The organism is Peristeroidobacter soli, assembly GCF_004138485.1.
In the GTDB taxonomy this organism is placed as follows: domain Bacteria; phylum Pseudomonadota; class Gammaproteobacteria; order Steroidobacterales; family Steroidobacteraceae; genus Steroidobacter; species Steroidobacter soli.
On record NZ_RYEV01000003.1, the window covers coordinates 1316668 to 1432010 of the forward strand.

Genomic DNA, 115343 nt, shown 5'->3' on the forward strand with positions numbered 1-115343 from the left:
GAAGTGCCCGGCGCGGTCGCCCGCCGCTCGGCGGTCGTCGATGATGCCTCGAAGTGTTTCGAACAGCGCAGGCGCTCGATGGATCTCGTCGATGACAACGAGTTTTCCGGCCTGTGCCCTCAAGAACGTGTCCGCATCGTGCAGACGTCGCTGATCGACCGGTCGCTCGAGATCCAAGTAGACAGCCGCGGATTTGGCTTTTCGCGAAGCGATGGTGCAATCCCGGAAATCTAACGTGAGAATTTACAATTCCGGGGTTATAGTGACAAACCCGACGGTAGGGGCGATGGCGGAAATCCTCGGGCGGGGTCCGAGTCACGAGGTTCCCGGATCGACTCTGCTCCTCTTTAACGATATCTTCGCGACCTGGATCAATGAATTGCAGCGATGAAGCAGGTTGAATCCCAGGCTTCCGAGAGCCGGGGCCAAACGGGACATGGCAGGCGCGAAGACACACATTTCCAATTTCTCGCACTTGGCTGTTCACGACGAACAGCTGGCAGGGTTGGGGGCGCTCGCAGAACACTACTTTCCGGCGGATCCCAGTTATCGAACAATACATTGCAGCCCAAACGGGTGACAGTCGCTACTGGCCGGACGATGCCGAGCTGCGAAACGGCCTTGGCGACCTGCTTGCCTATCGCCGCCTCCGACGCAGCCGTCTGCGGATGATTCTCGAGGGCATCGAAGATCGTTTGCGTGGCTGGCACGGCGAAGAAACCGGTCTCGGCGGCGAGCGGGTCGCGCGCGGCCAGTGCGCCATTGAGCATGTCATGCCTCGCAAATGGGTGGCGCACTGGAAGCCGGATTTAGTGGATACCGATGAACAGCGCGACAAGCTCGTTCACACATTCGGCAATCTGACTCTTCTCACCAAACGTTTGAATAGCAGCGTTTCAAATGGTCCATGGGACGGGAAACGCAGTGGGCTTCAGGAGCATGATGTTCTAATCCTCAATCGCAAGCTGCTGAAATCGGCGACCGATGACTGGTCGAACGAATCCATCCGTAGCCGCACGCGCGATCTGACCGAAGAGATCATTCGCATCTGGTCGGTGCCGGAAGGGCACAAGTCCGGATTTGCTTCCGACAAGCCACGTCGCCGAAGAAAGCTCCAGTTGATTGACCTGCTGGGTGCAGGGGCACTGCAGGCCGGTGTACAGCTGACGCCTCGCCAGGCCAAGTTTAGTCACAGAATTGGTGTGCTATTGCCCGATGGGCAGATCGAGCTGGAAGGCAATACGTTCGGGCGTCCTTCGGCAGCGGCGGTGTTTGTGACAGGTCGCCCAATCAATGGCTGGTCGTTCTTCTACGTCGATCCGAAGACTAAACCCTCGCTGCGCAAGATCCGCAGCGAGTACCTGGAGTCCTTGGATATCGATCTGGAGGGTGATGAAGATGACGATCAGGGTGACGACGAATGAAATCTGCGCCGTCGCCGGATCGTTGCTGCCCTGGGCCCGGCAAACATTCGACGAAAGGTGATCAGGAGAGATCTACGTGTCGCTTTGTGGCGGCTTGTACTTCGCAATCGAGTTGCATGCGCACAGCAGATCGTCTGCGACGGAAAACGCCAGAACGCAACAGATTGCGACAGTTTGGTCGGGGTGACCCGATATGTCGTGTACCGGGTACCCGCTGGATGCGCGCCTCAAGTAGTCCTGACGAGTTGTCATGTGGTCCTGAAACTGAACGCTGAGTATCGACCGGAAACGCGGCGAAACTCGCTGGAGTGATCGAGGCGACGCGATGGCGGGCGCCCGCGCAGGCATCGACCGGAAAACCGGCGAAACTCACGTGGGGCCAGGCGCGAGCCAAGTGTTGCCGTCGTCGAGTGGGACAACGAAGCGCCGTGCACGTTCACGCTTTCAGACCGTCGACTGTTTGGCTCTGGTCCCGAGATCGCCTCATCGCATCCCTTGCGTTTACGCGCGACTCGCACCGTTGCCCGTGGCCGAATTTGATTGTGGCCCCTACCTCAGATCACGGAGACGATCTCGCGGACTACTCGCACCGCATGAAGCATTCGTCTCGCACCGGAGGGTGTTTCGCGTCGACCCGAATTTTCGGGTCGACAGTTGCGGTCGCTTTGGCCTATCTTTGCGACTCGGATCAATGAATTAGAACGAGAAGGTGGATTGACTCATCAGGCTCCCGGAGCCTGAGCCAAGCGGGACATGGTGGCAGCGAAGACGCACATTTCCAACTTTTCGCACCTGGCTGTTCGCGACGAACAGCTGGTGCGTTTGGGCGCGCTCGCGGAGCACTACTTTCCGGCCGATCCGAATACCTGCTGTTCGCTCACGCCTTGCGCTTGAGCTCAAACAAATGAACTGAGACAGACTAATAGCATGACTAGTGCCCAACAACGTGCCGAACTTCAACGCCGCATCTGGCAAATCGCTAATGATGTACGTGGTGCAGTCGATGGCTGGGACTTCAAGCAATACGTGCTGGGCACCTTGTTCTATCGTTTCATCAGCGAAAATTTTGCCAGTTATATCGAAGGCGGCGATGAGAGCATCGGCTATGCGGATTTGGCCGATAGCGTCATCACACCAGACATCAAAGACGACGCTGTCAAGACGAAGGGCTATTTCATCTACCCGAGCCAGTTATTTGCCAACGTCGCTGCCAACGCTAACAAAAACGAAAGCCTGAATACCGATCTCGCCGCTATCTTTGCCGCTATCGAAGCGTCCGCCAATGGTTACCCGTCAGAGCGCGACATCAACGGCCTGTTTGCTGACTTCGATACTACTAGTAATCGCCTTGGCAATACGGTGAAAGATAAAAACGCCCGGCTTGCCGCGGTATTGAAAGGTGTCGACGAACTGGATTTCGGCAACTTTGACGCCAGCCACATCGATCTGTTCGGCGATGCCTACGAATTCCTCATTTCCAATTACGCCGCCAACGCCGGCAAATCAGGTGGCGAATTTTTCACGCCGCAGCATGTGTCAAAGTTGATTGCGAGGCTGGCAATGCACAAGCAAGCCAGCGTGAACAAAATTTATGACCCGGCTTGTGGCTCGGGCTCTTTGTTGCTGCAAGCCAAAAAGCATTTCGACGCGCACATTATCGAGGAGGGATTCTTCGGCCAGGAGATCAACCACACCACGTACAACCTAGCGCGGATGAACATGTTCCTGCACAACATCAACTACGACAAGTTCAACATCCAACTCGGCAATACACTGGTCGCCCCGCACTTTGGTGACGACAAACCTTTCGACGCCATCGTGTCAAACCCGCCCTATTCGGTGAAATGGATCGGCAGCGACGACCCCACTCTGATCAACGACGAACGCTTTGCCCCGGCCGGCGTGCTGGCCCCCAAATCCAAAGCCGATTTTGCCTTTGTGCTGCACGCACTGAGCTACCTCTCCAGCAAGGGCCGCGCCGCCATCGTTTGCTTCCCAGGGATCTTCTACCGGAGCGGGGCCGAGCAGAAAATCCGCCAATACCTGGTGGACAACAACTACGTCGAGAGCGTGATTTCGCTCGCTCCCAACCTGTTTTTCGGCACCACCATCGCGGTGAACATCCTGGTGCTGGCGAAAAACAAGAAAGACACCACCACCCAGTTCATCGACGCGAGCGGCCTGTTCAAGAAGGAAAACAACAACAACGTGCTGCTGGACACGCACATCGAGCAGATTATGGCCGTGTTCGACAGCAAGGCGAATGTCGATCACTTCGGCCGGTCCGTGCCCTTCGAGCAGGTTGCCGCCAACGACTACAACCTGTCGGTGAGCGGCTATGTCAAGGCCAACGACAGTCGCGAGGTGGTGGACATCGCCCAGCTCAATGCTCAGCTGAAAGCTACCGTCGCCAAAATCGGCCAGCTGCGCAAAGACATTGACGCCATCGTCGCCGAGATTGACGGAGAGGAGCTGGAGGCATGAGTACACCAAGCTTTATGGACAGGCTGCTGGATGGGGTGGCGGTGGAGTGGACGGTATTAGGGGACGAGCGCTTTGTTGAAGTGGCGAATGCTGCAAGGCAGCCAGTAAAGGCTTCCTTACGTGTGGCTGGTAAAGTGCCATATTACGGAGCGAACAATATCCAGGACTACGTGGATGGCTACACTCATGATGGCGAATATGTGCTGATCGCAGAGGACGGCTCAGCAAGTCTGGAAAATTACTCTATTCAATACGCAATTGGGAAATTCTGGGCAAATAATCACGTACATGTTGTGCGCGGAAAGCAAGGTTTAAACACCAAGTTTCTTTTCTACTATTTACGTATTGTTGATTTCATTCCGTACCTACCTAACAAAGACAGGTCCAAGCTAACAAAAGGGGAAATGATAAAGATTCCGCTCCCCATCCCGTGCCCAGAAAATCCCAAAAAATCGCTGGAAATCCAGGGAGAAATCGTCCGCATACTGGACACCTTTACCGAACTGACCGCCGAACTGACCGCCGAACTGACGCTGCGCCAGAAGCAGTACGAGCATTACCGTAATCTGCTGTTGAGCTTTCCCAAGCCTGCAGTGATAGAGGCATAACATGGGCAAGACGCTGACTGACATTGCCCAGCAGCTGAAAGACGCCAACAAGAAGGTGCAGCTGATCTACGCCTTCAACGGCATGGGCAAGACGCGCCTGTCGCGGGAATTCAAGCAACTGATAGCGCCCAAAGCCAATGGCGGCGAAGGGAATGAAGAAGCCGATACGTCCGAGTTATCACGCAACAAGATTCTCTATTACAACGCCTTCACCGAAGACCTGTTCTATTGGGATAACGATCTGGAAGAAGACGTTGAGCCCAAGCTCAGAATTCAGCCCAACACCTTCACGGACTGGGTGCTAAAGGATCAAGGTCAGGACAGAAACGTCATCACGACTTTTCAGCGATACACGCACGACAAGCTTACGCCTCGCTTTAATGAGGAGTACAAAATCAAAGGAGCTGACGATAAGGAAGTCACCATCAAAGCCTTCTCGGAAGTTACTTTCACGATGGAGCGCGGCGATGCTACACCTTCGGGAATTCTGAAACTTTCAAAAGGCGAACAAAGCAACTTCATCTGGAGTCTCTTCTACACATTGCTCGAACTGGTGATTGATGTTCTCAACGTGGCCGAACCCCGGAATCGTGAATCCCGCGAATTCGATGAGTTGGAATATGTGTTCATCGACGACCCGGTCAGCTCATTGGACGAAAACCATTTGATTCAACTTGCGGTCGATCTCGCACAGCTGGTCAAGTCAAGCGATTCCGAGATCAAATTTGTTATCACAACGCACAACCCGCTCTTCTATAACGTCCTGCACAACGAATTCGATAGAGACGACGGAAATTACAAGAAGAAGGGCTTCAATAAGTACCGGATGACTAAGCTCGATGATGGTAGCCATGAGCTGATCAACCAGCCCAATGACTCGCCTTTTTCATACCACCTGTTTCTAAAATCAGAGCTAGAGAAAGCTATCGAGAGTGGCCAGCTGAGCAAGTATCATTTCAACTTCTTGAGGAATATTCTGGAAAAGACCTCAACTTTTCTTGGCTATAAGAAGTGGGGAGATCTGTTACCGAGAACCGAAGATGGACGCACGAATTCGTATGAGGCTCGTATCATCAATATCTCCAGTCACTCGAAGCACGCCGGTGAAGAAGTGGCAGACCTCACGGAAGATGACAAACGTGTTTTGCGTTACCTGGTAAATGAGATTAGCACCACGTATCGCTTTCGGCAGTCCGAGAGTTAGGAATACGGCTCCGAGGTAGTTCATGTACGAATACAAGGGCATCGCCAAATCCAAAAACTTCATCGTTCTGGATAGATACACCAAGGAGTGGAAAGTCGCTGAGAGCTATCAGAGCGAAGGTGATCTGGAGCGCGAATTCATCAAGGATTTGCAGAACCAAGGTTATGAATGCCTGCCCGCCCTGAATTCGCCGCAGGCCTTGCTGGCCAATGTGCGCGTGCAGCTGCAAGTGCTCAACAGCGTGCAGTTTGCCGAGGCGGAATGGCAGCGTTTCGTGGAAACCTTCCTCGACAAGCCCAGCGATGGCATCGTGGAAAAGACGCGCAAAATCCACGACGACTATATCCACGACTTCGTCTTCGACGATGGGCACATCCAAAACATCCATCTGCTCGACAAGAAGAACATCGCTCGCAACAAGGTGCAGGTGATCAAGCAATTCGAGCAAGCAGGCACGCATGCCAACCGCTATGACGTGACGATTCTGGTCAATGGCTTGCCGCTGGTGCAGGTGGAGTTGAAGAAGCGCGGTGTGGCGATTCGGGAAGCCTTCAACCAAGTGCATCGCTACAGCAAGGAGAGCTTCAACAGCGACAGCTCGCTCTACAAGTATGTTCAGCTTTTTGTGATTTCCAACGGGACGGACAGCCGCTACTTTGCCAACACCACCAAGCGAGATAAAAACAGTTTCGACTTCACCATGAACTGGGCGAAGGCGGATAACGGTCTGATCAAGGATCTGAAAGACTTTACCGCGACCTTTTTCCAGAAAAATACCTTACTCAATGTGCTGCTGCAATACTCGGTCTTTGATTCAAACGCCACCTTGTTAGTGATGCGGCCCTATCAAATTGCCGCAACTGAACGCATGTTGTGGAAAATCAAAAGTTCATTTACTGCAAAGGTATGGAGCAAGCCTGAAGGTGGCGGTTACGTCTGGCACACCACCGGCTCGGGTAAAACATTGACCAGCTTTAAGGCCGCGCGCTTGGCCACGGAGCTGGATTTCATCAACAAGGTATTTTTTGTTGTAGACCGCAAGGATCTGGATTACCAGACGATGAAGGAGTACCAGCGCTTTTCACCGGATAGTGTGAATGGTTCAGACAGTACGGCTGGTCTAAAGCGCAATTTGGATAAGGATGACAACAAGATCATCGTCACCACCATCCAGAAACTCAACAATCTGATGAAGAGCGAAGGCGAACTTCCCATCTATGACAAGCAGGTCGTGTTTATTTTCGACGAGTGCCACCGCAGTCAATTTGGCGAGGCTCAGAGAAACCTGAAGAAGAAGTTCAAGCGGTTTTATCAGTTTGGCTTTACCGGTACGCCAATCTTCCCGCAGAACGCGCTCGGCGCCGAAACTACGGCCAGCGTATTTGGTCGCGAGCTGCATTCCTACGTGATCACCGATGCGATTCGCGATGAGAAGGTGCTAAAGTTCAAAGTGGACTACAACGATGTGCGTCCGCAGTTCAAAGCCATCGAGACTGAGCAGGATGAGAGAAAACTCAGCGCCGCCGAGAACAAGCAGGCTTTGCTACACCCAGACCGGATCCGCGAAGTTACCCAGTACATCCTGAATAGCTTCCGGCAGAAGACCCATCGCCTGCAAGCGGGCGCCAAGGGGTTTAACGCTATGTTTGCCGTGAGCAGCGTGGATGCCGCCAGGCTGTATTACGAGTCCTTCAGAGAGTTGCAGAAGAAAAGCGACAAGCGATTGCGAGTGGCCACTATCTTCTCGTTTGCGGCTAATGAAGAGCAGGACGCGATCGGCGACATTGCTGACGAGAGTTTTGAAGTCTCAGCCATGAACAGCAGTGCTAAGGAGTTTCTGAGCTCCGCCATTGCAGACTACAATGCGCTGTTCAAAACCAACTTCAGCGTGGACAGCAACGGTTTCCAGAACTATTACCGCGATCTGGCTAAACAAGTGAAGGCCCAGGAAATCGACTTGTTGATAGTGGTAGGCATGTTCCTGACCGGCTTCGATGCGCCCATGCTGAATACCCTGTTTGTGGATAAGAACCTGCGCTATCACGGCCTGATTCAGGCTTACTCGCGCACCAACCGCATCTTTGATGCCACCAAAACCTTCGGCAACATCGTCACCTTCCGCGATCTGGAGCAGGCGACCATCGACGCTATCACCTTGTTCGGTGACAACAACACCAAGAACGTGGTGCTGGAGAAGAGCTATGAGGAATACATGGAAGGCTTCACCGATGTGGTCACCGGCGAAGCGCGACGTGGGTTTGTGGGGGTGGTGAAGGAGTTGGAAACACGCTTCCCAGATCCTGCAGCCATCGAGAAGGAAGTTGACAAAAAGGCTTTCGCGAAGCTGTTTGGCGAGTATTTGCGCGTTGAAAACGTGCTGCAGAACTATGATGAGTTCGCCAGCCTGAAGGCTTTGCAAGAAGTCGATATGAATGATCCAGAGGCGGTCGCACACCTCAAGGCCAAACATTATTTAAGCGACGAAGATCTGGCTGCGTTGCAGGCGATAAGGATGCCCTCTGAGCGAAAGATCCAAGACTACCGCTCCACCTACAATGACATTCGCGATTGGCTGCGTCGGGAAAAAACTTCCGCCGAAAAGGAACAATCCACGATTGACTGGGATGACGTGGTCTTTGAGGTCGATCTTTTGAAGTCACAAGAGATCAATCTCGACTACATCCTGGAAGTGATTTTTGAGAACAATAGGAAGCTCAAGAACAAGGCCGCACTGGTGGAAGACGTACGGCGCGTTATTCGTGCGAGCGTTGGCAACCGCGCCAAAGAAGGCCTGCTGGTGGATTTTATCAATCAAGCAGCGCTCGATCAGTTGGGTGACAAGGCCAGCGTTATTGACGCGTTCTTTGCATTCGCGCAAGCGGAACAAAAGCGAGAAGCACAGGAGCTTATTGATGCCGAGAGCCTGAATGTAGAGGCAGCCAAACGATACATTGCTACCTCACTTAAGCGGGAATACGCCAGTGATAGCGGCACTGAGCTTAATTCTATTCTTCCGAAAATGAGCCCGCTGAATCCTCAGTACCTGACCAGAAAGCAAAGCGTGTTCCAGAGGATTGCTGCCTTCGTCTTAAAATTTAAGGGCGTGGGTGGGCAGATCTGAGTCCGAGGAGAGCGTGATTTGCCCGGCTGCACAAGCGGATCGCTCGCGGCATCAATGCAAAGGGCGATGTGATCGAAGCCGCGAAGGCCCGGGACATCCTGCGGCAGCTACTTGGTGAGATCCGCGTCAACGTGGATGCGGCGGGCGTATGGGCAGAATTCGAAGCACGGCCGGAAAAAACCTGCTGGCGAATCATGCGAATACAAGTATGGTCGGGGTGAGGGGATTTCTCGTGTTCCGGCGGTGCCATGGGAAGTCCAAATGAAAGGCCGTCAAATTTCATAAACTACCGATGAATCATAGGCTTATTGAGTCTGCGCTGCCTGTGTCTCGACTTCAGGTGACAACGGAGCGGGGGGCCGTTTCGGGTGCGCTAGCGTAACTTCCGCCCGGTGGCGGGGCCAAGTCACGCCCAGTTCGGATGCTTCAGCCGCCCAGGTGATCACCTTTGCCGCAGGTGTTAGGTGCGGGGCTCGCGGCACCGGCACGGCGCAATCACTTGCGACTAAGTGCGACTGTCTCGCCTCGGCGCTTCCGGCAAGTTTGCTCTGAGGCGCCGGCGAGCCCTCCCAGGGCGCGGCCAGCTATCGGATGATGGCGCCAGCGAATCGGATCCTCGAAGCCGAGGTCGCAAGCTGTCGCATTGTGTCGCGGCGAAGGGAGGGTGAGTCTGGACCAGGAGTCATACCGGGCTTGGTTGGCCCATCCCAGCATAACTGGGATGAGAAGAAAGTAACGAGGCGCGCACTCCCCATAGAAGAGGAGCGAACTCGTCAAGAGGTGGACAGTGGAACAGGGACACCGTGTTGCGTTCTGTAGCGTGTCTGCTCCAGAGTGCGTGCGTCTTGTTGCGGCAGGTGCCTTCGACCCAAAGCGGACACAGAAGTAGCCAACTCATTCCAGGCGGCGGCAGCGTCGTCAGGCGACTCGTCGCAATGGGGCGCATGAGACAGTCGGTGACGCGGCGCCGGAGCATCTTTGCTCCCTTATGTCAGTTTCAGGGGGTATCGGCACCTGCCATGTAGGATCGCGTAGGGGTAGAATTGCGATTGGGACGACAATCCTTTTGGTCAGTTTGCATTCGTAAACGCCTACTGATTAGAGGGTTTGCACACGGAGAACTACAAAAGGAAGGATTGGCGGGGTGCCGGTTGTATTTCGATCGATGGCGGGAGTTGAAGGCGACACGCTGGATCAAGTCCGCGGTGTCCTCAACGCGTTGGCAAATCGCGGCGACACCTTCTTTAATCCCACCTCCACGTTGTCCATCCGCGTTGGACTGGAACGGCGCAATCGGACGATCGCGCCCTCGGACCCACTTCACCTACTCCATGCGATTGGTGACGTTCAAAGACTCCCTGGTGGCTACTGGCTACCTGTCCCAACGTCCTTGGTTCCAATCGGCGATTTGGCCGTTGTGCTGTCAGGGGCGCCGACGTCTCATGTTGAGAGGCATTTCGGACTACCTGTGCACTCACGTGGGTTTTCACGCGTGTTATCGCGTCTACCTGACTCAACTCCTGGCTTAGGAATGAGATCGCTGCAAGCCTGGTCAGGTGCACCCTTCAACACAGGCGACTGGACGCGAACGTTCGTTAAAGAGGCGACGTATTCGCGACAAATCCCTAACAACGATTTTGAGTGCTTCAATCACTGGTCGCGAAAGGCGTCGACGCGATGGATTGCCACAGAGCAACGCGGGACGATTCCTGATGGTGTTGTTCTGACCCGAACGCGGACACCAGTCGGGTCGCTCTTTGCGCTCACACGCTTTGATGAGGGGCAGCCTGTCTCACTTGCTGAGTTCAGCAACGAACGACGCATCTCAACTCGCCTCGCGCTCGGCTTACGTGCGCTTCACGACAACCCTGCTCGCTTTCGCCTGTCGCTCGCGTCCGACGATGAGTGCGTGGTTATAGTGACGCGATATCTGCCACCAGAAGAAACAATGGTTCTGCACGCCCTCGGCAGGGTGCGCGACGTTACTCAACACTCACTTGCGGTGTCACTCGACAGGGCATTAGTGGATCCAGCGGTGCAGGTGTTGAGCGCACTCGGCCTCAAACAGGACGAATGATATGTCCGCGCACACGTACACCATCGATAACATTACACGCGAGCTGCCAGGGACGCTTCAACAATATCTGGAAGCGCAATATCACATCTGGGATGAAGACCTGGTCAAAGAGCGCCAGCGGCTGCTTTCGGAGAGAGGCACCATTTTCCAGGAACCATACATCGAGGCGACTCCGAGCTATGTGGCAGGCCAATCGTACTCCCAGCTAAAGCTTCCGCCGTCCGTCACGAAACTGCTAACGGATGCCTCGAAAAAAGTGGGGGACGTCTCGACCGGTATTCCGTCGACTCCATATGCTCATCAAGCGAAAGCCCTCGACGCTTTCTTCAACAAGAAGAATGAACTCGTCGTTTCGACGGGTACCGGCTCAGGTAAGACCGAAAGCTTCTTGATGCCGGTGATTGGAAGTCTCGCGCTCGAGCGAGAGCTTCGGCCTTCCAGCTACGCGATGCCAGGGGTTCGAGCGTTGCTGCTCTATCCGATGAATGCACTCGTCAATGATCAGATGGCGCGTTTGCGGCGTCTGCTCGGTGCCCCTCATGTGCAAACACTTCTCCAACGATCTGACGGCGCGCGCGCTCGTTTCGGCATGTATACGAGCCGTACACCTTATCCAGGACCACCTGATTTGCGCCGCACGCGCAAAGAGGTCGGTAGATGGCTCGATAACTTCCAACGAGAGTACTCGTCGCAGAGAGCGCGCTTGCTTGCGGAGGGGAAGTGGCCGGCGAAGGACTTGGATCAATTTCGCAAGACCTTTCAAACGGCTTCGACCGACGTTGAACTATTGACTCGGCACGAAATGCAATGTCGACCCCCGGATGTTCTGGTTACGAACTATTCGATGCTGGAGTACATGCTGCTGCGGCCTGTGGACGCCGATATTTTCGATCAGACCGTGCAGTGGCTGGCGGATCCTCGCAACGAATTCATCGTCGTACTGGACGAGGCGCATCTCTACCAAGGCGCACAGGGTACGGAAGTGTCGCTTCTCCTGAGGCGGCTGATCAGCAGGCTTCGCATTCCACGTCACCGTGTTCGCTTCATTCTCACCAGCGCCAGCTTGGCAGAAGGACCTCGTGCGCACGAGATTATTCGTGACTTCGCCTCGCGGCTGACCGGATCGACCGACGACGGTGCCTCATTCGAAATCATCACGAGTCAGTTGGACAAGCCCAATGGCGACATCTCTGTTTCGATCGCTGAGGTAGATGCATTCAAGGCTGTTGATCCGACCGATTTGTACCGGTCTCATATTTCGCTCGACCCAGCCATCGCTGCACTCAAGCGGATCGCAGCAGCCTCGACGCAATCCACTCTGTCACGCGTAACGACGCAAAGCGAACTACGAAGCGAGTACTTCGCAGTGTTATCCGAGTCTCCGGCCTATCGCCGTCTTGCAAGTGCCGTCATGGGTAAGCCAATGGCGCACGTCGTGTTGGCGTCACACGTGTTTGGAAAGCATCCAGGGGCGATCGGCGCGCTCGATGGGTTGCTCGCGGCCGCGGCATTCGCACAGAGGATCGCCGACGAAAAAATCTTGCTTCCGTCACGCGTTCACATGCTCTTTCGGGGTCTCGAGGGCGTGTTCGCGTGCATCAACAGCGATTGCACGCAACGCGTCGACACGTCTAAGCCTACGCGACTCGGACGCCTTTATGCCGAACCTCGACTCCAGTGTGAATGTGGCGGCCGCGTATACGAACTGCTCACGCACCGAGATTGTGGCGCCGCGTTCTTGCGCGGCTATTGCCGCCCGTCGGACGAGTCCTTCCTGTGGCATGAGCCAAGCACCGGGTTAGTTGACCCCACGCGGGTGCTTACTGAGCTACATCTTTCGGTTGAGACAGACCGTCATCAAAGTCGACAACCTGGCAACCAGGTGTGGTTGCACATCCCCACTGGGCGACTCGATCTTAATCAACCCGCATCGACACAGGATTTCCGTGAACTCATTCGGCCGGGCAACGGAGCGGTGTCCATCGGTGGTCGCAGCGTGATCACGTTCGATCGCGAATGCCCAGTCTGTCTCGGCAGATGGCGCGACGCCGACCGTCCCAAGATCATGGATCTCGTAACGAAGGGCGAAGATCCATTCGCTCATCTGATCGCTACACAAGTCCGGCTTCAGCCCGCCACGCTCCCTCTTACAGCGAAAATGAAAAACGGTGGGAGAAAATCTTTGTTGTTTTCCGACGGGCGTCAAAAGGCAGCCAGACTCGCCCGAGACGTGCCGCGTGTTCTGGACCGTGATGCATTCCGACAATGCCTGCTGTTTGCCGCAACGGAACTGCAGACGATCAAAGGTGAAGCGCGATTGGCAGACAATTTCATTTACATCGCCTTTCTAGCGGCATGCAACAGGCTGAACGTAAGTTTCTTCGACGGGATGGACTTGAACCTGCTCGCGCGCGACGTCGCAGACTTGCAGCGAATGTTCAATGGCGACTTGCGTTTGGCATTCGGCGATGAGCATACAGCAACGCCCCCGCCTCGCTTTCGTGTGGAAATACTTCGAACGCTCGGCAGTCGTTACTACTCGCTATTTGCACTGGGGTTAGGATACGTCGCGCCGCGAAGGACAAAGCGCGACGAGCTCATTCGTACTCTAACCCCACTCGGTCTAAGTCCTGAAGACGTTGACGCGATTTCCATCGTATGGATTAACGATCTCCTTAACGACATGTCGCTGTATACGCCTGCTGCAGCAGGTCGACAGATTCGCAACCTAGCCGGCGATGGTTATATTAAGGAGATAGGTTCGAAGACCGGCTTCACGCGCGCACAGAAGGCCCGCCTACGGCGCGACTGGAGCGTTGACCCGGCTCGGTTGGAAACAGAGCTCTGTGGTGTGATGACGATCAACACAGGTGGCGCTCGCTTCTCACTCGCCGAACACTCATTGCAGCTCATCCCCGCCTTAAAGCACGGCTGGCATCGATGCCAGAAATGTATGTTTTTGTCGCCAGCGCTATGGCGTCGCGAGTGCCCGTCCTGTGGTGCAGCCGATGTTCTCGCGGTGCCGGTCGGTGGGGATGTGTACTTGCGTGCGCGAAAAGATTTCTGGCGAGTGCCGGTAGAGAAGGTGTTGGAAGGCACCTCAACACCGCTGACTTTAACGGTGGAAGAACACACCGCTCAACTCGGTCATCGCGATGTTGAGGACGTGGAGTCCACGACGGAATCGTACGAGCGACGATTCAGGGATATTTTGATCAACGATGAATCGTCAATCGATGTGCTCAGCTGCACGACGACTATGGAGGTGGGCGTCGACATTGGGTCGCTGATTGCGGTTGGTCTGCGCAACATGCCGCCTTCTCGACACAACTATCAACAGCGAGCGGGCCGAGCGGGTAGGCGAGGAAGCGCAGTTTCAACGGTTTTGACCTACGCCCAAAACAATCCTCATGACGCTCACCTCTATGCACATCCGGTCGAGCTCATCGCCGGCGCGCCGCATGTGCGCGGCCTAGACATTCACAACCCGAGCTTGGTCGAGCGGCATGTCTTCGCTGAACTGATCCAGGAATTCTTTCGGTCTACATCTCAAGCGCTGCGCGACAACAACGTCTTTGCGTCGCTCGGGCCTACTAACAGTTTCTACACCACCGCGGGCGACGGATCGTTCGTCAAATTTCGCGAGTGGCTTGATGGCCCCGACGGCGATGCGGCCATAGGCCGCATCGACGCTTGGATTCCGAAACAATCGGGTTTGGACGGGCGCGAATGTGCGCAGACTCTCGTCGCCAGACTAGAGGCCCGTCGGCTTGAAGCGAGCGGACCTTTGCCCACAGATGAGGAACAACTTATCGAGTTTCTCTTCTCTCGGAGCTTGTTGCCGTCGTACGCTTTTCCTCGAGATTTGATTGCACTGGAACTGCCTGCGAATCCTCGAAAACTTCGGCCGCAACAGGGTGCCGCGATCGCGCTATCAGAGTATGCGCCGGGACGTACAGTCGTTGTTGACAAGCGCACATATCGCGTAGGCGCGGTCACGTCCGCGTCGCTAGCCGACTTGAACGATCGAGCGCGTGCACTGTTCAACTCCCCCCGTCCGTACCTTCAATGCGCCAACTGTTTGTACACGGAAGAACCGAATCGTCATCCGGCTGGGACTGCATGTCCTGTCTGTGCTGTCGGCAACCTCGACCTAATTACTGTCATTCAGCCCGAACTCGTATGGCCCGAGAGAGGGCGTGAAGTTGATGAACTCGATGACGACCAAACATTCACCGATACAACGTTAGCCCAGCTCCCGGTGCCCTCGAGCGACGCAGCCTTTGATCGGGGCCACCGGTTTAGCGATCAAGCGATCACCAAGTTCGGCCGCGATGTCCCCCTCGTGGTCGTGAACCGCGGGGAGGTTGTTAACGGAATACCGACCGGCTTCGTCGTTTGCGAACGATGTGGACACGTTGCACTGAACGGTGTGCCATTTCCGCCCTCGCACGAGCGTCACTATCCTCCGGCGCCCGGGATCCTCTCTCGGCAGTGCACTGGGTCCCCGCGGACTGTCTATCTGGGATACGAGTTTCGCACGGATGTGTTCCTGCTAAACGGACAGCTCACAACCCCGTTTGTTAATGATGTTCAAGACCGGGAGTCGATGCCGGCACTGCGTGCCGCTTGCCTGTCGTTGGCGCAAGCAATCGCCACGACGTCCGCCGACGAGCTAGGAATTGATCCGCGTGAATTGCAGCCGGGCTTCAGACTGATGCCAGGCGAGGACAATAAAGCTCTCGTGGATCTATATACCTATGACACGACGCGTGGTGGCGCAGGGTACTCGAAGTTGGTGGGCGAGAACTTTTCTTCATTCTTCGATGAGACACTTCATCGTCTGGGAAGCTGTACCTGCGATACTTCTTGCTCGAAGTGTTTGCGTACATATCAAAATCGTTTCGATCATGCCACTCTTGATCGTCGCCTTGCGATACGGCTTGGGCGCTATCTCTCGATGGGCGAAGTGGCGCCAATTGAGCCGCTCGATATTCAACGAGAACAGCTCAGCTCCCTTTCGAAAATGCTGTCACTTGATCACTGGACGATCGCCAAGAACCCCGTCATGGCAGCGCAAGTATCGAAGAACGGCAAAGTCATAGATCTTTCGATAAGACCGTCCCTTCGCGATCGACAAGCAGACCCTCCTTCCTTCGCCGCCTGTGTCGTACTCAGTGAGTACGAGCTGCAGAAGGATCTTCCCTCGTGTCTGTTGAAGGTAGGGACCTGACTGCATGCCTGTAATTAAGCTTGCAACACGAGAAGCACTGTTGCGAAGACGCGTTCGCGCGCACCTGCACGAACTGGGCTTTACGAAGAATGCGAACGGGACCTTGGTTCCGCCTAGCTTGAACAAAGAAGGTTATCGCGATCTACACATGCCTCAGCGCGAGGAACGCCTTGAGAGCGAAGCAGCCTTCCTAGAGGCTCATGGAAGCTCGCTGATCGATAACTTCGCGTACGGTGGAACGATTGACGTAAACCGTATGCAGATCCGATTGGAGCTCATCGACAGCGGCACATGGCAGTCCAACCTTTTCAGGTTCGCGACACTGCTATGGAGTATTCCCGTCTCCTATGGTTTTGGGCGGCGAATGCGATACCTCGTGTGGGACGACTACACCGAAAAATTAGTCGGCTTGTTCGCTCTCGGCGACCCCGTGTTTAATCTTCGCGCGCGAGATCGGCTGATCGGATGGAGTTCGGACGACCGCGGGGAGCGGTTGGTTCATATCATGGATGGCTATGTGGTTGGCGCCGTGCCGCCGTTCAATCGATTGCTTGGTGGGAAGCTCATCGCAAGCCTAATGCGTACTCGAGAAGTGGTCGACACCTTTCGCCAGCGCTACGGATCGTCCGAGGGCATCATTAGTGGAAATGCCAAGAATGCTCACCTCGTCGCCATCACAACAACGTCAGCTCTCGGCAAGTCGTCCGTTTACAACCGGCTCAAATTGAATGGGGTCGAATACCTATCGAGCATCGGCGTAACGGATGGCTACGGCCATTTTCACTTTCCGCGTGAACTCTTTGAGGAAATGCGGGCTTATCTGGGAGCGAAGAAGGACCCTTACGCAAACAATCATCAGTACGGGGACGGGCCGAACTGGCGACTTCGTACGATTCGCCGTGCATTGACGCTGCTCGACATGGATCCTGACCTTGTGCGTCACGGATTAGCACGTGAAGTGTTCTTCGGTCACGTCGCAGACAATGCGTTCGACGTTCTTCGTGGGAAGCGAAAACATCCAAAGTATGATTCGCTTTTGACCGCCGCGGAGGTAGCGACGCAAAGCATCGAACGATGGATGAAGCCAAGAGCGATGCGGGACTCTAGCTTCAGCAAGATAACGCATGCCGATATCTTGAATCAGATCCACTCGTCGATGTCGGTCATCCCCGGTCCGGTGCTCCATAATCGTGGATAGAGCAAGAGACGCTGCGACAGGCGAGTTGGTGTGGGCATCGGACGCCCTCGCTCGGCGTCCTTATAGGTGTCCGAACTGTGGGCAACGCGTGAGTGTGCGTGAGCCGAGATCTTCCTTTCGCGCGCGTCACTTCGCACACGCAATCGGAGTCGCTGATCAAGACTGCGAACTCTATTTTCCCCCGAGTTTTCGTTATTCTGGGCGCGCAGCGGCGTACGAACAGTTCAGCGAGGTCGATCGCCTACATCATGATCACCTTGAACTGACCGTTGGTCCGCACGGCCCCTTGTTGGCGCTTTGTTTGCCGCCGGCAGGAAAAGGGGGGTGGACGGGAAGCATCCAGTTCTCCGCGCAGCGAGTTTCTAGGCAGCTCAGATGGCATCACCTTCAGCGCGGACAACGAATCGAGTTTCCGCTATTCGACGGTAGATGGTCGCTAACCCCAAACGGCGTTGTGGCGCTTGAGTATCTCGAAAGCGTGCAACTCGGAGATCAGTCGCTTGAAGCCGGCGCGAACCTCTTCTATGTCGAGCGTGCACTCGGACGCCGTGTGCTTCCAGCAGAGAGCATCTCGTGCGGCGAGTCTGTCCGCTGGCTCAGTCGGCAGCCATTTCAGTTGCCGAATGAACTACGAAACGCTATCGCCGTTGAGTGCGAGTATCAAGCTAATGGATGGACTCTGAATCGGCTCGCGATCCCATCGCAGCTTTCGGGTGTTCAGTTGCGTTTGCTCACAGAATGGATTCAGCGGCGCGTTGCTGAGCAGCGTGTGCGTGTGTGGGTCGAATCACCGTGCGCCGATGCATATACCGCCCAGGGCGCCCCAATCTACCCACGAAACTCGATACTCAGAATTCGATCAGATCGCACAGTTGACTTTAAACTTCGGAATGTCGACACCTCTCGCGTTTTGCACGAGGCCGTCTCTGCTACCGAATGTGTTCTTGAAGCGAATGAAGAGGGGCACATTGAAGTCCTCGTTAACGATCACCACTCGGACTTCATTTACATAGGTTCTGCTGGAACCCCTATTAATGCACTGGTGAGATTTGCGGGCGCGGAGCCCGCCGACATTTCTTGTGCGCAGCAGTCGCTCGACGCCGTCATATCTTCGGGACGAGATCGCTGTCCGATCCTCGTCACTGTGGGTTACGGTGTAGTGGCCGAACTCCTGTCGGCTGCTCGTCTTAACGTCGAATCAGATGATCGCGTGATACGGACCGAACTGCGTCCAGGGTCTTACATACGCTTTGACAAATTGGGCGAAGTGAGTTGGCCATCGCCCACGCCTGCTGTTGTCGAGGATGCGTTGTCAATTGACAGAGAGTGCCAGGTCGAAGCGCCGCGACTTCAAGAGAAGATTCGATGGCTGCGTTCGCTGGCAGGGCATCCTGCCGCGACGTCTATCCGCTTACGGCTTCCTACGGCTCTGGCTCGTCGGGAGCCTTTCGCGTCACTCGCGACGCTGTCCTGGCCGGTGAGATGGGCACCGCATGTAAGACTGTTCCAACGTGACCTGGAGAACCTCTATCCATGATTCACGGCATTGATAGGCACCGGTTTCGTTTCCTTCTTCGGTGCGCGTTGAAGCCCGATCTGGTGAAGTCCTTTCTGAAAGACAACAGGGTTGCGCTGGTTGCCGCAGGGGCGCCACTCGACAACGTTCCTAGCGATCCGCAGGTAATGTTGCGAGTAATAGAGGGCTTCACTCAGAAGGCTAATCAGATCTTCGGCAAGTGGCTCTATCAGAAGATCAAGCCTAATGGGGCACAGCCTATCCCGCAGTTGATTCTTCGGTGGCGAGCAGTGGAGGAACTCGGTGTCGTTTACGACGATGTTGAGAGAACTTCACTCAGTCAGCAAACGCTGTATGACCTGTTCGGAGCTTCGCCCGATGAATCATTGCTTGCGTTTCTTCGAACGCCAGTTCGTGACCAACCCCAACACCAGCTTGCAATACGCTCAGAGGAATGGCTCACCCTGGCCACGTCACTCCTCGCGAAAGATCGCGTGGCGGTCGAATCTTCAGGATGGACAGACGCAGTCGTAGAACTTGTTGGCGCAGTTGCGCGGCTGGACGGCTCATCGCTCTCGGTGCAGCGACCATATGCGCCGGTGCTTGCCGAGATCCAGGCGGCAATTGAGCTAGCAAGGCCGACAGTCGTAACAACGACACCCGAGTTGCCGGCGGCTTCGCCTCGCGGCATACAGAGTAGTGGCCCCGAACTCCGCACTTTCGATTCGAAGATTGATTACACAAAATTTTCGGTCATCGCTACCAATCGCATCCCGCGGACTGTTGACGCGTATTTGCTGGTTGTCGAAGGTTTCGTTGATGAGAACGGGATTGCGTTCCGTTTGGCCGAAGATGATCTGAAGAGGGCGATCCCAACGATTGGCCGGATCATATTGCATCCAGATCAGTACGACGTCGCCCCCGTGTATGGGGAACCCAATGCCTATGAGGTCGAGCGATTTCCAACCGAGCGGGAGGCACGAGTCAAAGTCAGTCGCCGTCTCGTCGGTGCGCTGGTTTCTGTTGTTTTGATGCCTCACAGCACTGCAGATGCCCATCGAATCCGAGACTACATCGCAGACTACGCAAAGCGACATCTCGGTTCGATGGCCGTCTTTGTCAGTTCCGACAAGAGCTGCCTTATGCCTCGCGTATCGACATTGCAGAAAGTCCTAGCTCCTGATTTTGACTGGCAACTCGATTTGTGGGACACGATGGACGCGGTCGAGTTACAAAACGGCCCGCATGTCGCGCGGCTCGGCTTGAAATCAGCCTCAAAGTCCCTGAACTGTGCGCCGCTCGCGGCCGCGGCCCGAAAGCTCCTTCGCATCTACACAGAGCGCTCACAGGCAAAGTTGTCGAAGACCTCCAGGGAACTGCTCGTCGAGCTATTTGATGTGGACGATTTGCGGTTTGACGAGGCAACGAAGGTTCGCTTGAAGGCCAACCTCGACGCTATCGCAAGAGGATCTGAGGATTTCAACGAGCTCGTGAGTGCGTTACTGCAGACACAAGTCATCAAAGACGAGATCGAGCGACGGATTGCGGCAGAGGTTGACGTAAGAGTCGCTGAGAGAGACAGAACCAAGCGCGAACTTGAACAGTTGCGGATACAGCGGTCTCAGGTGGAGCGTCGCATCTTGGAACTCAACCGTGAAGCCGAAGAAAAAGCTGCGGAAGTCCGTTCGGCGGTAAAGCGTGCTTTCGAGCAAGCCCGAGACAATGGCATTGCGACGCTTGCGGACCTTTCACTATTTGACTTCTTCCTGAATCGCAACGGTAGCGCCGAACGATCGTCCTCCAATGTAGCCATGCCCGCGGTTGTGGAAGCACCCAAGCCGTTCGTCGAAACGCTACCTTCATCAGGCAAGAATGTTGGGGATGTTTTCCGACGTTTCGGTGTCGAACCGATGTTTTCCGATCGCCTCGGAGCTGTCATACACCTTGCGCATGCAGGCGGATCCCCCATTGTCTTGACCGGCGCCGGCGCGTCTACGCTTAGCACTGCCTTGGGCACCGCCCTCAGCAAATCCTCATGCGTGTCCATCACAGTGGAGTTGGGGCAAATCGCCGAGCAGCATTTTGAGCATCAGGTAGCGGAGGCGAATGCGGATGTTCTCGTCATGCGACAAGCGAATGTCTCGGACCTATCTTTATATGCTCGTTCGTTGCTTGATGCGATTGTCCAGAGGATGATGACTCAGAGCGATTCGCCACCATTCGGGATCATATTGGTGGACGCGGGTGGGCCGGCAGCGCTACCGTGGCCACCAGAGATCCTAGAGTCAGCGATCGGGATCGAGCTAAGTCACGTAGGCTCGAAGTTGAAGCCCGACGCGCTAACAGTCCGTAGGGATGATGGTGGTTGGTTGCGCCATCGACTACATCTTCACTACGGTAACGTTGTCGATGAGCATCCGGCGCATGCCAGCTCGCTGGAAGACTTCAATCGATTGCTACTTTCGCTCGAGTAGCCATCACTCCTTTGCGCAGAGTGGTTGGATCGGAAGTGCAGTCGAAGAGATGCAACGGATCGAGAGATTTGATCAGCGGACTTAACCCGGCAGACTTCGCAGGCGGCTGCAATGCCTTACATGGATGCTTCCAGGCTTTGCCTCCCTTGGCGCTCGATTTGATTCGTCCTTCCTTGGCCGCGCCCGGGTAGCGAGCAGCCGCCGATGTCGATCGCTGGCATGTTGGCCGGGTGTCTCTTGGTCTATGTTCTCGCTCAAGCCTGAATTCGGTGGGCTATGTGACAGGCGTCTTACTGGTCTCACCAATTTGCTTCGTCAGTGCGAGCCTAGCGCGCCCGCGCTGCTTCACGGCTTCCGGATCGAAATCCCGGACGCGCCCGGCTTCGATGTCGCGCCATCCTAGCTCAAGCGCTTGTCGCAGTTCTTCTTCGGATTGCTCTCTTTGGGTAGGGTGCATTTTCGTTCCGAGTTCGGATGCCTCTCTGTCTTAACACCTTCGCATGCATCAACGCTGCGTGGGAAGCGCGCCTGCTGGCTATCAATCAAATGCCATCTGCGTTGAGTGTCAGCGCAGGTTCAAATCGACCGAGGGATTTCGCGCTGTACCGGCGTCACTAAGCGTAGCAGCGTCGCGCTACCGATCACTGATGGCTTAGAAATCATAAGAGTGACAACGACATGGGGTGAAAAAGAAGGCTGTGAGTGCCGTCTCTGTCGCGAGAACTTCGCGACACATCGCCACAGAATGCGACGATTTGCAACAAATGGTCGGGGTGACAGGATTTGAACCTGCGACCTATACGTCCCGAACGTAGCGCTCTACCAGGCTGAGCTACACCCCGAAGAAGGACTTCTCGAATCGAAAGCTGGCTGGATTCAGTAGGTGCGTTCGACCGCAAATTCCGCCAGTTCGCGCAAGGCTTGCTTGTACGCCGAGTCGGGCAATACGGCGATTGCGTCGATGGCGAGGGCGGCCTCCCGCCGCGCGAGCCGCGCAGTGTACGCAAGGCCTCCGGTAGATTCAATCGCCGCAGTGATGCGTCCCAGCTCCTCGATGCTGCCCTCTTCAATACTGCGTCGGATCAGCACGCGCTGGTCTTCCGAGCCGGTGCGGAGCGCATATATAAGAGGGAGGGTCGGCTTGCCTTCCGCGAGGTCGTCGCCGAGGTTCTTGCCAAGTTCCTCGCTGTTTGACTGGTAATCCAGTACGTCGTCCACCAGCTGGAAAGCCGTTCCTAAATGCCTCCCGTAGGCGGCCATCGCGGCTTCAACAGAAGGCGAAGCTCCGGCCAATAGCGCAGCGATTTGCGCGCCGGCCTCGAAAAGCTTGGCGGTCTTCCGGTAAATGACCTCGAAGTAGCGCTCCTCCGTGGTGTCCGGGTCGTTGGCGTTCAGGAGCTGCAGCACCTCGCCTTCGGCGATTTTGTTGGTGGCGCTGGCCATCACGGCCATGATCCGCATGCTTTCCAGCGAGACCATCATCTCGAAGGAGCGCGAGTAGACGTAATCACCCACCAGCACGCTGGCTTCGTTGCCCCACACTTCATTCGCGGTGTCGCGGCCGCGGCGGAGTTTGGAGCCGTCGACCACGTCGTCGTGGAGCAGGGTGGCCGTGTGGATGAATTCGATGATGGCGGCCGCCTCGGAGTGGCGCTCGCCCTGGTAGCCGCAGGCGCGGGCGACGACCACGACCAGGAGGGGGCGCAGGCGTTTGCCGCCGCTGCCGACGATGTATTCGGCGATCTGGTTGACCAGGACGACGTCGCTGGCGAGGCGGTTGCGGATGACCGCATCGACCTGTCGCAGGTCGACATCGACCAGCGCTTTGACGGACTCGAAGCTCATGGATTCCAAAGGGAAATAACCGACGGCGAATGTTAGCCCATCAGGGGCGGCAGCTGTCGCATGTCGCAGACTTAGTTGTTTTCAGGGCCTGCACCACGCCCCGAAATGCGCGAAAATCCTTGCGGAGGACACTTCGTCGTAGTTTTTGCGCTGGATGTGGCTCCAAGAGTTGCTTAGTACCCGTCCGCTCCGTACACTTCACGCCCTTTTCCGCCGGGGGCTCCCGGCCCCCGGAGCATTGGGTCAATCATGTACGCCGTCATTTCCACGGGTGGTAAGCAGTACCGCGTCAGCGAAGGCCAGGTCCTCCGCGTTGAAAAGCTCGATGCCGAGGCAGGTGCCAATGTCGAGTTCGACAAGGTGCTGCTGGTCGGTTCGGGCGATCAGGTCAAGATCGGCGCGCCGTTCCTGAGCGGTGGCAAGGTGACGGGCACCGTGCAGAGCCACGGCAAGGGCGATAAGAAAGTCATCGTCAAATTCCGTCGTCGCAAGCACTACCTGCGCCAGGGCACGCATCGCCAGCTCTTCACGGAAGTGAAGGTCACGGGCATCGTCGGCGGCTAATTCTTCTTAATTTCGGAGCGCACACGCCATGGCACATAAAAAGGCAGGCGGCAGTACCAAGAACGGCCGCGACTCAGAGTCCAAACGACTCGGTATCAAGAAGTTCGGCGGTGAGCACGTGCTCGCCGGCAACATTCTGGTCCGTCAGCGCGGCACGGTGTATCGCGCCGGTGACGGCGTCGGCACCGGCACGGACTACACGCTCTTCGCGAAGACCGAAGGCCGCGTGGTGTTCCGCAAGCGCGGCGTCGAGCAGAAGACGTTCGTGAGCGTCGTCGCTGCCGAGTAATCGCGACCCGCTGTCGCAGGATCGAAAGAGCCCCGGCCTCGCGCCGGGGCTCTTTTTTTAAGCCCGCCGTGCACCCAAACTAGCAACATGCGTTTCGTCGACGAAGCCACGATCAAGGTTCAAGCCGGTAACGGCGGGCGCGGCTGTGCGAGCTTCCGTCGCGAAAAATTCATTCCGTTCGGCGGCCCCGATGGCGGCGACGGCGGGCATGGCGCGGACATCTATCTCGTCGGTCGAGCGGGCATCAACACGCTCGCGGATTTCCGCTACAACCGTGCCTTCCGGGCGCCACACGGCACCGCCGGCTCCGGCAACGACCGCACCGGTGCGAGCGGCACCGACCTGATCGTCGAGGTGCCCATTGGCACGACCGTCGTCGACGTCGATACCGAGGAAGAGCTTGGCGACGTGACCGAGCCTGGTCAGCGACTCCTGGTCGCCAAAGGTGGCAAGGGCGGCTGGGGCAACACGCGCTTCAAGACCAGCACCAACCGCACGCCGCGCAAGGCGATGCCGGGTCTGCCGGGTGAGAAGCGCGACCTGCGGCTCGAGCTCAAAGTGATGGCCGACATCGGTCTGCTGGGTTTGCCGAACGCGGGCAAATCAACGCTGATCCGTGCGGTTTCGGCGGCGAAGCCGAAAGTTGCCGACTATCCGTTCACGACCCTGCATCCAAATCTCGGCGTCGTGAGCGTCGGCATCCATCGCAGCTTCGTCATGGCGGACATTCCCGGGCTGATCGAAGGCGCGGCGGAAGGTGCCGGCCTCGGCATTCAGTTCCTGAAGCACCTTCAGCGCACTCGGGTGTTGCTGCATCTCATCGACGTGAGCCCGCCGGACCCGGAGGCCGATCCGGTGAAGGATGCGCGCGCGATAGTGGCGGAATTGAAGAAGTTCAGCGCGAACCTGGAGAAGAAGGAGCGCTGGCTGGTGCTGAACAAGGTCGACCTGCTGCCCGAGGATCAGGCGGACAAGGTCTGCAAGGACATCGTGCGTCGGCTGCGCTGGAAGGGGCCGGTGTATCGGATCTCGGGGCTCGCGCACCAGGGCACCGAGGGGCTGTGCGAGGACATCATGAAGCGGCTGGAAGAGATCGACGCGCCGCGCGAGGCCGAGGTCGGCTGAGGCGTGCTGGCGGGCGGCGTATGCCGCCACCAATAAAAAAAGCCGGGCAATGCCCGGCTTTTTTCGTATCCGAAGTTCGGACCGTCGGCTCAGCCGGCCGACAGCTCCTTCACGCGCGCATTCAGGGCGCTCTTATGACGAGCAGCCTTGTTGCGATGGATCAGGCCCTTGTTCACGGCCGAGTCGATGATCGGGCCAGCGGCCTTGAGCTTGGCGGCGGCGGTTTCCTTGTCGCCGGCTTCCACCGCGTTCACGACGCCCTTGATGGCGGTGCGCAGCTTCGAGCGGCCCGCCACGTTACGGGCACGGCGCTTGACGGTCTGGCGGGCGCGCTTTTCGGCGGACTTGATATTGGCCACGGTCGTGAGGGCTCCAAAAACGAGGCCGCGAATTTTGCCGATCACACCGCCGTAAGGCAAGGGCAAAGTGGCGGTCCGCCCGGAAAATAGCCCAATCGGTCAGCCACGGACCGGGAAATCGCCTGTGGCTGGCCATAATTCGGTGCGAAAACGGGGACAGGTCTGGGTTTCTCGCACGCCAGAGAGCTCGGCCGGCGCCCGACAGTCGAGTCTGTCGCTTTTCGAGGCCGTGCCCTGTTCGAGGGAACACCTTTTCGAGGCGGCCAGTCGTCATCTTCACTACCATTGCCCGCCCATGCAATCACCCGCCATTCCATCTGAGTCCGGCCGACCATGAGCCGCGGCTTCTTCCGTAGCACCGCCATCGTCGGAATCACCACGTTGCTGTCCCGGATCACCGGACTGGTGCGGGACGTGGTGCAGGCCGTGATGATTCCGGCGGTGTACCTCGAGGTGTATGTCCTCGCGAACCAGATCCCCAATCTGCTGCGGCGACTGTTCGCCGAGGGCGCGTTCTCGCAGGCCTTCGTGCCCGTGGTCGCCGAGTACAAGGCGAATCGCTCCAAGGACGAGGTGCGCGAGCTGGTGGATTCCGTGTCCGGGACCCTGGGCGCATTCCTTGCGATCGTTTCCGTGATTGGCGTGATCGCCGCGCCGATCATCGTCGCCATCTGCGCGCCGGGCTTTACCACCAAAGAGGTGGGGCAGTACGGGCTCGCGGTGGACATGCTGCGATGGACGTTTCCTTATCTCTTGTTCGTTTCGCTGACTGCGCTCGCCGGCGGCGTGCTCAACAGTTATCAGCAATTCGCGTTGCCGGCGTTCACCTCGGTGGTGCTGAACGTCGTGCTGATCGTGTTCGCGGCCTATCTGTCGCCGTACTTCGAGCAGCCGGTCATGGCGCTCGCCGTCGGTGTGTTCGTTGGCGGCGTGATCCAGCTGGTCATTCAGTTGCCGGCGCTGATCAAGCTCGGCGTGATTCGCCGTCCCCACTGGAACTGGGAGCACGAGGCGGTCAAGCGGATTGCCAGGCTGATGGGGCCGGCCATCATCGGCTCCTCGATGGGTCAGCTCAGCGTGATGATCAGCTCGGGCATCGCCTCCCTGCTCGCCGATGGCAGCATGACCTGGCTGTACTACGCGGATCGGCTGGTCGAGTTTCCGCTCGGCGTGTTCAGCATTGCGCTCGCGACCGTGATCCTGCCGAGCCTGTCCTCGCAGCACGCGAAGAAGTCGCCGGATGAGTTTTCGGCGACGCTGGCCTGGGCCGTGCGGCTCGTCTGTCTCATCGTCATTCCCGCATCGGTGGCGTTGTTCGCGCTGGCCGGTCCATTGACCGTCGCGCTCCTTCAGTACGGGCAGTTCAAGCCCAGGGACGCGGAAATGACGCGTCTCGCGCTGATGGCGTTCTCGCTGGCACTGCTGGGCTGGAGCATGATCAAAGTGCTCGCGACCGGTTACTACGCCCAGCAAAACACCAAGGGCCCGGTGAAGATCGCCATGCGCGCGCTCGGTGTGACGATGGTGCTGAACGTGGTCGTGGTCGCGGGGCTGTGGCTCACCGGCAATCTGAAGACCCCGGGCGCGCATACGCTGCTCGCCCTGAGCAACGGCATCGGCGCCATCATGAATGCCTTCCTGCTCTATACCGGCCTGCTCAAGAGCCAGGTGCTCCGCCGCGGGCAGGCCATGCGCGGGTTGCTGATCCGGATCGTGGTCGCGAGCGCGCTGATGGCGGCGTTCCTGTGGTGGTTCGGCGGGGACGTGTCGACCTGGCTGGTCACCCCGAAAGTGCAGCGAATCGTCTGGCTGACGGGGCTGGTGGCCGGCGGCATCGGGGTCTATTTCGCGGCGTTGTGGGTGATGGGCGTACGCGCCGGCCAGTTCCGACTGCAGCCGCCCGCGACTTCCCTATAATGCTGCCCTTCAAGTGGTCTAATTCTGGACTTGCGGAGCACGAGGGCCGCGGTGGAGCTCATTCGGGGCCTGTATAACCTGCGTGCCGGGCGGCGCGGCTGCGTGCTGACGATCGGGGCGTTCGACGGCGTCCACCGCGGGCATCAGGAGATGATCCGTGTGCTGCGCGAGCGCGCGGCTGAGTACGGCTTGCCGGCGGCTCTGATGTCGTTCGAGCCGACGCCGCGCGAGTTTTTCGCCAAAGGCACGCCGCCGGCCCGGCTGACCCGCTTTCGCGAGAAGTTCGAAGCGCTGGAGCGCTACGGGGTCGACCGTTTCGTCTGCCTGCGGTTCGACGAGCGCATGCGCCGCCTCGGTCGCGACGAGTTCGTGAATGAGGTACTGGTAAAAGCGCTCGGCGTCCGCCACATCGTGGTAGGGCACGATTTCCGCTTCGGGCGCGACAACCAGGGCGACATCGCCTGTCTGCGCGCGCTCGGGGCCGCTGCCGGGTTCGAGGTCACCGAAGTGCCGCCGTTCGAGATCGACGGCGAGCGCGTCAGCAGCTCCGGGATTCGTGAGGCGCTGGCGGTCGGCGACATGGCCAAGGCGGCGAAGCTGCTCGGTCGTCCGTATCGGATGACAGGCAAGGTGATTCATGGTGAGAAGCTCGGCCGCAAGCTGGGCTTCCCGACCGCGAATCTGCGACTGCATCGTCGCGCCACGCCGGTGGCGGGCATCTTCGCGATTCGAGTGACGGGTGGCGGACTGAACGACGCGCCGGGCGTGGCGAGTCTGGGCACGCGGCCCGCGGTGAATGGCAAGGAGCTGCTACTGGAAGCTCATGTGTTCGACTTCAACGGCGATTTGTATCGTCAGCCGTTGCACGTGGACTTCATCGCGTATCTGCGCGCCGAGCGCTGGTTCGCGGACATGGATACGCTGATCGAGCAGATGAATCGAGACGCCGCGCAGGCGCGGCAGATATTGGGTTCGTGAATCGACGTATGGACTATAAGCAAACCATCAACCTGCCCCAGACCGACTTTCCGATGAAGGCGGACCTCGCCCGTCGTGAGCCGGACATTCTCAAGCGCTGGGAAGAAACCCGGACGTATCAGAAGCTGCGCGAGATCGCGAAGGGCCGGCCGACGTTCATTCTCCAGGACGGGCCGCCGTACGCGAACGGCGCGATTCATCTCGGTCACGCCATCAACAAGGTGTTGAAGGACATCGTCGTCAAGTCACGCACCATGGACGGCTTCGATGCGCCCTACGTGCCGGGTTGGGACTGTCACGGCCTGCCGATCGAACATCAGATCGAGAAGACGCGCGGCAAGGAAGTGAAGTCGCTCGATCCTCGGGCATTCCGTCAGGCGTGCCGCGAGTTCGCGCAGTCGCAGATCAACGGTCAGCGCGAGGACTTCAAGCGTCTCGGCGTGATGGGCGATTGGGATGATCCGTACATCACGATGGCGCCGAAGTACGAAGCCGAGCAGCTGCGTGCGTTCGCCGAGATCCTGCGCAACGGCCACGTCTACAAGGGCCTGAAGCCGGTGCACTGGTGCCTGGACTGCCGCTCGGCGCTCGCCGAAGCGGAAGTCGAGTACGAAGATAAGACCTCGCCCGCGCTCGACGTGCGCTTCGGCGTGAAGGATCTCGCCGATCTGGCCAGGCGCTTTGGCGTGGCCTCGGTGAAGTCGCCAGCCAGCATCATCATCTGGACCACCACGCCGTGGACGCTGCCCGCGAACCAGGCGGTCGCGCTCGGTCCCGAGTTCCGTTATTCGCTGGTCGACACCGGTACGGAGCTGTTGATCCTCGCGAGCGCGCTGGTCGAGAAGGTGACGAAGCGCGCGGGCGTCGAGAACGTCACGCGCATCGCCGAAGTCGAGGGCGCGAAGCTCGAAGGCCTGCAGCTCCAGCATCCGTTCTATGAGCGCGTCGTGCCGGTGATCCTGGGCGATCACGTCACGATCGACGACGGCACCGGCGCCGTGCACACCGCGCCGGGCCACGGTGTGGAGGACTTCGACGTCGGCTTGAAATACAAGCTCGAGGTCTACAACCCCGTCGGCAGCGACGGCCGCTTCGTCACGGGCACGCCGATTTTCGAAGGCGAGCGCGTGTTCGATGCGAACAAACATGTGATCGAAGTGCTGAAGGAACGCGGCGCGCTGTTGCACGAGGAGAAGCTCGTGCACCGCTATGCGCATTGCTGGCGCCACAAGACGCCGGTGATCTATCGCGCGACCGCGCAGTGGTTCATCAGCATGGAACAGGCGAACCTGCGCAAAGGCGCGCTGCGCGAAATCGCCAAGGTGCAGTGGGTGCCTGGCTGGGGCCAGAACCGCATCAGCGGCATGATCGCGGATCGTCCGGACTGGTGTATCTCGCGTCAGCGCGTGTGGGGCGTGCCGTTGCCGTTGTTTACTCATAAAGCGACGGGCGAGCTGCATCCGCGCACGGTCGAGCTGATCGAGCCGGTCGCGAAGCTGGTCGAGGAAGGCGGCATCGATGCGTGGTTCGATCTCGATCCGGCGACGCTGCTCGGTGGCGAGGCGGATGAGTACGAGAAGGTCAACGACATCATGGACGTGTGGTTCGACTCGGGCATCGCGCATCACTCCGTTCCCAAGCAGCATCCCACGGTGAAGGCGCCGGCCGATCTGTATCTCGAAGGCTCGGATCAGCATCGCGGCTGGTTCCACAGCTCGCTGCTGACGTCGGTCGCTCAACACGATCGCGCGCCCTACAAGGCGGTGCTGACGCACGGCTTCACCATCGACGACAAGGGACGGAAGATGTCCAAGTCTTTGGGTAACGTCGTCGTGCCGCAGAAAGTCATTGGCACGCTCGGCGCCGACACGCTGCGCTTGTGGATCGCGGCCACCGACTACGCCAATGAAATGGCGCTGTCGGATGAAATCCTGAAGCGCGTGACGGAGTCGTATCGTCGCATCCGTAACACCGCGCGCTTCCTGCTCGGCAATCTCGACGGCTTCGATCCGGCGACAGACAGGGTGCCGGCGTCGGAGATGGTCGCAGTGGATCGCTGGGCTGTGTGGCGCGCGTATCAGTTGCAGGAAGAAGTGATCGCCGCGTATCGCACCTACCAGTTCCACCTGATCTATCAGAAGGTCCACAACTTCTGCAGTGTCGACCTGGGCGGCTTCTACATCGACATCACCAAGGATCGTAACTACACGACGGGCAAGAAGAGCCTGCCGCGCCGGTCGGCGCAGACGGCGATGTTTTATATCGCCGAGGCGTTGACGCGCTGGCTCGCGCCGATCCTGTCGTTCACGGCCGAGGAGATCTGGCGTTATATGCCGGGTGCTCGCAGCGAGTCGGTGTTCTTCAACACCTTCTTCGAGTTCCCGAAGGAGCTGACGCAGCCACCGTCGATCGATTGGGATGCCATCCTCGACCTGCGTCGTGCCATCGCGCGAGAGCTGGAGAAGCTGCGCAACGCCGGTTCGATCGGCGCACCGCTCGATGCGGAAGTGGACGTGTACACGAAGGGGCCGTTGCTCGAGACGCTGCAGTCGTTCGGCGAGGAACTTCGCTTTGTGTTCATCACTTCAGAAGCGCGAGCGCATTCCGCCGACGGCCGGCCGGCCGATGCGGTTGCGGCGATGGAAGGCGAGGGCAACACGACCTGGATCGCTGTGAAGCCTACGTCAGCGGTGAAATGCGTGCGCTGCTGGCACAAGCGTCCGGATGTGGGTCAGAACCCGAACCATCCGGAACTTTGCGGCCGCTGCGTTTCCAACGTGGATGGGCCGGGCGAGCAGCGGCGCTTTACTTGAGGTTGATGCAATGACCAACCCATTGGCGAAAGTCTGGTTCACGCCCACTCGCGGCGGCAGCAACTGGCTGTGGCTGTCATTCTTCGTGGTGATTCTCGACCAGGCCACCAAGGCGCTGGTCATCAGCACCGTGAAGCTCGCGGACAGTATCTCGCTGCTGCCCATTCTGGATATCGTGTATCTGGAGAACACCGGCGCGGCATTCAGCATCCTGGCGCAGGCGTCGGGGTGGCAGCGCTGGTTCTTCATCACGCTCGCGGTGGTGGTGAGTCTGACGTTGATGATCTGGCTGCGGCGGATTCGCTCGGATCAGACGGTGCTGGCGATTGGACTGTCGCTGGTGCTCGGCGGCGCGCTCGGCAACGTGATCGATCGTGTCATGCACGGGTTCGTCGTCGACTTCATCTATTTCAACTGGCGCACGTGGGATTTCCCGGCGTTCAACATCGCCGATACCGCGATCTCCATCGGTGCGGCGTGTCTGTTGATCGATGCGTTCCTCGAGAGTGGGCACGACCGTCGTCCCGCGGATGGAACGCCGCAAGCGCCGAGCAAGTGACGATGCAGATTCTTCTCGCCAACCCTCGCGGATTCTGTGCCGGCGTCGATCGGGCCATCGACATCGTCGAGCGTGCGATTGAGCTGTTCGGCGCGCCGATCTACGTGCGGCACGAAGTCGTTCACAACCGCTACGTGGTCGAGCGGCTGCGGAGCATGGGCGCGGTGTTCGTCGATGAGTTGGATGCCGTGCCGGACGACGCCACGGTGATCTTCAGCGCGCACGGCGTCGCCCGCGCGGTTCAGGATGAAGCGCGCCGTCGCGACCTGAAAGTGTTCGATGCGACGTGTCCGCTCGTGACCAAGGTTCACATGGAAGTCTCGCGCTACGCGCGTGAAGGCCGTGAGGTGATTCTGATCGGGCACGAGGGGCATCCCGAAGTCGAAGGCACGATGGGGCAGTTCGATACTCAGTACGGCGGTCGCATCGTGCTGGTGGAGACGCCCGAGGACGTGGATCGTCTGGATATCAAGGACGAAGCCCGTCTCGCGTTCGTGACGCAGACCACGCTGTCGGTCGACGACACGCAGCGGGTGGTCGATGCCTTGCGCCGTCGCTTCCCGACGCTCACGACGCCGCGGAAGGAAGACATCTGCTACGCGACGCAGAACCGGCAGGACGCGGTGAAGCGTCTGGTCGAACGGTGCGACATCATTCTGGTGGTTGGCTCACCGACCAGCTCGAACTCGAATCGTCTGCGTGAGATCGCCGAGAAGGCGGGTATTCCGGGTTACTTGATCGACGGGCCCGAGGACATGAAGCGCGAGTGGTTCGATGGCAAACGCGTCGTCGGCGTGACGGCGGGCGCGTCGGCGCCGGAGATCCTCGTCGAAAGAGTGGTCGCTCAGCTCAAGCAGTGGGGCGGGCAAGCCCCGGAGCATCTTCAAGGGCAAGTTGAGAATGTCGTGTTCAGCTTGCCCAGAGAGCTTCGTGTGCCGCTTGCGCGAGTCGATACGCGTCCCGCGCTTTCAGAAAAATCAAACTGAGAAATGCGAACGAACGGGGCAGCCGCCGCAGTCCTGGGCGTCGGCAGCGATGCCGAGTACCCGTCGCGCACGGTTGCTATCTGATTTCCACGCGCGTCACATACGACGCCGCGCCTGTCCCGGGCGCCGACCAGCTGACCGCGACGACATAGCTCGCCGGCGTCATCGACGTATCGCGTGAGATCGAGCCCAGCCCGCTGGGCAGTGCGTTCTCGACTTCGTCTTCCCAGCACGCCGCGATTTGCGCCGCCTTGTCCTGCGGCGACTTGGCTTTCGCTTTCTCGGTGCAGATCACGCCGACCGTTGTCGCGAAGCCGTCGCGTCCCTCGGGTGTCGTGCGAATGATGTCCGCCATCGTATCGGCGAGCTCCGCCGCGCGCAGCGGCAGTCGCGCGTCCGCCGGAATGTGAGTCTGATCGGAGTAGAGGGCAGCGATGCCGACGATAGCCACGGCTATGACCAGCAAGGCGGCGAGAATCTCGACGATGTTGAATCCACGCGCGTAGCGAGCGCCGCGCAGGGGCGTAGTTGGTCCTCCCATACGCGCGCATGATGGCTATCCGTTCGGACAGCGTAAAGGGCGATTGTCGGCGTCGCGCCTGGCGACGCGTGGACGGCCGGCGATGTTGATGATGATGGCCCGCGCATGCGCCGAGCCGCGCAGGTCGCAGAACACCAGCGTGCCGTTGATCACCGATCGGTTGTACGTCTTGAACGAGTAGCCGCGACGGTTCGACGTGATGCTCAAACCGGGCAACGCTTGTTGAACGATGAGGATTCGTTCATTCCTGTCGCGCACGGGAGGCTCGTCCCGATCCTCGTTCACGAACACGATCCAGCCGAGCTGCCAGTTCGCCAGGTCGGCGCTGCAAGTCTGGCCGTCGGCGGAGCGGCAGATGCTCACCGTGTGGTGGTACGTGAACGCGGAGGTACGGGCGAGGAAGATGCTGTGAATGAACGCGTTCACGGCCACGGTGCGCCGGGAGTCGAGCCACATGCCTCGAAAGGCGGGCGCGGCGAGTCCCAGCAGAATGGCTCCGATCGACAGGGCGATCATGAGCTCCAGCAGAGTGAACCCTCGGGCGACTCCGGCGCGGGATCCTGGCGGACGGTTTCGTTGCATGGCGGCGCGATCCTTCGCTTTTGACCGCGGCCACCATAGCCATCCCGATCAGTCCCGAAATGCCGGTTTTGAGGCATTTTTACCTAGTTTCTCGCCTCCCGGCGCATGCCGAGGTATGCTCGGTCCCGAAGTTGTTGCCCTGGGTATTTGCCCGGATTTTTCAGTGGCGGGTTCTTAAGTGACTTCCGAGTACAGCCCCCAGCTCAGCGCTCAGTCCCCCCCGGCGGTCGCCGAGGGCCCGACGCGCGACCGGATCATCGAGCAGTTGCACCTGCACGGCCTCAAGCCCACCCATCAGCGGGTGCGCGTGGCCGAGATTCTGATGGCGGCGCCGACGCACATGACGGCGGAGCAGATCCTGGCGGAGATCCGCCGCGGCGGTGAGCGGGTCTCCAAGGCCACGGTCTACAACACCCTCAAAGTGCTGGCTCAGCGCGGCCTGGTGCGCCAGATCCACCTGGATCCGGAGCGCTCGGTGTACGACTCGACCATCGTGCCCCACCACCACTTCCACGACCTGGAAACCGGCGAGCTGCGGGACATCGATCCCAACGACATCGCCTTCAGCCGTTTCCCGACACTGCCCGAGGGCATGGAAGCGGAGGCCATCGAGGTCGTGATCCGCCTGCGCAAGAAGCGCCCCGCCGAGGTCTGAAAGAGTAAGTTCGCTGCGGCGCCTGTTCGCTCGCAACTTCTTCCCCTATACTTCGCACCCCGCCGCACCGGGCTCCCGGTGCCGCATCGGTTCTTCGGTGCCGTCTTAGCTCAGCTGGTAGAGCAACGCATTCGTAATGCGTGGGTCCGCGGTTCGATTCCGCGAGACGGCACCATCTTCCATCAAGAACTTACACCGCAGGGAACATGACATCCCAAGTTTCTCGGCACTCGCGCTGGCGAACGGTGTCCCGGGTCATCGTGCTGGTCCTGGCGGCCTATGGCGCCTGGTATCTGGGCAAAGACACGCTGAACCAGATCACCGCCTTTGCCGCCCCTCGACCCGTCGTCCCCCGGCGCGAACTGCAGGCGGACGAGCAGGCCGTGATCGGGCTGTTCGAGGCGGCCAAGGGGTCGGTGGTGTTCATCTCGACCCAGGAGCGAGTGCTCGACTACTGGACCCGCAACGTCATGACGGTGCCGCGTGGGACGGGCTCGGGGTTCATTTGGGACGAGCAGGGTCATGTCGTGACGAACCTGCATGTTGTCCAGGGCGGCAGCAGCGCGGTCGTGAAACTCTCGGATGGTCGCGACTTCGAGGCGACTTTCGTCGGTGGCAGCGAGACGCATGACATCGCCGTGTTGAAGATCGCCGCGGCGAAAGATGCGCCGGCGCCGATTCCCGTCGGCACCAGCGGCGACGTGCAGGTGGGCCAGAAAGTGTTCGCGATCGGCAATCCCTTCGGTCTCGACTGGACGCTGACCACCGGCATCGTGTCGGCGTTGGATCGTTCGCTCAGCGAAGAGGACGGGCGCGTCATTCAACACTTGATCCAGACCGATGCCGCGATCAACCCGGGCAACTCGGGCGGTCCGCTGCTCGACAGCGCCGGGCGCCTGATCGGCATGAACACCGCGATTTTCAGCCCGTCGGGTGCGAGCGCGGGCATCGGTTTCGCGGTGCCCGTGGACACGATCAATCGGGTCGTGCCGGAGCTGATCGCGACCGGTCGTTATGCGCCGCCGAGCCTCGGCATCGAGGTGGATGAAACGTTGAGTCGTGCGATCGCGCGACGCTTCGGCGTGCAAGGCGCGGCGATTCTGAGAGTGCGGCAGGGGAGCACGGGGGATCGAGCGGGCTTGCAAGGCGCGCGCATCGAGCGGCGCAATTCGATCGTTCCCGGCGACGTCATCATCGCCGTCAATGGCAAGGAAGTGGACAGCGGCGCGCTGTTGTCGGCGCGGCTGGATGATTTCAAGCCCGGCGATACCGTGCGCCTGAAAGTCTGGCGTGACGGCAAGGAAATCGAGCTGAGCGCCCAGCTGCAGCAGGGCAACTAGCCTTTGCAGTAAACTTGCATCGATGTCAGAAGCAAGTGCGCCGCCGCCGCGGCCTCCGAGTACCAAGTCTCAGCGCCAGCTCACGGCCGGGCGCATGTTCGTCTATCGGCTCGCCGCGTATTTCGGCGCGTTCATTCTCGAAGTGCTGTGGCGAACCAGTCGGCTGAAGATCGTCAACCTGGACCGGTTGGAAACATTGCTGAAGGAGCAAGGCGCGGTCGTGCCGGTGTTCTGGCATCAGCATCTGCTGATGGGCGCGCGCTTCATGGCCTCCAGCAAGATCAGAGGCATGAAGCCGGGCTTCATGATTTCTCCGTCGGTCGATGGCCAGGCGCCGACCTTGCTGGCGGAGATCTATGGCTGTCACGTGGTTCGCGGCTCGGGTTCCTACACCGGGGTGCGAGCAGTGCGTGGCGTGTACAACGCCATCGTGAAGGAAGGCATCTCTCCCACGATCACGCCGGATGGGCCGCGCGGTCCACGTTTCGTGATGAAGCCAGGCGCGATTTTCACGGCGCAGATCAGCGGCAAAGCAGTCGTGCCGATTGCCTACGCGGCGAGCCCGGCGAAGTTGCTGCGGACCTGGGATAAGTTCGTCATCCCGTTCCCATTCTCGCGGCTGCGGATCGCGATTGGCGAACCGTACTTCCCGCCGAAGCGAATGACCGAAGAAGAAATGGAAGCCGCACAGAAGGAACTGGAGCGCCGCCTGCACGAGACCTTCAAGATCGCCGAGCGCGCGTTACACACTTAGCCCATGGTCGAAAGTGGCCGAGGCCCTTTCGATACGCCCGATAAAGGCGCGACTTTTATCGGCCTACTTAGGCGCGCGCCTGTTTGATCGGATCTTCCGCGCAATCCTTGTCGACGCAATCGTCCACTTCGATCTGAATGGTCGTGTGCGTGATGCCGAAGCGCTCGGCCAGCAGGGCCTTGGTATCTCTCAGCACCATCGCCTGATCCGCCGCGCCATTCACCAGCGCGTGCATGGTGAGAAACGTGTCCTGCGGACCGACCGACCAGGTGTGCACGTGGTGTACGTCGCGGATCGCCGGAATCTTCTGCTCGAGCGTACGGCGCAGCTCGCCCTGGTCCAGCCACTCTGGCGAGCCTTCCATGAGGATGTGCGCCGAGCGGCGGACCAGCGAGATCGCGCCTTTCACGATCAGCGCGCTCACCACCAGGGACAGGATCGGGTCGATGGGCATCCAGTCCGTCCATAGGATGACCAGCGCCGCGACGATGGCGGCGACCGAGCCGAGCAGGTCGCCGAGGACGTGCAAGGTGGCGGCCGAAACATTCATGTCGTGCGAGTCGCCCCGACGCAGCATCGCGAACACGACCAGGTTGACGATCAGGCCGAGCGTGCCGATCCACAGGATGGCTTTGGCATTCACCGGCACGGGGTTCAGCAGTCGCTGGACCGCCTCGAATGCAATCCAGGCGACGATGAACAGCAGCGCGCAGCCGTTGACGAACGTGGCCAGCACGCGCAGACGCTGATAGCCGAAGGAGCGTTTGGCGTCCGCGGGGCGGGTGGCGATGCGAACCGCCGCCCAGGCGAGGGCCAGCGCGGCGGCGTCTGTCAGCATGTGGCCGGCGTCGGCGACCAGCGCGAGCGACTTCGCCAGCACGCCGCCAGCAAATTCGACCACCATGAACGACGCGGTCAGCGCGAATGCGATGCCCAGGACCCGGCTGCTGGCACCGGCGGTGTGGTCGTGATCGTGGTCGTGACCCTGACCATGATCGTGACTATGTCCCTGACCCTGATCGTGTCGATGCCCGGCGTGGCCGTGATCATGGCTGTGGCCACGGCTGTCGCCAGGGCCGTGCTCATGGCCATGACCTTGATCGCGTCGATCCCCGGCGTGGCCATGATCATGGCTGTGGCCACGGCTGTCGCCAGGGCCGTGCTCATGGCCATGACCTTGATCGCGTCGATGCCCGGCGTGGCCATGATCGTGGTTGTGGCCATGGCTGTCGCCAGGGTCGTGCTCATGGCTTTGACCTTGATGGTGTCGATGGCCGGCGTGGCCGTGATCATGGCTGTGGCCACGGCTGTCGCTCTGGTCGTGCTCGTGGCCTGGACCTTGACCGTGTCGGTGCTCGGCATGGCCATGGTCGTGCTGGTGCTCGGCGCAGCCGTGCGGGTGGCGGCGGTCGTTCATGGCCTCAGAATAAGTCGATTGGTTTTGCCCGGCCAGACGTCCTACCGGCTTCGTCTATAATCCGCGCGCTCATGAAACTCTCCGTCGTCATTCCAGTCTGCAACGAGGCTGACAATGTCGGGCCGCTGGCCCGCGAAATCCAGGCCGCCCTGGTCGATCATCAGCCTTTCGAGATCATTTTCGTCGACGACGGCAGTACTGACGGCACCGTCGAGGCCGTCAGGGCCGCGCATGCCGCGGGTATCCCGGAAATCCGCCTGCTGGAGCACTCCCAGCGCTGCGGCCAGAGCCGGGCGGTCTGTACCGGCGTCGAGGCCGCGCGGGCCGAATGGGTCGCGACCCTGGATGGCGACGGCCAGAACGACCCTGCCGACATTCCCGAACTGGTCAAAGCGGTCGCGGCCGGCGACGACTCGCTCAAACTCGTGATGGGCAATCGCACCACACGAAAAGATACCTGGTTGCGCCGGTTTTCCTCGCGTGTGGCGAATCGAGTACGCGGCGGGCTGTTGCGTGATGGCACCCCCGACACGGGATGCGGCATCAAGCTGATGCACCGGGCGACGTTCATGCGGTTACCCTGGTTCAACCACATGCATCGGTTCTTGCCGGCCTTGTATCAGCGAGCGGGCGCTCGCGTGGTCTCCGTGCCAGTGCGCCATCGACCGCGCACTCGCGGGATCTCCAAGTACGGGCTGAGCAACCGGCTGTGGGTTGGCATCGTCGATCTGTTCGGCGTGCGCTGGCTGATCCTTCGAAATTCGCCGCCGATTCGCATCCGGGAATCCCTGCATCGCGAATGAGCTGAGTGTCTGACGGAGGTTCCGTCGGATCGCGTACGTCCTGCACAGAGAAATGTCGCTGTTTAGCGTCGATCGCCGGGTGCAACACTGGCGCCGTGCTTTTCATCGCATAATTTGCTGTGCCACAATCGGACGATCGCCGCATTGCTATTCCTATACGCTCAGCAAAGCAGTGCCGGCGACGCGCAATAAAGTTTCGGTTCGGGAGGGTGCCCTGAATGGCGAACGATATGAATCGCGGCCCGTCGTCGAGTCCGCGTACCGGCGGCTTAGCGCCTGCTCATTGACGCGCCCCGCAAGTGGCAAGCAACCCGACAGAGCATGGATCGCTGATCTCCGCACCGAGCGGCGACACGCTATTTACCGCGCGTCCACGCCGTAACACCAAGGCCGGTCTGGACGTTCTGTTAACCAAAGCGTCCATCGACTTCCAGAATCTCACCTCCGAGCGCGACGATCCGCTGCTGAAACAGAACCTCGAGGCGCTGCGCGAATCGGCCGGGCTCGATGCCATCGTCATCGCCACCTTCGATGAAGCTCACAAGAGCATCGAGCACGTGGTCGCGGCGAGCGGTCTGTTCGCGACCTTCAATCCCATCGTGTTCCATGGCGAGCCGCTGGAGCGCTTGCCGTATATTCGTAACAAACTCGGTCATCTGCGCATCGTCGAGATCCGCGATACGGCTCGGCCTCGTCGTGAGCTGGTGCCGGAAGGCGCGCGGTTCGCTTCATTGCATATCGGTGCCGCGCTGATCGTCGGCGTGGCCATTCAGGGACGCGTTCAGGCGTTCATCGCGCTGTGCTCGACGTTGCCGCGCGATTCGTGGGATGCCAACCTGCATTTGATGCTCAAGCTGCTCGGTTCGAGTTATTCGAGTGGCATCGAAAGGTTGCGCTACCAGCAGCACTTCCATCAGATCGAAGAGCGCAACGAACTCGCGTTGCACGGCGCGAACGACGGTCTGTGGGACTTCGAAGTCGATGCTCAGAAGACCTGGTTCTCGCCGCGCTGGAAGGCCATGCTCGGCTACAGCGACGATGAAGCCGAACCGCTGGTCGACTGGCAACAATTGTTACATCCGGATGACACGGTGCGCGTGAGCACGGCGCTGCGCGATCACCTGTCCGGTAAAGAGCCCTTGTTCGAAAGCGTGCATCGGCTGCGTCATCGCGATGGCGTGTGGCTGTGGGTGGAGAGTCGCGCCAAGGCCAGCCTCGATGAACATGGTCGCGCCCGGCGCATCGTCGGCGTCGATCTCGACGTCACCGAGCGCAAGCTGTACGAAGAAGCGCTGTTCAAGGAGAAGGAGAGCGCGCAGATCACGTTGCAGTCCATCGGCGACGGCGTGATCACCACGGATTCGAAGTGCCGCATCGAGTACCTGAACCCGGTGGCTGAACAGCTCACTGGCTGGCGTCTCGAGCATGCCCAGGGGCGCGTGATCGACGAGATCTATCGCAGCTTCCACGAAGAGACCTGCGAGCCGTTGGAGAATCCGCTTGCGGTCGCGATTCGTCGCACGCGCGCGATCAAGTCGGTTCGTCCGACCCTGCTGATCCGTCGCGATGGCAACGAGCTCTACATCGAGAGCTGCGCCTCACCGATTCGTGATGGTGCGGGCAACGTGTCCGGCGGCGTGCTGGTGTTCCATGACGTGAGCGAGAGCCGCGAGCTCAATCGCAAACTCTCCTATCACGCGAGCCACGACATCCTCACCGGTCTCGTGAATCGTCGTGAGTTCGAGTCGCGGCTGGAGCGCGCGCTGAAGAGCGCCAAGGCTCGCGAGGCCTCGTACGCGCTGTGTCACATCGACCTCGACCAGTTCAAGATCATCAACGACAACTGCGGCCATAGCGCGGGCGACGCGCTGCTCGGCCAGGTCGGCGCATTGCTCAAGTCGAAGATTCGCTGGCGCGATACGGTGTCACGCCTCGGCGGTGACGAGTTCGGCGTGCTGCTCGAAAGCTGCTCGCTGGAAGAAGCTGTGCGTAACGCGGAGATGCTTCGCGAGGCGATCCGTAACTACAAGTTCGTATGGGAAGAGCGCACGTTCCGGCTCGGTGCCAGCATTGGCGTAGTGCCGCTGTCGCCCGAGAACGAGGATGTGGCGTCGCTCATTTCAGCCGCTGACAGCGCGTGTGCCGCCGCGAAGGAAAGCGGTCGCAATCGAATTTACAGCTTCCAGGAAAACGACATCGATCTGATGCGTCGCCGCCGCGAAATGCAGTGGGCTGCGCGTATCAACAACGCTCTCGAAGACAATCGTTTCGAGATTTTCCGCCAGGTCATCCAGCCGCTTCAGCACAAGGAGGCGCACGGCCTGCATTACGAGTTGCTGCTTCGCATGCGCGACGAGGCGGGCAAGATCGTGGCGCCGGATCAGTTCATCGTCGCGGCCGAGCGCTACGGCCTGACGCCCAACATCGATCGCTGGATGATCGAGCACGCGCTGCGCTGGCTGGTGTCCGAAGCCGACGAACGCGAGAAGCTGGAGCTGTGCTCGATCAATCTGTCCGGCCAGAGCCTGGGCGACGACAAGTTCCTGCCGTTCGTCATCGATCATTTCCATCGCAGCGGCATCGACGCCTCGAAGATCTGCTTCGAGATCACCGAGACCGCGGCCATCGCGAGCTTCTCGCAGGCGAACCGGTTCATTCATGCGCTGAAGGAATTGGGCTGTCGTTTCGCGCTCGACGACTTCGGCACCGGCTTGTCATCGTTCGGTTACCTGAAGCATTTCCCAGTGGACTTCCTGAAGATCGACGGCAGCTTCGTCAAGGAAATCCTGCACGACCCGATCGATCGCGAGATGGTGCGCTCGATCAATGAAATCGGTCACCTCACCGGCAAGCAGACGATCGCCGAGTTCGCCGAGAACGTCGAGATCATCGAAATGCTCCGTAGCATCGGCGTGGATTACGCGCAGGGCTACGGCATAGCGACGCCGCAGCGGGTGATGAAGCTCGCCTCGGGTGGCGAGGCGTACTAACGAATTGTTGAGCCCGCCTTCGGCGGGCCAACCCCACTACTTCCACATCGCCAAGTTGATTGGCTCGCCTGCGGCGAGCCGGCCAACGATGCGCATACGGCCTCTTTTGCGGCTGGCCGCAGGCCAAAAATCCGTGGCTGCTTTATGCGAAGGAAATCAAAAAGGGGACGGATTTATATTCCCGCTTGGTGGGCAAATAGATCTGTCCCCCTTGGGTGCTGCGGCATGGCTGCATCTTTTGCGGCCGGCCGCAGGCCAAAAAAACTGTGGCTGCGTTATGCGAAGCGCATCGACAAATCCACGGCTCGCACGTGCTTGGTGAGGCCGCCGACACTGATGAAATCCACGCCCGTCTCTGCCGCGGCGCGCAGCGTCTCGAGCGACATGTTGCCTGACGCTTCCAGCTCGATGCCTTTGTTCTGATGCTCACGGGTGATGCGCACGGCTGTCTTCATATCTTCGTTGGAGAAGTTGTCGATCAGGATGCGATCCACCTTTGCGGCCAGCGCCTGCTGTAGCTCGTCGAGATTCTCGACCTCGACCTCCACCATCACCTTGCTGCTCACGCGCCGCGCTTCAGTCACCGCCGCTGCAATCGAGCCCGCCGCCGCGATGTGATTCTCTTTGACCAGAATTGCGTCGAACAACCCGATGCGATGATTTGTCCCGCCCGCACACCGCACGGCGTATTTCTGTGCCAGTCGCAAACCGGGAATCGTCTTGCGCGTATCGAGCACTCGACACTGCGTGCCCTTCAGCGCCTCGACATAGCGAGTCGTCTCCGTCGCGACGGCGGACAAACACTGCAGGAAGTTGAGCGCCGTGCGCTCGCCCGTCAGCAGCGATCGTGAGGGGCCGGACAGCTCGCAAAGCAACTGATTCGCGCGCACGCGATCGCCATCCGCGGCCTTCCAGTTCACGTGCACTCTGGGATCGATTTGACGAAACACCTCATCGAACCAGGCCCGGCCGCACAGCGTGGCGTCCTCGCGCGTGATGACGGTGGCCTTGGATACGCGATCGGCAGGAATCAATTGCGCCGTCAGGTCGCCCGTGCCGACGTCTTCCTCCAGCGCGGTGGTGACGGTGCGGGCGACGTATTCGGGGCTGGCCGGGGCAATCGACATGACGGGTCCTCTGACGCAAGACGCGAAAGATACGCCGCCAAAACGGCAAAACCCAGCCGCAGCCGGGTTTCACCGCCAAATGAGCCGGTTTTAGAAGGGTAAGCCGTGACTCTGCCCGCCCATGCACATCAGCATCGGCACCGACAGAATGAAGTTCACGCGCGAGGCGTACAGCGCGACCTTGCGGGCCTTGGCCTTTTCCTCGTCCGTCGCCGGCACGAGGCCGAGTATTTTCTTCTGGTTCCGCCAGATCAGGCCCCACACGTTCAGCAGCATGATGGTGCCGAGCCAGGCGCCCACGCCGATGGTCACGAAGCCTTCCTGGAGCATGAAGGCCTTGTGCATGGCTACCGGGGTGCCATAGCCGAACAGCAGGAAATACGCGCCGGTGACCCAGGTGGCCACGGAGGCCCAGCGGAACCACCACAGCGCTCGCGGGGCGACATATTTCGTGATCCCGGCGCCGCCCGGTCCGCCTTTATCGGCGGTGGCATCGCCGAGCGCCGGCACCTGAACGACGTTGAAGTAGTACAGCAGGCCGATCCACATCACGCCCGAGACGATATGCAGCCAGCGGTCGATGCGGGTGTGGTGCAGGCCCAGCCCGTCGGCGCCGACCAGGGTGGTGGTGAGAATGACCGAGAGAACGATGGCCAGCACGAAGGCCGAAATAATGGCCCCGCGCACCGTAGTCAGTGGATGCATGACTGAACTCCTCGCTAAACCCGCCCGTTATTGATTCTTCTTCAGCCGCGTCCATGCGACTTGCCAGCCCGGGGACTACGGCATTTGTCAGCAAAAAGCGTTTGAAGAATAGGGTAGGCATCCCCATAATTCAATTGTCAGCCCCTTCCGTCATGACGTTGCCGCCCCCATCTCCGGCCGTTGCTTCTCCCTGTATCAAGGTCTGTGTACTCGATGCACGGCAGGTCTGCATTGGCTGCGGCCGCACCATTGACGAGATCGCGCAATGGTCGCGCTTGACGGAGGAGCAGCGGCGCGAGGTCGTCGACCGGGCGCGCCAGCGGTGCGGCCAGGCCGCCTCCTGAATCGTCTTTGGCTTTATTCGAGGTTTGTATGGACGTCATCGAACGCATCAAGTCGCAGCTGTCCTCCAGCCCGGTCGTGCTGTACATGAAGGGCACGCCTGACTTTCCTCAGTGCGGCTTCTCCGCAGCGGCCGTGCGTGCTCTGGGCGCTGTCGGCGCCGAGTTTCAGCACGTCAACATTTTCGAGGACCCGGAGCTGCGTGAAGCGCTGAAGCAGTACTCGAACTGGCCGACCTATCCGCAGCTGTACGTCAACGGCGAGCTGGTCGGCGGCTCCGACATCATCATCGAGATGTACAAGACTGGTGAGCTGCAGAAGCTCATCAGCGAGTCGGCCAGCACCGCCGGTTGATCCGCCCCTCATTCGCGCTGCCCTCCGCCATAGGGCGGAGGGCGCGTCCGGACAAAGCGTCCTGCGCTCGCGTCCGTTAAACTCCCCTAATGACTCAGCTGACCCTGCTTCGTCCCGACGACTGGCACCTGCACGTGCGCGATGGCGCCCACCTGGCCAGTGTCGTTCCCTTCACCGCCCGGCAGTTTGCCCGCGCGATCATCATGCCGAATCTCAAGCCGCCGGTGACGACCGTTGCCGCCGCGGCCGCGTATCGCGAGCGCATCCTGCAAGCCGTGCCCAAGGGTGTGAGCTTCGAGCCGTTGATGACGCTGTATCTCACCGACACCACGTCGCCGTCTGAAATTCAGGCGGCCAAGCAGAGTGGGTTCATCGTCGGCGCCAAGTTGTATCCGTCGGGCGCGACCACGAATTCCGATGCGGGTGTCACTGCGATCGAGAAGATCTTCCCGGTGCTCGAAGTCATGCAGGACGTGGATCTGGTGTTCCAGGTGCATGGCGAAGTGACCGAGCACAGCGTCGATGTGTTCGATCGCGAGAAAGTGTTCATCGATCGCATCATGTCGCGCATCGTCGAGAAGTTCCCGAAGCTGCGTGTCGTGTTCGAGCATGTGACGACGCGTGAAGGTGTGCAGTTCGTCCAAGGAACGCGTGCCGGCGTCGGCGCGACCATCACGCCGCAGCACCTGTTGTTGAATCGGAACGCGATCTTTCAGGGTGGCATTCGGCCTCACAACTATTGCCTGCCCGTGCTCAAACGTGAGCACGATCGTCAGGCGCTCGTCGAGGCAGCGACGAGCGATGATCCTCGGTTCTTCCTCGGTACCGACAGTGCGCCGCATGCACGTCACACCAAGGAGAACTCGTGTGGTTGCGCCGGTGTGTTTTCTGCGCACGCGGCTGTCGAGCTTTATGCGGAGGCGTTCGAAGCGGCGGGTCGATTGGATCGCCTGCAGGCCTTCGCATCGGAGCGCGGGCCCGACTTTTACGGCCTGCCGCGCAATACTGCGAAGATCACTTTGAACCGCACGTCGTGGACGCCGCCTGCCGTGTATAAATTTGGTAACGATGAGCTGACGCCGTTCCGTGCCGGCGAGAGCATTGCCTGGCAGCTGGCTGAGGAAATTCCGTCTTGAACGATGTAGTCGGTGTCGAAGTCGATGGCAAGCTCCCCATGGCTCGCCGCTTCCGCGGTTTTTTGCCTGTGGTCATCGATGTCGAGTGCGGCGGCTTCAATCCGAACACCGATGCGTTGCTAGAGATTGCAGCTGTGCTGGTCGAGATTCAAGGCGATGGCTCGCTGCTCCCCGGGGAGAGCTGGCGTTATCACGTGCAGCCGTTCTCGGGCGCGAATCTGGAGCCTGCGTCACTTGCGGTGACTGGCATCGATCCGTTTCATCCGCTGCGCCCGGCGATTCCGGAGAAGGAAGCGCTGACTCGGTTGTTCAAGGAGATTCGGCGGGCGATGAAGGACAACGATTGCACTCGCGCGATCCTCGTTGGTCACAACGCCTACTTCGATCTGAACTTCATCAACGCGGCGATTGCGCGCACGGATATCAAGCGGAATCCGTTTCATCCGTTCTCTAGTTTTGATACAGCGACGCTTGCTGGCGTCGCGTATGGGCAGACGGTGCTTGGGAAGGCGCTGCAGGCGGCGGGTATCGAGTGGGACTCGAACGCCGCTCACTCCGCGGCTTACGATGCGCAGAAGACGGCGGAGTTGTTCTGCAAGATTTGTAATACGATGAAGGCGGCGGTGGGGTAGTTGCGACCCTTCGCCACTACAACAACTGACTTAGCAGTGTCCGTGCCGGAACGACCGTGGGCTCAGTGCGACTGAAGCAGTCGGCATCGACGTATGGCAGCTCCATTACTGCCTGGAGTGCGTGCTTCGCTCGCGTTGCAGACTGAAAGTATCTCAGAGAGTCGGTCAATGCCGTATCGCGCGTTTTGACTTCGATGAGCAGCCAAGGCTTCCGGTCGCGCACAACGAGGAAGTCCACTTCGCGTTTCAGCTTATCGCGCAGGTAGCGCAACTCGAATCGACCCAGGCCAAGATCCGACCAGCCCTCCACGGCTTTGAGCAGATGACATGCGACGAACGTTTCTGCGCGCGCTCCGGCATCGTCGATGCCGGACCAGTCGCGTAAAAACCATTTCGGCTCTTTGCGCAATGCTTTAGCCACGTTGGCGAACCAGGGGCGCACGCGAAAACCAAAGTGTAACCTTTCGAGCAGATCCACCCAGCGTCGAACTGTATCGGTGGCAACGCCCACTTCCTGCGCAAGGCCGGAGAAGATCAATTGCTGAGCGCTGCGCTCCGCCAGCAGGAAGCTCAGGTGTTCCAGGCTCCCGAGTTCCTGCACTTGTGCTAGTTCGCGAACATCCTCCTTCATGAGTTGGTCGTGCCGCAGTCCTCGCCATCGAACAGTAAATGTGGAGTCACGGCGCAGAAATGGTTCGGGAAAGCCGCCGTGCTCGCATAGGGCCTTCCAATCTGCATCCGGGAGCGGCATAGGAGGGCGGATAGGTTCGGAGGGGGCGTCGACGTGCAGGCATTCCGCCGCGCTGAAAGGATGCATGCGGTATAAGAAGTACCGCCCCATGAGACTGTCGCCACCACGTCGGAATACATCGAGCCGCGAGCTGCCTGTCACGATGAGGCGGATGCGTTCGCCGTACACATCGAAAAATCCTTTGAGGAAAGACTTCCACTTGGCGTGCTTGTGCAACTCATCGAACACGGCTATCGGAAGATGCGGACGCAGCCGGTCAAGATCGAGTCGCTCGGCTACGGCTGCAGGCCCGCGCAAAAACAAGCGTCGGTCATCTGTGTTGTCCCAGTTGAGATAGTCCGTGCCTTCGAGTCTGCATGTGGTGGTCTTGCCCACTTGTCGCGGTCCGCTCACGAAGGCCATCTGCCGATTGCGGGCGAAGTGCTCTTTGAGCATGGCGTCGTAGACGCGAAGTCGGGGTGATGCCACTGGTATTGCTGCTCGGTCCATTTGACGATGGATCGTAAAATAGTCTGGACCATTTTACGATAGGCGCGAAAATGGTCCGTGGGCCTGGCAGGGGAGTCTACAGTGCGTCCACCCAGTCCGCGATCATGCCTGCGAGCTCCTCCATCACTTCATGATCTTTCCGGCCTGAGCGTGCGAGTGCGTGAAAGGAATGATCCGCGCCGTCGATTCGCTTCATTGTTACGCTCGGCCCGAGCCTTTGCACGATCGGTTCCAGCAGCGTCAGATCGGCCAGGTCATCTCGCGTTCCCTGCAGGAACAACATCGGAATCTTCACCTCGGCCAGATGCGTCGCGCGTTCGGTGGAGGGCTTCTTTGCGGGATGCAACGGAAAGCCCACGAACGCGAGACCGCGCACGTCAGGTAATGGTTTCGCGGCCTGCGCCTGTGAAGTCATTCGGCCCCCGAACGACTTACCTCCCGCGATGAGTTTGATATTTGGCGCCTGCTTGCGCGCTTCCTCCACAGCCGCACGCACCGTTGCATGACACAGTGCCGGTGGATCGGGGCGCTTCGAGCCGCTCTCCATGTAAGGAAAGTTGTAGCGCAGCGTGCCGATCTGTCGTGCTTCGAGTGCGTTTGCGAGATCAGCCATGAAAGAGTGCTCCATGCCGGCGCCCGCGCCATGACCCAGCACGTAACAAGCGCGTGCCTTTGGCGGAAGCTGCAGTAAAGCTGACACCCGCAGGCCGGGTTTAACTTCTATGCTTAGCGGTGTCGCGGAACCTGTCATGTCCGGCAGTATGAACTTTCGCGGCGCTGAATGGCAGTTTGCGGACACAGCCTTCACGGAACGCGATCCGGAACGCTTTGCGTACCTTGGAATTGGCGATCAACTCGCTTTAGTCAGCGCCATTGTGCCAAGGCCATGCACCATGGCTGTTCGACAGGTCGATGTTGAAAGGACGAATCATGAAACCTCGCATTACCCTCATCACGCTCGGCGTCGACGATCTCGAACGCGCTGTGACGTTTTACGCCCGCGGTCTCGGGCTCAAGACCGAGGGCATCGTCGGCAAGGAGTTTGAGCACGGTGCGGTCGCGTTCTTTGAGTTGGAAGGCTGCTTGCGATTGGCGCTGTGGCCGCGCAAGAGTTTGTCGCACGATTGCGGGTTGCCGGTGTCAGCGCCGAGCCCGACGGATTTTTGTCTTGCTCACAATGTGAGTACGAGGGCGGAAGTCGATGCGGTGATGGATGAGGTTTGGAACGCAGGTGCGACGATCGTCAAAGCCGCGCACGATACTTTCTACGGCGGGTACGCGGGATATTTTCAGGATCCGGACAAGCATCTGTGGGAAGTGGCTTGGAATCCGCAGATGTTGCCGAAGGAGTGAGCGAGTCCGTGATTGATCAGTCGCCGCGGTGATGGCCGAGATCAGATTCGATCCTCATGAAAGAGGCCCCCTTCAGCAAATTCCTGAATTTCGCCGCTAACATGAGTCGAGGGAAGAACTTGACGGACTCTGGTTTCTGCAGAAGCCGATACTGAGCGCGCAACTCGAAAAGAGCGGCACCCGGAAGTGTTAGCAGCACCTCCGGGCGCCTGACCACAGCCGACTCAACATAGGAAAGCTGACCATGGCTACTGCAAAGTGTACGACGCCCCCGCGCGGCGAGAGCGCGCATATTCCCTCGCAGCCCTCCGCAGCGATCGAATCGCGCCAGCTCAAGATCCGAGATTTCCGTCCCTACAAACGTTTGTTAGAAGGCAACGAGCCCGCGCCGATGCCGTCGTTGCATCTGCAAGGGCGCTGGCTTGAGAACGCCGGCTTCCCCATCGGCGCGAACGTGCGAGTGCGGGTAACTCCGCGGCGATTGGTCGTGGAGCTAGTAGAATGCAATTGCAACAGCGCAGAGTTACGTGCGCCGCGCGCTCGGCGCATTGATGCGGACATATCACGAAGCTGATCGATGTGATGAGAGCCGCCGCGTCGTATGCGCGGCTGTTCCCGCGAAGATCACAATTTGACAGTTCGCGTTCTGCAGAAACGCCGTTGTCAGGATCTCTGCGGCGAATTGAGCAGATGGATGAGTGAGCGATCGCGGCGCGGTCGTTGCGGTTCTCATCCGGGTGGCGGCGGCTATTGGCGTTTATTGATCGTTGCCTGCGGATGCGAGGGTTCTGCCGGAGGATCAATGGGTTGTGGAATGGTCTAATCGACGCAAGGTAGGGTCGTTTAGGCTAAACTTCCCGGCATGGAAGAGCTTGAGGTCCTGAGGGTAGTCAGCGAGCGCCTGGAGAATGCTGGGCTACCTTTCATGCTTACGGGTTCCTTCGCCATGGCCTACTACGGCAGGCCGCGCATGACGCGCGATCTCGATATCGTGGTGTCATTGCGAGAGGATGACGTTGCCAACATCGTATCGGCCCTGTCACCTGATTTTTACATCGACGCCGATAGCGTGCGGTCGGCTATCGTTTCACAGCGGTTGTTCAACCTCATGCATTTCGCCACGAGTATCAAAGTTGATCTGATTGTCCGAAAGGGCTCGGAATATCGGCAGGTGGAGTTTGCGCGGCGGCAGCCAGTGCAGATGCATGGAGTAAAGACGTGGATCGTAAGCCGCGAGGATCTGATTCTTTCGAAGCTTGCTTGGGCGAAAGATTCCGGATCCGAGTTACAGCGCCGTGATGTGAAAACGTTGTTGGATGAGTCAATGGATCGCGCGTACTTGGAGCGTTGGGCTACACGGCTCGGGGTAGCTGAAGCACTGGCGGAGATTGTGCATGAATGACACTTCCCCTGAATTCGAAGCCATGCTCAACGAGCGCTACCGACGGATGACGCCGGATGAGCGGGTGCGGATTGCCGCCTCGATGTATGACACGGCCCGAGCCATTGTTCTGTCGTCCCTGCCTGCTGGATTGGACCGACGAGCGAGACGACTGGCGTTCGCAAAACGTTTCTATGAGGGCGAACTGCCCGAGGCAGCATTGATTGCCTATGCTGAGTGGGAGGGTGCGACAGGCTCGCCATAGTCGTCGCGATCCCTTAGGCTTGTCTAGGCTTAGTCCGGATCTTTCACAAACGTCTTCGCCCCTGCCGGCAACGCCACCCAAGAGTGCCTTCGACTGTCATACACCGAAACCGTAGGCGCCGGAAAACTCGGATCCGCAAACGCGCCGACCGCAACACTGACCCGCCCCTCATCGCCTTCCTCCGTGTGAAAGACCGTCGACCCGCACACCGGACAAAACCGAAACCTGAACTGCGCGCCCTGATCTCCCGTGCGCACATACTCCGTGGCCTTGCCTGAAACTCTAAACGGCGCCGCGAATCCGGCGAGCGCGGCGAAGACGCTGCCGGTGCGCTGCTGGCAGGCGAGGCAGTGGCAGACGCCGACGCCGCCAGGTTCGCCGTCGACTTCGATGCTCAGTTGACCGCAACAACACGACGCCTTCCGTGTAACCACTGAATCACTCCCTTCGCGCGCGCTTCATCCGTCCACCGGAGAGCACATCCTGCTCCAACAACAACTGCGCCGTGTACCGCACGCCAAATCCTGTGAAGTCCGTCGGCACGTGTGCCAATCCACCGGGCCGATTGCCTGCCGCGAGATCGATGTGAATCCACGGAATCTCCGCGGGCACGAATCGATTCAGGAAGCGCGCCGCCAGAATGTGATCGCCCTTGCTGTCCGGCGTGCACTGGAGCACATCGGCGATCGATGATTCGAGGTCGCTGTCGAAGTCCTCATCCATCGGGAACGGCCACACACGTTCGCCGCTCTCACGGCCGGCGGATTCAATCGCGCCGTGCCACTCGGGGCGATTTGTGAATGCACCACAATAGCGCTCGGTCAGCGCTGTAACACATGAGCCGGTCAGTGTCGCGAAGTCGATGATCAAATCCGGCTGCTCGCGTGATGCAATCGTCAGTGTGTCGGCGAGCACCATGCGGCCTTCGGCGTCGCTGTGCGCGACTTGGATCGTCGTGCCATTCGCGGCGCGCACGACTTCCTGCGGACGGAAGGCGTTCGGGCCGATCTGGTTTTCGGTGATGGCGAGCCAGCAATCGATGTCATACGGCACGTTCAGGCGGCTCAGCGCGAGCAGGGTGCCGACGGCGACGGCGCTGCCCTGCATGTCTTCGTGCATCTGATACATGCTTTTGTGGGGCTTTAAATTAATACCCCCCGTGTCAAAACAAATACCCTTGCCGACCAGCGCCAGTTTCTTGCGAGCGGCGTCGCCGTTCGCGCGATAACGCAGGCGCACGATGCCGGCATCGCGGTGCTCGTTTGCGCGGGTTACCGCCAGAAAGGCACCGGCATTCAGCTTCCGAAGCGCCTTCTCATCGAGGAACGAGAACGCCCAGCCTTCGCGTTTGGCGAGGTCACGCAACGCTTTTCGGTAACTGGCCGTGTGTAAGACATTGGGCGGCAGCGTCGTCAGCCAGCGCGCCAGATGATTGCCGCGATCGATCGCGATCGACAGGTCCGTATCGATGTCCGGGCCATCGCCGCTGAGCGTGAGTTGCGGCGGCTCGGGCGCTTTCGGCGTCTTCGACTTGATCACCGGCATCGGCGCGGTCGCCGCCAGCGCAGCGGCGGTCAGCGCTTCGAGCATCGCGGCGCTGTGGGTGGCATCGAGCCCCTGGGTGGCCAGCAGCACTTTTGCCCCCGAAACGGCTGCCAACTCCTTCCAAATACGGGTCGCGAGCGCCAGGCGCTCGAAGGCCGAGCTTGAAGGCTTTGCCAGCGCCACCACCATAGGAGAGGCATCGGCTGAGAGTCGCGCACTGAGGATGGATACAGGTCCGCGCGCCTTGGCTTCGCGATACAGCCGTTGCCATGCCGCCCCGTAGGGCAGCTTGGTCAGGCGCTGTTCGGCTTGCTCTTTATCGACGACGACGATGCAGGCATCGTGTTTTTGCATCGAGCTTTCGCTCAGCGGCGCGCGGCGCTGAAAAATGCGGATGTCGCGCTCTGCAGGAAGCAATTCCACCACTGCTGAAGTCCTTACTGGGTTCCTTGACCGAAAATTCTCAAACTCCGATGATACGCGGCCTACTTTTGCAGCACACCCGACATGACCGAACCGTCCAGGTTTGATGATCTCGATCCCGAAGAAACGCGGGAATGGCTCGAATCGATTGACTCGGTGATCAAGGCGCAGGGCGCCGGCCGGGCGCACTTTCTGCTCGAAAGGTTGATCGATTTCACGCGCCGGAGCGGCGCGTACCTGCCGTTCAAGCCCAATACGGCCTATGTGAATACAATTTCACCCGGGCAGGAGCAGGACTACCCGGGCGATCGCAGCATCGAGCGGCGCATCGAAGCCTTCATCCGCTGGAACGCGCTGGCCATGGTGGTGCACACCAATCGCCAGAGCTCCGAGTACGGCGGACACATCGCAAGCTATGCCTCGTCGGCGACCATGTACGAAGTGGGCTTCAACCACTTCTGGCGCGCGCCGTCGGAAAAGCACCCTGGTGACATGATCTACATCCAGGGCCACGTCGCGCCGGGCATCTACGCGCGCGCGTATCTCGAAGGCCGTCTCTCCGAAGAGAATCTGCGCTATTTCCGTCAGGAAGTGGCCAGCCCCGAGAAGGGCCTGAGCTCCTATCCGCATCCGTGGCTGATGCCGGATTTCTGGCAGTTCCCGACCGTGTCCATGGGGCTCGGTCCCATGATGGCGATTTATCAGGCGCGCTTTCAGCGTTACCTGGAAAATCGCGGCATCGTGCCGGAGACCGACCGCAAGGTGTGGGCGTTCCTCGGTGACGGCGAAATGGACGAGCCGGAGTCGATGGGCGCGATCACCATGCCGGTGCGCGAGAAGCTCGACAACCTGGTGTTCGTCATCAACTGCAACCTGCAGCGCCTCGACGGTCCGGTGCGCGGCAACGGCAAGATCATTCAAGAGCTCGAAGCCGCGTTCCTCGGCGCGGGCTGGAACGTCGTCAAGGTCATCTGGGGCTCACGCTGGGATCCGTTGCTCGCGAAGGACACCAAGGGTCTGCTGCGACGGGTGATGGAGGAGTGCGTCGACGGCGAGTATCAGAACTTCAAGGCCAAGGGCGGCGCATACACGCGCGAGAATTTCTTCGGTAAATACCCTGAACTCAAAGAAATGGTCGCCAATATGTCGGACGACGACATCTGGCGCCTGAACCGCGGCGGTCACGACTACAAGAAAGTCTGGAACGCGTACAACGCGGCCGTGAATCACAAGGGCGCGCCCACCGTGATTCTGTGCAAGACGGTCAAGGGCTTCATGATGGGCAAGTGGGGTGAGAGCCAGAACATCACCCACCAGCAGAAGAAGCTCGACGACGAAGCGCTCAAGGAATTCCGCAAGCGCGTGTACATCGACATTCCGGATGAGCAGCTCGCCAAGTCGCCGTTCCAGCGACTGCCGGAAGACAGCGAGGAAATGAAGTATCTGCGCGAGCGTCGCGAACGGCTCGGCGGTCCGCTGCCGCAGCGTCGCGCGAATGCGCCGTCGCTGGTCGTTCCTCCGCTGGAAACCTTCGACTCCCTGCTGCAGTCCTCCGGCGATCGTGAGTTCTCCACCACGATGGCGTTCGTGCGCATCCTGCAGATGCTGGTGAAGGACAAGAACATCGGCAAGAACGTCGTGCCGATCGTCCCCGACGAAGCGCGCACCTTCGGCATGGAAGGCATGTTCCGTCAGGTCGGCATCTATTCCTCGGCCGGTCAGCTGTACACGCCGCAGGACGCCGATCAGCTCATGTTCTACAAGGAAGACAAGAAGGGACAGATTCTCGAGGAGGGCATCAACGAAGGCGGCGCGGCCGCGTCGTTCATCGCGGCCGGTACCGCGTATGCCAACCACAACGTGAACATGATTCCGTTCTACATCTACTACTCGATGTTCGGATTCCAGCGCGTTGGCGATTTCCTCTGGGCGGCGGGCGACAGTCAGGCGCGCGGCTTCCTGTTGGGCGGCACGTCGGGCCGCACGACGCTCGCGGGCGAAGGCTTGCAGCACCAGGACGGTCACAGCCATCTCGCGGCCAGCACGATTCCGAACTGCATCGGCTACGACCCGACGTTCGCGTACGAGCTCGCGGTCATCATTCAGGACGGCATGCGTCGCATGTTTGCCGAGCAGGAAGATGTTTTCTATTACCTCTCGGTGATGAACGAAAACTACGCGCACCCGGCCATGCCGAAGGGCGCGGAGCAAGGCATCCTCAAGGGCATGTACCTGCTGCAGCCTGGCGGCAAGGGCAAAGTGCGCGTGAACCTGATGGGCTCCGGCACGATCCTGCGCGAAGTCATCAAGGCCGCCGAGATTCTCGAGAAGGATTACGGCGTGCCGGCCGACGTGTTCAGCGCGACCAGCTTCTCCGAGCTGCGCCGTGAAGCGTTGGATGTCGAGCGCAAGAACATGCTGCATCCGGATGCTCCGCAGGCCGTGCCGTACGTGCGGCAGGTGCTGGGCGATCGCAACGGCCCGTTCATCGCATCGACGGACTACATGCGCATCGTGCCCGATCAAATCCGTCAGTGGGTCCCCGGACGTTTCGTCGTGCTCGGCACCGATGGTTACGGCCGCAGCGATTCCCGCGCCGAGCTTCGCCGGCATTTCGAAGTGGACGCCGCGCATATCGTGGTGGCTTCGCTCCGCGCACTCGCGGATGAAGGCAAGCTCGACATGGCGACCGTCAAAGGCGCGATCAAGAAGTTCAACATCGATCCGGACAAGCCGAATCCGGTCACGCAGTAAGGTCCGGTCAAGCAAATGGCAATAGATATCAAGGTCCCGGACCTGGGCGACTTCAAGGACGTCGAAGTCATCGACGTGCTGGTGAAGCCGGGCGATCAGGTCGACGTCGACACTCCGCTGATCTCCATCGAAACCGAGAAGGCCACCATGGATGTGCCGTCCACGGCCGCCGGTGTGATCGCCTCGCTCGCGCTGAAGAAAGGCGATCGCGTTTCCAAAGGCACGCTGATCGGTCAGCTCGAAGCCAAGGGTGGCGCGGCGCCGGCCGCTGCTCCGCCGGCAGGCGCGAAGAAGACGAGTGGTGCGGCTGAAGAGCCCAAGTCCACGCCGTCGATCAGCAAGGAACAGTCGGAGAAGAACGCGGGCGCGCCTGCGTCGAAGACGGCATCCGGCGGTACGGCGTCGAGCCCGGCATCGGCGGCTCCGAGCAAGCCGGAGTCGAGCGGTGGCTCAACGGGTGGCGGCGAAGTTCGCGTGCCCGATCTCGGTGACTTCAAAGACGTCGAAGTCATCGACGTGCTGGTGAAGCCCGGGGATCGCATCGAAGTCGATACGCCGCTGCTGACGCTCGAGACCGAGAAGGCGACGATGGATGTGCCGTCCACGGCCGCCGGCGTGGTCAAGTCGCTGTCGTTGAAGAAGGGCGATCGGGTTTCCAAGGGCGCGTTGATCGGTCTGCTCGAAGGCGGCGCGACGCCTGCATCGAAGGGTGCACCCGAAGAGCCGGTGTCGACGCCGAGCAAGGCGGAGACTGCGCGTCCCGCGCCGGCAAAGGCTGCGGCCCCGGCGGCTGCGCCCGCTCCGGCGAAGTCCGAGTCGGCGCCGGCTGCGCCGAGCCTTTCTCCGCAGATCGACGAAGCCGGCTTTGCCAAAGCGTACGCCAGCCCATCGGTTCGCAAGTTCGCTCGCGAGCTGGGCGCCGATCTGAGCCGTGTGAAAGGCACCGGTCCGAAAGGTCGCATCACGCCCGACGACGTGAAAGCGTTCGTCAAACAAGCGCTCGCTTCGGGTGCGGGCGCTGGCGCAGCGGCCGGCGGTGGCGGCGGTGCGCTGCCGAAGGTGCCTGACGTCGATTTCTCCAAGTTCGGCGAGATCGAGGTCAAGCCGCTCAGCCGCATTCAGAAAATCTCCGGTCCGCATCTGCAGGCCAGCTGGCTGAACATTCCGCACGTCTGGCAGATGGACGAGGCGGATATCACCGAGCTGGAAGAAACCCGCAAGAAGCTCAAGGGCGAAGCCGAGAAGCAGGGCATCAAGCTCACGCCGCTCGCGTTCGTCCTGCGTGCCTGCGTGAAGGCGCTGAAGGAGTTCCCGAACGTCAACAGCTCGCTGGAGTCGTCGGGCAAGAACCTCATTCTCAAGAAGTACATCAACCTGGGCTTCGCGGCGGACACGCCGGGTGGCCTGGTCGTGCCGGTGATCAAGGATGCGGACAAGAAGGACATCTACGAGATCGCGCGCGATCTCGCCGACCTCTCGGCGAAGGCCCGTGACGGCAAGTTGAAAGTCACCGAAATGCAGGGCGCGACCTTTACGGTGTCGAGTCTCGGCGGCATCGGTGGCGTGGGCTTCACGCCCATCATCAATGCGCCGGAAGTGGCGATCCTCGGTGTCGCGAAGTCGAGCTTCAAACCGGTCTACAAGGACGGTCAGTTCGTGCCGCGCCTGATGTTGCCGTTCACCCTGGCCTACGATCACCGCGTGGTCGACGGCGCCGCTGGCGTGCGCTTCACCACGTTCCTCGCGGAGAAGCTCGCTGATGTCCGTGGGCTCATCGAGGCTGTGCCGTGACCAAAGTCAACGTTCCCGATATCGGCGACTTCAAGAACGTCGAAGTCATCGACGTGCTGGTGAAGCCGGGCGATGAAATCGCGCTGGAAACTCCGCTTGTCACTCTTGAGACCGAGAAGGCGACGATGGATGTGCCGTCGCCTGCGGCGGGGGTCGTCAAGTCGGTGTCCATGAAGAAGGGCGACCGCGTTTCCAAAGGCAGCTTGATTCTCGAAGTCGAAGCCGCCGGCGCCGCCGCGTCGGCTCCGGCTGCTCCGAAGCAAGAGACAAAGGCCGCCGCGCCTGCTCCTGCCAAGGAAGAGGAAGACGTTCCATTCACGGATACGATCGTTCGCGAGAAAGCGAAAGCGTCGGCTGCCGCCGCGCCGACTCCCGCGAAGGACACGTCGGGCGGCACATACGATTTCGACATGGTCGTGTTGGGCGCCGGTCCCGGCGGTTACACTGCCGCGTTTCGTGCCGCCGATCTCGGCATGAAGGTCGCGCTGGTCGAGCGCTGGCCGCAGCTGGGTGGCGTCTGTCTCAACGTCGGCTGCATTCCTTCGAAGGCATTGCTTCACGCCGCGAAGGTGATCGAAGAAGCGCACGAAATGGAAAGCTTCGGCGTGACTTTCGGCAAGCCGCAGATCGATGCGGTCAAGCTGAAGGGCTGGAAGGAAAAGGTCGTCAGCAAGCTGACCGGTGGCCTGGGCATGCTCGCCAAGCAGCGCAAGGTCGAAGTCATTCGCGGCATCGGCAAGTTCGTCTCTGCGCACGAGATGCAGATCGCGAATACCGACATGACGCCGCTCTCCACCGTGCTGTCGAAGGGCGAGAACGCGCCGGGTGAGGGCGCGCGCAGAATTTCGTTCAAGAACTGCATCATCGCCGCCGGCTCCGAAGTGATTCGCTTGCCGGGCCTGCCCGACGATCCCCGCATCATTGATTCCACCGGCGCGCTCGAGCTGGATCTGCCGAAGCGCATGCTGGTCATCGGCGGCGGCATCATCGGCCTGGAAATGGCGACGGTGTACGACGCGCTGGGCACGAAGGTCAGCGTCGTCGAGCTCACCGACGGGCTCATCCCCGGTTGCGATCGCGACCTGGTGCGTCCGCTCGAGAAGCGTGTCAGCAAGCGCTACGAGAAGATCATGGTGAAGACCAAGGTCACCAAGGTCGAAGCGCTGAAGGAAGGCATTCGAGTCACGTTCGAAGGCGAGCAGGCCATCGAACCGCAGCTCTACGACAAGGTGCTGGTGGCGGTCGGTCGCAGCCCGAACGGCAAGAAGATCGGCGCGGAAGCGGCGGGCGTGGTCGTCAACGAGCGCGGCTTCATTCCCGTCGACAAACAGATGCGTACCAACGTTTCACACATCTATGCGATCGGCGATATCGCCGGTCAGCCCATGCTCGCGCACAAGGCGTCGCATGAGGGCAAGCTCGCGGCCGAAGTCGCTCATGGCGAGAAACGTTTCTTCGATGCGCGCGTGATTCCGTCGGTTGCTTACACCGATCCGGAGATCGCGTGGGTCGGCGTGAGCGAGACCGAAGCGAAGGCCAAAGGCATCGCGTACGAGAAGGGCAGCTTCCCGTGGTCGGCGAACGCGCGTTCGCTCACGCTCGGCCGTGATGACGGTCTGACCAAGGTGCTGTTCGATCCGGCCACCCACCGGGTGATCGGCGGCGGCATCGTCGGTCCGAACGCGGGCGATCTGATCTCCGAAATCGCCCTCGCCATCGAGATGAACACGGACGCCACCGACCTGGGCCTGACCATCCATCCGCATCCGACGCTCTCGGAAACGGTGATGTTCTCGGCCGAGGCGTATGAGGGCACGCTGACCGACCTGTACGTGCCGAAGAAGGCCGCGCGGCCGGCTCACTAGAAATATATGTGAAATGGCCGGTCCGCTGGACCGGCCCCCGTTGCTTGTGAGTAAACGACTGGGGCCATTTATGCCGTTTGTTCCCAACTCATTTCATCACAAGCAGATAACTTAATGCCAACCACGAATGGGTGGGCGGTGCAGGGTTAACAGTCGAACCCTGACCGGTCGACCACAGTGGAAACCCCTTTTGCATCGCCCGCCGTAGCCAGGATAAAAACAAAGGCAACATGCACAAAGAGTGGTCAGGCAGACGCGTCGCTTAGGGATTGCTCGTGATCGATCGCCGGAGTCATGGGGAAGTCAAGGTAGCAACCTCAGCGCGTGCCGTGGACACGCGAGACGAGCTTGCGTCTTCGGACGCTGCCGCTGAGCCCGTCGATCAGGGCAATAAACGCTTCGCCCAATGGTTCAAGGATTGGCGCAAGCCGGTCCGGCATTGGCTGTCGCGCCGCGCCGCCGTGCCAGCTGCCGAGCTGGACGACCTGGCTCAGGAAGTTTTTCTACGCCTGCTCCGTTATAGCGAGAAGACCGCGGTCGAGAACCCGCTGGGCTACCTGCTGCGGATCGCTGGCAATGTCGCGAGTGAATGGCGCGAGCGCGCCCGGGTGTCCAAACCCCACGATCAGGAATGGCTCGATGACCTGCTGATCGAGCCCGATCAGGAGCCGGAAAATTCCGTCTCCCAGGCCCGCACCAATGCCAGCGTGCAGGCCGCCGTCGACAAGTTGCCGTTCCGGCAGCGTCAGGTACTACTGTTGCGAGTGAACGAGGGGCTGACCTACAAGCAGATCGCCGACCGGCTCAAGCTGTCGCCGCGCATCGTGCTTCGTGATCTGTCCCGCGCCTACAGCCAGCTGCGCACGCGGCTGGATCCGGAAGACCTCAAGTGAAGGAACCACAAGAGGGCGAGGACATGCCAGCAGAACCTGTGTCGGAACGTACGCGGATGGCGAGCCAGGAGGCTGCCTATTGGTATATCCGCTGTGTGGATGAGCCGGTGATGAAGGCAGGCGATCGCAAGCTGCTGCTGACGTGGCTGCGCCGCTCCCCTGAGAACATCTCGGAATTTCTGCACATCATCCAGGTGGATGGCGTCGGCCTGCAGCACCCCTTGCACGACGTCGTGAAGGAAGCGGAGCAGTCGTCCAATGTCTATGACATCGGAACGCGCGAGCAAGTGTCGAACTACGAATACAACCCCAGCCCTTCCGTCCCCGACGCCGTCAGAACCAAGCTGCCACCGGCCTGGGCGTTTGCCGCGATGATCGCCGTGCTGGCAGTCGCGCTGGGCTTCGGCTTCGTCGTGCTGAAGAACTCTCCCAACCGCACGGTCACCACCGTCGCCAGTCAATGGCAGAACATGACCCTCGACGACGGCAGCACCGTCCACATGGACGCGCGCACCAAACTGAAGATCGAGTTCAGTGACGAGCGCCGCCTCGTTCATCTATTCGAGGGCCGCGCGGTATTCGAAGTCGCGAAGGACAAAAACCGGCCGTTCACGGTGCGCACTCACATCGTCGATGTGACTGCGGTCGGCACTCGCTTCGAGGTGGCTATCAACCCTGGTGTTACGACCACGGTTTCCGAAGGTGTCGTGAGAGTGACGCCGCACGGGAAGCTGAGCGATGCCTCGACCATGAAGGAGCTGCACGCGGGCGAGGAGTTGCGTGTGTTCAACAGTAACGCCGGGCGGGATGAGCGGCTGTTTGGTGGCGGTGGGGGATACGCCGATCTCTCCAAGATGAATGTGCTCAAGGTCGATGCGGAACTCAAGCTCGATTGGGTGAACGGCTGGGTGACATTGCAGGGTGGCGAGCCCATCGGCGACATCGTTACGCAGTTCAATCGCCGCAATGCCACTCAAATCAAGCTCGAGGATGACGGCATTGCTGCCAAACCGCTGAAGGGTAATTACTACCGGCTTCGCCTCGATAGTCCGGAAAGTTTCGTCAGGGTGCTTGAGAGCCAGGAGGGTATCGTCGTGATCAGAGACCGCGGAGATTTAGTGCGCCTGAAGTCGGAATAGCCAGCGGTGATTGTTTGTCGATGGCGTTTGGCAAGGATGCTCGCCGCCGCGCTAACGATGGCGTGGGCTCAACTGACCGTGGCGCAGAGCAGCTCGGTCAGTACGGAATATTCCCTCTCCATCCCCAGCGGCTCCTTGACCACGGCGATCGACCAGTTCTCCAAACAGACTGGTCTGCAGATGGCTACGGACCTGACTCCCGAACAGCAGCAGCGAACCGTCGATGCCGTGATCGGGCGTTTCACGGCAGATGCGGCACTGGACAGGCTGCTTGCTGCCAGCGAGCTCACGCATATTTGGTTGGATGCCTCCACGGTCAGGATCTATGTGCGCGTTGTCGAGCTTCCCCAAGGCGAAGCCGGTCAGCGGGATGTGTTGGTGACGGGAAGTCGGCTTGGAGGCGGCGAGGGGCCGGCTCCCATTCGTAGATACACTCGGGAGCAGCTCGATCGTCTCGGGGTCTCCTCGCTGGCCGGCGCGGCGACCTTCATGACCCAGCAGCCATTTTCTTTTGGAGAATGGGTTCAGCGTAGCGGAGCCCAGCATTTTCAACTGCGCGGGTTGGGTGTGGACACCACCCTGGTTCTGATCAATGGTCGTCGCGCGCAGCCTAGTGCGACAAGCGTTAGCTTGAATGCGTTTGACCTGAATGCGATTCCGCTCACGGCAGTGGAGCGGATTGAAGTCATGTCGGATTCAGCCTCGGCAATATACGGTTCCGATGCCATCGGGGGGGTCGTCAATATCATTCTCAAGCAGGAGGTCGACCAGCCGGATGTTTTTCTTCATTACGGAGGCGCGTCTGGAGGTGCCTACGAGCGGCGTGCAGCGGGCTCCATCGGCACAGCCTGGCAACGTCTGAAAACGGCGCTCACACTCGACTACTTTGATCGCTCCATGCTCGTCGGCGCAGAGCGCGATCTCTGGCGCAATCAGGATTTTCGGCGCTTCGGCGGCAAGGACTATCGTACAACTGCGTCGCCTCAAGCCAACGTCTACTCGCTCACCGGTACGCCACTGGCTGGATTGCCGATGTCACAGGCATCGGTGCCTGTGGGAAGCACCGGTGTCGGTCTTCGACCGGAGGACTTCCTGGAAACGGCTGGCAAACTCAGTCAGTACTCCACACGGAAAACCACGGCCATCGAACCTGACCTGAAGCAATTGTCAGCCGTCGGCTCGGCCGAATTTTCCATTGGCAGTCGTGCCGCCATTTTTGGCGAGATGTTGATGAGCTCGCGTGACATTCTGAATCAAGGCCCCTTGGCGGCCGCGACGGGGCAGATCGTGCCAGCAACGAACCCCTTCAATCCCTTCGGCCAGGCGGTCAGGGTGGATTTTGCGCTGGCCGGAATAGAGCCCGTATCTCTGTTGACGGAAGGAGAGTCAACGAGGTTCGTGCTCGGCGCTCGGGGCGAGCTGAGTCGCTGGGATTGGGAACTTGCACTCACCCGCAGCAGTGATAGCGCCCGCGTGCAGTCAATCAATGAACTGGATCTCTCTCGGGTTCAAGCGGCGCTGCAGTCGACGGACCCGCAAACCGCACTGAATCCCTTTGCAGATGGGGTGTCAGGGAGCGATGCATTGTTGTCTTCCCTGGTTCGGGATCAAGGGTACGACTATTTCTCGCGAGCATGGTTGTTTTCCGGATTCGTGCGCGGCCCATTGTTTCGCATGCCCGGAGGAACGAGCGAGTTTGTCGTCGGAGGAGAGCTGCGGCGAGAAGGAGTGAAAACCGTCGACACATCGCCGCTTGAGCAACAGCGCGACATCGTTTCTGAGTTTGCGGAGGTCAATCTGCCATTACTGAAGCAACTGTCGCTCAAGCTGGCCTTGCGGGCGGATCTCTATGAGCACGCCGGCGACTCGGTGAATCCACAGTATGGGCTCGTATGGCGGCCGAACCAGGATTGGTTGATCCGAGCCGCTTATGGCACCAGCTTTCGGCCGCCGTCATTGTCTGAATTGTCCTTCCCAAGGTCGGAGTTGGTGTTCCCTCTTGCGGACCTGCAGCGTGGGGGGGCGGCGTCTCCCGTCAGGGTGATCGTTGGCGGCAATCCCGACCTGGAAAATGTATCAGCGCATTCTTTCACCACAGGCGTTGCGTATCGGGCCAGCGATTGGCTCGGGCTGCATTGGGGCGCTAACTATTGGCGGGTGGTGATGGACAATCGCATCGTCCTGCCTGGTGTTCTGAATCTGGCGAAACTGGAAGAAGTGCCTGGTCGCGTCACGCGCTCGGCACCGACCGATGCCGACAGGTTGGCGGGCTGGGCTGGTGCACTTCAATCAGTCGACATCTCGCTACTCAATTACGGCCGCCTGGAGACCAGCGGTATCGATCTCGATCTCTCATATCGCATCGGCGGGAGCCTGGGGGACCTGCGAGGTGCCCTTTCGGCGACTTGGGTTGACAACTATGCGTCGCAGGACATGGCCCCGATCCAGTCGCCGGATCGCGTAGGCATTGCCAATTACTCAGGCACCATTCCCGAGTGGCGCCTGGTCGGGTCGTTGACGTGGGATGGCCGTGGCTGGGGCGTTTCCACGACGGCCACCTTTACGCCGAGCTACCAGGATTCAGATCTTTCCGGGCCGCTGAATCGGCGCCTGCCGTCGCGGACCGTCATCGACATGCAGGCGTGGCTGGAGCTGGGGGGGCTATTCGGCCCGGCTTGCTTCAATGATCTCAAGATTACGGCCGGTGCATTGAACCTGTTCGACGAAAAGGTGGATTTTGCCAATGCAGGTCTGATGTACGGCTTCGATATATCGCAAGCGGACTTGAAGCAACGATTCACCTACTTGCGGATCGCCAAGAGCTTCTAGCTACAGCGCGAATAGTCAAGAGGGCCCGTGTCTCAGCGCGAGCCCTCGTCGGCCTTGGGTTACAAACCGAGATACGTATAAGTACAGCAGGAGTCCGGTACCACCGGAACCTGGCCCGGCTGTTTCGTCTCCTTCATCGCATCTCCCAAATCAATCATCTCAATCCCTTGAACTTCGTCCTTCGTCGCCTCGATCTTCTCATTCATGACGGTTCCTTTAAGGAATTATGACGACCTCCTGCCCGCCCGGTAGATAACCCTTCCTATTGGTTAACAGCAATACGTCGAGTTGCGGAGCTGAAAAATAATAGTTCACACCCTCGGAAAAGGGGGGTTAAGCTCAGCACCTGATCCGGTCCATGTGGACAGAGACCCAAAGATCATCAGGACCTAGGTGCTTGGTTCGCCCTTGGTGGTTTGTAGTGGGCGTCATGGATGACGTCCGCTGCGAATCTTCGAGCCGGGCACCGCCTCGACGCGGAGAATTTGCAGCCCTTTCAGGGAGGATGGGGCTGCAAGCTTCCTCGGACCCACCGATGAAACCGCGATATTGCGGTCCGGGTGCGGGTTGTACAGTCTGCGCCCCTTTCAATAAGCGCCGTCGGAACTCCCTTGCTCAAACGCGGCCGTGCGCTCCAGCTGAGCGCTTCCGATCTGGTGGGGTATCTCAACTGCCACCATCTGACCCACCTCGATGCCCAGGTCGCCGCCGGGATGCTGGCGAAGCCGCAGGTCTGGGATCCGTCGCTGGAAGTGCTGTGGGAGCGGGGCGCTGCGCATGAGCGGGAGTATGTCGAGCATCTGCGGGCGCGCGGCCTGACGGTCGTCGAGATCGAAGGGATCGGCATCGCGCCGGCGCAGGTCGAGCAAACGATGGCGGCCATGCGAGCGGGCGCGGAAGTCATCGTGCAGGGCGCATTTCTGGATGGGGTGTGGAGCGGGCGAACGGACATCCTGCTTCGGGTGCCGAAGGCCAGTGCGCTGGGCGATTGGTCGTACGAGGTCGTCGACACCAAGCTGGCCAGGGAGACCAAGGGCGGCACGGTGCTTCAGCTGTGCCTGTACTCGGACTTGCTGGCGAGTGCGCAAGGGTGCGCGCCGGAGGCCATGTATGTCGTCACGCCGGGGCGCGGTTTCGAGCCTGAGCGCTACAGGGCGGCGGCCTATGCGGCCTATTACCGCCAGGTACGAGCGGAGCTGGAGCGGTCGCTAGCGGCGAAGGAGGCCGCGCCGACCTATCCCCAGCCCAAAGATCACTGCGACATCTGCCGATGGCGGCGAGACTGCGATACGCGGCGGCGGCAGGATGACCATTTGTGCTTGGTGGCAGGCATTTCCACAGCGCAGATTGCCGAGCTGGCCCGACACAGCGTCACAACGCTTGCCGGTCTGGCGCAATTGCCATTGCCGCTGCCCTGGAAGCCCGAGCGCGGCCTCGCTCAGTCGTTCGAGCGAAGTCGTGAGCAGGCGCGCGTTCAATGGGAGGGGCGGCAGGGCGCGCGGGAAATCTATGAGCCGTTGCCGCTCGTGCCGGGCGCCGGGCTCCATCGGCTGCCGGAGCCATCGCCCGGAGACATCTTCCTCGACCTGGAAGCGGATCCGTTCGTTGGCGACGAGGGGCTGGAGTTCCTGTTCGGCTACGTCACCACCGAAGCGAGCGGGGCGCGCAACTACGTCGCCGAATGGGCGTTCTCGCGGGTCGAGGAGCGGCGAGCGTTCGAGCGCTTCGTCGATTTCGTCATGGCGCGGTGGGCTCAGTATCCAGGGCTTCACATCTATCACTACGCTCCCTATGAGCCGAGCGCGCTGAAGCGGCTGATGGGGCGATATGCGACGCGCGAGGACGAGATCGACCGCATGTTGCGTGCGTCGCTGTTCGTCGATCTCTACACGATCGCGCGTCAGAGCATTCGTGCCAGTGTGGAGCGGTACTCGATCAAGAATCTCGAGCCCTTCTACGATTTCAACCGCGGCGTGCCGCTGGTCGAGGTGAGAAGTGCGCTGGCGAAGTTGCAGGCACGCCTGGAGCTCGACGACGCGGCCGCGATCTCTGAGGAGTGCAAGGACATCGTGCGCCGTTACAACTGCGACGATTGTCTCTCGGCGCAGCGGCTGCGGGATTGGCTGGAGAAGATCAGAAGCGAAATGATCGCCAATGGCGCGGCGATTTCGCGACCGGCGGCGGAGGATCCGGAGCCATCGGCTGAGCTCGACGAACGTCAGCGTGAAGTGGCGGCGCTGGTGGCGCGTCTCACCGCCGACGTGCCGGCAGACACGGCGGAGCGCACGGCCGAGCAGCAGGCGCGCTGGATTCTCGCGCATTCGCTCGACTGGCATCGTCGAGAGTTGAAGTCGTCGTGGTGGGAATTTTTCCGCCTCGCCGAGCTGACGCCCGACGATCTGCAGGATGAGCGCTGTGGCATCAGCGGCCTGGTGTTTCGCGCGAGCGTCGGTGGGACGGCGCGGGCGCCGATTCATCGGTATCAGTTTCCGCCGCAGGAACTGGAGCTGAGCGAAGGCGACACGCTGCATCTGAGCCTGGAGCAGAAATTGGGAACGGTCGTGTCGGTCTCAGCCGAAAGCCGGACCATCGACATCAGGAAGCGTGGCGACTCGATCGCACTTCATCCGCAAGCGGCATTCGCGCATGACATGGTGCGCACCGGCGTGATGGCCGATGCATTGTCGCGGCTCGGAGCTCACGTCGCTGACAATGACATCGCGGGCATCGGCGCCTATCAGGCGGCGAGAGATCTCTTGCTCAACGTCCCGCCGCGCTTGGGTAACGATCCGCTGCAATTGAGCGGTGAGTCCGCGAGCGAGGCTGCGGTTCGCGTGGCGACGAAGCTTGCGAGTGGAGTCCTGCCGATTCAAGGCCCGCCGGGCGCGGGCAAGACGTTCACGGCGGCGCGGATGATTTGCGCGCTGGTGAAGGCGGGCAAGAAAGTCGGTGTGACGGCGAACAGTCACAAGGTCATTCGCAATCTGCTCGACAAGGTCGTGGAGCAGGCCGGTCGCATGCATATCGACGTTCAATGTTTGCAGAAGGTCGCCGACAAGGCGGCCGACGTGCCGGGCATTCGCTTCGAGACGGATAACGAGAAGGCGCTCGCTGCGCTCGGGGTCTCGTGTCAGGTGGTGGCGGGAACGGCGTGGCTGTGGTCGCGCGAGGATGCGTTCGAGGCCGTTGACACGTTGTTCGTGGACGAGGCGGCGCAAATGTCATTGGCCAACGTGTTGGCGGTGTCGCAGGCGTGCCGAGCGCTGGTATTGCTCGGCGATCCGCAACAGCTGGAACAGCCGATTCAAGGCAGTCATCCGGAAGGAACCGACGTGTCGGCGCTCGAGCACGTGCTCGGCGGCGCGGCGACCATCGGCGAGGGGCAGGGCTTGTTCCTGGAAGAAACCTGGCGCCTGCATCCCGACATTGGCTCGTTTACCTCCGAGCTGTTCTACGAAAGCAGATTGGCGTGTCGCGCCGGTCTCAACCGGCAGGAAGTCACATCAAGCGGTCGTATTCAGGGCACCGGATTGCGATTCCTCCCGGTGGTGCATGAGGGCAATCAGAACTCCGCGCCGGAAGAGGCCGAGGTGATTCAGCGGTTGGTCGAAGAAACATTGGCGGCAGGTGCCTCCTGGACCGATCGCGACGGCCGCTCGCGGCCCGTCACCATCGATGACATTCTGATCATCGCGCCGTACAACGCGCAGGTGTTCGAGATTCAACGCCGCCTGCCGCGTGCGCGCGTCGGCACGGTCGATAAGTTTCAGGGACAGGAAGCGGCGATCGTCATGTACTCGGTGACGACGTCGTCGCACGCCGATGCGCCGCGAGGCATGGAGTTTCTGTACAGCTTGAATCGTCTCAACGTGGCGGTGTCGCGCGCGAAATGTGTGTGCGTGCTGGTCGCGTCGCCTGCCATCTTCGAGCCCGCCTGCACGACGCCGCGGCAAATGGAATTGGCCAACGCGTACTGCCGCTATAGAGAGCTCGCCCGCCCGCTTTAGGTCTTTCGGTCAGTGCTGCCATCGCCGGGCTTCTGGCATAAACCACGCTCTTCATGACTCAGGAGCGTCCCTTTGGATTTCAACAAACTGATGGCTCGCGCCAAAGCCATTTTGCTGTCGCCCAAGACGGAGTGGCCGGTGATTGCAGGCGAGCCGACCACGGTCGCCGACCTCTATAAAGGTTATGTCATTCCGCTCGCCGCGATTCCGGCGATTTTCGGCTTTCTGCAGATGAGCGTGATTGGCGTGTCGACGTTCTTCGGCGGCACGGTCCGCATGGGCATCGGCTACGGGCTGACCCAGGCGGTGTTGACGTTCGTGATGGGGCTGGTGCTGGTGTATCTGGTGGGCCTGATCGTCGATGCGCTCGCGCCGTCGTTCGGTGGCCAGAAAAATAACATCCAGGCGCTGAAGGTCGTTGCGTACTCGACCACGGCCGGCAGTGTCGCGTCCATCGCGGGAATCGTTCCGGGTCTCGGCATCCTCATCGGTATTGCTGGCGGCATCTACAGCATCTATCTGCTGTATCTCGGCTTGCCGGAGTTGATGAAGTGTTCGCGGGAGAAGGCGGCAGGTTATACCGCGGTCGTCGTCATCATCACGATCGTCGTGGCCGCCATCGCCGGCGCGGTGATCGGCAGCGTCGTTGGTGTGGGCAGCATGATGAGCGCATCGACCCACAGCTCCTCGAAGGGCGATGACGATGTGAAGTTCGACGAGAACAGCGCGCTCGGCAAGATGCAGAAGTGGGGCGAGGACATGGAAGCTGCCAACAAGAAGCTCGAAGAGGCGCAGAAGTCTGGCGATCAGGGTGCGCAGGAAGAGGCGTTGAAGGCGGTGTTCGGTGCCGCGCTGGCGGGCGGTGGGGAGCAGGTCGAGTCGCTGGCGCCGGACCGCCTGAAGGCATTCGTGCCGGAAGCGCTGGCCGGCCTGAATCGCTCGAGCCTGTCCGCCGAGCGCAGTGGCGCGATGGGCTTTCAGGTGTCGACGGCGTCGGCCACGTACTCCAATGATTCAGGCCGTGAGGTCCGGCTGGAGATCACCGACGCCGGCAACGCCAAAGGTTTGCTAGGCTTGGCCAGCTGGGCCGGCGTGGAAGGCGAGAAGGAAGAGAATGGGCGTCACGAGAAAACTTTTCGCGAGGACGGCCGTTTGATGCATCAGGAGTGGGATAGTGGCGCGTCTCGCGGGCAGTACACGGTGGTCGTCGGCGATCGCTTCACGGTGAAGGTCGACGGCGCCGCGGGTAGCCTGGGCGAGCTGCGTGACGCGGCGGAAGAGCTGAATCTCGACGGCCTCGCCGATCTGCGCACTGAGGGCGTCAAGAACTGACGCGTCGAGAGTCGATGGTTGAGGTTGAGGCGGTATGAAGATCATTGATGTTCCCCAGCCCGGCGGTCCAGAGGCACTGGTCGTCGCGCAGCGTCCTGTGCCGACACCTCAAGCAAGCGAAGTGCTGATCAAGATCGCGGCCGCTGGTGTCAATCGCGCGGACGTGCTCCAGCGCAAGGGTGGCTATCCGCCGCCGCCGGGCGCGCCGAGCTATCCCGGTCTGGAATGTGCCGGTGTCGTGGAGGCGATCGGCTCCGCGGTTCGTGATTTCAAAGTGGGCGACAGGGTGTGCGCGCTCCTTCAGGGTGGCGGTTATGCCGAGTATTGCGTCGTGGACGAGGCGCAAGTGCTGCCGGTCCCCGGCTCGCTCAGCATGATCGAGGCGGCGTCGCTACCCGAAGCGTATTTCACTGTGTGGAGCAACGTGTTCGAATTCGGGCGGCTGCAGCCCGGTGAGACATTGTTGGTTCATGGCGGCTCCAGCGGCATCGGTGTGTCAGCCATTCAGCTTGCAAAGGCGTTGGGTCACACCGTGTTCACTACTGCCGGCAGCGATGACAAGTGCCGGTTCTGCGAGCAGCTCGGCGCCACGCGCGCCATCAATTACAAAACGGAAGATTTCGTTGCTGTGATAGCCGAGGTAACGGGCAAGCGCGGCGTGAATGTGCTGCTCGACATGGTGGGCGGTAGTTATCTGTCAAAAAACATCGCTACCCTGGCCACGGAAGGCAGGCTGGTGATCATCGCCACTCAAGGCGGTCTGAAGGGCGAGGCCGACCTGTTGAAAGTCCTGCAGCGCCGGTTGGTGATTACCGGGTCGGCACTGCGACCGCGCGATGTGGCATTCAAGCGGTTCATCAAGACCCGTCTGTTGGAAGGGGTGTGGCCGTTGCTCGAGCGCGGGACGATCAAGCCGGTCGTCGACAAGGTCGTGTCGCTGGAGCGCGCCAATGAGGCTCATGCGTATATGGAGAGCAGTGCCCACCGGGGGAAGATCGTGCTCGCGGTCGACCACGCCATCCATTGATAGCGCCGTTTCTTAGCATATTTCGCAACTCGAACAACAAAGTCGCTAAGACCGGGCATCTCTGAGAGTTCATCTCTAGGCATTTTCCGAATTTGCCGCTATTTCGCCGAGGTCCTGAGGCGGCGTCTGGTAGTTTTTCCCAACCCTGTATCGCTGCGTATTGATCGGGATGCCATCCCGCGCATTGCGTCGCCGGCACCAGCATTGCAGGGAATATTTGCGGCGTCGAGGGCAGGTCGTTGGCGGCAGCGGCCTGATCCAAAGGGATTTTTCGGCGCCATCAGCGGAAAGTGGTTGAGGGAATCGGCCATGCATCAGTCTTCCTTTCTCTGTGACCACCGACAGAGCCACACGTCGTGGTGTTGCTCGGCAAGCAAGCGTACGTAACAAAAAAATTACCGGCGCAGTTCCGGAGATCGCGCCGTTGGGAGGTAGGGGTGACGACAGAACAGGGTGGGACGTCGATGTCTCAGAGGTTTTCATCTTCAGGTTAACTACGGAGGGCGCACCATGCTCTCAGCGGATCCAAGCAAGCGAATCTTTGTGTTGAAACGGGAAGAAACCACCAGCCGCAAGGCCAGCAGCGATCACGCCGTGGAAGGAATCTACGACCGCATCAAGTCGCTGTTGCTGGCGCATACGCTCGCGCCTGGGCAGTTGTTGCAGATCGGTACGCTCGCCGAAGAGCTCGGCGTGAGTACCACGCCGGTGAGAGAAGCGTTGACCAGGCTCGCCGCGGAGCGACTGATCGTATTCGCGCCGAAGCGAGGCTTCTTCGCGAAGACGGCATCGGAAGACGAATTGCGTGGCCTGTACACGCTGAATCAAACATTGCTCGACTCGGCGATTCGTGAATGGAACGCAGCCGCGATGATCGATGACGATACCAAGGCGCCGTCGAAGATCTTCGCGTCACTGCCGTTGTCGGACCGGCCCGATCAGTTGACGCGCACGGTCGACGATCTGTTCGTGCGCATCGCGACGCGCTCGGGCATCGGCGAGCTCGCGGACATCATTCGCAACTTCAACGATCGTCTGCATCACGCGCGCATGATCGAAGGCGAGATCATCGAAGGCGTGGTCGATGAGCTCGCGCGCTTGCGACAGCTCTACAGCGAGAACAACAAAGAGCAGTTGCAGCTGGCACTACAGATCTATCATCAGAGGCGTCGTGAGCTGGTGTCATCGATTTGCAAAGAGCTGTTGTTCCGGCCGTTTCTTGCCGAAAATAAATAATGCTTGCGCTGCCTCCGGAGGCATTCTTCGCCTCCGGGGGCTGGCCTCGCCCGCGCTCCCGGTCAGTACTTAATGACGGATCGCGCCGTGCCCGGGCACACTGGCCCGGCGGGTGAGATAATCGTGGCAGGCAAGTCGCGTTGCTTCAGACATAGGGAAATCCAGTGATCGATCGCCACAAGCACCTGGAGCGGGGCGAGCCGGGGCGTACTTCTACACATGCGCCGCAACCCGATATCGCCGACCCGGACGTCGCGAGCTCGTTGATGGCCACCCGCAATGGCCGCATCACGCTGTGGTTCGATCGTTGGCGCAAGCCCATTCGCAGTTGGTTTTCCAGTCGCGCTTCGGTCCCGCGTGCCGAAGTCGACGACCTCGCCCAGGAAGTGTTTCTACGGCTGCTGCGTTATAGCGACGATGTCGCCGTCGAGAATCCGCAGGGTTATCTGTTCAGGATCGCCGCCAACGTTGCGAATGAATGGCGCGATCGTTCGCGCGTGCGCCAGCCGCACGATCGCAGCTGGCTCGATGAGCTGCAGGTCGATCCGGCCGATCAGCCGGACAATGCCGTTTTCCAGAATCGTGTCAGCAAACATCTGCAAAACGCGGTCAACCGCTTGCCGAAGCGGCAGCGTGAAGTGCTGTTGCTCCATGTCAATGAGGGCCTGACGTACAAAGAAATCGCCGATCGATTGGGTGTGACTTACCGGATCGTTCTAAGGGATCTGACTCGCGCTTACGCCGCGCTGCGCATGCAGCTGAAGGCTGAAGACCTCTAGGAAGCGCAGGCCATTGAGGGCAAGGGGTATGAAACAAAGCAGCGACACCGAAATCGACGGGCTCTTGAGCGAGCAGGCGGCGGGTTGGTTCGTGCGGCTGGTGGCGAACGATCTGTCGGCGCGCGAGCGTCGCGAGTATCTCGCCTGGTTGAAGGCGTCCAGTCGCAACGTCGAGGCTCTGCTCGATATCTATCGCTATCACGGTTACGGGCGCAAAGCGAAACTGCACATGCGCGTGTCGCCGGAGGGCGAGCCCGGCGAGAATGTGATTCCGTTCGGGCCGCGGGGTATGACGGTCGTACACAAGCAGACTCGACAGTTGAAGCGACGGCGCGCGCGACAGATGAAAGTCGCCGCGGCCATCGCCGGCATCCTGGTGACGATCGTCGCTGGCTGGACGCTGAAGGCGACGTATTTCGATAAGCGCATCGCCACCGGCCCGGGCCAGTGGGATCGCGCGATGCTCTCCGATGGCAGCGTGTTGCGCATCGGGCCGAACACCCGGTTGCGTTGGTCGTTCGACCAGAATCAACGCACCATCGTGCTCAGCGAAGGCGAAGCTGTATTCGAAGTGGCGAAAGATCCCAGCCGACCATTCATCGTGACGACTCACGTCGGCGATGTGCGCGCGGTGGGCACGGAGTTTGGTGTGTCGTTGATGAATGCATCGACCGCCGTCGTGACGGTAGCTCACGGCAAAGTTGCAGTGAGCAAACATGGTGACGATCGTGTGACCACGATCAAACGTGCGGCAGTGGCGGAGCTGATCGAAGATCAGCAGATCGTTCTATCCGACGGCAACGCGCAGCCGGTGAAACAAGTCGACGCATCGCGCGAGTTGCAGTGGGCCACGGGTTACTACGAATTCCGCGGCGAAACGGTGCGCGAAGCCATCGAACAGTTCAATCGTCGCAATCGTTTGAAGGTGGTGATGTCCGACCCGGCCATCGGCGCGATTGCCATGCCCTTCACTACGGTAAAGCTGGACGATCCGGAAACATTCGTGCTGATGCTGGCAGCGCGTCCGGACGTGCAGGTCGCCTACGAGAGTGCGAACGTCATTCGATTATTGCCCGAATAACGCGCCCGCCAAGATCGCTGCTTTGCAGCGTAACTTTCGTATCCCGCCTGACGCTATTCCTAGGGATGGAGTACTGCTTTCGCCCGGTCTTCATTAGGCGCGGGGTACTCCACGGCTTACGGAAACGTAGTCACAGATCGCTAAACAGTTGCGCCTGTGAACTACTCAGCGGGGACCGGGAACATGAACCCAACACCAGAACAGCGTGCTGTGATCAGGCAGGCCGTGGAATGGCACCAACTCGTCAACGACGGTGAGCTGGATCCGGTCTCGCGGCTCGAGTTTCGTACCTGGCTGCAGGCGTCGCCGAGCCACGTGCATGAGTTCGCGCGCATCTGCGCACTCGAAGTGGTGTTGCAGGGGTCGTTGAAGAAAGGCGTGCCGCGCGCGCTGCCCGGCAATGTCATCAATTTCGATTCTTATGCCTGTATCACGCGACGTCCGCCGCCGCCGCCGCGGATGCCGACCGTGTCGCTGCGTTTCAACACTAAAAAAATTGCTATCGCGGCGAGTGTGGTGCTCGCGCTCATCGTGACGCTGTTCGCGAGCCTCGTGAGCACCGATAAAGTCATCGTGACTCAGCTCGGTCACTGGGATAAACAATTGCTGGAAGACGGCTCAGTGGTTTATGCCGGGCCGCGCACCAAGTTGCGGTTCCATTTCAATGGCGACGTGCGCGCAGTGAGACTGGTGCGCGGTGAGGCATTGTTTGAAGTTGCCAAGGAGCCCGGCCGGCCATTCATCGTCTCGACGGACGCGGGCACAGTGCAGGCCGTCGGTACCGAATTCGCCGCGGCGGATCTCGGTGACACCGTGGTGGTTACGGTCGCGGAAGGGAAGGTTGTCGTGACGGCGACCGCAGTTCGTGATGGCGTGCAATCGATGACGCCGGTCGTCGCGGATCAACAGGTGGTGATGTCGCCGACCGGGGCCAGCGCGCCGGTGGGCGTCGATGCCAATCGCGAGCTGAAATGGATTCGCGACTGGTACGAATACGACGGTGAGCGGGTCGGCGACATCGTCGCTCAGCTCAATCTGCGCAACGACGTTCAGGTGATCGTCGACGATCCCCAGGTGGCGCGGCTGCGCCTGAATCAGCCGCTGACGTTCAAGCCCAGCCAGCCCGAGGACTTCGTGCGCAAGGTCAATCGCTGGTATCAGGACTATCCCCAGAAAACCGGTGGCCAGGCTGGTGCGAAGGTTCTGCATCTGGAACGGTCGTAGGCGGTTCGCCTTCAGGTTCAGCCCTCCGATTCGACGTAATCCCTGATCGCTTCCGGCCGGGGGCGCCGGAGGGATGATTCGCGCCCGTGATCCAGTCATCTAGCCGTGGGGGAATGGTTTCCCCCTCAGACAGTTAGCCTCAGGCGCCAGAACGCTCAGTGATCGATCGGCAGAAGCAGCAGTTGCAAGAGGAAGATCGTTGGAATTCGTCCAGGGAGGATGAACAGCGCGAGCCGGAGGGCTGTCGCCCCGAAGAAGCCGAGGGCCAGCAGGCTCGTCCGCGTCACAGCCGCGACGGTCGATTGATCGAGTGGTTCGGCAAGTGGCGCAAGCCGATCCGCAGCTGGCTGCGCAATCGCGCCTCGGTGCCGCCGGGTGACATCGACGATCTCGCCCAGGAAGTGTTCCTGCGGCTGCTTCGCTATAGCGACGATGTCGCCGTCGATAACCCGCAGGGCTATCTGTTCCGGATTGCCGCCAACGTCGCCAACGAGTGGCGCGAGCGCTCCAGGGTCCGCAAGCCGCATGACGACAGCTGGCTGGATGAGTTGCAGATCGAGGCCGGCGATGAGCCGGAAAACGCGTTCGCCAAGACGCGGGCCAATGAATACGTGCAGGCGGCCGTCGATCGGCTGCCGCCACGGCAGCGTGAGGTTTTGTTGTTACACGTGAACGAGGGGCTGACCTACAAGCAGATCGCTCAGCAGAGGGGACTGACGTATCGGATCGTATTGCGCGATCTCACACGTGCCTACAGTACGTTGCGCATGCAATTGCGACTGGAGGACCTGTGAACACTCCAATGGACGACGACGAGGATTTCGGAATGAAAGGAAGCCTGAGCCACCGGGCCCATGAACGGGCCAGCAAAGAGTCGTTGAGCAACGAAGCCGCCGAATGGTTCGTGCGCCTGCGCGACGACCGGCTCGGTGCACGCAATCGCGAGCGGAATGTTCGCTGGTTGAAGGAATCGCCGACTCATATCGCCGAGCTGCTCCGGATCCAGCAGGTTTATCAGGCGCTGCGCGCCGCCAAGGTCGTCAATCGTTCGCCCAGGACGGGCGACCCCTCGAACATCATCGAGCTGGGCGTGCAGCGTGAGTCCGAGCCGCCCCCTTTCGACTCATTCGCCGACGAGCCGGCCCGGCGCCGGCCGCGCGTCGAGACGTGGAAGATCGCCGCCGCGGTGGTCGGTCTCACGATGTCCTTTTTCCTGGGCTTCATGGCCAAGGTCGCCTGGCTCGATCGCACCATCGAGACCGAGCTGGGCGAGTGGCGGACCGTGTCGCTGACCGATGGGACGAGGGTCCGGCTCGGGCCGGCCTCGAAATTGAAAGTCGCGTTCGGTGACGATCACCGCACGATCCGGTTGATCCAGGGCGAGGCGAGGTTCGATGTCGCCAAGGATCGCACGCGACCGTTTTATGTTGAGTCGGAGATGATCGGCGTGCTCGCGGTCGGTACGGAGTTCCGGGTCTCGCGGCTCGGCGGCAAGGATGTGGTTGCGGTCACCGAAGGCAGCGTCGCGCTCTATCGCGACGGCCGCGATGCCATCCGAGGCACGGTGACCACCGCGCCGGCGCAACTCGCTGAAGCAACCGGAGGCGTTGCGCTCGCCGCGGGTGAACAGGTGTCCATCACGCGGGCCAGCCGCGCGCAGCCCGTTGCTAAAGAAAAGGTAAACCTGGATTACGAGCAGGCCTGGGCCGAGGGCTGGCTGGTGTATGAAAACAAGACGGTCGCGGAAGTGGCCCGCGACTTCAATCGGCTCAATCGGGTGAAGATCGTGATCGGCGAGCCGTCGATTGCCGCGCGTCGCCTGGCCTTCTTCCGGGTCAGCGCCACCGATCCTGAATCGTTTGTCGGGGCGCTGGCGACCAGTCCCGACATCGTGATCGTGCGGAACGTTCCCGATGTGCTGCGTATCGAGTTGCGTCGAGGCGTGTCGGCAGCGACGCTGCCCGGTGCCGAAAGTTCCGAATCCAATCACGGTGGCGGCAATGTGCCGCCGACCGTCAATCCCAATCCGATCTGAAGATATATTTTCGCTCGGGGTTGCTCCCTAGGTAGCAAAGTCTCAGCGCATCGCGACGCCTTGCGGTAGATTCCCAGTCATCAGCGGCGGGGCAGCGGCCCCGATGTCAAAGGGAATTTGCTGGGGAGATGGTCGCGAAACAGGTCATCGCCGGACTCGTGGCGGCCGTTGTTGCGGGCTGCTGGTGGCCCGACCGCGCGCCCGCTCAGAACACGCACGAAGACGCGCGCACCGCTCAGGAATACACGCTCGATATTCCACGCCTGCCCATCATCGAGGCGCTGAAGGAATTCACGACCCAGACCGGCCTGCTGATCAGCTTCTGGCCGGATCCACAGACCGATCAAACCCGGTTGGTGGGACCCTTGCGGGGCAAGTTCACCGCGGAAATCGCACTGACCCGGCTGCTGGCGGAGAGCGGTCTGGTTTACCGCCGGACCAACGCGCGTTCGCTGGTCGTCATGGCGCCGTCGCTGCTCGGCGCGCCTCGTAACGGTGTGACTGGCTCCGACGAGGATCGCAGCCGTCTGGCGGAAGGCCAGATCTATCTGCAAAAGAAACATCGACCGCTGGAGCCTGGCATGGCCGCGGCCGGTCAGTCGGGTTCGGCCGCGATGATCGGCGCGCCTACGTTCGATCATGTCGACGAAGTGATCGTCACCGGTTCCCGCATCGAGCGTACGGGTGAAGGTCCCGCGCCGGTGCAGGTGTTCACGCGCCGGATGATCGAAGAGCTCGGCGCGTCTTCCATTCCCGACGTTTTACGCTATACGCCACAACAACCATTTACTCGCGCGGAGCATTATTACAGCGGCGGTGCGCAGTACTCACAGATGCGCGGCATCGGCATCGATACCACGCTGGTTCTCATCAACGGGCGACGCGTCGTTCCCACGTCGAACAGTCTGGTGCTCAACGCGTTCGACTTGAACAGCATTCCGCTCGCTGCGGTGGAACGGGTCGAGGTGCTGTCGGACTCTGCTTCGGCCATTTATGGCGCCGACGCCATGGGCGGCGTGATCAACGTGGTGTTGAAGAAAGAAATCTCGCAGCCCGTGCTCGACATGCAGTATGGCGGCGCCAGCGGTGGCGCGGATATGGCGCGCGGGTCGTTCAGTGCCGGTTATCAAACCGAGCGACTGCGAGCCTCGGCAATTTTCGACTACTACCAGCGGGATTTTCTGTTGGGATCTGAGCGCGGCCTGTGGAGCGATCAGGATTACACGCGCTATGGCGGTGTCGACTATCGGTCTGTCGCGGGTGTTCCAGGAACGGTGAGCTCATTGCGCGGCGACAATCTGCCAGGGTTGTCATCGTCCTTCGCGATGGTGCCTGAAGGCAGCAGTGGCATCGGACTGACGCCGCAGGACTTCGTCGCAACCGCGGGCGTTCGCAATTACACGAGCACCGCGAGCGCGCTGTCCATCGTGCCGGAGGCCCGGCAGCGCAGTGTGGCGCTATTTGGTGAGTACGATCTGACACCGGTGCTGACGGCGTTTGCGGAAGTGCTCTACACCAACCGTCAGACTGCCTCACAGGAAGGTCTCCATACGCTGCAGGGCGCACTGGTGCCGGCAAACAATCCCTTCAATCCGTTCGGCCAGCCGGTGCGGGTCGATGTCATTCTGAATGGCCTCGAGCCGCGTCGCTTCGAACACGATACTGAGTGGCTGCGGGGCGCGTTCGGGCTGCGAGGTCCGCTGATTTCCAGCTGGGAATGGGAAGTGGCGGGATTGATCAGCACCGAAACCGGCGACGCTCTGAGCACCGTCGATCTCAACAGTCAGCGTGTCAGCGCGGCGCTCGCGGCAACCGATCCGGCGCGCGCGTTGAATCCTTTCGTAGACGGTCCCGCCGGCAGTCCGGAGCTGCTGGCCTCGCTGATTGAACCAGATCACGAACGTCATCTCTCGCGTGGCCGGCAGCTGTCGGCGTTCTTGCACGGCGAGTGGCTCGAGTTGCCAGCGGGTCCCATTCGAGCCGTGGTGGGCGGCGAATGGCGCGATGAAAAAATGATCTATGACGACCAGACGTTGCCGGTCGACGACGGCCGCGACATGCGGGCTGCCTTCACCGAGCTGCGAGTGCCGCTGCTGGCAAGCTCGGTTACGGATCGCGACGATGTGCTGTCGCTCACGCTGGCCGCACGGCTCGACAATTACAGCGACTTCGGCAGCTCGCTGAATCCGCAACTCGGATTGATGTGGCGGCCCGTCGAGGACCTGCTGCTTCGTGGCTCCTATAGCACCAGCTTTCGCCCGCCTTCGCTGTTCGAGTTGCACGCGCCCCGCACGACCGTGGCGTACCCGGGCATCCCCGATCCAGCACGCAACGATTCAGTGAGCCCGGTGACGTTTGTTACCGGTGGCAATCCCGATCTCCAGCCGATTGAAGCGAATTCGATGACCGCCGGCTTCGTGTGGTCGCCGCGCGCGCTGCCGGGTCTGCGGCTGCTGACGAGCTACTGGAAGATCAGCACCGATCATCGCGTCACGTTCGTGCATTTCTCCACGATGCTCGCCAACGAGGAAGCGTTCCACGACCGCATCGTGCGCGATGTTCCAACCGAGGCCGATATCGCCGCGGGCATTCCGGGCAGGCTGCTGCAGCTGGATATTTCCCGAATGAATTTCGGACGCCTCACCACGAGTGGCATCGACGTGGAGGCGAAGTATGAATTGAGCACGCACTGGGGAGAGTTCACGCCGCGGCTGTCCGCCACGTGGGTCAAAGAGTTCAGCGCTGTCGACGTGCCGAGAACCGCTGCTGTCGACCGCGTCGGTGTCGCGAATGCCGGCGGCTCCATACCGAGGTGGCGTGTCGTTGGCAGCGTGGGCTGGAAGCGCAACGGCATTGGTCTGTCGACTACCGTCGACTGGTTGCCAGGTTATATGGATGCGACGACGGTCGGACTCACGGGGCGCCGCTTGTCTTCGCGCACGCTGGTGGATCTGCAGGCGAGCTTCGCGGTGGACGAGATGATCGGTGCCGGGCCGATGTGGGATGACTTGAAGCTGCAGCTGGGTGTCAAGAATGCATTCGACCAGACGGCGTCGTTCGCCGATATCGGCTATTCATCGGGTTTCGATTCTTCGCAAGGCGATCTGATCGGTCGCTTCAGTTATCTGCGCCTGTCCAAGGGCTTCTGAAATCCTCAGGCGGGTTGCGGCCGGGCGTTGCCGAGCCAGTGACGCGCCCAGAACTCCGAATCCAGATGCCGGAAGATCTCGCCCGGAAAGACCGTGTTCTTGGTCGGGCGGGACGACAGCACTTCCTCGAGTAGCGGCCGGTTCAGCAGGCCATGGCGCGCCAGCACGCCTTCCAGCAATGTTTCTTTCAGGAACGGGCGCTCGCGCTCGAGCAACTGATCGTGAAAGCCCGGCGCGCGATCCTTCCACAGACGACGCAGGATGGGCTCCGGAACGTCCGTGGCGAACGCCATGCGCGCCAGACCCCGATCGCGGCCACCATGGAAATGAGTGTGGATCGGAATCCGCAACAGCACTTCGATCGACGGCTGGGAATACAGCGGTGAGACGCTCTCCGCAACGGGGGAATGGGTGGCGGCGGTCACGGTGTAGTTCTCGGGCGCCATCATCAATGTGCCGATGCGCCGGATCTTGTCCCAGGGCACGCGGCGCTGACCTTGAAACCACGGATGAGACACGGCGTCGTGACCTCGAAAGTCCTGTTTGAGCTCGGAGCTCACCAACTGGCTGGCCTCGAGGATGCGGGCAGTCGGTATGCCGGTCTCCTGGTCGGAGACCAGGCGCCGGAGCGCGGTCGTCAGCACGGTCCAGCTGGATTTTTCGGTGAGCAGCGCCACTTGCGAGGCGAGCTGGAACAGGCGAGGCGCGATGCCGTGCGTCCTCAAGTATTCGGACACGGCGTAGCCGATCGAGTCGCTGCAAAAACCCGAGTCGCCCCCCTCGCCGTTGAAGATCGCGGTGGCCTGGGTTTGCCCCAGCAGTTGCGGTTCGACGCAGCTGCGCTGAATGAAGCCGAGCAGCGGCGAAGGCTCGGGAGACGGCGGCATGCGCAGCCCGAGCGTCAGATCCAGATCCAGCGCATGCATCGGAGCTTCGATGTGCTCGCATCCGGCGTGACCGGCGGCGAGCCGCGCCCACGGGCGCTCATCGGAGCGACCGGTCGGGCTGAAGTAAGTGTAGGCGGCGAAGCGTGCCGAGGTGCCCTTGAGGCAGCCGGCGATGATGGAGGAGTCGAGCCCGCCCGACAGCCTCAACAATATGGAGCGATGCAATCGCGCCAGCCCGGTGGTGGCGCTCTTGATCACACACTGCATGGCGCGAGCGGCGGTTTGCGGATCTTCGATCAGATCCCCGGCGCCGGTGTAAGTCAGCGGCGTCCAGTACATCTTGCGGGTGCTGTGCCAGCCCGAGCTGTCTTTCTGGAATTCGATGCACTCACCCCGTCGCACCGGCGATGCTTCGTTGAGCGACGAGGCATTCTGCAAGCTGCTGCCGGCCATCATGTGCGCGCGCAGGTATGCCTCGTTGACGGTGAAGCGCAGCAGTCGCAGATCGAGACAGTCGCCGATGCTGGAGAAGAACAGGCTCGCGCCACGAAAGTCGGTGCGCAGGCACGGCAACGATCCGGTCGGATCCTTGAGGACCCATTGGCAGTCGCCGGTTGCGTCGCGGCCGAACGCGACGTAGTCGCCCCACGCATGATCGATCAGCCATCGGCCGCGACTCTGCACGAACGATGCGCTTTGTGCCGCGCCGAAATGAAATAGCTCATCCGGTGTCGGCGAGAACAGATCCCGACTGCGAGTCAGCAGCGTGCCGACGACGATGCCGCCATTGCCATCGACGCGATGGATCTGCACGGCCTGGTCGCGCACGCCGATGCAGAACACTTGCAGGCCCGGCGCGGAATAGTGCTGTTGCCATTGCGGCGACAGTTGTCGCAGGCGCTCGGCGACCAGTTGCACGGCTTCTTGTTGAGGTGCGCTCGTGCGGTCCCACACCATTGCGAGATATCGAAACATCGCCACGCTCCTGCGACTAGATCGCCAGAATCGGTGTGTATTCGCAAACCTGTTCTGGATTGGCGTCGAGGAGCAGTGTCCCTTGCTGTACCCAGCTGTGTGCCGCCCATGGCTTGGTGCGCACGCCGATGACCCAGGTCGGGTACACGTCGTAATAAGCGAGGAAGCGGACCAGCGCCAATGCGTGGAACAGACATTGGTCGCGGGCCGCGAAAGTGTGTGGACGCAGTCGGCGAAAGATGCCGACCAGCTCGATCGCGCGTTCGTTGTCGAAGGGCGCGCCGGCGGCGTTCTTCTGTCGCCCGAGCTCTTCGGCCACCAGAAACAACGTCCGCGATCGCACCGAGCTGCGGGCCCAGGTGCAGGCGCGCAGGAAGCTGACCAGGTGTCGCCAGCGAATCGGCGCTTTGCGATCCACTTCGTGACCGACGCTGGTGAGCAGACTGTTGAGGTCCACCTGCGTGGGGGTGAAGGCGGCGGCTTCGGGAACGCTGTTGCTGAGCAGCCCGGCCTGGACCAGCTTGTCCGCGATGCTCATGGCATCGGGTGGCGGCAACGGCTCGGTGTCGCTGGCAAAACTGGCGGCGGAAAGACTCTGCCAGTTGCCGGCCAGGGTGCGCAGCGCCGTGGTTTCCTTGCGGCCGACGCCGAAATATCGATTGCGCCGCAGGTCCAGCAGCACAGTGCCAGTTGCTGTCGAGCACGCCCGGACGTGCGACGGCAGCCAGTACGCTTTTTCGGTGTGCATGGCTATGGCCCGGTTCTTGTCTCAACAGGGCTCGCGAGACGCAAGCCCTGCGCATCGACGTTGGACGTCAATGGTTCAGCCTGTCCTTGAGGGATGTCCCATCAAGGCACTCTTTCCCCCAGCAAATAGTACGAATCGAAAACGATCGGATACATACCGCTTTCCCGGGTCTCGAGCATCGCATCGCCCAGATCCAGCAGCTCGATGTCCATTCCTTCTTCCAGTTCCGTCATGGTCTTTCCCTCGATGAAGCAACAGTCCTCCTGCATCGCTAACGCTGCAATGTTTGAGAACGGACGTCAATATACCTGGCTGAAGCTCACAAAATATTTCTACTCCGACGCTCCGATTCTGCCGATTCGTATGAATCGCACTTGAAGTAAAAAAGCACAACGCCTGTCACTGACGCGATCGCTGCGATTGTCGGGGCCTTGCGTCGCCGGCATCCGCCGGGTCGCATGGCTGTGGCATGGTCTGGATCGGGAGGGGGAGACCATGTTCGTGTCCAGAGCGGTTGCGCGGTGAGCCAGGGCATCCGATGCAAACCCTGCGGCAGACTTTGCAGCTTTTCTGGCCGGTCGCCGCCCGGTTTGCGAAGCGACGACTGCGAGTGGCGCTCGCTCTTGTTACGAGCCGCGCCGTGCTGGCGCCCGCGAGCCCGCGAGTCCGGGGCGAGCTCACGCTCGAAGGCATCACGTTTGCCTATCGTGAGGCACGCGCGGTTCTGCAAAACGTGAGCTTCACGGTGCCCGCCGGCAAGACGGTCGCGGTGGTGGGGCTGAGTAGCGCGGGCAAGTCCTCGCTGATCCGCCTGCTGTTTCGCCTCTATGAGCCCGATGCGGGCCGCATCCTGCTCGACGGCACTCCACTTGGCGATCTGTCGCCGTCCGCCTTGCGTCGGGCCATCGCAGTAGTGCCGCAGGATACGGTGCTGTTCAACGACACCATCGCCGCCAACATCGGCTTCGGTCGGCTGGGGGCGAGCGATCTGGAAATTCAGGCAGCGGCGCGGCTCGCCAATCTGCACGAGCTCGTTGCCAGGCTGCCGTATGGCTATGAGACCGTGCTCGGCGAGCACGGCCCGAAACTGTCGAGCGGCGAACGTCAGCGGCTCTCGATTGCGCGGGCGGCGCTGAAGAGCCCGAGGATTTTCGTTGTCGACGCGGCGATGTCATCGCTCGATGCCAGGACCGAGCGCGAGATTCAGCGCAATCTGCTTGGGGTGTCCGCGCACAGCACGACGCTGGTCATCGCCAATCATCGATCCCTGGTCAAGCATGCCGACCGGATCATCGTGCTGGATCGGCACGGCGCAGTCTCGCAGCGGGAGGAACTGCCGACATCGGCAGCTCAAGGATAGAGGCCGTTCCTCCCGCGTGCGCAAACCGGTTGAGCGATGCTCACCGGGGCGTTGCCGAGCACAGCAACGCCCCACGCACCAACACCGCCCCCTGCTTAGAGTGATTGCCGGTCCTCGTCGTCGCCGTCACGGGCATCGGCGGCGCCATCCCAATAATGAACCTTGACGTTGCCGCCGATGGGCACCAGCGGCGAGATGTCGTGCATGGCCGTGATCTTGAACAGCTCCGGCCGGCGCGTGCGATAACGACTGATCGCCATCGACAATGTCGACGGATCGCGACGCAGACAACGCGCGACTTCGCTCAAGGTCGCAACACCTCGTTCCGTCGCGTACCACGCGATCAATGCACGCACCAATGTAAACTCGCGCTGACGTGAGTTGGACAGCACCAGATCGCGCTCCACACCCATGCGACAGGTGACGGTGTGAATGATCTGATCCAGCGACGCCTTGCTGCGATAGGTGCGCGAGTTGCGAGGCAAGTTCTCCAGGAACTCGGTGCTGCCGATGACGCGCAGGTCGTTCGAGCCGACACGCTCGAACTGAACGACGTCTTCAGGCTCGGGGCAACGGGCCATGTAGGCTTCGTACTCGGTGCCGCCGTCCTTCAGCTCGAGCAGTCGTAACGCGCTTCGCGTCGTCAGCCAAGGGGTGGCGGACTGGCGCAGATACGTGCCATGGCTGGTGTGTTCAGCCACGCCCGGATGCTCCGCCAGCCCGCCCAATACCGGGATGTGATGCAGGTAATGCATCAGCTTCAGCAGGTAATGCTTCGGATCGATCAGTACCGCTTTATAGCGCTGCCGGAAGAAGTGACCGGATTCGCCGATGCGACGATGCATGCTGCGCGCGTAGCGGCTGGTGAGGCCTTGCATGATGCGACCCACCGAGATCTCGTCGATCTGCAGGATCAGATGAATGGCTTGCGGCGTCCAGCAATAGGCGTGCACTCGTGCGTTAGTGCGTCGCAGGCCGGTCGCGAGCAAACGCTCGAACAGCGCGTAGTCCTCGGGTTGAGAAAAAATGGGATGATGTGTGTTGCCATGTTGAACGACGTAGTACGTACCGCCCGCAACATGGAGCCGTTGCCGTCGAGACATCCTGCAAACCTCCTGGTGAGCTTCCCTGACCTTGCGCCCGATCGAGCGCTTATGCTCTCCGTGCCGAAGGAATGTAGTCTGGCCTCAAGGGACATGCATTCATATATTTTGTTGTGTCAACGCTCCGCGAGTGTGCGCGAGGGCAGTGAGCGCAAACATTGCGGATATGTAATGTCGGGCGACACGCCATCGCCCGCCAACATTTGATATTCCGAATCCCACGGCATGACGATCATACGTTCGACTCTGCGTATTTTGGGCAACACCGGCGCGACGTCCCGCTGTGCTTCAGCGGCGAGGATTGCGTTCAGGGAAACGTGTTGTCGCACACTGGCGTCGAGCTCCATCAAGTTGTAAAGCGTCGGCCGCGAAAGCGTCATCGTGCCGTCATGAGCCGCTGCGATGAGCGCTGCTGGCGTCTGCCAGCACAGCTCCGTCGCTTCGATGCTGTCGATGGACGCGAGCTGTCCGGGCGGCAGGGCGGCGAGATAAAAGCGAGTATCGAATCGCTTCGGCACCACCGACGGCGTGATCCAGTGCGCCCAGTAAATCAAGCGGCGCACATCCAACTGCAGGTGTTCTTCCTGCAGCGAGGTGGCAAACAGCTCAGGTTGTGAGACGATTGCGCGCTGTCGGTCATGCAGTCGCGCCAGTCGCTCGCTCTCACAATGGTGTCCTTCCGCACTCGTCGCCAGCAGCACACCGGTTTCCTCGAACGTTTCGCGAGCGGCTGCGATGGCCAGCCCCAAACACGTAGCGCTCGGCAGCGCGTTGCCCTCGAGATCGAGCAGGCGATGACAGTCGACGCGCGCGCTCTCCGGTACCAGCGCCAGCGACTGCGCGGACGTGTCGGCCGGACAGAGCGTGCCGCCAGGGAACACCCACATGCCACCCATGAACGCGAGGTTCTCGTGTCGACGCGTCAACAAAACTTCGATCGCGCCGTGCTGTTCGCGCAGGAGGAGCACGCTGGCTGCGTGACGAGGGATGACGGGTTGCGGGCTGGTGGGATGGCTCACGATATGGGGTCGTTCCGGTGAAGCGCGCTCACTGGATTGCGCTGCTGGTGATCGGGATTTTGCTGGCTGCCGTGGTGTTCGCGCCAGTCCCCGGCGACACGCGCTGGATCAGGACACTGCACAACTCGGCGCACGCGCCCATTTTCGGCTGCGTTTCGCTGCTGACGTTGTTCATCGTGCGCGGCCATCCGCGCTTCGCATCGGTTGGGCTGCCGGGCCAATATGCGCTGGCGCTGGCGGCGGCGCTGGTGCTCGGTATTCTGACCGAGCTGCTGCAGATTCCAGTGGGCCGCGATGCTGAGGTGGAGGATGCGGTTCACGATGTCATCGGGGCCGTCGCGGTGCTGGGAATCTTCGCCGGGTTCGATTCGCGTGTGCGCGCCTCGGCACGTGCCGGCTTCGTTCGATTCGCCGGTGTGGTGATTGGCATCGTGGCGCTTGCAGTTGCCATGGCGCCGGTCACGCGCGCGGCGATCAAATACCAGCAGAGAGACGGTCGCTTTCCAGTGCTGGCGGATTTCACCGAACGGTACGACCGTTACTTCATCTTTCAGCAGTCGGCCGAGTTCTCGCCGGCGCCACTGCCCGCGCCCTGGGCGAGCAAAGCGGGCGAGCAGGCGATGCACGTCGCGCTGTTCGACGGTCCGTATCCAGGATTGGATTTCATCGAGCTGCGGCCGGACTGGAGCGGGTATTCGACGCTCGCCGTCGATCTGACCAATCCGACGTCCCTGGGTCTGACGTTGCTGCTCCGAGTGAACGACGCGACTCACAACAATCAGCCGACCGATCGGTTCAGCCGGCGTTTCGAAGTGCCGTCGCGGACCCGTCAGGTCATTCGCATTCCGTTGCAGGATATCGCCGCCGGTCCGCGCACCCGCGAGCTGGATCTGCGCAATGTCGCGGAGATGATCATTTTCCGGACCGACGATTCGCCACGCGCCAGCGAGCTGTATTTCTCGCGCGCGTGGCTGGAATGATCAGAGCACGATCACGGAGCGGATCGACTCGCCCTTGCGCATCAGCTCGAAGCCTTCGTTGATCTGCTCGAGCTTGAGTCGATGCGTCACCAGCGAATCCAGGTCGATCTTCTTGTCGACGTACCAGTCGACGATCTCCGGCAGCTTGGTGACGCGCGCGCCGCCCATGTAGCAGCCGGTCCAGTGACGGCCCATCATCAAATGACCGGGATATGACGTGACTTCCGCGCCGTGCGGCGCGACGCCGACAACGTAGCTCGTGCCCCAGGCCGGATTGGTGCATTCGAAGGCCTGGCGCATGACCTGTGGATTGCCGATGCATTCGAACGTGTAGTCCGCACCCCCCGCGGTGAGCTTCATCAAATGACTGGTGAGCTTCTCGACCAGCTTCGGATTGACGAAGTCGGTGGCACCGAACTGGCGCGCGATGGCTTCCTTGGCGGGATTGGTATCGACGCCGATGATTTTCTTCGCGCCCGCCAGGCGAGCGCCTTGCACGACGTTCAAGCCGATGCCGCCGAGACCGAAGATCACGACCGAGCTGCCGGCCTCGACCTTGGCCGCGAACAGCGCGGCGCCCAGTCCGGTCGTGGCGCCACAGCCGATGTAACAGATGGGATCGAACGGCGCGTCGTCACGCACCTTGGCCAGCATGTTCACGGGCAGCACCGAGTAATCGGCGAACGTGCCGAGGCCCCACAGCTGCGTCACCGGTTTGCCGTTCAGCGAAAAGCGCGACTCGCCCGGCTTCAAGCGCGCGAACGCCTCGACGCACAGATTGGTCTTGGTGGAATGGCAGTAGCCGCACTTTTCGCAGTGAGGAATCAAGAACGGAATGACATGGTCGCCCGGCTTGAATTGGGTGACGCCAGGTCCGCACTCCACGACCACGCCGGCGGCCTCGTGACCCAGCAGCGCGGGAAACGCCCAAGGCAGCTTGCCCTCGTAGACGTGCAGATCGGAATGACACAGCCCGGTGGTCTTGATGTGCACCAGGACTTCGCCTTCGCGCGGCCCGTCCAGTTGCAGCGTTTCCATGACGAACGGCTGGTTCGGCCCATGCACGACGGCGGCGCGGACATCCATTGGCACGATGTACTTCCCCAAAGCGTAAAGTGGAGGGCGAGCCTACGCACATCGTCGCGGTGGAGCAATCGGCCAGCACGGTCCCGATGCATCTCGACTTTTACCCACGCGCCATGCGGAATCCGACAGGATTGTGCAACCCGGCCGCAGCCTCGCCGGAGTAAGATTCCGGCACTTCCAGGTAGCCACCCGCCAACCCGAGGTCTCCCATGATCACCCTGAATATCAACGGCCAGACGGTCCAGACCGACGTTGAGCCCGATACGCCGTTGCTGTGGGTATTGCGTGATCATCTGAACATGACCGGCAGCAAATATGGCTGCGGCAAGGCGCTGTGCGGGGCCTGCACTGTGCACATCGATGGCAACGCCACGCGCAGCTGTGTGCTGCCGGTGTCGGCGGTGACTTCGAACAAGATCACGACCATCGAAGCAGTCGGCGTGTCGAAGGCCGGCAAGGCCGTGCAGGATGCGTGGATTGCGGAGGATGTACCGCAGTGTGGCTACTGCCAGTCGGGACAGATCATGAGCGCGACCGCTCTGCTCGCCACCAACAGCAAACCCACCGACGCGGATATCGACGCCGCGATGGCCGGCAATGTATGTCGTTGCGCCACCTATGTGCGCATCCGCGCGGCGATCAAGCGGGCCGCCGGCTCGTTGACGACTTGAGGAGACGACCATGAGCGCAGCAGAAGATTCGATGATTCACGCGACTCGTCGTGATGTCCTGAAAGGTGGCGCCGTCCTGACCGTGGGCCTGTGGCTGCCCTCGGTTGGCGCGCAGGCCAACGAGCCGGCTGCGGCGAAGGCCGGCACGTTCGTGCCGAATGCCTTCGTGCGAATTGGCGAGGACAACATCGTCACCGTGCTGTCGAAGCACACCGAGATGGGGCAGGGGTCCTATACGGGCCTCGCCACCATCGTCGCCGAAGAGCTCGATGCCGACTGGAATCAGATTCGGGTCGAGGGCGCGCCCGCCGATGCGAAGCTTTATAACAATCTCGCGTTCGGTCCGTTCCAGGGCACGGGTGGCAGCACCGCGATTGCGAATTCGTACGAGCAGTTGAAGAACGCAGGCGCCACCGCGCGCGCCATGCTCGTGACCGCCGCCGCCAATCGCTGGCAGGTGCCGGCCAACGAAATCACGATTGCTTCGGGCGTCGTTCAGCACAAGTCGGGCAAGTCGGCGCGCTTCGGTGAGCTGGTCGCCGATGCTTCGAAGTTGCCGGTGCCCACCGAGGTGAAGCCGAAAGATCCGTCGGCCTACAACCGCATCGGCAAGAGCGCACCGCGCGTCGACAGCAGAGCGAAGTCGACCGGCAAAGCCATCTTCACGCAGGACTTCAAGCTGCCGGGCATGTTGACCGCCGTCGTCGCTCATCCGCCGCGCTTCGGTGGCAAAGTGAAGAGCTTCGATGCGAGCAAGGCCAAGGAGATCAAGGGCGTCAAGTCCGTGGTCGCGTTCGAGACGCCGGCGCGCTCCGGTGTTGCCGTGGTCGCGACTGATTTCTGGGCGGCCAAGAAGGGTCGCGACGCCTTGAGCATCGAGTGGGACGAGTCGAACGCGTTCAAACAGAGCTCGGATGAGATGCTGAAGCAGTATCGCGAGCTCAGCAGGAAGCCGGGCGATATCGCCAAGCAGGAAGGCGATGTCGAGAAGGCGTTCGCCTCCGCGGCGCGCACTTTCGAAGCGACCTACGAATTCCCCTACCTGGCGCACGCCACGATGGAGCCGATGAACTGCGTGGTGCAGATCGGCCAGGGCACGTGCGAAGTCTGGAACGGCGAGCAGTTCCAGACCGCCGATCAGATGGCCATCGCGACGATGCTGAACATCGCGCCGAAGGATGTGAAGATCAATCAGCTGTTCGCCGGCGGCAGCTTCGGCCGTCGTGCCAATCCGGCCGGCGATTATCTGGTGGAGACCGTGGCCATCGCCAAGGCGATCGGCACGTCCGATCCGGTGAAGCTGGTGTGGACTCGCGAAGAAGACATGCGCGCGGGTTACTACCGCCCAATGTATGTCCATTGGCTCAAGGCTGGCGTGGATGCGCAGGGCAAGATCATCGCCTGGCAGCATCGCATCGTCGGTCAGTCCATCACGCGCGGCACGCTGTTCGACAGCAAGAGCAAGATCGATTTCACGTCGGTGGAAGGCGCGCAGAATCTGCCGTATCACGTGCCGAATCTGCTGGTGGAGTTGCATACCACCGAGCCACAGGTGCCGGTGTTGTGGTGGCGCTCGGTGGGATCGACGCACACTGCGTTCTCCACCGAATGTTTCCTCGACGACATCGCTCGCGGGACCAAACAGGATCCGTGCGCGTTGCGCCGGTCGTTGCTCGAGAAGCATCCGCGCCATCTGGCCGTGCTCGATCTGGTGGCTGAGAAGGCCGGCTGGAACAAGAAGCGCGCGACCGATGAGATTTACGGTCTGGCATTGCATGAGTCCTTCAACAGCGTGGTCGGTCAGGTCGCGAAGCTGAAGAAGACGCCGAACGGGCCGAAGCTGGTCAGCGTGGTGTGCGCGGTGGACTGCGGTATCGCTGTGAATCCAAACATCATCGCCATGCAGATGGAGTCGGGCATCGGCTACGGTTTGTCGGCGGCGCTGATGGGCGCGGTGACGTTCAAGGAAGGTCAGGTCGAGCAGAGCAACTTCGATGACTATCCGGTGCTGCGTATCAACGAAATGCCGGCCGTCGAAACGCACATCGTGCCGTCGAAGAACAAGCCCACGGGTGTCGGTGAGCCGGGCACGCCTGTCATTGCGCCGGCGCTGGCGAATGCGCTGGCCCAGATCGATGGCAAGCCCATTCACGCCCTGCCGCTCTCGGCGCATGGAGTGAAGCTGGCATAATGGATTGATGCCAGTCGCGTTCAACCGTCGGAAATTTCTACTCGGTGCGTCCTCTCTCTCGCTGCTCGCTCTGGCCGAGCGAGCAGCGGGCACCGGTTTGCTCAGCAAGAGCGCCGAAGCGCACATCGAAGCGCTGATCGCGAAAATGACCCTTCGGGAGAAAGCGGGACAGCTCAGCATTTTCTCCGACTCGACGCGCGTGGTGCCCAAGGCGCTGATCAATCCCGAAGCCGGTCCGCCCGTCGATGACAATCTCGCCAAGCGCGTTCGCGAAGGACGATTGATCGGCGTCTTCAACGGCTTCGGCGCCGCCGGTGCCCGCGCCATTCAACGAATCGCGGTGGAAGAGTCGCGGCTGAAGATTCCGCTGATCTTCGGCGCCGATGTCTTACACGGTCTCTATACGATCTTTCCTATCCCTTTGGGTGAGGCCGCGAGCTTCGATCCGCTGTTGGCTGAACGCACGGCGCGCGCCGCTGCCGTCGAATCGACTGCGAACGGCTTGCACTGGACCTTCGCGCCGATGGTCGATATCGGTCGCGATCAACGCTGGGGCCGGGTCGCCGAGGGCTCGGGCGAAGATCCTTTCCTCGGCTCGGCGCTCGCGGCTGCGCGGGTGCGTGGGTTCCAGGGACGAAGTCTCACCGACGAGGACAGCCTGCTCGCCTGCCCGAAACATTTCGTCGCCTATGGCGCGGCCAAGGGCGGCATGGATTACAACACCGTCGAGATGACCGAGCAGACCTTGCACGAGGTTTATCTGCCGCCGTTCAAAGCTGCGTTCGATGCGGGCGCGCTGTCCACGATGAGCTCGTTCAACGATGTGAACGGCGTGCCGATGTCGGCCAACCGCGCATTGATGACCGGTCTGCTGCGCGATCAATGGAAATTCCGCGGCATGGTGGTTTCGGACTACACGGCCGACAAGGAGCTGATCATGCACGGCGTTGCCAAGGACGATCGCGAGGCGACCAAGCTCGCGCTCCTGGCTGGCGTCGACATCAGCATGCAGAGCGATCTCTATAATTTGTATTTGCCGGAGCTGGTCGAGAGCGGCGACCTGGCGATGGCTGTCGTCGATGAATCGGTACGACGCGTGTTACGCACGAAGTATCTGCTCGGCTTGTTCGATAATCCCTATCGCTCGCTCAATCCGGAAGTCGAGCAGCGGGACACGATGACACCGGAGCTGCGCGCCGTCGCTCGAGAGAGTGCGCGCGCCTCCATCGTGCTGCTCAAGAACGAGGGTGGTTTGTTGCCGTTGCCCAAGTCGGGAAAGAAGATCGCGCTGATCGGTCCGTTCGGCAACGACACGTTGAATCTCGCCGGGCCCTGGGCGCCCTTCGCCAAGTCCGATCACGTCGTCAGCGTCGAGCAGGGCATGCGCGCGGCGCTGGCGGATCAGTCGCTGTTGACCGTGACGCTGGGCTCGATGATCGAGAAACCGATGGATGGCGGCATCGACGCGGCGGTCGCCGCGGCTCGTGCGGCTGACGTGGTCGTGCTCGCGATCGGTGAAGGGCAGGACATGTCGGGGGAGGCGCAGTCGAGGACACAGATCATCGTCCCTCCGCCTCAGCAACAACTCGTCGAAGCCGTGGCCAGGGTGGGCAAGCCGCTGGTCGTGTTGTTACGAAACGGCCGCGCGTTGGCGCTCGAAGGCGCGGTGCGTAATGCGCAGGCCATCGTGACGACCTGGTTCCTCGGCACGGAGACGGGCAGCGCCATCGCGGATGTGCTGTTCGGCGATTACAGCCCGGGCGGTCGATTGCCGGTGAGCTTCCCGCAGGACTCCGGACAGCAGCCGTATTTTTACAATCGTCGCACCACGGGCCGGCCGCAAGGCAAGGAAGGGCCGGCATTCAAGGCGCGTTATCGCGAAGTATCGAACGAAGCGCTGTATCCGTTCGGTCACGGGCTCACTTACTCGCGCTTCGAGTATGAGTCGCCGAAGCTGAGCGCGGAGTCGCTGGCATGGAATGCAACGCTGAGGATCACTGCCAGAATCACGAACTCGGGCGACCGTGAGGCCGAGGAAGTCGCACAACTCTATGTTCGCGATATCGTGGCGAGCATGACGCGCCCCATTCGCGAGTTGAAGGGATTCAAGAAAGTTCGCCTGCCGCCCGGAGCGTCCACCGAAGTGCAGTTCATGCTGACGCGTAAAGATCTCGCGTTCTACAACGCGCAGATGCAGTTCGTTGCCGAGCCCGGTGAGTTCGATGTGTGGGTCGCGCCGTCGGCCACTGCGGGTGTCAGCAAACGGTTTGAATTGCTGGCCGGGTGACAGAGCTCACTGTAACGGTTCGCGTTGCAGGCTCAGGTCCAGCGGCTGGCCGTTCCAGTCCTTGACCTCGATCGGGTAGTAGCCGAAGGCTGAGACTCGCAACGAGCTGCCCGCGAACCCGCCAGGCAGATAGCTGATGCCGCTGCGATCGGGCTGCAATTGCAGGGCGACGCCGGTGACGCCGTTGATACTTTCGAGCACCAGGACGCTGTCGATCGCCCGATGGCTGCCGGCCTCGCGCACTTTGATCTCGACGCCGCGCGACGGACGCAAATAGATGGTCATATTGGAGATGGGCGAGCCGTAGGAAAGCGGCGCGCGATACAGCTCATAGCCTGCCTTATAGGCGGACACCACGAAGTCGCCCGGTTGCATGCCGCGAATGCCGAATTGCCCGAAATTGTCGGAGCTGTCGCTGAGCCGGCTCGACTGCGATTGCCGCTGCGCCGGCCGGACGTTGATGCGGGCACCGACTATGGGCACCTGGCTGTCTTCCTCGAACACGTGACCCGACAGGTGCACGTTGGGGACGTCGAAGTCGAACACGGTGTCGCCGGAGACGCGCACTCGGGAACTGGCGTATGACTCGATCATGAACACATAGTCGCCGGCAGCCACATCTTCGTACGAGTACTCGCCGCTCGCCGAGGTCACCAGCGGACTCAGAAATACATCGATATTCCCATCGGGTGATATGGATTGCGGACGTAACATGGCGCCGGCGAGCGGCTTGCCGCCGGCGGTGACGCGTCCGCTCAAGCGCGCGCCAGGTTTGAATTCAACATTCGCGACGAGGTCGCTGTCCGCGGGCATCTGGACGAGCTTGGTCACTCCGCCACGAGCGCCGGCGGCGACCTGGATTCGGACCGAGCCCGGTGCGACACCTCGCACTTCATACGCTCCCCGTTCATCGAGCGTGGACTGATAGCCGCGACCGCTGCGAGTGTTCTCCGCGAAGGCATACAGGTATGCGCCGGCCAGTTCTTCCGGCCGCAGGCCGGTAACGACGCCGCGAATACTGTGCCCCGGGCTCATGGCCACCACGATGCCTTCGAGCCGCTCGTCGTGGGCCAGCTCGATCTCGCGCTGGCCGTTCAAATTGCCGCCGTGGCCGGCCAGCAGATAGCGGCCGGCCTTCAGTCGATCGAATGAGAATTCGCCGGCGCTGCCGGTCGAGGTCGTGACCGTGATGTTCTCGTCGAGATTGCCCAGGCTGATCTCGCCAGCGACCGGTGTGCGCCCGTCCACGTCGGCGAGATATCCCGCGATCGTGCCGCCTTTGTTGAGTGCGATTTCCAGGGGCGGTGTCTTGCCGCTCGCGAGGATCTCGATTTCCTTGCTTGTATAACCCGACGCGCCGACGCCGACGCGGACGGCGCCAGGAGGTACGCCGTTGAGCACGAACGTACCGTCTTTTGCCGAGCGCGCTGACGGTCGCGAGCGGAAGTCACCCTCGAAAACACCCACGGACGCTTCACGAAAGTTGATCACCGCCGAGGCAATCGGCTCTTTGGTGAGCTCGTCGATGACGCGCCCGCTCACGACATGGCCTGCCCGCATCGGGATCAGGATTTCTTTTGCCTGTGGATTTTCCGAGATACGCACGGCACCGATGTTGAAGCGCTGATAGCCCGGTGCCATCGTGAACAGAGTGCCGATGACTGTCGGCAGGCCGTGATACTCGAATCGTCCGTCCTCGCTATGGAACGAGCGCGAGAGAGGTGGCGGTGGCTCGCGGCGTTCGGGCTGTCGCGGTGGATGAAACTCCACCGTGAATTCGCGAATGGGCTGCCGGGTCGCCGCGTCGATCACGCGACCTCGAAATATGCCGGCACCCATTGGCGCTTCATTCGCAATGATGGAGCCCGGCTTCGAATCTTCACGCGCGGGCTGGATGACTTTGGCGATCGGCTCGCTGGCGGGAGGCGCGGGCGTTTCAAGAGAACCTTCTTTGTCGAAGCGCACGACCCAGCGGCCCAGCAGAGCCAGGCACAGCACCAGTCCCAGAATCAGCGCGACGGTGCGACGGCGGTCCATGGCGAAACAGCCCGAAGCGAAGCCCGGGAGCGAGGATACACCCCGGCATCCACTGTCGGGCTTCTTATCAAATCGCCCGCGCCAGTTTGTTGACGGGCGGGCAATTCAGCGGCGCCGCAAGGGTCTGAGCTTGCCGGCATGCAACTTGCTCCAGCTCACCCCGTCCAACGATCGAGCTGCGATAAGCGAACATGTCAAACGCGAAGTTCCTGGTTTCGATGCTGCTGACGGGCCTGTGCGCGCAGGCTGCTCATGCGACCTCCGGTTCCACCAAGGCGCTGGAAGGGATGTGGTGCAGCCAGGATGAGAGTGCCGGCGCAACCATCGTGCAGTACTCGGCCAAGGACTCCGAAGTCACCGCGTTCACTGTGCTCTCCGAAGCGGATCCGCGTCGTATCGGCAGCCAGGACTCCATCGAGTTGACCGCCGAGGCGCCGAATGTATTCGTGCGCCGTGCGCTGGTCGGTGCCGATGAAGAGTTCAGCATCCAGAGCGAACAGCTCACCGTGAACTCGCTGTGGGTTTCGAATCGTGGCACCCGCGATGAAACGCGTCAGGTGCTCGCCACGCAGACTTATTACAAGTGCGACATGGGTCAGGCGCTGCGCCGGGCGCAAGCCTTCATGTCGTCGCCGAAGGCCGAAGAGGCCACGCGCATGGCGCTGTTGAGGGATGAGCAGTTCCAGCTCGAGATGACTCGTAACGCCAGCAAAGACGCGTACTACGCCGGGCTGATCCGTCAGCTGAAGCTCAGCCCGCGGCTCTGAGCGGCGTCACCGATGCCATCGGCTGCGACAACTTGAAGCCGGCCGCGCCGGCGTAAATCAGCAGCTGTTCCACGTTCATCAGCATGAGCATCGGCTCCTCCGCCCGCTCCGGCCGCACGGCGCGATCCAGGATGCTCACGCCACGCGCATTCAGATCGCCCACCGGCAGGATGCGACTGACCGCGATCTCGGGAATGTCCGCCAGCTCTTCGACGAGCAGACCAAACAATTGACCCGTTTCCACCGCGCGCAGGACGATGACGTTGCGCGCCTCGGTGCCGGGACCTGCATTCAACAGCTTGCCCAGATCGATCACCGGCAGCGGGGATTCGCGATACATCAATAGACCGGCATGCCAGGCGGGCGCGTTCGGAATCGGGCGCAGATTGATACCGTCCATGGCCTCGACGATATCGTCCCGCTGCAACCCCAGGCGCTGCTGGCCGCAGTAGAACGTGGCGATATCGATCATCGGCTCCTGCGCGATGGCGCGACGATGACTCTGCGCTTCGGCACGTCGGAGGACCACGCGCTCGATGGCCGCGCCCAGTGGAATGAGGATCAGACTGTACGCACCCATGCCGGTGTACTCACGATAGCCCGTCGTCTTGCGCACGCCGACGGCGTAGTGAGTGCCGTTCATGCAAACGGTCTGTTGGCCGCTGCTCAGCACGTCGCGGGATAAGTCGATCGTATCGCCCGGCTCATAGTCGGACGTAGCGGCGACCACGGTCATGCGTGCATCGACGAACAAACCAATGCAGCCGCTTACGATGTCGCCGGACTCGGTGCGAGGCAGGGCATCGCGCAACATCGCTTTGAACTGAGGAGTGGTGTCGAACACGATGCCGATGCCGCCGACCACGCGACGCGATTCGTTGCGAAGCGCGGCGCCATATATAAGCGTGTGCTGGTCGCCATAGAGATCGCTCCGGGCGAATGCCGACACCGCATACTGCTGCGAGTCGCGCAGCTCTAGCGTGGCCGCGACCCAAGGCTCTCTGATCGTGCTGCCCACCTTACTCGCATGCGATGGATTGGAGACCGCGACGACGCGCCCCGCCGCGTCGAACAGCACGATGTCGTGATAGACGGTGTAGAGACTGTTGATGTGGCGAAGGATCTCGCCGGCGTCGCGATCACCCTTGCCGTCCGAAAGATGGCGACTCAGCGCGCCGTTCAGCGCCCACCATCGGCAATCGTTGGCGCGCTCGTAAAGATTCCGGTCGAGCACATCGACCGCCAGTTCGGCGAGCAACTGCGCGTCATCGAGGATGGATGACACCACTGTTTCCTGCAGCTCGCTGATGGAGTGCTCGAATGTATCTTGCGTGCGGCGACCGGCGTTGCCGATCTCGCGCAGCAGGACCTTGGTGAAGTCGCTACCGGTGTCCGTGCTGGTCGCGAGACGCACGTTGCCGTTCCAGACCGTGCGATTCAACTCGCGCTGAATCGCATCGGCTTGCACGGGAATCTTGCGCAGGGCAGGGGAGAAGATGGTCTGGCTCTCACGCAGCGCTGCGAGCAGCTCGCGTGGAATCGCCTTCGCGCTTTCGTCAGCATGATGATCGAACGCGTGCTCGATCGGCATCATGGCGTGCCCGTACCAACCCGGGCCCATGTAACCCTGATATCCCTGGGTTGGACAGGTGACCGCGAGATATTCACGGCCCGCGAACCGAATGATGCGGCCGCCTGCATCGAGCACGAGCGGCATCGGTGCGCCGAGCGGAACCTGCCACGCATCGCTGCTCGCGAGCACCGTGCCTTTGTCGTCGAGGAAGCAGAACACGGTCCAGTCATCGTCCGAGCGCAGCTTGGCGAAGATGCCGCTGACTTCGTCCTCGAAACGGAAGCACAGGCACAGCACGCCTTCGACGCGCGAGCCGTCACCGACGCGGAATGAATAGACGAGGTTGTGATCGGACTCGGGCAGCAGGTCGATGCGGCCCGCCGTCTCGACGTAGCCCTGACGCGTCGTGAGCGTATGTTTCAACAGCTCGTGCGAGGTGCGCCCGACGTTGTGACGCTCGTCCAGGCGGACCAGGACCTGGCCCTCCGTGTCCAGCAAGACGACGTCGTGATAAACGGAATACTTGCCGACGTACTCACGAAAGCGGCCACGCAGGCGCTCATTCAACTTCTTGACCTGCGAGCCGTCGGCGCGGTGCTGTCGCAGATAATCGCGAATGTCGTCGTCGATCGCGAGGAAGCCGATATCGGCGGTGCGCTCGAACAGATTGCGCACGATCACATCGATGGCGATCTGGCCACGTGCTTTCAGCGCCAGCATCGCCTTCTTATATGTTTCCTCGCTCAGGCTGTGCACGAGGTCGTTGGCCAGTGCTTCGAAAGCCTGGCGCGTGCCGCTCATGTCGGCGCCGTCGCCGCGCAAATGAGATAGCAACGACAACGTGTCCCACGAGCCCTGCAAGCTGGCCAAGCGGGCGCGATAGTCCTCCACCGAGGACATATGACGTACCACCGCTGCCTTGACCATGAATTGCCGTCCCTCGTTGTCTGGCCTTGTCAGACAGATAACGGCCCGCATTGCGGCAACCTTGAAAAGTAAAATGCGCCCTGGTTCGCGATTTCTCGCGTCCAAAAGGGTGCAAGGGGGGAATGTTTCTAGCGGTAGGTGATGAGATGACGCAGCTCTGCACGATCCAGGTGCGGCAGGCCATTGAACATCGACAGCGAGACCTTTTCCGCGCTGTAGATCAGACGAGTGATGGAGGCGTTGTGAACCGCCCAGTTGAGCTCGATGCCGGTGTGATTCGACTGGCCCATCACATTGGCCACGAGGGTGCCGATGACGCCGCCGGAGGTGCTGACGATCAATGTTTTCGAGCGTCCTTCGGTGCGCATGATGTTTTCGATGGCGCCGACGATGCGGCCGTGAAAGCCCCGCCACGGCGTCATCTCGTCGGCTTCGATTTGCGCTTCGACCCAGGCCCGGGCGGCCCGCTCCAGGAAGAATTGAAACTTGCGACGATCGGTGCGCAGCTCGGGCCAGCCCGCTTCGGCCAGCTGCTCCGGCGGCAGCGATTTCGCGAACGTATCCAGGATCAGATCGCTGTCGTATTCGTCGAACGCGGTCTCGATGGCGAGCGGCGGCGCCTGCTCCACGAAGGACTCCCTGATCAGCTCGGCGGTTTCGGTCTGTCGTTGCAAGGAACCGGAATAGATGCGATCGATACGTTCGCCCAGCCCCGCGAAGTAGCTGCCGAGCTGGCGGGCCTGCTCGCGACCGGTGGCGGACAGTTGATCGTAGTTGTCAGTGCCGAACGAGGCCTGGCCGTGGCGGACTAGATAAATCGTGCTCATGCACGCAGTATAGTTGCGCTTACTTATCCATGGCAGGAGCCGCAATGTCGCTGACTCGCATCGATGCGTATGAGGTTTTCTATTCCGCAAATGCCTTTTCGCCGCGCGTTGCCTTGAAGAGCGCGGGCAATTACATCGGCATGATGGTGTTTCTGCCCAACGGGACGACATTGCCCGCGGACACGGTGACCAAGGGCCAGGTGGTGCTCTACTACCACCTCGACCATTATCACAACGCGATCGATCTGTTACGCAACGAGAAGCCGATGTATTTGTTCTACAACGGCTCGGGGCCGGGCTTCGAGAACGGCATCAAGACCATGATCGAGAAGGTCGGCGAGGGCGAAATCGCTACTCAATGACGATCGTGCATCGAGAAAAAAGCGTGGTTTTTTCTCGATGCTCGCTGCCCATGGCGGCGGGGCACCTCCATGGTGCCCGGGTGGAACTAACGAACGGCTGCGGTGCGCTTCTCGGGTGTCGGTTCGACCGGGCCGAGATCGGTGATCTCGACGGCCCAGGAGCGCTCCTGCACCTGACTGATTTCCACGCTCGGCACTTCCTTCGGCGGACTGAACAGTGCCGAGGACGCCCAGAGGGCTGCGCCGACCAGCGCGAACGCGCCGGCAATACCAACGATTTGTTGAGACTTGATCACCATGAGTGGCTCCCTTTCCTGCATCTCTTGGACGCGTTAGGCGAGGTCAGCTCCGGACCCGCTCCTTACAGCTAATCGAACGGGGCCAACAATAGCCTGCTGGCGATTCTGGAGCGTGCGTCACATCACACTGATTCTGTAAATGCGCCGCAAAAATATTGGAAACGCGACGCACTTCTCAGCTTCATATTTAAGCGATGTAACAGGGCGGAAATATTTTCAGGGAAACCCGCAGGCCGCTGCGCGCCGGCGACGTTATGAAATACAGCGCAAATAAGAGCACTGCCGGCAAGGTGTGCACACATGAGTGAGGCCGGCGGCTCTCCGGCTCGGGGCCTCCGCAGGAGAAAACAAAAGAATTCTTCCCCCTCCCGTGCACGGGAGGGTTTGGAGTGGGGCTTGCGGCTAACGGAAAATCAGAACAGTTCGATGTCGCCGGCGGTGCCGACGCGAATGGTCTGCGTGCTCTGGTGAATGTGATCGCGGGCTTCGTCGGCGGACGCGCCTTCCACCATCATCTGGAAGATCTGTTTCTCTTCCTCGGTGCGATACAGGCGCTTGAGCGTCGTGAACAGGCGGCGCCACTGCTCGCGCTCGCTGGCCTGGGCCCGGTCGCAAACGAACAAGGCGAGCGAGGACAGGCTGTAACGCACGTGGCCGAGCCGTTGCGTGAGCTTGTCGTAAAACTGGAAGGCGACGACTGCCGAAGTCATCTGGCGTTCGATGGACTCCATCTGTTTCTTCAGATCGATGTCACCGAGCGCGGCGCGCTGTTCGGGCGTCATCCTGGCGGCTGTGGCCTTCAAGGCGCGGGCGGTTTCGGCCAGGCCGGAGAAGGCTTTGACCAGCGAGTCGACCGCGAGGTCCGATTCGCAGGTCGCCGATTCCATCTGCGCCTCGCACAGCTCGAGCATCTGCGCGATCTGTTGTTCGGGCGTCCAATCGGCGAGCGGCGCTGCTTCGGCGTTGGTGATTTCTATTGAACTGGGCAGCATGGACGGCGTTACCGCGGCTCCGTGGCGTCGGCGGATTTAGAGCACTCGGGCGATGGTCGCGAGCAGCTGGTCGGGGTTGAACGGCTTGACGATCCAGCCGGTCGCGCCGGCCTGTTTGCCGCGCTGCTTGGTTTCCGGGCCGGACTCGGTGGTCAGCACCAGCATCGGCGTGAACTTGTAGCTGTCCAGGCCGCGCAGTTCCTTGACCAGCGTGATGCCGTCCATGCGGGGCATGTTGACGTCCGTCAGCACCAGGTCGACACCGCGTCCCTTGGCGAGGTCGAGGGCTTCGACGCCGTCAGCAGCCTGGATCACCTCGTAGCCCGCCCCCTCCAGGGTGTAGCGGACCATCTGGCGCATCGACGCTGAATCGTCCACGGCGAGAATTGACTTCGAGGCTCCAGACATTACGCGCGCTCCAATTACACAGAATCTGGCAGTCACAGGGGGCAGCGACCGCATCGTTTGCCGTATTAACGGCGATTGCTGCGGGGAGTTGAGTCGGGGGTTCCCGGAATGAGCGGCCGGTCGCACTCTGCGGGGACGGCGCCCGGCGATTACGGTCCGGCGAGCGCGGCTGTGAGGGAGGCCAGGGGCATGCTGTGTTTTTTCCGGTTCAGCGGAATGTCGTACGTCACAGTCGCGCCATATCGTTCCGGTTCGTGCGGATCGTTACGGCGTTTGTCGAACACCAGCAAGCGGGTGCCGAGCTGAAAGCTTTCTTTCAGATCGTGAGTGATCATGAAGATGGTCATGCGGTTCGCCTGCCACAGACGCAGGATGATCTCGTGCATGTCGGCGGTGATGCCCGGGTCGAGCGCGCCGAACGGCTCGTCGAGCAACAGGATCTTGGGCTCGCGGATGACCGACTGCGCAATGGACAGACGCTGTTGCATGCCGCCCGACAGTTGCGACGGATATTTGTCGCGCGCTGTGTGCAGCCCGATCGCTTCGAGCAGGCTCTCGGCCTTCTCCAATGCCACGCGTCGCCTGGCGCCGAACAGCTTGCCGAGCCAGCGCGAGCCGGAGAACTCGAGGCCGAGCATCAGATTGTCGAGCACGCTCAAGTGCGGGAACAGCGAGTAACGCTGGAACACGATGCCTCGATCGGGGCCGGGCTCGGCGGGCACGGGCTCGCCGTCGATCAGCAACTGGCCCTTCGTTGGCTGCTCGACGCCGAGCAGCATGCGCAGGAACGTGGTCTTGCCACAGCCGGAGGCACCGATGATGGTGACGAACTCGCGATCCGCAACGTGCAGGTTCAGATTCTCCAGCACGACCTGGCTGCCGTATTCCTTCCACAGATGTTTGACCGTGACGGACGCCATGCTCAGCGGCTCTCCGCCCAGGGGAACAGACGGGCTCGCGTCATTCGGAGCAACCAGTCCATGGTGTAGGCGAGCAGCGTGATCCAGATGACGTAGGGCAGGATCACATCCATCGCCATGTAGCGACGCACGAGGAAGATGCGATAGCCGAGTCCTTCGGTGGAGGCGATAGCCTCGGCGGCGATGAGGAACAGCCACGCCGAGCCGAGTGTCAGTCGTAGCGCGTCGATGAGGCGTGGCCAGAGCTGCGGCAGGATGACTCTCGTTGCGAGCAGCCAGCTCGATGCACCCAGGGTCTGTGCCTTGATGAGTTGTTCTTTCGGCAGCTCGCCGGCGCGCAGGGAGACGTCGCGAATGATGCAGGGCGCGACGCCGAACACGATCAATGCGATTTTCGCGACTTCGCCGAGGCCGAGCATGATGAACAGGATCGGCAGGATGGCCAGCGGCGGGATCATTGCCAGCGCGGCCACGAAAGGCCCGAGCAGGGATCGCACTATGGGTAGCGCGCCGATGGCCAGGCCGCCGACGATGCCGATGAGTGCGCTGATACCCAACGCTATCAATAGACGCTTCAGGCTGGCGCCGGTATCGAGCCACCAGAGCACTTCGCCGCTGCGCCGGTCTTCTTCGACCGCGTAGCTTTTCAATGTCTCCACGAACGCGCTCGGCGCCGGCAGCAGCTTATCGTCTGGATTCTCAGCGAGCCGTGTCGCCGAGCCGAATAGATAAGCGGCGATCAAGATCAAGAACGGTAGCGCGCCGAGTGCCAGCGCGCCGCCGCTCGAGGGGTACAGGTTTACCAGCCGGGGCATGAAACCGGCTCGCTCCGCTTCGCCGTCGTGCCGGCCAGCTGTCGCTGGCGGCACTGTCTGGTGTGGTGAATCATCGCAACATGCCCGGCACCTGTTCCCGTCGGCGGGCATCGCGCCGTTTCGGCGCGGAGGCGAGCCGATCGAGCAATTGTGTTGGCGGCCGGGCTATCGAGCATCACAGCGCGCCGTCCACCGCCATCTTGATGTAGCTGGCGTCGAATCTCATTTTCACGTTCTTGGCATTGCCTAGGGTCTTGCCGCCCGGGAACTCGATGCCCACCGCATCGACCGTCTTCGCTCCCTCGCCGAGCAGGCCATGATCGAACGAGAACTTGCGCACCGAGTCCATGGTCTTGATCACCGTCGGGCTGGTCGCGAACGTGTGTGCTTCCGCCGGCGTCCAGAACATCTTGGTCGTCGCCAGCTGGCTGTTGAATCCCGCGAGGTCCGTGCCCGATGCTTTGGCCATGTGCGCCAGAGCTTTCGGGTCTTTCGCCGCCATCAGCTGCAATGTTTCGAACCACGCGCCGACCAATGCCTTACCCAGCTTCGGGTTGTTCTTCAGCGTCGTCGTGTTCACGACCATCATGTCGATGATCTCGCCCGGGATCTTGCTGGAGTCGAACACCAGCTGCGCATCCTTCGCCGCCAGGATCTCGCTCAGCTGCGGCTTCCAGGTCACCGTCGCTTTCGTATCCGCGGCGGCGTATGCAGCGACGATGTCCGCATCGGACGTATTCACGACCTTGATGTCCCGTTCCTGCAGGCCCGCCGTTTCCAGCGCCCGCGCCAGCAGATAGTGAGACACCGACAGCTCGACCAGATTGACCGGCAGTCCTTTGATGTTGGCGAGCGTCTTGCCTTTGCCCTTCAGCACCACGCCGTCATTGCCGTTGGAGAAGTCGCCGATGATGAGTGCGGTGGAGTCGACGCCGCCCGCCGACGGAATCGTCAGCATGTCCATGTTCGTCATTACACAACCGTCGAAGCCGCCGGCGGTGTATTGATTGATGGACTCGACGTAGTCGTTGATCTGCGTGAGCTGAATGGCGATACCGTACTTGTCCGCCCACTTCTTCAGGATGCCGCTTTGAGCCGCGTAGTCCCACGGCATCCAGCCGACGTAGATGCTCCAGGCGATCTTGAACGATTTCTTCTCGGCCGCATGAGCCGCCGGCGTCAGTGCCAGCAGCGTCAGGGTCAGCAATGCGACCCGGAGCATGCGAACAGCAAGGGAACGAGCGTGGGACAACATTCGGCGTCTCCTCTTATTGGACAGGTCACTCGAGTCGAGTGCCGGAAGACGCATCCCCGTCGAAATAAATAGGGAGGCCGCCTGCCGGCGCGCAAACCTCCCGGGCTTTTATCCCGCCGTGTATCCAGCCTCGTCACTGGACTGCCTCTCTCGGACCAGCATCGCCCAAGCGATCGGAACCCTAGAGGCAAATTGCAATGGTTGAGTTTGCAAGGCGCGTGCCGCTCGACGCTCGCCTGGATTTGTCGCCGCTCGCCGCACGTGCGGCCGTCGTCCGTGCATTTAAATGGCGCGCCGATTTGTCGTGATCGCACTCAAGCAGTGCGCTCGTGCTCGCGTCGGGTGCGTAGATGCGCAGACCGCACGAGGAATGCGCATTGGTACGCTCCTTGCTCTGCAGGTCCCAAGTCAACGCGGACTTTTCATGGGTGTGGGAATGGCCGAAGGCGCGCCGTATTGGATGCTTTGGGATGAACTCGTCGTCGGCGGCGCTCATTGGTCCGGGCTGCTGCGGCGGGGGACGACGTTGCGGCTGACGGATGTCGCTGGCGGTGGCAACGTCTCGGTGCTGTTCTATAACTACGACGATCGCCTCGAGCGCTACAACATGGCCGACACGCTCAAGGCCCAGCACACCGCCTATCTGACTCGCGCCTGTGTGTGCTACTCCGACATGGGCCGCGTGATCTGTTCCATCACCGACGACACCTGCGGCTGGCACGACACGCTGTGTGGCGTCACGAACGCATCGATGATCAATGCGAAGTATGGCGACGCCCGTTATCAGGAACGCCGCAACGAATATCACCGCAATGCCTACGACGGCTTTCTGAACGAGCTGGGCAAGTACGGCCTGGGCAAGCGCGATCTTGCCGCCAACATCAACTTCTTCAGCAAAGTGACTGCCGACGACAGCGGCACCCTGACATTCCACGACGGGCACTCGACCGCGGGCAGCTATGTCGATCTGCGCTTCGAGATGAATACCCTGGTGGTGCTGGCCGCCTGCCAGCATCCGCTCGATCCGGCGACCCGCTATCAACCCAAGGAGGTGCGACTGACGACGTGGCATTCGCGTCCGGCGCCTCGCAACGATCCTTGCCGTACCCGCTGTCCCGAGAACGAACGGGGCTTTCGCAATACTGAAGTGTGGTACCGCTGATGGCACTCAAGGAAAGTGCCTTGAACCCCGCGCAGGCTGTACACCGGCAGATCATTCCGGCCGGCGAGCCGTGGATGGGCAGTCTCAGGAAGGGACAGTATTTTCGCATCGTCGACCTCGAAGGCAACCAGGCCGTCGACACGTTGTTCTACAGCGGCGCGTCGCTCGATGAGCGCTACAGCGCGCAGGACACGATTCGCGCCCAGGGAAACATCTATCTCAGCGCCGGCACGCTGCTGCTTTCCAACGAAGGCAACACGATGCTGACGATCGTTGCCGACACTTGCGGTCGTCACGACACGCTGGGTGGCGCCTGCTCGGCTGAGAGCAACACGGTCCGCTACGCGATCGAGAAGCGGCACATGCATAGCTGTCGCGACAACTTCCTGCTGGCGCTGTCGCATTGGGGCGCGAAATATCACCGCGACTTCGGCAAGCGGGACCTGGCCAGCAACATCAACTTCTTCATGAACGTGCCAGTGACGCCGCAAGGCAAGCTCACGTTCGCCGATGGCATCTCCGCCGCGGGTCGTTACGTGGAGATGCGGGCCGAGATGGATGTAACGGTGTTGATCTCCAACTGCCCGCAGTTGAACAACCCGTGCAACGGCTATAACCCGACGCCGGTCGAAGTACTGGTCTGGGATTGACGGCAGGCGACGCATGTCGCCACTCGCGGGACGACCCGCGGGTTTCATGACAACGCCGGGACGACCCGGCATCGGATGCGCCCGGCAACGCCGGACGGGTCGAAGGCGTTCTCATGTTCGATAAAGTGCTGATCGCGAATCGTGGCGCGATTGCGTGCCGGATCATTCGCACGCTGCGGCGGTTGGGCATTCGTTCAGTCGCCGTGTACTCCGACGCGGATCGTCACTCGATGCACGTCGCCATGGCGGACGAAGCCATCCACATCGGCGCCGCGCCGGCTGCCGAAAGTTATCTCCGCCAGGACCGAATCATCGCCGCCGCTCGCGAGACCGGCGCGCAGGCGATTCATCCGGGCTATGGATTTCTCAGTGAGAACGCATCGTTCGCCGAGAAGTGTGAGGCGGCGGGTGTCGTGTTTGTCGGACCGAGCCCTCAGCAGATGCGCAGCTTCGGTTTGAAGCACACTGCTCGCGAGTTGGCCCAAGCGCAAGACGTACCGCTGCTGCCAGGCAGTGGATTACTGAGCAATGCCGAACACGCGGCGCTCGAGGCGGCTGTCATTGGCTATCCCGTGATGCTGAAGAGCACGGCGGGTGGCGGTGGTATTGGCATGCAGCTGTGTCGTAGCGCTGAAGAGCTGGCCTCAGCCTTTCACACGGTGGAGCGACTGGCTGCCAGTAACTTCAGCCAGGGCGGCGTGTTCATCGAGAAGTTCGTCGAGCAGGCACGTCACATCGAAGTGCAGATCTTCGGCGATGGCCGTGGCAATGTGGTGGCGCTCGGCGAACGGGATTGCTCCGTTCAGCGACGCAATCAGAAGGTCATCGAAGAAACCCCCGCGCCTCGGCTCGACGATCGGACCCGCCAGCACTTGTTTTTGTGCGCCGAGCGGCTCGGCCGGACGGTGGGTTACAAGTCGGCCGGCACGGTCGAATTCGTATACGACGATGCCAGCGGCGAGTTTTACTTTCTCGAAGTGAACACGCGCCTGCAGGTGGAGCACGGTGTTACCGAACAGGTCACTGGCATCGATCTGGTCGAGTGGATGCTACGAGTCGCCGCGGGCGAGCCGCCGGATCTGCTGAATCATCGAGTGGAGCCGAGCGGTCATTCCATCCAGGTTCGTGTGTATGCCGAGGATCCCGCGCATCAGTTTCGTCCGTCGAGCGGGCTGCTGTCTCATGTGCAGTGGCCGGAGGGCGTGCGTGTGGATCATTGGGTCGAGACGGGCACGGAAGTGCCGGCCCACTACGATCCGATGCTCGCAAAGATCATTGTGCACGGAGCGAATCGTGAGGAGGCGCTGCGGAGGTTGCAGGAGGCGTTGGCGGGCACGCAGTTGTATGGGATCGAGACGAACCTTGCCTATCTCAGACGTGTGATCGCCGATGAGGTGTTTCGCGAGGGGCGGCAGACGACTCGCTTTCTTGCGGGTCTGGTTTATCGGCCGGCGACGGTGGAAGTCCTTCAGGCCGGCACGCACACCAGCCTTCAAGAATTTCCGGGGCGGGTGGGATATTGGGATATCGGCGTGCCACCGTCGGGGCCGATGGACGATCTCGCGTTTCGGTTGGCCAACGAACTGGTGGGAAATGTCGGGCCGGCGGCGGGGCTGGAGCTCACGGTCAGTGGGCCGACGTTGAGGTTCAATGCGCCGGCGGTGATTGCGCTGTGTGGCGCATCGATGATGGCTGAGCTCGATGGGGCGGCGGTGCCGTATTGGGCGGCTGTCAAAGTCATGGCTGGCAGTGTTTTGAAGATGCGCGCCATTCAAGGTGCCGGCCAGAGAACGTATTTGGCCGTGCGTGGCGGATTCGATGTGCCGATGTATATGGGCAGTCGTGCGACGTTCACGCTGGGTCAGTTCGGTGGCCATGCAGGCCGGGCGCTGCGTGCCGGCGATACGTTGCGCTTGAATGAGAGCGTTGATTTGACCGATGTTGGTTTGCCACTGTCGTCGGCGCGCATTCCGGCGTACTCGAATGCGTGGACTATTGATGTGATGTCGGGGCCGCATGGGGCGCCGGATTTCTTCACCGAGGAAGATATCGAGACGTTCTTCGCCGCTGACTGGGAGGTGCACTACAACTCGAGCCGCACCGGCGTGCGCTTGATCGGCCCGAAGCCGACGTGGGCCCGCACCGATGGTGGCGAGGCGGGGCTGCATCCTTCGAACATTCACGACAACGCCTACGCCATCGGTGCGATCGACTTCACTGGCGACATGCCGGTGATTCTTGGCCCGGACGGGCCGAGCCTCGGTGGGTTCGTGTGCCCGGCGACGATCGTCGGCAGTGAGTTGTGGAAAGTCGGGCAGCTGCGGCCGGGCGATAAAGTAAGGTTTCGCTGCGTCCGTCCGGCCGCGCGCGAAACGGCCGAGCTCGTCGGCGGCGATGCCGAGCTGGCGCAAGAGATATTGACTGGCGGCGCACCGCGCAGCGGTGCAGACGCAGATCGCACCGTGAAGCGGCGCATCGTTAGCGAGCCCGTGCTCCATACCATCGCGGGCTCGGCGACCGGCACGCCGGCGGTTTGCTACCGCCAGGCTGGCGACAACTATCTGTTGGTCGAGTACGGCCCGCTGGTGCTGGATCTCGAGCTTCGCTTCCGAGTGCACGCGTTGATGGATTGGCTGCAACGGCAGCGAGTGGATGGCGTGCTCGAGCTGACGCCGGGCATCCGTTCGTTGCAGGTCCATTTCGACAGCGGCGTCATTTCACAACGTGCCTTGCTGAAGGTCCTGCTCCGTGCCGAAGCAGAATTGCCCGCGGTCGATGACATCGAAGTCCCGAGCCGCATCGTCCATCTACCGCTCTCCTGGGACGACCCGGCGACGCGCGTCGCCATCGATAAATATGTGCAGTCGGTGCGCAAGGACGCGCCGTGGTGTCCGAGCAATATCGAATTCATCCGCCGCGTGAACGGGCTCGAGTCCATCGACGAAGTTCGTCGCATCGTCTTCGATGCCAGTTATCTCGTGATGGGGTTGGGCGACGTCTACCTCGGCGCGCCGGTCGCGACGCCGCTCGACCCGCGCCATCGCCTGGTCACGACCAAATACAACCCGGCTCGCACCTGGACACCAGAAAACGCGGTCGGAATCGGCGGTGCGTATTTGTGTGTCTATGGTATGGAGGGGCCGGGCGGCTATCAATTCGTGGGGCGCACGGTGCAGATGTGGAATCGTCACCGTCAGACGGCCGACTTCAAGGATGGCAAGCAATGGCTGCTGCGCTTCTTCGATCAGTTGCGGTTCCATCCGGTGTCGGCCGATGAATTGCTACAGATGCGCGAGGATTTCCCGCGTGGCAAGTTCAAACTGCGCGTTGAGGAGAGCACGCTGAAGCTGCGGGACTATCGCCAATTTCTCGTCGACAACGACGACTCGATCGTCGCGTTCAAGACGAAACAGCAGGCAGCGTTCGAAGCAGAACGAGAACGCTGGCGGGTGAGCGGACAGCTCACATTTGATTCGGAGCCGGCCGTCACTGGCGAGGCGGCGGTCGCAGCCGTCCCCGCCGGCTGCGAGGCAATTACGTCGCCCGTGACGGGCAGCGTTTGGAAACAAACCGTCACGGTGGGCCAACGCATCGACGCCGGAACAGAGCTGCTCGTCATGGAAGCAATGAAGATGGAGATTCCCATCATCGCTGAACAGGCCGGAGAGATCGTTGAGATCCGCTGCGCGGTCGGGCGCGCAGTGTCCGCCGGTGAAGTGCTGGGCGTCATCAGGCCAAGCGGACATAACGCGCGCTAGCTGAACGAAATATCGGACGCAATTGCATCCATCCCGTCCTTCGCCCCCGAAACTGCCAACTGTTTGGCAGAGCTGCAAAGTGTGACGCAGTACAGTCCCGCCGCAGACCGGACATAAGGCAGGGCGCGGCTCCAACGTCAAGGGACTTCGATGGGTCTTTCCGAAACCATTATGGCGGCCATGATCGGTGCTCTAGCCACCGTCACCACCGCTTTGTTTCAGCTGTTCAGCTCCTTCAAACAACAACGCACGTCTCGCGTCGACTCGAAACCCAGGAAGGGTTCCACGTTGCGCTCGGTGCTGGCCGTGCTCGCGTTGATGGTCGCGTCGGCCGCGGGCGGTTTTCTCTATTCCGAATTCATGAAACAACGCGCCGCTGAAGACATGCGCGCCATGCGTGACGAGTTGAAGGAAATGCGCGCGATGATCGCCGCCGAGCGAGAGGCGGCGCGTACCGAAGTCGCTGCTCCCGCCGATTCCGCATCGATGCCCAACAAAGCGGTGACGTTACCTGCCGCGATGGAGAGCGTCGCGGACAGTGTCGAGTCCGTCGTCTATGTGCCGGCCTGTCGTGCGGCCGGTGCCACTGCAGCTTGTAGTGAGCAGGAAGCTCAGCGTATCGCGCTATGCGGGACGATCCCGTCATATGCGCGCGTCGATCGCATTCACTTGTTCGCGCAGCCGGACGCCATGCAGTACCCGTGGGAGCAACATCAGGTGACGTTCGAGCAAGACCTGGGCGGCGCGCGCTTCACCGGCAACTCGTTCGAGTACGCGCAGGGCCAGGAACTGAAAGCCGTGTGTGTGAATTTCATGCAGTGGAGCAGTGAGCATCCGCATATCGCGCGGGTCGTCGTGGAATTCGGTTTCGGAAGCGCGCCGGCCCCCGCCGAGCCGGCGCCGATGACGACGCCACTTCCGTCGACGCCGGCGCAGGTGCCGGCGGTCATTGCCGCTGAGTCTTTGCATCCAGTGCCGACCGCCGCGGCCTTTACTGGAACGGGAGCGTCCCAGTAGCCCTGCGCGTGTACTGGTTAGGCCCGGCGTCGATGCTTTTTTCTCCTCTGTAAAGCGCCGCGCCGCTGCGTCAAGCGTCCCCGCGACATTTGTGGTATCACTTCAGATACTACGTAAAGCGTCGTTGGGGGACGGGTCATGTTCGGACAGATGATGGAGCAACAGCTGCTCATCAGCAGCATCGCGCGCCATGCGGAATTACAGCATCCTCGCCGGGAGATCGTCTCGGTCACCGCCGACAATCCCCGCCACCGATATACCTACCAGGAAGCGTTCGCGCGCTCTCGCAAGCTCGCCAATGCCCTGAGCCGACTGGGCCTGCAGCCGGGCGATCGGGTCGCGACCCTGGCGTGGAACGACTATCGGCACTTCGAGGTGTATTACGCCGTCTCCGGTTCGGGTTTCGTCTGTCACACCATCAACCCGCGTCTGTTCGAAGATCAGATCGTCTACATCATCAATCATGCCGAGGATCGCTGGCTGTTCCTGGATCCGGTGTTCGTCCCGCTGATCGAGAAGCTGCAGTCGCGCCTGCCGAAGCTCGAAGGGTGCATCGTCCTGACCAGCGACGCACACATGCCGCAGACCCAGCTGCCTCGCGCGCGCAGCTACGAATCTTTCATCGCGGGCGAGAGCGACGAGTTCGACTGGCCGCAGTTCGATGAGCGGACCGCGAGCTCGCTGTGCTACACGTCGGGCACGACGGGCGATCCGAAAGGCGTGCTCTACAGTCATCGTTCGACCGTTCTGCATTGCTATGCCTCGGCGATGCCGGACGCGATGGGGCTGTCGGCGCACGAAGTGGTGTTGCCGGTCGTGCCGATGTTTCATGTGAATGCGTGGGGCCTGCCGTATTCGTGTCCGATGGTGGGCGCGAAGCTGGTGTTCCCGGGTTCGAAGATGGGGGACGCGGAGACGTTGCAGTCGCTCATCGAAGAAGAGCAGGTGACATTCGCGGCTGGTGTGCCGACGGTATGGCAGGGGCTCGTCTCGTATCTCGAGAAGACCGGTAAGCGTGTCGACTCGCTCACTCATGTGCTGAGCGGCGGCTCCGCGGTGCCGGTGGCACTGATGGATCTTCTGAAGGGGCGTCACGACGTTGAAGTGGTGCATGCGTGGGGCATGACCGAGACCAGTCCCATCGGCACGATTCGCTCGATGTCACCTGAAGCGAGCGCGCTGCCCGAAGAGCGTCGCGACGCTTTGCGCGCACGACAGGGGCGCACGGTGTTCGGCGTCGAGCTGAAAGTGGCGGATGACGAAGGCAGGGAAGTGCCGCGCGACGGCAAGACGTTCGGGGCGCTGAAGGTGCGTGGCCCGTGGGTGGCGGCGGGTTATTACAAGCGCAGCGGTGATGACGTATTCGAAAGCGACGGCTGGTTCAACACCGGCGACGTCGCGACCATTTGCCCGCTGGGCTATATGCAAATCACGGATCGCACCAAAGACGTGATCAAGTCCGGCGGCGAATGGATCAGCTCCATCGAGCTGGAGAACCTCGCGGTCGCGCATCCGGCGGTGGCGCAGGCGGCGGCGATTGCGATTCCTCATCCGAAATGGCAGGAGCGGCCGCTGCTGGTGGCGGTGTTGAAGCCGGGCGCGTCGCTGACTACGGAGGAACTGTTGCAGTACTTCGCGGGCAAAGTGGCGAAGTGGTGGATTCCCGAGGACGTGGTGTTCGTCGAGAAGTTGCCGATGACGGCGACCGGTAAGCTCAGCAAGTTACAACTGCGCCAGCAGTTCGTGGGCTATCAATTTCCCTCAAAGTGATCCAGCGGCCTCCCCTTCGGGGAGGCGCCAGTGTGATTGATCAAAAAGAAAAAGCCCCTCCCGTTGCGGGGAGGGGCCAGTCTCTCTCGACTCTCGTCGCTTATTGCTCGACCTTGCCCTGACCTTTGACGTCCACGTCGCCAGGGTTGTCGACCACGTACATCACCACACGGCGATTCAGTGCACGGCCCGCGTCGGTGTTGTTGTCGGCGATAGGCTGCGATTCACCGTAGCCCTTCGCCACCAGTGCACCGGCGGTCACGCCCTGATCGAGCAGGTACGTGCGGACCGAGTCGGCGCGCTGCTGTGACAACTTCAGGTTGTACGCATCCGGACCCTTGCTGTCGGTGTGACCCTGCAGCTCGATCTTCAACCGCGGATACTTCTTCAGATCCGTGGCCACGGCATCGAGTGCCGAGCGCGACTCCGGCTTCAGCGTCGCCGAGTTGTACTCGAACGTCACGCCTTCCAGCGTGATCGAGCCCTTGCGTGTGCAACCGTACGCGTCCACGGCAACGCCAGGAGGCGTATCCGGGCACTTGTCGACGTTGTCGAGCACGCCGTCCTTGTCCTGATCGCCAGGAGGCGGCGGCGGGGGCGGCGGCGGCGGAGCCGGGGCCGGCTCCGGAGCAGGCGGCGGTGCTTCGACCGGTTTCGGCGGCGCTGCGCCGAACGCGAACTGGAAGCCCAGCAGGCCCAGGTAGTCGCTGTACTTGTCGCTGCCGTCCTCGTCGTAACGCACCTTCAGCTCAGGGCGCAACTTGAAGCTGCTGGTGCCCGCCGGGCTCTCCCACAGCTTGATGAACATGCCCACGCCTGCCTGGCCCATGAGATTGGTCGCGTTGCTGCCGGGGCTGCGCTGGTTCGCCAGCACGCCGCCGCCGAAGCTCAGGAACGGCTCGACCGCGCCACCGCGATTCATCACCGCCAGCAGATCGAGCGACGTGCCCCAGAAGCTGGAGTCGCTGCGGCCCGGGCCGCCGCCGACCTGCGCGCCGTTGACATTCAGCTCGATGTTCAAGCCACGGTTGATGGCCTTGCCGATAGCTACGCCATACAGCCAGTCCTTGTCCTGCAGGGGGCGATCGTTGTCGACGGAGATGCCGCCGACTTGCGGGGTGATGTACCAATGACCGACGTCGTCGGCCGCAGCCATCCCCGGCGCGGCGATGACGAGCGCGGGCATGGCGCAGCGGAGTGCCGGCCGGGCCAGGGCGCGTAACGCGTGAAACACCTTCATTTCGATTCCTCTTGTTTGTTCAACGTTGCCCGCACACCCGATCCGCTTTGGGGCTGGACCGGATGTGCTGGCAGGGCGACACCTTAGCGGCATCGGCGCGGCGAACAAGCTTTGAAAACCGAAGTACCGGAATACGGTACCCTAGGCACCGCCGTACTACCTTTGTCGGGATTTGATGCAGTGAACGAGACCAAAAACCTGCTGGAGACTTTGAAGCGTTGCTTGCGCGCTCGTGGGGTGACCTACCACAAACTGGGCCGCTCGCTTGGGCTCAGCGAGTCGTCGGTGAAACGCTTGTTTTCCGATGAATCGTTTACATTGGTGCGATTGGAGCGTGTGTGCGCGGCGCTCGATATGAGCGTCGCCGATCTCGTGCGCATGGCCGCGGGCACGCGCGAGCCGACACAGACTTTCAGCCTGTCGCTCGAGCAGGAGCGCACTTTGGCAAGCGATGCTTCGTTGCTCGCATTGTTCTATTTGCTGTTGAATGGCAGATCGGCGGAAGCGGCGGAGCGTCGGCTCGGTCTGAATCCGCGAGTGATGCGTGCATTGCTCACGCGTCTCGAGGAAGCGCAGCTGGTCGAGATCGATGCCAAGCGCAGGATTCACTTGCACGCGCGCCTGCCGATCGCGTGGCGACCGGATGGTCCCGTGCGTAAGTTATATGAGCGCCAGGTGCGGGCGGAATTTCTGCAGGGCCCGTTTACCGGCGCGAGTGAGGCGCTGTCGTTTCATTCCGCCGAGCTGTCGCCCGCGTCGGTACGCATTCTGCTCAAGAAGATCGACAAGCTCGCGGCGGATTTTGCCGACCTAGCGGCGCTCGACGTGCAACTGCCGGCGCGCGACAAGACCAGCGTCGCGCTGTTGCTCGCCTGCCGGCCCTGGGTATTCTCGATGTTCTCGGCGTACCGCGCTAAAGCTGTAGCATGAGCGTGCTAGAACCCAGCCTGCACTTAAACGAGGCGGCCCGCGTCGCCGCTTGAATCAAGCCGGTGCGTGTCTTGCGTACTGCCTGCGAATACCGACAGGTGTTCTGGCACGCACGATACTTGCACCATGCTCGTTCGCCGACCTCAGTAAAACCAGGGTGCTGCCATGGCCACTCCCATCAAATCGATCGACACATCGTCCGAGCCGTTCGAAGACGAGCGCACGGCGCTCACCAAGGAGTCGTTCAAGCGCGCCTTCCTGGACAACCTGCTGTACGTGCAGGGCAAGTTTCCCGCGCTCGCGACCCAGAACGACTACTACCAGGCGCTGGCCTATGCGGTTCGCGATCGCCTGCTACAGCGCTGGATCAGTACCGCGGCCGCTTACACCAAGCAGGGCTCGCGCACCGTGGCCTACTTTTCCGCGGAATTCCTGATGGGGCCGCACCTGGGCAACAACCTGATCAATCTCGGTATTTACGCACAGGTGAGAGAGGCCATCGGCGAGCTGGGCCTGGATTTCGATACCTTGTTGCGCCAGGAGGACGAGCCGGGGCTGGGCAATGGCGGTCTCGGGCGCCTGGCCGCGTGCTTCATCGATTCGATGGCGACGCTGGAAATTCCCTCGCTGGGCTATGGCATCCGCTATGAGTTCGGCATTTTTCATCAGGAGATCGTCGACGGCTGGCAGACCGAGCGTACCGACAAGTGGCTGCGCTTCGGCAATCCCTGGGAAGTCCTGCGGCCGGAGTGGGCGGTCGAGGTCAAGCTCGGCGGCCGCACCGAGCAGTATCGCGACGAGCAGGAGCGTCTGCGCATCCGCTGGGT

At 61.0% G+C, this 115343-nt stretch carries 88 protein-coding genes, 2 tRNA genes, 2 pseudogenes and 1 riboswitch (2 of these 93 only partly in view); of the genes and pseudogenes, 62 read left to right on the plus strand and 30 right to left on the minus strand.

Annotated elements, in window-relative coordinates; all coding sequences use genetic code 11:
* Nucleotides 1-177: pseudogene (locus EKO19_RS39845) on the minus strand (ATP-binding protein) (its annotated part extends 378 nt beyond the left edge of the window); the annotation flags it as partial.
* 383 nt (nt 178-560) lie between these two features.
* On the opposite strand from EKO19_RS39845, the gene EKO19_RS14475 reads away from it, so the two are divergent.
* The 9 genes and pseudogenes from EKO19_RS14475 (at nt 561) to EKO19_RS14515 (ending at nt 21339) form a co-directional block, all read left to right on the plus strand.
* Nucleotides 561-1424 (plus strand): GmrSD restriction endonuclease domain-containing protein, encoded by an 864-nt coding sequence (locus tag EKO19_RS14475; protein WP_281281062.1) that lies wholly within the window; start codon nt 561-563, stop codon nt 1422-1424.
* Between the two features lie 927 nt (nt 1425-2351).
* The gene (locus EKO19_RS14480; RefSeq protein WP_129777087.1) at nt 2352-3908 is read left to right on the plus strand and encodes a type I restriction-modification system subunit M; all 1557 of its coding nucleotides are present in this window, start codon (nt 2352-2354) and stop codon (nt 3906-3908) included.
* Nucleotides 3905-4504: pseudogene (locus EKO19_RS14485) on the plus strand (restriction endonuclease subunit S); the annotation flags it as partial. The gene EKO19_RS14480 and the pseudogene EKO19_RS14485, both read left to right, overlap by 4 nt.
* A 13-nt stretch (nt 4505-4517) precedes the next feature.
* Nucleotides 4518-5720 (plus strand): AAA family ATPase, encoded by a 1203-nt coding sequence (locus tag EKO19_RS14490; protein WP_129777088.1) that lies wholly within the window; start codon nt 4518-4520, stop codon nt 5718-5720.
* A 22-nt stretch (nt 5721-5742) separates the two neighbouring features.
* Nucleotides 5743-8841, plus strand: a complete 3099-nt coding sequence (locus EKO19_RS14495; RefSeq protein WP_129777089.1) for an HsdR family type I site-specific deoxyribonuclease — start codon at nt 5743-5745, stop codon at nt 8839-8841.
* A 1531-nt stretch (nt 8842-10372) separates the two neighbouring features.
* Complete coding sequence (locus tag EKO19_RS14500) at nt 10373-10918, plus strand: hypothetical protein (protein WP_129777090.1); 546 nt, start codon at nt 10373-10375, stop codon at nt 10916-10918.
* Nucleotide 10919: 1 nt separating this feature from the next.
* On the plus strand, nt 10920-16151 hold the full coding sequence (locus EKO19_RS14505) for a DEAD/DEAH box helicase (protein ID WP_129777091.1): 5232 nt from the start codon (nt 10920-10922) through the stop codon (nt 16149-16151).
* A gap of 118 nt (nt 16152-16269) precedes the next feature.
* Nucleotides 16270-17349, plus strand: coding sequence for a Druantia anti-phage system protein DruA (locus tag EKO19_RS14510; protein WP_217705344.1), 1080 nt, complete (start codon nt 16270-16272; stop codon nt 17347-17349).
* A 1533-nt stretch (nt 17350-18882) separates the two neighbouring features.
* Nucleotides 18883-21339, plus strand: coding sequence for a hypothetical protein (locus tag EKO19_RS14515; RefSeq protein ID WP_129777093.1), 2457 nt, complete (start codon nt 18883-18885; stop codon nt 21337-21339).
* A gap of 765 nt (nt 21340-22104) precedes the next feature.
* Here EKO19_RS14515 and EKO19_RS14520 read toward each other — a convergent pair.
* A tRNA-Pro gene (locus EKO19_RS14520) sits at nt 22105-22181 on the minus strand.
* Nucleotides 22182-22215: 34 nt separating this feature from the next.
* Nucleotides 22216-23184: an octaprenyl diphosphate synthase gene (gene ispB, locus EKO19_RS14525; protein ID WP_129777094.1), complete on the minus strand. Its 969-nt coding sequence runs from the start codon at nt 23182-23184 to the stop codon at nt 22216-22218.
* Between the two features lie 249 nt (nt 23185-23433).
* Between ispB and rplU the strand changes: the two genes are divergently transcribed.
* The 3 genes from rplU (at nt 23434) to cgtA (ending at nt 25162) form a co-directional block, all read left to right on the plus strand.
* The gene (rplU, locus tag EKO19_RS14530) at nt 23434-23748 is read left to right on the plus strand and encodes a 50S ribosomal protein L21 (RefSeq protein ID WP_129777095.1); all 315 of its coding nucleotides are present in this window, start codon (nt 23434-23436) and stop codon (nt 23746-23748) included.
* A gap of 28 nt (nt 23749-23776) precedes the next feature.
* Nucleotides 23777-24037, plus strand: coding sequence for a 50S ribosomal protein L27 (gene rpmA, locus EKO19_RS14535; protein ID WP_129777096.1), 261 nt, complete (start codon nt 23777-23779; stop codon nt 24035-24037).
* Between the two features lie 87 nt (nt 24038-24124).
* Nucleotides 24125-25162 (plus strand): Obg family GTPase CgtA, encoded by a 1038-nt coding sequence (gene cgtA, locus EKO19_RS14540; RefSeq protein WP_129777097.1) that lies wholly within the window; start codon nt 24125-24127, stop codon nt 25160-25162.
* Nucleotides 25163-25251: 89 nt separating this feature from the next.
* On the opposite strand, the gene rpsT is transcribed toward cgtA, so the two are convergent.
* Nucleotides 25252-25521: a 30S ribosomal protein S20 gene (gene rpsT / locus EKO19_RS14545; RefSeq protein WP_129777419.1), complete on the minus strand. Its 270-nt coding sequence runs from the start codon at nt 25519-25521 to the stop codon at nt 25252-25254.
* Between the two features lie 333 nt (nt 25522-25854).
* Between rpsT and murJ the strand changes: the two genes are divergently transcribed.
* Genes murJ through ispH form a run of 5 tightly spaced genes read left to right on the plus strand, consistent with a single transcriptional unit; the run spans nt 25855 to nt 32774 of the window.
* Nucleotides 25855-27438 (plus strand): murein biosynthesis integral membrane protein MurJ, encoded by a 1584-nt coding sequence (murJ, locus tag EKO19_RS14550; RefSeq protein ID WP_129777098.1) that lies wholly within the window; start codon nt 25855-25857, stop codon nt 27436-27438.
* 51 nt (nt 27439-27489) lie between these two features.
* Nucleotides 27490-28416, plus strand: a complete 927-nt coding sequence (locus EKO19_RS14555; RefSeq protein ID WP_129777099.1) for a bifunctional riboflavin kinase/FAD synthetase — start codon at nt 27490-27492, stop codon at nt 28414-28416.
* Between the two features lie 8 nt (nt 28417-28424).
* The gene (ileS, locus tag EKO19_RS14560; protein ID WP_129777100.1) at nt 28425-31229 is read left to right on the plus strand and encodes an isoleucine--tRNA ligase; all 2805 of its coding nucleotides are present in this window, start codon (nt 28425-28427) and stop codon (nt 31227-31229) included.
* Between the two features lie 10 nt (nt 31230-31239).
* The gene (gene lspA / locus EKO19_RS14565; protein ID WP_129777101.1) at nt 31240-31788 is read left to right on the plus strand and encodes a signal peptidase II; all 549 of its coding nucleotides are present in this window, start codon (nt 31240-31242) and stop codon (nt 31786-31788) included.
* A 2-nt stretch (nt 31789-31790) separates the two neighbouring features.
* Entirely contained in the window at nt 31791-32774 is a 984-nt protein-coding gene (gene ispH, locus EKO19_RS14570) for a 4-hydroxy-3-methylbut-2-enyl diphosphate reductase (RefSeq protein ID WP_129777102.1), read from the plus strand.
* Nucleotides 32775-32850: 76 nt separating this feature from the next.
* Here ispH and EKO19_RS14575 read toward each other — a convergent pair whose 3' ends face one another.
* Together EKO19_RS14575 and EKO19_RS14580 are read right to left on the minus strand one after the other, a co-directional pair.
* Entirely contained in the window at nt 32851-33315 is a 465-nt protein-coding gene (locus tag EKO19_RS14575) for a PilV family protein (protein WP_129777103.1), read from the minus strand.
* Between the two features lie 15 nt (nt 33316-33330).
* Complete coding sequence (locus tag EKO19_RS14580; RefSeq protein ID WP_129777104.1) at nt 33331-33897, minus strand: GspH/FimT family pseudopilin; 567 nt, start codon at nt 33895-33897, stop codon at nt 33331-33333.
* A gap of 178 nt (nt 33898-34075) precedes the next feature.
* On the opposite strand from EKO19_RS14580, the gene EKO19_RS14585 reads away from it, so the two are divergent.
* From EKO19_RS14585 to EKO19_RS14600, 4 genes are all read left to right on the plus strand, one after another.
* Nucleotides 34076-34552, plus strand: coding sequence for a Fur family transcriptional regulator (locus EKO19_RS14585; RefSeq protein ID WP_129777105.1), 477 nt, complete (start codon nt 34076-34078; stop codon nt 34550-34552).
* Nucleotides 34553-34651: 99 nt separating this feature from the next.
* Nucleotides 34652-34727: transfer RNA gene (locus tag EKO19_RS14590), tRNA-Thr, on the plus strand.
* 31 nt (nt 34728-34758) lie between these two features.
* Nucleotides 34759-35892, plus strand: coding sequence for a S1C family serine protease (locus tag EKO19_RS14595; RefSeq protein ID WP_129777106.1), 1134 nt, complete (start codon nt 34759-34761; stop codon nt 35890-35892).
* A 22-nt stretch (nt 35893-35914) separates the two neighbouring features.
* Entirely contained in the window at nt 35915-36646 is a 732-nt protein-coding gene (locus EKO19_RS14600) for a lysophospholipid acyltransferase family protein (RefSeq protein ID WP_129777107.1), read from the plus strand.
* Nucleotides 36647-36713: 67 nt separating this feature from the next.
* Here the strand turns inward: EKO19_RS14600 and EKO19_RS39140 are convergent, their stop codons facing one another.
* On the minus strand, nt 36714-37583 hold the full coding sequence (locus tag EKO19_RS39140) for a cation diffusion facilitator family transporter (RefSeq protein WP_281281063.1): 870 nt from the start codon (nt 37581-37583) through the stop codon (nt 36714-36716).
* A 30-nt stretch (nt 37584-37613) separates the two neighbouring features.
* On the opposite strand from EKO19_RS39140, the gene EKO19_RS39145 reads away from it, so the two are divergent.
* The 3 genes from EKO19_RS39145 to EKO19_RS14620 all read left to right on the plus strand — a co-directional run bounded on the left by EKO19_RS39145 (nt 37614) and on the right by EKO19_RS14620 (nt 41856).
* Nucleotides 37614-38123: a hypothetical protein gene (locus EKO19_RS39145; RefSeq protein WP_129777109.1), complete on the plus strand. Its 510-nt coding sequence runs from the start codon at nt 37614-37616 to the stop codon at nt 38121-38123.
* Nucleotides 38124-38134: 11 nt separating this feature from the next.
* A complete protein-coding gene (locus EKO19_RS14615) occupies nt 38135-38866 on the plus strand; it encodes a glycosyltransferase family 2 protein (protein ID WP_129777110.1) in 732 nt (243 codons plus the stop codon).
* 299 nt (nt 38867-39165) lie between these two features.
* Complete coding sequence (locus tag EKO19_RS14620) at nt 39166-41856, plus strand: EAL domain-containing protein (protein ID WP_129777111.1); 2691 nt, start codon at nt 39166-39168, stop codon at nt 41854-41856.
* Between the two features lie 275 nt (nt 41857-42131).
* Here EKO19_RS14620 and nadC read toward each other — a convergent pair whose 3' ends face one another.
* Together nadC and EKO19_RS14630 are read right to left on the minus strand one after the other, a co-directional pair.
* Complete coding sequence (gene nadC / locus EKO19_RS14625; protein WP_129777112.1) at nt 42132-42983, minus strand: carboxylating nicotinate-nucleotide diphosphorylase; 852 nt, start codon at nt 42981-42983, stop codon at nt 42132-42134.
* Nucleotides 42984-43073: 90 nt separating this feature from the next.
* The gene (locus EKO19_RS14630) at nt 43074-43532 is read right to left on the minus strand and encodes a urate hydroxylase PuuD (RefSeq protein WP_129777420.1); all 459 of its coding nucleotides are present in this window, start codon (nt 43530-43532) and stop codon (nt 43074-43076) included.
* A 308-nt stretch (nt 43533-43840) separates the two neighbouring features.
* On the opposite strand from EKO19_RS14630, the gene EKO19_RS14635 reads away from it, so the two are divergent.
* The 4 genes from EKO19_RS14635 to rnt all read left to right on the plus strand — a co-directional run bounded on the left by EKO19_RS14635 (nt 43841) and on the right by rnt (nt 46152).
* On the plus strand, nt 43841-44032 hold the full coding sequence (locus tag EKO19_RS14635) for a DUF1289 domain-containing protein (protein ID WP_129777113.1): 192 nt from the start codon (nt 43841-43843) through the stop codon (nt 44030-44032).
* Between the two features lie 28 nt (nt 44033-44060).
* Nucleotides 44061-44384, plus strand: coding sequence for a Grx4 family monothiol glutaredoxin (gene grxD / locus EKO19_RS14640; RefSeq protein WP_129777114.1), 324 nt, complete (start codon nt 44061-44063; stop codon nt 44382-44384).
* A gap of 89 nt (nt 44385-44473) precedes the next feature.
* Nucleotides 44474-45520 (plus strand): dihydroorotase, encoded by a 1047-nt coding sequence (gene pyrC / locus EKO19_RS14645; protein ID WP_129777115.1) that lies wholly within the window; start codon nt 44474-44476, stop codon nt 45518-45520.
* A gap of 38 nt (nt 45521-45558) precedes the next feature.
* Nucleotides 45559-46152, plus strand: coding sequence for a ribonuclease T (rnt, locus tag EKO19_RS14650; protein ID WP_129777421.1), 594 nt, complete (start codon nt 45559-45561; stop codon nt 46150-46152).
* A gap of 16 nt (nt 46153-46168) precedes the next feature.
* Here the strand turns inward: rnt and EKO19_RS14655 are convergent, their stop codons facing one another.
* Together EKO19_RS14655 and EKO19_RS14660 are read right to left on the minus strand one after the other, a co-directional pair.
* Nucleotides 46169-47338 (minus strand): ATP-binding protein, encoded by a 1170-nt coding sequence (locus tag EKO19_RS14655; protein ID WP_217705347.1) that lies wholly within the window; start codon nt 47336-47338, stop codon nt 46169-46171.
* Nucleotides 47339-47468: 130 nt separating this feature from the next.
* A complete protein-coding gene (locus EKO19_RS14660) occupies nt 47469-48143 on the minus strand; it encodes an alpha/beta hydrolase family protein (protein ID WP_129777116.1) in 675 nt (224 codons plus the stop codon).
* A gap of 179 nt (nt 48144-48322) precedes the next feature.
* Here EKO19_RS14660 and EKO19_RS14665 point away from each other — a divergent pair, with 179 nt between their 5' ends.
* From EKO19_RS14665 to EKO19_RS14680, 4 genes are all read left to right on the plus strand, one after another.
* Complete coding sequence (locus EKO19_RS14665) at nt 48323-48745, plus strand: VOC family protein (protein WP_129777117.1); 423 nt, start codon at nt 48323-48325, stop codon at nt 48743-48745.
* 244 nt (nt 48746-48989) lie between these two features.
* Complete coding sequence (locus EKO19_RS39850) at nt 48990-49319, plus strand: SymE family type I addiction module toxin (protein ID WP_129777118.1); 330 nt, start codon at nt 48990-48992, stop codon at nt 49317-49319.
* Nucleotides 49320-49607: 288 nt separating this feature from the next.
* Nucleotides 49608-50147, plus strand: a complete 540-nt coding sequence (locus tag EKO19_RS14675) for a nucleotidyltransferase domain-containing protein (RefSeq protein ID WP_129777119.1) — start codon at nt 49608-49610, stop codon at nt 50145-50147.
* Nucleotides 50140-50391, plus strand: coding sequence for a hypothetical protein (locus EKO19_RS14680; RefSeq protein ID WP_129777120.1), 252 nt, complete (start codon nt 50140-50142; stop codon nt 50389-50391). Before EKO19_RS14675 ends, EKO19_RS14680 begins: the two co-directional genes overlap by 8 nt.
* Before the next feature lie 29 nt (nt 50392-50420).
* On the opposite strand, the gene EKO19_RS39855 is transcribed toward EKO19_RS14680, so the two are convergent.
* Together EKO19_RS39855 and EKO19_RS14690 are read right to left on the minus strand one after the other, a co-directional pair.
* Nucleotides 50421-50825: a GFA family protein gene (locus tag EKO19_RS39855; RefSeq protein ID WP_129777121.1), complete on the minus strand. Its 405-nt coding sequence runs from the start codon at nt 50823-50825 to the stop codon at nt 50421-50423.
* A 4-nt stretch (nt 50826-50829) separates the two neighbouring features.
* Nucleotides 50830-52548, minus strand: coding sequence for a M17 family metallopeptidase (locus EKO19_RS14690; protein ID WP_129777122.1), 1719 nt, complete (start codon nt 52546-52548; stop codon nt 50830-50832).
* Here EKO19_RS14690 and aceE point away from each other — a divergent pair.
* From aceE to EKO19_RS14720, 6 genes are all read left to right on the plus strand, one after another.
* Nucleotides 52444-55113: a pyruvate dehydrogenase (acetyl-transferring), homodimeric type gene (gene aceE / locus EKO19_RS14695; RefSeq protein WP_129777123.1), complete on the plus strand. Its 2670-nt coding sequence runs from the start codon at nt 52444-52446 to the stop codon at nt 55111-55113. The genes EKO19_RS14690 and aceE overlap by 105 nt on opposite strands.
* Nucleotides 55114-55128: 15 nt before the next feature.
* The gene (aceF, locus tag EKO19_RS14700) at nt 55129-56904 is read left to right on the plus strand and encodes a dihydrolipoyllysine-residue acetyltransferase (RefSeq protein WP_129777124.1); all 1776 of its coding nucleotides are present in this window, start codon (nt 55129-55131) and stop codon (nt 56902-56904) included.
* Nucleotides 56901-58769, plus strand: coding sequence for a dihydrolipoyl dehydrogenase (lpdA, locus tag EKO19_RS14705; protein WP_129777125.1), 1869 nt, complete (start codon nt 56901-56903; stop codon nt 58767-58769). Before aceF ends, lpdA begins: the two co-directional genes overlap by 4 nt.
* Nucleotides 58770-59044: 275 nt before the next feature.
* On the plus strand, nt 59045-59662 hold the full coding sequence (locus EKO19_RS14710) for an RNA polymerase sigma factor (RefSeq protein ID WP_157995262.1): 618 nt from the start codon (nt 59045-59047) through the stop codon (nt 59660-59662).
* A gap of 23 nt (nt 59663-59685) precedes the next feature.
* Nucleotides 59686-60801 carry a FecR family protein gene (locus tag EKO19_RS14715; RefSeq protein ID WP_129777127.1) on the plus strand — a complete coding sequence of 372 codons (1116 nt, stop codon included), beginning with the start codon at nt 59686-59688 and terminating at the stop codon, nt 60799-60801.
* A 36-nt stretch (nt 60802-60837) separates the two neighbouring features.
* Entirely contained in the window at nt 60838-63630 is a 2793-nt protein-coding gene (locus tag EKO19_RS14720; RefSeq protein ID WP_129777128.1) for a TonB-dependent receptor, read from the plus strand.
* 59 nt (nt 63631-63689) lie between these two features.
* Here EKO19_RS14720 and EKO19_RS38290 read toward each other — a convergent pair whose 3' ends face one another.
* Complete coding sequence (locus EKO19_RS38290; RefSeq protein WP_157995263.1) at nt 63690-63836, minus strand: hypothetical protein; 147 nt, start codon at nt 63834-63836, stop codon at nt 63690-63692.
* 405 nt (nt 63837-64241) lie between these two features.
* Here EKO19_RS38290 and EKO19_RS14725 point away from each other — a divergent pair, with 405 nt between their 5' ends.
* The 10 genes from EKO19_RS14725 (at nt 64242) to EKO19_RS14770 (ending at nt 79500) form a co-directional block, all read left to right on the plus strand.
* A complete protein-coding gene (locus EKO19_RS14725) occupies nt 64242-67637 on the plus strand; it encodes a TM0106 family RecB-like putative nuclease (RefSeq protein ID WP_175597056.1) in 3396 nt (1131 codons plus the stop codon).
* Between the two features lie 72 nt (nt 67638-67709).
* The gene (locus tag EKO19_RS14730) at nt 67710-68969 is read left to right on the plus strand and encodes a Yip1 family protein (protein ID WP_129777129.1); all 1260 of its coding nucleotides are present in this window, start codon (nt 67710-67712) and stop codon (nt 68967-68969) included.
* A 34-nt stretch (nt 68970-69003) separates the two neighbouring features.
* Nucleotides 69004-69996 carry an NAD(P)H-quinone oxidoreductase gene (locus EKO19_RS14735; protein WP_129777130.1) on the plus strand — a complete coding sequence of 331 codons (993 nt, stop codon included), beginning with the start codon at nt 69004-69006 and terminating at the stop codon, nt 69994-69996.
* A 510-nt stretch (nt 69997-70506) separates the two neighbouring features.
* Complete coding sequence (locus EKO19_RS14740; RefSeq protein WP_129777131.1) at nt 70507-71232, plus strand: GntR family transcriptional regulator; 726 nt, start codon at nt 70507-70509, stop codon at nt 71230-71232.
* A 164-nt stretch (nt 71233-71396) separates the two neighbouring features.
* Complete coding sequence (locus EKO19_RS14745) at nt 71397-72011, plus strand: RNA polymerase sigma factor (protein WP_129777132.1); 615 nt, start codon at nt 71397-71399, stop codon at nt 72009-72011.
* Between the two features lie 28 nt (nt 72012-72039).
* Nucleotides 72040-73092 carry a FecR family protein gene (locus EKO19_RS14750; RefSeq protein WP_129777133.1) on the plus strand — a complete coding sequence of 351 codons (1053 nt, stop codon included), beginning with the start codon at nt 72040-72042 and terminating at the stop codon, nt 73090-73092.
* A gap of 183 nt (nt 73093-73275) precedes the next feature.
* A complete protein-coding gene (locus EKO19_RS14755) occupies nt 73276-74316 on the plus strand; it encodes a FecR family protein (protein WP_129777134.1) in 1041 nt (346 codons plus the stop codon).
* Nucleotides 74317-74474: 158 nt separating this feature from the next.
* Complete coding sequence (locus EKO19_RS14760) at nt 74475-75110, plus strand: RNA polymerase sigma factor (protein ID WP_129777135.1); 636 nt, start codon at nt 74475-74477, stop codon at nt 75108-75110.
* Nucleotides 75111-75142: 32 nt separating this feature from the next.
* Nucleotides 75143-76351 carry a FecR family protein gene (locus EKO19_RS14765; RefSeq protein WP_175597057.1) on the plus strand — a complete coding sequence of 403 codons (1209 nt, stop codon included), beginning with the start codon at nt 75143-75145 and terminating at the stop codon, nt 76349-76351.
* A gap of 128 nt (nt 76352-76479) precedes the next feature.
* A complete protein-coding gene (locus EKO19_RS14770) occupies nt 76480-79500 on the plus strand; it encodes a TonB-dependent receptor (protein WP_129777137.1) in 3021 nt (1006 codons plus the stop codon).
* A gap of 5 nt (nt 79501-79505) precedes the next feature.
* Here the strand turns inward: EKO19_RS14770 and EKO19_RS14775 are convergent, their stop codons facing one another.
* From EKO19_RS14775 to EKO19_RS39500, 3 genes are all read right to left on the minus strand, one after another.
* Nucleotides 79506-81362, minus strand: a complete 1857-nt coding sequence (locus EKO19_RS14775; protein ID WP_129777138.1) for an asparagine synthase-related protein — start codon at nt 81360-81362, stop codon at nt 79506-79508.
* 16 nt (nt 81363-81378) lie between these two features.
* The gene (locus EKO19_RS14780; protein WP_129777139.1) at nt 81379-82110 is read right to left on the minus strand and encodes a lasso peptide biosynthesis B2 protein; all 732 of its coding nucleotides are present in this window, start codon (nt 82108-82110) and stop codon (nt 81379-81381) included.
* A 101-nt stretch (nt 82111-82211) separates the two neighbouring features.
* On the minus strand, nt 82212-82343 hold the full coding sequence (locus EKO19_RS39500) for a hypothetical protein (RefSeq protein ID WP_281281056.1): 132 nt from the start codon (nt 82341-82343) through the stop codon (nt 82212-82214).
* Between the two features lie 305 nt (nt 82344-82648).
* On the opposite strand from EKO19_RS39500, the gene EKO19_RS14785 reads away from it, so the two are divergent.
* Nucleotides 82649-83470, plus strand: a complete 822-nt coding sequence (locus EKO19_RS14785) for an ATP-binding cassette domain-containing protein (RefSeq protein WP_217705350.1) — start codon at nt 82649-82651, stop codon at nt 83468-83470.
* Nucleotides 83471-83565: 95 nt separating this feature from the next.
* Here the strand turns inward: EKO19_RS14785 and EKO19_RS14790 are convergent, their stop codons facing one another.
* Both EKO19_RS14790 and EKO19_RS14795 read right to left on the minus strand, forming a co-directional pair.
* Nucleotides 83566-84573: a transposase gene (locus EKO19_RS14790; RefSeq protein ID WP_129777141.1), complete on the minus strand. Its 1008-nt coding sequence runs from the start codon at nt 84571-84573 to the stop codon at nt 83566-83568.
* 116 nt (nt 84574-84689) lie between these two features.
* Nucleotides 84690-85592: an NUDIX hydrolase gene (locus tag EKO19_RS14795; RefSeq protein WP_129777142.1), complete on the minus strand. Its 903-nt coding sequence runs from the start codon at nt 85590-85592 to the stop codon at nt 84690-84692.
* 17 nt (nt 85593-85609) lie between these two features.
* Between EKO19_RS14795 and EKO19_RS14800 the strand changes: the two genes are divergently transcribed.
* On the plus strand, nt 85610-86572 hold the full coding sequence (locus EKO19_RS14800) for a VanZ family protein (protein ID WP_129777143.1): 963 nt from the start codon (nt 85610-85612) through the stop codon (nt 86570-86572).
* On the opposite strand, the gene EKO19_RS14805 is transcribed toward EKO19_RS14800, so the two are convergent.
* Nucleotides 86573-87658, minus strand: a complete 1086-nt coding sequence (locus EKO19_RS14805) for a zinc-binding dehydrogenase (protein ID WP_129777424.1) — start codon at nt 87656-87658, stop codon at nt 86573-86575. It abuts the gene before it with no gap.
* A gap of 209 nt (nt 87659-87867) precedes the next feature.
* Here EKO19_RS14805 and EKO19_RS14810 point away from each other — a divergent pair, with 209 nt between their 5' ends.
* From EKO19_RS14810 to EKO19_RS14820, 3 genes are all read left to right on the plus strand, one after another.
* Entirely contained in the window at nt 87868-88329 is a 462-nt protein-coding gene (locus EKO19_RS14810; RefSeq protein ID WP_129777144.1) for a (2Fe-2S)-binding protein, read from the plus strand.
* A 10-nt stretch (nt 88330-88339) separates the two neighbouring features.
* Entirely contained in the window at nt 88340-90520 is a 2181-nt protein-coding gene (locus tag EKO19_RS14815) for a xanthine dehydrogenase family protein molybdopterin-binding subunit (protein ID WP_129777145.1), read from the plus strand.
* A 145-nt stretch (nt 90521-90665) separates the two neighbouring features.
* Complete coding sequence (locus EKO19_RS14820; protein ID WP_407676651.1) at nt 90666-92807, plus strand: glycoside hydrolase family 3 N-terminal domain-containing protein; 2142 nt, start codon at nt 90666-90668, stop codon at nt 92805-92807.
* Nucleotides 92808-92813: 6 nt separating this feature from the next.
* Here EKO19_RS14820 and EKO19_RS14825 read toward each other — a convergent pair whose 3' ends face one another.
* Nucleotides 92814-94844: a carboxypeptidase regulatory-like domain-containing protein gene (locus EKO19_RS14825; RefSeq protein WP_129777147.1), complete on the minus strand. Its 2031-nt coding sequence runs from the start codon at nt 94842-94844 to the stop codon at nt 92814-92816.
* A gap of 191 nt (nt 94845-95035) precedes the next feature.
* Here EKO19_RS14825 and EKO19_RS14830 point away from each other — a divergent pair, with 191 nt between their 5' ends.
* Complete coding sequence (locus tag EKO19_RS14830; RefSeq protein WP_129777148.1) at nt 95036-95611, plus strand: hypothetical protein; 576 nt, start codon at nt 95036-95038, stop codon at nt 95609-95611.
* Here EKO19_RS14830 and EKO19_RS14835 read toward each other — a convergent pair.
* Nucleotides 95595-98111: a chemotaxis protein CheW gene (locus EKO19_RS14835; RefSeq protein ID WP_157995264.1), complete on the minus strand. Its 2517-nt coding sequence runs from the start codon at nt 98109-98111 to the stop codon at nt 95595-95597. The genes EKO19_RS14830 and EKO19_RS14835 overlap by 17 nt on opposite strands.
* 128 nt (nt 98112-98239) lie before the next feature.
* On the minus strand, nt 98240-98938 hold the full coding sequence (locus tag EKO19_RS14840; protein WP_157995265.1) for a histidine phosphatase family protein: 699 nt from the start codon (nt 98936-98938) through the stop codon (nt 98240-98242).
* A 44-nt stretch (nt 98939-98982) separates the two neighbouring features.
* Here EKO19_RS14840 and EKO19_RS38295 point away from each other — a divergent pair, with 44 nt between their 5' ends.
* Nucleotides 98983-99300, plus strand: a complete 318-nt coding sequence (locus tag EKO19_RS38295; protein WP_157995266.1) for a hypothetical protein — start codon at nt 98983-98985, stop codon at nt 99298-99300.
* Between the two features lie 86 nt (nt 99301-99386).
* Here the strand turns inward: EKO19_RS38295 and EKO19_RS14850 are convergent, their stop codons facing one another.
* The 6 genes from EKO19_RS14850 to EKO19_RS14875 form a co-directional block, all read right to left on the minus strand.
* Nucleotides 99387-99599, minus strand: a complete 213-nt coding sequence (locus EKO19_RS14850; protein WP_129777152.1) for a hypothetical protein — start codon at nt 99597-99599, stop codon at nt 99387-99389.
* Nucleotides 99600-100012: 413 nt separating this feature from the next.
* Complete coding sequence (locus EKO19_RS14855) at nt 100013-100591, minus strand: hypothetical protein (protein WP_129777153.1); 579 nt, start codon at nt 100589-100591, stop codon at nt 100013-100015.
* A gap of 36 nt (nt 100592-100627) precedes the next feature.
* Nucleotides 100628-100999, minus strand: coding sequence for a response regulator (locus EKO19_RS14860; RefSeq protein WP_129777154.1), 372 nt, complete (start codon nt 100997-100999; stop codon nt 100628-100630).
* 149 nt (nt 101000-101148) lie between these two features.
* Complete coding sequence (locus tag EKO19_RS14865) at nt 101149-101919, minus strand: ABC transporter ATP-binding protein (protein WP_129777155.1); 771 nt, start codon at nt 101917-101919, stop codon at nt 101149-101151.
* Nucleotides 101920-101921: 2 nt separating this feature from the next.
* Nucleotides 101922-102734 (minus strand): ABC transporter permease, encoded by an 813-nt coding sequence (locus EKO19_RS14870; RefSeq protein ID WP_129777156.1) that lies wholly within the window; start codon nt 102732-102734, stop codon nt 101922-101924.
* Between the two features lie 175 nt (nt 102735-102909).
* Nucleotides 102910-103989 carry a putative urea ABC transporter substrate-binding protein gene (locus EKO19_RS14875; RefSeq protein WP_217705351.1) on the minus strand — a complete coding sequence of 360 codons (1080 nt, stop codon included), beginning with the start codon at nt 103987-103989 and terminating at the stop codon, nt 102910-102912.
* Between the two features lie 95 nt (nt 103990-104084).
* Nucleotides 104085-104185: riboswitch (guanidine-I (ykkC/yxkD leader) on the minus strand.
* Between the two features lie 228 nt (nt 104186-104413).
* Between EKO19_RS14875 and EKO19_RS14880 the strand changes: the two genes are divergently transcribed.
* The 5 genes from EKO19_RS14880 (at nt 104414) to EKO19_RS14900 (ending at nt 112346) form a co-directional block, all read left to right on the plus strand.
* Complete coding sequence (locus EKO19_RS14880; protein ID WP_217705352.1) at nt 104414-105151, plus strand: urea amidolyase associated protein UAAP1; 738 nt, start codon at nt 104414-104416, stop codon at nt 105149-105151.
* Nucleotides 105151-105801 carry an urea amidolyase associated protein UAAP2 gene (locus EKO19_RS14885; RefSeq protein ID WP_129777157.1) on the plus strand — a complete coding sequence of 217 codons (651 nt, stop codon included), beginning with the start codon at nt 105151-105153 and terminating at the stop codon, nt 105799-105801. The genes EKO19_RS14880 and EKO19_RS14885 overlap by 1 nt, the downstream gene beginning before the upstream one ends.
* 113 nt (nt 105802-105914) lie before the next feature.
* Entirely contained in the window at nt 105915-109559 is a 3645-nt protein-coding gene (uca, locus tag EKO19_RS14890) for an urea carboxylase (protein WP_129777158.1), read from the plus strand.
* A 150-nt stretch (nt 109560-109709) separates the two neighbouring features.
* Nucleotides 109710-110576, plus strand: a complete 867-nt coding sequence (locus EKO19_RS14895; RefSeq protein ID WP_129777159.1) for a hypothetical protein — start codon at nt 109710-109712, stop codon at nt 110574-110576.
* A 138-nt stretch (nt 110577-110714) separates the two neighbouring features.
* A complete protein-coding gene (locus tag EKO19_RS14900) occupies nt 110715-112346 on the plus strand; it encodes a 3-(methylthio)propionyl-CoA ligase (protein ID WP_129777160.1) in 1632 nt (543 codons plus the stop codon).
* 100 nt (nt 112347-112446) lie between these two features.
* Here the strand turns inward: EKO19_RS14900 and EKO19_RS14905 are convergent, their stop codons facing one another.
* Nucleotides 112447-113586, minus strand: coding sequence for an OmpA family protein (locus tag EKO19_RS14905; protein WP_175597058.1), 1140 nt, complete (start codon nt 113584-113586; stop codon nt 112447-112449).
* A 180-nt stretch (nt 113587-113766) separates the two neighbouring features.
* On the opposite strand from EKO19_RS14905, the gene EKO19_RS14910 reads away from it, so the two are divergent.
* Nucleotides 113767-114516: a helix-turn-helix domain-containing protein gene (locus EKO19_RS14910; RefSeq protein ID WP_157995267.1), complete on the plus strand. Its 750-nt coding sequence runs from the start codon at nt 113767-113769 to the stop codon at nt 114514-114516.
* Nucleotides 114517-114681: 165 nt separating this feature from the next.
* On the plus strand, nt 114682-115343 hold the start of the coding sequence (locus EKO19_RS14915; protein WP_129777163.1) for a glycogen/starch/alpha-glucan phosphorylase. Its footprint extends 1864 nt past the window's final position; only the first 662 of its 2526 coding nucleotides appear in the window; the start codon lies at nt 114682-114684; its stop codon lies off the right edge, out of view.

What these genes read in the sequence shown, in the direction of transcription:
- EKO19_RS14665 (WP_129777117.1), top strand. Translation starts at nt 48,323, where the DNA reads ATGAAACCTCGCATTACCCTCATCACGCTCGGCGTCGACGATCTCGAA.
- EKO19_RS14830 (WP_129777148.1), top strand. Translation starts at nt 95,036, where the DNA reads ATGTCAAACGCGAAGTTCCTGGTTTCGATGCTGCTGACGGGCCTGTGC.
- EKO19_RS14880 (WP_217705352.1), top strand. Translation starts at nt 104,414, where the DNA reads ATGGGTGTGGGAATGGCCGAAGGCGCGCCGTATTGGATGCTTTGGGAT.
- EKO19_RS14675 (WP_129777119.1), top strand. Translation starts at nt 49,608, where the DNA reads ATGGAAGAGCTTGAGGTCCTGAGGGTAGTCAGCGAGCGCCTGGAGAAT.
- EKO19_RS14635 (WP_129777113.1), top strand. Translation starts at nt 43,841, where the DNA reads ATGACGTTGCCGCCCCCATCTCCGGCCGTTGCTTCTCCCTGTATCAAG.
- nadC (WP_129777112.1), bottom strand. Translation starts at nt 42,983, where the DNA reads ATGTCGATTGCCCCGGCCAGCCCCGAATACGTCGCCCGCACCGTCACC.
- EKO19_RS14875 (WP_217705351.1), bottom strand. Translation starts at nt 103,989, where the DNA reads ATGTTGTCCCACGCTCGTTCCCTTGCTGTTCGCATGCTCCGGGTCGCA.
- EKO19_RS14615 (WP_129777110.1), top strand. Translation starts at nt 38,135, where the DNA reads ATGAAACTCTCCGTCGTCATTCCAGTCTGCAACGAGGCTGACAATGTC.
- cgtA (WP_129777097.1), top strand. Translation starts at nt 24,125, where the DNA reads ATGCGTTTCGTCGACGAAGCCACGATCAAGGTTCAAGCCGGTAACGGC.
- aceF (WP_129777124.1), top strand. Translation starts at nt 55,129, where the DNA reads ATGGCAATAGATATCAAGGTCCCGGACCTGGGCGACTTCAAGGACGTC.
- grxD (WP_129777114.1), top strand. Translation starts at nt 44,061, where the DNA reads ATGGACGTCATCGAACGCATCAAGTCGCAGCTGTCCTCCAGCCCGGTC.
- EKO19_RS14655 (WP_217705347.1), bottom strand. Translation starts at nt 47,338, where the DNA reads ATGCTCAAAGAGCACTTCGCCCGCAATCGGCAGATGGCCTTCGTGAGC.
- EKO19_RS14660 (WP_129777116.1), bottom strand. Translation starts at nt 48,143, where the DNA reads ATGACAGGTTCCGCGACACCGCTAAGCATAGAAGTTAAACCCGGCCTG.
- EKO19_RS14505 (WP_129777091.1), top strand. Translation starts at nt 10,920, where the DNA reads ATGTCCGCGCACACGTACACCATCGATAACATTACACGCGAGCTGCCA.
- lspA (WP_129777101.1), top strand. Translation starts at nt 31,240, where the DNA reads ATGACCAACCCATTGGCGAAAGTCTGGTTCACGCCCACTCGCGGCGGC.
- pyrC (WP_129777115.1), top strand. Translation starts at nt 44,474, where the DNA reads ATGACTCAGCTGACCCTGCTTCGTCCCGACGACTGGCACCTGCACGTG.
- EKO19_RS14815 (WP_129777145.1), top strand. Translation starts at nt 88,340, where the DNA reads ATGAGCGCAGCAGAAGATTCGATGATTCACGCGACTCGTCGTGATGTC.
- EKO19_RS14860 (WP_129777154.1), bottom strand. Translation starts at nt 100,999, where the DNA reads ATGTCTGGAGCCTCGAAGTCAATTCTCGCCGTGGACGATTCAGCGTCG.
- EKO19_RS14905 (WP_175597058.1), bottom strand. Translation starts at nt 113,586, where the DNA reads ATGAAGGTGTTTCACGCGTTACGCGCCCTGGCCCGGCCGGCACTCCGC.
- EKO19_RS14840 (WP_157995265.1), bottom strand. Translation starts at nt 98,938, where the DNA reads ATGAGCACGATTTATCTAGTCCGCCACGGCCAGGCCTCGTTCGGCACT.
- EKO19_RS14580 (WP_129777104.1), bottom strand. Translation starts at nt 33,897, where the DNA reads ATGCAACGAAACCGTCCGCCAGGATCCCGCGCCGGAGTCGCCCGAGGG.
- EKO19_RS14495 (WP_129777089.1), top strand. Translation starts at nt 5,743, where the DNA reads ATGTACGAATACAAGGGCATCGCCAAATCCAAAAACTTCATCGTTCTG.
- EKO19_RS14775 (WP_129777138.1), bottom strand. Translation starts at nt 81,362, where the DNA reads ATGTTTCGATATCTCGCAATGGTGTGGGACCGCACGAGCGCACCTCAA.
- rpmA (WP_129777096.1), top strand. Translation starts at nt 23,777, where the DNA reads ATGGCACATAAAAAGGCAGGCGGCAGTACCAAGAACGGCCGCGACTCA.
- EKO19_RS14575 (WP_129777103.1), bottom strand. Translation starts at nt 33,315, where the DNA reads ATGGGAGGACCAACTACGCCCCTGCGCGGCGCTCGCTACGCGCGTGGA.
- EKO19_RS14490 (WP_129777088.1), top strand. Translation starts at nt 4,518, where the DNA reads ATGGGCAAGACGCTGACTGACATTGCCCAGCAGCTGAAAGACGCCAAC.
- EKO19_RS14870 (WP_129777156.1), bottom strand. Translation starts at nt 102,734, where the DNA reads ATGCCCCGGCTGGTAAACCTGTACCCCTCGAGCGGCGGCGCGCTGGCA.
- uca (WP_129777158.1), top strand. Translation starts at nt 105,915, where the DNA reads ATGTTCGATAAAGTGCTGATCGCGAATCGTGGCGCGATTGCGTGCCGG.
- murJ (WP_129777098.1), top strand. Translation starts at nt 25,855, where the DNA reads ATGAGCCGCGGCTTCTTCCGTAGCACCGCCATCGTCGGAATCACCACG.
- ispH (WP_129777102.1), top strand. Translation starts at nt 31,791, where the DNA reads ATGCAGATTCTTCTCGCCAACCCTCGCGGATTCTGTGCCGGCGTCGAT.
- EKO19_RS14480 (WP_129777087.1), top strand. Translation starts at nt 2,352, where the DNA reads ATGACTAGTGCCCAACAACGTGCCGAACTTCAACGCCGCATCTGGCAA.
- EKO19_RS14900 (WP_129777160.1), top strand. Translation starts at nt 110,715, where the DNA reads ATGTTCGGACAGATGATGGAGCAACAGCTGCTCATCAGCAGCATCGCG.
- aceE (WP_129777123.1), top strand. Translation starts at nt 52,444, where the DNA reads ATGACCGAACCGTCCAGGTTTGATGATCTCGATCCCGAAGAAACGCGG.
- EKO19_RS38295 (WP_157995266.1), top strand. Translation starts at nt 98,983, where the DNA reads ATGTCGCTGACTCGCATCGATGCGTATGAGGTTTTCTATTCCGCAAAT.
- EKO19_RS14825 (WP_129777147.1), bottom strand. Translation starts at nt 94,844, where the DNA reads ATGGACCGCCGTCGCACCGTCGCGCTGATTCTGGGACTGGTGCTGTGC.
- EKO19_RS14680 (WP_129777120.1), top strand. Translation starts at nt 50,140, where the DNA reads ATGAATGACACTTCCCCTGAATTCGAAGCCATGCTCAACGAGCGCTAC.
- EKO19_RS14515 (WP_129777093.1), top strand. Translation starts at nt 18,883, where the DNA reads ATGATTCACGGCATTGATAGGCACCGGTTTCGTTTCCTTCTTCGGTGC.
- EKO19_RS14595 (WP_129777106.1), top strand. Translation starts at nt 34,759, where the DNA reads ATGACATCCCAAGTTTCTCGGCACTCGCGCTGGCGAACGGTGTCCCGG.
- EKO19_RS14780 (WP_129777139.1), bottom strand. Translation starts at nt 82,110, where the DNA reads ATGCACACCGAAAAAGCGTACTGGCTGCCGTCGCACGTCCGGGCGTGC.
- rnt (WP_129777421.1), top strand. Translation starts at nt 45,559, where the DNA reads ATGGCTCGCCGCTTCCGCGGTTTTTTGCCTGTGGTCATCGATGTCGAG.
- EKO19_RS14790 (WP_129777141.1), bottom strand. Translation starts at nt 84,573, where the DNA reads ATGTCTCGACGGCAACGGCTCCATGTTGCGGGCGGTACGTACTACGTC.
- ileS (WP_129777100.1), top strand. Translation starts at nt 28,425, where the DNA reads ATGGACTATAAGCAAACCATCAACCTGCCCCAGACCGACTTTCCGATG.
- EKO19_RS14785 (WP_217705350.1), top strand. Translation starts at nt 82,649, where the DNA reads ATGCAAACCCTGCGGCAGACTTTGCAGCTTTTCTGGCCGGTCGCCGCC.
- EKO19_RS14765 (WP_175597057.1), top strand. Translation starts at nt 75,143, where the DNA reads ATGAAAGGAAGCCTGAGCCACCGGGCCCATGAACGGGCCAGCAAAGAG.
- EKO19_RS38290 (WP_157995263.1), bottom strand. Translation starts at nt 63,836, where the DNA reads ATGAATGAGAAGATCGAGGCGACGAAGGACGAAGTTCAAGGGATTGAG.
- EKO19_RS14770 (WP_129777137.1), top strand. Translation starts at nt 76,480, where the DNA reads ATGGTCGCGAAACAGGTCATCGCCGGACTCGTGGCGGCCGTTGTTGCG.
- EKO19_RS14805 (WP_129777424.1), bottom strand. Translation starts at nt 87,658, where the DNA reads ATGGATGTCCGCGCCGCCGTCGTGCATGGGCCGAACCAGCCGTTCGTC.
- EKO19_RS14755 (WP_129777134.1), top strand. Translation starts at nt 73,276, where the DNA reads ATGAACCCAACACCAGAACAGCGTGCTGTGATCAGGCAGGCCGTGGAA.
- ispB (WP_129777094.1), bottom strand. Translation starts at nt 23,184, where the DNA reads ATGAGCTTCGAGTCCGTCAAAGCGCTGGTCGATGTCGACCTGCGACAG.
- EKO19_RS14630 (WP_129777420.1), bottom strand. Translation starts at nt 43,532, where the DNA reads ATGTGGATCGGCCTGCTGTACTACTTCAACGTCGTTCAGGTGCCGGCG.
- EKO19_RS14740 (WP_129777131.1), top strand. Translation starts at nt 70,507, where the DNA reads ATGCTCTCAGCGGATCCAAGCAAGCGAATCTTTGTGTTGAAACGGGAA.
- EKO19_RS14820 (WP_407676651.1), top strand. Translation starts at nt 90,666, where the DNA reads ATGACCCTTCGGGAGAAAGCGGGACAGCTCAGCATTTTCTCCGACTCG.
- EKO19_RS14750 (WP_129777133.1), top strand. Translation starts at nt 72,040, where the DNA reads ATGAAACAAAGCAGCGACACCGAAATCGACGGGCTCTTGAGCGAGCAG.
- EKO19_RS14835 (WP_157995264.1), bottom strand. Translation starts at nt 98,111, where the DNA reads ATGGTCAAGGCAGCGGTGGTACGTCATATGTCCTCGGTGGAGGACTAT.
- EKO19_RS14500 (WP_129777090.1), top strand. Translation starts at nt 10,373, where the DNA reads ATGAGATCGCTGCAAGCCTGGTCAGGTGCACCCTTCAACACAGGCGAC.
- EKO19_RS14850 (WP_129777152.1), bottom strand. Translation starts at nt 99,599, where the DNA reads ATGGTGATCAAGTCTCAACAAATCGTTGGTATTGCCGGCGCGTTCGCG.
- EKO19_RS14895 (WP_129777159.1), top strand. Translation starts at nt 109,710, where the DNA reads ATGGGTCTTTCCGAAACCATTATGGCGGCCATGATCGGTGCTCTAGCC.
- EKO19_RS14885 (WP_129777157.1), top strand. Translation starts at nt 105,151, where the DNA reads ATGGCACTCAAGGAAAGTGCCTTGAACCCCGCGCAGGCTGTACACCGG.
- EKO19_RS14855 (WP_129777153.1), bottom strand. Translation starts at nt 100,591, where the DNA reads ATGCTGCCCAGTTCAATAGAAATCACCAACGCCGAAGCAGCGCCGCTC.
- EKO19_RS14865 (WP_129777155.1), bottom strand. Translation starts at nt 101,919, where the DNA reads ATGGCGTCCGTCACGGTCAAACATCTGTGGAAGGAATACGGCAGCCAG.
- EKO19_RS39500 (WP_281281056.1), bottom strand. Translation starts at nt 82,343, where the DNA reads ATGACGGAACTGGAAGAAGGAATGGACATCGAGCTGCTGGATCTGGGC.
- rplU (WP_129777095.1), top strand. Translation starts at nt 23,434, where the DNA reads ATGTACGCCGTCATTTCCACGGGTGGTAAGCAGTACCGCGTCAGCGAA.
- EKO19_RS14600 (WP_129777107.1), top strand. Translation starts at nt 35,915, where the DNA reads ATGTCAGAAGCAAGTGCGCCGCCGCCGCGGCCTCCGAGTACCAAGTCT.
- EKO19_RS14720 (WP_129777128.1), top strand. Translation starts at nt 60,838, where the DNA reads ATGCTCGCCGCCGCGCTAACGATGGCGTGGGCTCAACTGACCGTGGCG.
- EKO19_RS14810 (WP_129777144.1), top strand. Translation starts at nt 87,868, where the DNA reads ATGATCACCCTGAATATCAACGGCCAGACGGTCCAGACCGACGTTGAG.
- EKO19_RS14735 (WP_129777130.1), top strand. Translation starts at nt 69,004, where the DNA reads ATGAAGATCATTGATGTTCCCCAGCCCGGCGGTCCAGAGGCACTGGTC.
- EKO19_RS39850 (WP_129777118.1), top strand. Translation starts at nt 48,990, where the DNA reads ATGGCTACTGCAAAGTGTACGACGCCCCCGCGCGGCGAGAGCGCGCAT.
- EKO19_RS14715 (WP_129777127.1), top strand. Translation starts at nt 59,686, where the DNA reads ATGCCAGCAGAACCTGTGTCGGAACGTACGCGGATGGCGAGCCAGGAG.